This window comes from Tabrizicola piscis (genome assembly GCF_003940805.1).
GTDB classification, from domain to species: domain Bacteria; phylum Pseudomonadota; class Alphaproteobacteria; order Rhodobacterales; family Rhodobacteraceae; genus Tabrizicola; species Tabrizicola piscis.
The window spans coordinates 1,384,180-1,495,542 of the sequence record NZ_CP034328.1 but is presented as its reverse complement, the minus strand read 5'-3'; the positions used below and the strand labels follow the sequence as shown (position 1 = coordinate 1,495,542).

Below are 111,363 nucleotides of genomic sequence, written 5' to 3'. Positions count from 1 at the left end.
CGCGCATCGTCCAGTTCAGCGCGACAAGGTGCCCGGCGGTGGGGCGCACAACGCCTTTCGGGGCGCCGGTGGTGCCGGAGGTGTAGAGGATATAGGCCGGGTGGTTGCCCTCAACCGGCACACAATCGGCCGGTTCGACACCGTACTGAAACTCGTGCCAGGCGACATCGCGGCCGGGGATCAACTTTGCCACTTCCTGTTCGCGCTGGAAGATCACGCAGAAGTCGGGCTTGTGGTCGGCCATGTCGATGGCGGCATCCAGCAGGGGTTTGTAATGGACCACGCGGTTCGGCTCGATCCCGCAGCTGGCGGCGATGATCGCCTTCGGGGTGCAGTCGTCGATGCGGACAGCAAGTTCGTTGGCCGCAAAGCCGCCGAATACGACGGAATGGATCGCGCCAAGCCGGGCGCAGGCCAGCATCGCCTCCAGCGCTTCGGGGACCATGGGCATGTAGATGATGACGCGGTCACCCTTGGTGATGCCTTTCGCCTTGAGCGCGCCCGCAAGGCGGGAGACCCGGTTCTGCAGTTCGTCATAGGTGATGACATGCTTGGTCCCGGTGACCGGGCTGTCGTGGATGATGGCGGCCTGACTGCCGCGCCCGGCGGCGACGTGGCGGTCAACCGCGTTCCAGCAGGTGTTGACGGTGGCGTCGGTGAACCATTCGTACAAGGGCGCGCGGCTGTCGTTCAGGGCGCGCGTCGGCTTGGTCACCCAGTCGATGCCCCCGGCGGCACCCAGCCAGAACCCCTCGGGGTCTTGCTGCCATTGCCCGTATACCTGCGCATAGGTCATCGCGTTCTCCCCCCGCTGATCGCCCTGCCCGTGTTGTTACGGCAGGAGGAGGCACCGGCGCAACGCTGTTACCGGAAACGGGGAGCGGCATATTTGCAGAATTTGCCGATTGATGTCGGCAAAGTTTGCAAAGCGAGGGTTTCCTGTGGGGAAGTCAGCGCTGGCGGAGTGGATTTGCAAAGTTGCCGGGGTGGGGCAGGGCCGATTCGGGGTGGTGCTTGGGGGGGCTCGTCGATGACTTCGTCACTCCTCGCCGGGGGTGCCGACGAGGAGACGCAGTCGAAAGAGAAGGTCAGCCGTAATGCGCGACGGGCGTCCCGGCGATGGCGGACATGTTCAGCAAGCCCCGCGCGGTGATGGCAGGCGTCACCACATGCGCCTTGTTGCCCATGCCCATCAGGATCGGCCCGACTTCCAGCCCGCCAGACTTCATCTTCAGGATGTTGCGCACGCCAGACGCCACTTCGGACGAGGCAAACACCAGCGTGTTCGCCGCCCCATCGTAGCGTGAGCCGGGCAGAAGCCGGTCACGGATCGACTGGTCAAGGGCGGCGTCGATGTTCATCTCGCCCTCATAGCTGAAATCGGGTTCGCGCTGATCCAGCATCTCAAGCGCCGCGCGCATGCGCTGGGCGTTGCCGTTGTCCATGTTGCCGAACTGGCTTTGGGTGCAGAGCGCCACCTTGGGTGTGAGGCCAAACCGGCGGACGTGGCGGGCTGCGCCGATCACGGTGTGCATGATCTGCTCGGGCGTGGGTTCGGGGTGGACATGGGTGTCGGCGATGAACAGCGGGCCGTCCTCAAGGATCATCAATGACAGGGCGGCCACCGGGTGCAGCCCGCCGCGCGCGAGGATCTGGCGGATGTAGCCCAGGTGCCAGTTGAACTGGCCGAAGGTGCCGCAGATCATGCTATCGGCTTCGTCGCGGTGCACCATGATTGCCGCAATGGCGGTGGTGTTGGTCCGCATCACCGCGCGGGCGATGTCGGGCGTCACGCCGCGCCGGGACATCAGGTCATGGTAGGTGCCCCAATAGTCGCGGTAGCGGTGGTCGTTTTCCGGGTTCACCAGATGGAAGTCCTTGCCGGGGCGGATCGGCAGGCCGGCACGTTCGCAGCGCGCCTCGACCACTTCGGGCCGGCCGATCAGGATCGGCAGGTCGGTCGTTTCCTCCAGCATCGCGTTTGCGGCACGCAGGACGCGCTCATCCTCGCCTTCGGCAAAGACGATCCGGCGGGTGGCCATTTTCGAGGCCTCGAACACCGGGCGCATGATGAGCGCGGATTTGAAGACCGAACCGTCAAGCTGGCGTTTGTAGGCCTCAAGATCCGCGATGGGCCGGGCCGCGACGCCGGTTTCCATCGCGGCCTTGGCCACGGCAGAGGCGACGACGCCGATCAGGCGGGGGTCGAAGGGTTTGGGGATCAGGTAATCGGGGCCGAAGGACATGGTTTCACCGCGGTAGGCGGCAGCAGCCTCGGCCGAGGTGGTCGCACGGGCAAGGGCGGCGATGCCTTCGATGCAGGCAATCTCCATCTCGTCGTTGATGGTGGTGGCCCCCACATCAAGCGCGCCCCGGAAGATGAAGGGGAAACACAGGACGTTGTTGACCTGATTGGGAAAATCCGACCGTCCGGTGGCCATGATCGCATCCGGCGCCACGGCGCGGACGGCGTCGGGCAGGATTTCCGGCGTGGGGTTGGCCAGCGCAAAGATGATCGGCTTTGGCGCCATCTTCGCGACCATCTCAGGCGTCAGGACCCCGGGGCCGGAGAGGCCAAGGAACAGGTCAGCGCCCGCGATCACATCATCCAGCGTGGCAGGGGTGGTGCCTTGGGCAAAGGCCTCTTTCTGCGGGGTCATCTGGGCGGCGCGGCCCTGATAGACCAGCCCGTCCAGATCACAGAGCCAGATGTTGCGGCGCTGAACGCCCAGTTTCACCAACATTTCAAGGCAGGCAATCCCCGCCGCCCCGCCGCCGGTCGAGACGATCTTGATATCTTCGAACCGCTTGCCCGCCACGATCAGCGCATTCGTCGCTGCGGCCCCGACGACGATGGCGGTGCCGTGCTGGTCATCGTGAAAGACCGGGATCTTCATCCGCTCACGGCACAGGCGTTCGACGATGAAGCAGTCTGGCGCCTTGATGTCCTCAAGGTTGATCGCGCCAAACGTTGGCTCCAGCGCGCAGACGATTTCGGCCAGTTTCACCGGGTCGGGTTCGTTCACTTCGATGTCGAAACAGTCGATGTTGGCGAACTTCTTGAAGAGGACGGCCTTGCCCTCCATCACCGGCTTCGAGGCCAGCGCGCCGATGTTGCCAAGGCCCAGGACGGCGGTTCCGTTCGAAATGACGGCGACAAGGTTGCCTTTGCTGGTGTAGCGGCTGGCGGTGGCGGGGTCGGCCTTAATCTCAAGGCAGGCCTCGGCCACGCCGGGGCTGTAGGCGCGGGCAAGGTCGCGACCGTTGGCAAGGGGCTTCGTGGCGCGGATTTCAAGTTTTCCCGGCTTTGGGAATTCGTGATAATCCAGCGCGGCCTGCCGTGCGTTGTCGTTCCGAGCTTCGTCCATCCACCCCTCCTGCGAATATGGTTTAACGTTAAACCAGTTTTCGCATCCTGCCAATATCGCGTCGATTGAAGCCGATAGCTCTACGGCTTGCAAATCGCCTGACCGGCGATCACCATGCCGCCATAGCACGGGGAATGCCATGCCAGAAACACGGATTCAAACACGCGCCGAACTGCGCCTGCCCACGCAGGAGTTGCGGGACGACCTGCCGTTTTACACCAAGACGTTGAAAATGCGGCTGGACATGATCTATCCCGCCGACAATCCCGAAGTGGCGGTGCTGTCCGGCCATGGCCTGCGCCTGCGGATCGAGAAGGGCGCGACAGAATCCCCCGGGACAATCTGCATCCTGACCGAAGATCCTGATGGCTTTGCCGGGGGCGCGCGCGTGCTGACCGCCCCGAATGGCACGCGGGTGGAGATTGGTGATCTGAACCCACCGCTGATCTTGCCCAAGACCGAACACGCTTTTGTGGTGCGCCGCCTTGCCGATCAGGCCCCTTGGGTGATCGGCCGCGCGGGGATGGAGTATCGAGACCTGATCCCCACCCGCCTTGGCGGGGCGATGATCGCCAGCCACATCCGCGTGCCGGATGGGCCCGTGCCGGACATGGTGCATTTCCACAAGGTGGGGTTCCAGCTGATCTTCTGCGTCGCGGGTTGGGTGGATGTTCTTTATGAAGATCAAGGCGATATCCGCCGCATTCATGCGGGCGACTGCTTCATCCAGCCGCCGGGCATCCGGCACAAGGTGCTGCATTCCGAAGGGGTGCAGGTGGTGGAAATCGGTGTGCCGGCGGAACATGTGACCGAGATCGACCACGAGATGACGCTTCCCACCCCGCATTTCCGCCCCGACCGGGAATGGGACGGCCAGCGCTTCGTGCATGACATCGGGGCTGAAGGAGTCTTCCACCCGTTCCGCATTCCCGGGTTCGAGGCGCGGGATACCTCGATCCACAAGAACACCCGCGGCATGGCGTCCGTCATGGTGGCGCGGCCAGTGGGTGTTGCCCCTTGGACGGTGCATGACGGGGACATCCTGTTCACCTTCGTGATGACCGGTGGGATGACGCTGGAGGGCGAAGGGAAAGACCCCTATCGGTTTGAACCCGGCGATGCCTTCGTGATCCCGCCCGGGATGGCGACGCGCTACAGCGAGGCGACGGCGGACCTGCAGCTTCTGGAAGTGACGCTGCCGGGCAATCCCGCTACACGGGTGCTTTGACGGGCGGCGCACTCCTCAAGCACTTCGTGCATTCGTCGTGAGGTAGGCGAGGAGTGCATGAAATGCTCGACGAGCGGACCCGGCTTGCGGAAAACGCGCCTTCGGCCCACACTCTGACCAAATGGTCAAAAGGAGGGGCGGGATGACGCTTCTGCAGGCAGCGACGGCAGTCAGGGAACGGGCCTATGCGCCCTATTCGCGGTTCAAGGTGGGGGCGGCGCTGCGGTCCACAAGCGGTGCGGTGCATGTCGGCTGCAATGTCGAGAACGTCGCCTACCCCGAGGGCACCTGCGCCGAGGCGGGCGCGATTGCGGCAATGATCGCGGCCGGGGATACCGCGATTGCCGAGGTCTGTGTGATCGCCGACAGTCCGGAGCCCGTGCCGCCCTGCGGTGGTTGCCGCCAGAAGATCGCCGAGTTTGCCGCACAGGATGTGCGCGTCACCCTCTGCACGACGGATGGAAAGCAGAAGGTGATGACGGTGGCCGACCTTCTGCCCGGTGTCTTTACCGCCGCGCATATGGACCGGACATGACCGACGCCCGCAGCATCATCGCCCTGATCCGCGATGGGGGGCATCCGTCCGTCGATGACCTGCGCTGGTTTGCCGGGGGCCTTGCCTCGGGCGCTGTGACCGATGCGCAGGCCGGGGCTTTTGCGATGGCGGTGCTGTTGAAGGGGTTGAACGAGGAAGGCCGCGTCGCCCTGACCCGGGGGATGCGCGACACCGGCAAGGTGATGGACTGGGATCTGCCCGGACCGGTGGTGGACAAGCATTCGACGGGGGGGATTGGCGATTGCACCTCGCTGCTCCTCGCGCCGGCGCTGGTGGCGTGTGGGGCTTATGTGCCGATGATCTCGGGCCGGGGGCTGGGGCATACCGGCGGCACGCTGGACAAGCTGGAGGCGATTCCGGGGTTTCGGACAGGCCTGACCGAGGAGGCACTGCGCCGCCAGATCAGCGGCGTGAAATGCGCCATCGTTGCGGCGGGGGCCGACCTCGCCCCGGCGGACAAGCGGCTTTACGCGATCCGCGATGTGTCGGGGACGGTGGAATCGGTGGACCTGATCACCGCGTCCATCCTGTCAAAGAAGCTGGCGGCCGGGCTGGAGGCCTTGGTGCTGGACGTGAAATGCGGGTCCGGTGCCTTCATGAAGACGCCGGAGCGCGCTGAGGCCTTAGCCCGCGCCTTGGTGGCGACGGCGCAGGGGGCGGGCTGCATGACATCGGCCCTGATTACCGACATGTCGCAGCCACTGGCGACGGCGGCGGGCAATGCGCTTGAGGTGATCGAGGTGATGGAGACGCTGACCGGCACCTCGGTCAACACGGCGCTGTGGGATCTGACGGTGGCCCTTGGGGGCGAAGCGCTCGCGCTCGCGGGGCTGGCGGCGGACCCGGCGGATGGCGAGGGGCGGATTGCCGAAGCGCTGCAATCGGGCGCTGCGGCCGAGATTTTCGGGCGCATGGTCGCGGCGCAGGGCGGTCCTGCTGATTTTGTCGAGCGCTGGCCCGACCGCCTGCCCTCGGCCCCTGTCGTGTTGGAAGTGCCGGCGCTGGCGGATGGGTTTGTCGCCACGATCGACGGTGAGGCTTTGGGCCACGCGGTTGTGCATCTGGGCGGTGGCCGCCTGCGTGAGGGGGACCGGGTGAACCCTTCGGTCGGGCTGTCCGATCTGGCGGGGATTGGCGAGGAAACCGGCGAAGGCGTGCCCTTGGCCATGGTCCACGCCGCGACCGAAGATGCCGCGCGGGCGGCGGTGAAGGCGGTGCAGGCGGCCTATGGCATCGCGGACGCAGCCCCGGAGGAACCGGCGCTGATCCAGAAAAGGATCGCCTGAGATGGCAAAGCTGCAGGGTCGCGCTTTCCTGATCGTGATGGATTCCGTCGGCTGCGGCGGAGCGCCGGACGCGGGCGACTTTGGCGATGCCGGGTCGAACACCCTTGCCCATATCGCGCAGGCCTGCGCCGAGGGGCGGGCCGAAGTTGGGAGGTCAGGGCGGTTGAAGATGCCGAACCTTGACCGGCTGGGGTTGGGGGCGGCGGTCCGCCTTGCCTCGGGCGATGCGGTGCCGGGGCTGGAGGCGGTGCCCACGGGCCTGTGGGGGGCGGCGAGTGAGGTGTCGCGCGGCAAGGACACACCCTCGGGTCATTGGGAGTTGGCGGGGGTGCCGGTGCCCTGGGACTGGACCTATTTTCCAACCACGGAGCCCGCCTTCCCGGATGATCTGGTGGCCGAGGTCTGCCGTCTTGCGGGGACCGACGGGATCCTTGGCAATTGCCACGCCTCGGGTGTGCCGATCATTGCGGCGCATTGCGCCGAGCATCTGCGGACAGGCTGGCCGATCTGCTACACCAGCGCCGATTCAGTCTTCCAGATCGCCGCGCATGAAGAGGCGTTCGGGCTGGAGCGACTGCTGAAGCTGTGCGCTGATCTGGCGCCAATGCTGCACGCCCGCAAGGTTGGCCGCGTGATCGCGCGGCCGTTCATCGGGACCTGCGATGATTTCAGGCGCACGTCAAACCGGCGGGACTATGCGATTGCACCGCCTGCGCCGACGCTGCTTGACTGGGTGCAAGGCGCGGGGCGCGCAACGCATGCGGTGGGCAAGATCGGTGACATCTTTTCGATGCGGGGGATCGGCCATCTGCACAAAGGCAAAAGCGATGCTGACCTTTTCGAACATCTCGTCCGCCTTGGGGCCGATGCCGAGCCGGGATCCTTGACCTTTGCCAACTTTGTCGAGTTCGACAGCCTTTACGGCCACCCCCGCGACGTCGCCGGCTATGCCCGGGCACTGGAGTGGTTTGATGCGCAACTGCCCCGTTTTCTGGCACAACTGCGGCCGGGGGACCTTGCCATCTTCACTGCCGATCATGGCAATGACCCGACATGGAGCGGAACCGACCACACCCGCGAACGGGTGCCGGTCGTCGGCTGGGGCGCGGGCCTGCGTGAGGTGGGGCTTTGCGGGTTTGTCGACGTGGGCGCGTCGGTCGCGTCGCATCTGGGGCTGGCGGCGCAGGGCCCCGGGCGGAGCTTCCTGTGACCCGCCCCGGGGCCAGCCCCCGGACCCCCGGGATATTTGGACCAGAATGAAATCAGGAGCGTTACGTGAGCGGATTGCCGAAGGTCGAGTTGCATTTGCATCTGGAAGGTGCGGCCCCGCCCGCATTCATCGCCGGGCTGGCGCAAGAGAAGCATCTGGACATAGCCGGGATCTTCGACGCGGACGGAAACTACCGCTACAAGGACTTTTGGGACTTCCTGAAGGTCTATGAGGCGGCGACCTCGGCGCTGCAAAGCCCGCGGGATTATCAGCGGCTGGTGTCGGCAGTGCTGGAGCAGTCGGCGGCCAGCGGTGTGGTCTATTGCGAGACGTTCCTGTCGCCCGATTTCTGTGGCGGTCGCGATCTGGGGGCGTGGCGGGAGTATCTGCACGCCATCCGCGAGGCGGCAGATGCGGCAGAGCGGGACATGGGCGTGACGCTGCGGGGGATCATCACCTGCATCCGGCATTTCGGGCCCGACAAGGCGCGCGAGACGGCACGTTGTGCGGCGGATACGGCGGGGGAATGGATCGTGGGCTTCGGCATCGCCGGGGATGAGAAGGTGGGGGCGCCCAAGGATTACCGCTGGGCCTTTGACTGCGCGCGCGAGGCGGGTTTGCGGCTGACCGCCCATGCCGGGGAATGGGGCGGGCCGGAGAGCGTGCGGGATGCGGTGCGCGATCTGGAAGTGGAGCGGATCGGGCACGGGGTGCGGGCCATCGAGGATCTGGCGCTGGTGGATGAGCTGGCAGAGCGGGGCATCGTGCTGGAGGTCTGTCCGGGGTCAAACGTGGCGCTGGGGCTTTACCCGACGTTCCGCGACCATCCGATTGCGGAACTGGACCGGCGGGGGGTGAAGGTGACGATCAGCACCGACGATCCGCCGTTCTTTCACACCACGATGGCGCGGGAATATGAGGAGTTGCACAAGGCCTTCGACTGGGATGACGGGCAATTCCGGAAGATCGCCCGCCAGTCGCTTGACGCGGCCTTTTGTGACGCCGATACCAAAGCGAAGATCGCAAAGCTGCTGGAGGCCTGAATGCTGGATCACCTGACTGTCGTGACGCACCCCCTGGTCCAGCACAAGCTGACGCTGATGCGCGAGAAGGACACCTCGACCGCGTCGTTCCGCAAGCTTCTGCGTGAGATCAGCCTGCTGCTGGCCTATGAGGTCACGCGGGAACTGCCGATGACGACCAAGCGGATCGAAACACCGCTGGAAGAGATGGACGCCCCGGTGATCGAGGGCAAGAAGCTGGCGCTTGTCAGCATCCTGCGTGCGGGCAACGGACTGCTGGACGGCATTCTGGAGTTGGTCCCTGCGGCGCGGGTGGGGTTTGTCGGCCTGTACCGTGACCCGGAGACGCTGCAGCCGGTGCAGTACTACTGCAAGCTGCCCGACCATATGGAGGACCGGATCGCAATTGTCGTCGATCCGATGCTGGCCACCGGCAATTCCAGTGCGGCCGCGGTCAGTCTGCTGAAGCAGGCGGGGGCGAAGCAGATCCGTTTTCTGTGCCTGCTGGCTGCGCCCGAAGGGATTGCACGGATGAAAGAGGCGCATCCCGATGTGCCGATTGTCACGGCGGCGGTGGACAGCCATCTGAACGATCACGGCTATATCGTGCCGGGCCTTGGCGATGCCGGGGACCGGATGTTCGGCACGAAATAGGGGCGGCGGGATGGGCGCGGTCACGCGGGGGATGGCATTGGCCTTGATGCTGACGGCCATGCCGGTGCAGGCGCGTGCTTTGACTGAACCGGCCGAACTGCCGCCGCCGGAGTACCGGGGTCAGCAGTATGTGGACAGCAAGGGCTGTCTTTTCATGCGGGCCGGTCCGCCCGGGCAGACCATCTGGATCCCCCGCGTGACACGGGACGGCACTCCCTTGTGCGGCAACCCGCCTTCCGGCGACCGGGTGCCGATCGCGGACGAAGGCTGATTGTCCGGTTGCAGGGTTTCAGCCGCCGCAGATGCCTTGCAATGCGACCCAATCCTCGTCCGGGACAAGTGGCGACGGCGCAAGGCCTTTGTAGGGGTCTGCCGCGGCCAGCCGGGTCATCTGGGCGTCCTGCGGATCGATGGCCAAGGCATAGGGCGTCGCGGGCACCTGTGCCGTTTCGAAGGCAGAGACCAGCGTGGCGTCGGGGACGTTGGCAGGCGCGGCCCGCAGCCGGGCCTCGCCATAGCCGCGCAGAGCCTCGACCGGCAAGTCCGTGGTGGTCAAGAGCTGGAAGGTCGCGCGCAACCCGGCATGGTTCAGGATCGGGATCATCGGATCTTCCGCGCGGCTGCGCAGCCGTTCGACCAGCGCCGCCCCTGCCGCCGCCTCTGGGCCGTTGGCTCGTTCGATCAGACGCCGCGGCAGCACGATCACATCGCCCGGCAGATGAAGCGGCATCTCCACCCCTTCCGGCAGGACGTAAAGGATCGGTGTGTCGACCGGGCCGAAAACGCGCTCCGACAGACCGGCAAGGGCTTGCAGACCCAATTGGTTGTCGCAGGGCGCGCCGGTGACCCTTGCCAGATCGTCCAGGGCGTATTGACCGATCTCGGCCCGCAGGGCGAGCGGCACGACCGACGCGGTATGTGCCACCAGTGCCCCCGGCAGCCAGAAGGCCGCGCCCGCGACGACCACCGCAGCCGTCCCCGCCAGAAGAAACCCGCGCAGGCGGCCGGGGCGGGCGGTGGCCGCCTTCACGGCGGCGCGCACTGTATCCAGGGCCTCCACCATGTCGGAATCGTCCAGTTCCAGGCTTTCGCTGCTGTCGGGACCGGGCGCAAACAGTGGCGGGCCTTCACCGGGGTTCAGCCGCTCGATCGCGGGCAGCGACCAGTGGCTGAGTGCGGCGCCGCTTTTCGGGTCGACCAGGATCAACGTCGCATCGCCAAAGCGCACCTGCACCTCACGGCGCTGGTCCTGAGGCGTCTCGCGCCAGAGGCCGGGACATTCCAGCCGTTGATACTTTTTCAGCGCCGTCATCGGCTGCGGGGTCTCTGCCTGTTTTGCCGGGCAGTCTAGCCCTTGCGGACCGGGTTCACAATCACCCAAGGTCCGGAACGCAAAGGCTTCGCCGATCCGCGACCCAAACCATGGGCGGCGCGTCGCGATCAGGCGGGCGCAGGGGCGGGGCGGCAGGCGACAAGTCGGGGGATGAGGCAGATCAGCAGATGACCGAGACCCCGAACCGAACCCTTGCTGCGGCAGGTGCAGTCCTGATCTATGCCTGCGTCATCGCGTTCACCGACAACTATGTGCGGGTGATCGCGGCGGATGGGGGGCTGTGGCAGTTCCATGCCACGCGCACGGCGATGGCGGTGGTGTTGCTGGCGCTGTTGGCGGTGCCGCTGGGCCTGCGCCTGCGTCCGCGCCGGTTTGGTGCGGTGTTTGCCCGGTCGGCAATCCATGGCGCTGCGATGCTGATCTACTTCGGTGCGCTGGCCTTTCTACCGGTTGCCCAGGTGGCGGCAGGCCTGTTCACCGCGCCGATCTTTGTGCTTTTGATCCAGCGCCTTGCCTATGGCCAATCGATCAGCCTTTTGCAGGTGTTGGCGGTCGCCGTAGGCTTTGTCGGCGTCGTCATGGTGCTGGGGCCTGAGGCGATGTCGGGGGCCACTTTTGCGGCGCTTCTGCCGGTGATTGCCGGGGCGCTTTACGCGATGGGCAATATCGCCACGCGGCAGTGGTGCGCCGGCGAAAGCGCCGAGACTCTGGTGGCTGGGTTCTTCGGCATGCTGGGGGTGCTGGGGCTGATCGGGATGGCCGTGCTGTGGCTGATGCCGGTCGCTGTGCCAGAAGGGGCTGAGGGCTTTCTGCAACGCGGGGCGGTCTGGCCGACGGGAAGCTTTCTTTGGTGGACCTTTGTGCAAGCCGCCGGGTCCTTGCTTGGGGTCGGGATGATCATCAAGGCCTACCAGATTGCTGATGCCTCGAAAGTGTCGGTCTTTGAATACATCATCCTGCCCGCCTCGGCGGCCTGGGGGTTCTTTCTGTGGGGCGAGACGTTGTCTTGGCTGGCTGTGGCCGGAATGGCGCTGATCGCGCTGGCGGGTATCCTGATCGCGCGTCAGTCGCCAACCGCTTCGCGCCAGTGACGGCGGCAGAGGCTGACGTAGGTTTCATTGCCGCCGATCACTACCTGATCGCCGTCCTTCAGCGCCCGGCCATCGGGGCCCTTGCGCACGACCATCGTGGCCTTCTTGCCGCAATGGCAGATCGTGCGGACTTCGCGCATCTCGTCCGCCCAGGCCAGAAGGGCGGCTGATCCGGGGAAGAGGTTGCCCTGAAAGTCCACGCGCAGCCCATAGGCCATCACCGGCACGCCCAGATCATCCACCGCGCGGGCCAGTTGCCAGACCTGATCCTTGGACAGGAACTGCGCCTCATCAATGAAGACGCAGGCGACGGGGCCTTTTACAAAGCGGGTTTGCAGTTTGGCGAACATATCTTCGCCGGGGCCAAAGGTATCGGCAGGCTCGCCAATCCCGATCCGGCTGGCAATCCGCCCTTCACCCGCGCGGTTGTCGAACTGTGCGGTGACAAGGTAGGTCAGCATCCCACCCTCGCGGTAGTTATGCGACGCCTGCAGAAGCGAGGTCGATTTCCCCGCATTCATGGTGGAGTAGTGGAAATAAAGCTTCGCCATGGTGACGTTGCCCTAGCCCATTGCCGGGGTCTGACGCAAGCCGTGGGTTTGCACTTCGGGCGGGCCGCCACGAATGCTGACCAAGCGTTGAAGGGTCCGCCGCCCATGGACCTGCGTCGTGGATCCGGTTTGGCCGAATTCACGCAGCGGACCCCCACACAACCACCGATGAGAGGGTCACCGGCACACTCGTCACATCTCCGGACTGGCCGGACCCGGTGTATGGCGGGCAAACCATTGACAGATGGTTAACGCTAGGCCTGAAACACGCCTCATGCCCCGGGCGATCTGTGTGGGATCGCGCAGGGCAAAGCCAGGTCATGGCGATGAGGCAGGCAGACCCGCCCCGCCGCCTGAACCTTAGCCCGGGCGACGCTTGGCGCCGGCAGCCCCATCGGCCCGACGTGGGGCAAAGCTGCCGCCCTGCGGCTTTGGTGCGCCACCGCTGCGCGGCTTTTGCCCGCCCGGGCGTTGGCCCTGCGGTTTGGCCGGCGCGCTGGAACCGGTCTTTTGCCCGCCGCGCCCACCTGGGCGCTGGCCACGGTTCTGGCCCGGCTTGGGCGCTGCCGCCACCATATCCGCCGACCACGGCGCGCCGCCCAGAACCGGGATCGGTTTTTTCAGCAGCTTTTCGATGGCCTGCAACTCGCCCATCTCAGCCGGTGCGCAGAAGGCGACAGCCGTGCCTTCCGCCCCGGCGCGCGCAGTGCGGCCGATGCGGTGAACGTAGTTTTCCGGCACGTTCGGCATGTCGAAGTTGTAGACATGGCGGACCGTCGGAATGTCGATGCCGCGCGCGGCGACATCGGTCGCCACTAGCACGTCAAGCTGACCGCTGCGGAATTCCGTCAGGGTGCGGTCGCGCTGGTTCTGGCTTTTGTTGCCGTGGATCGAGCCGACCTTGAAGCCCCATGTCGCCAACAGCTTCATCAGCTTTTCCGACCCGTGCTTGGTGCGCCCGAAGACCAGCGCCTGTTCGCCCGGGTGCTTTTTCATGTATTCTTCCAGCAGACGCGCCTTGTCGCCGTTGGGGATGTAGTGAACACCCTGCACGATGCGCTCGATCGGCTTGCCGGGCGGGGCGACCTGCACCTTGATCGGGTCGCGCAGATAGGTGTCGGCGATTTCCGAGATGTCCTTCGGCATGGTGGCCGAGAACAGCAGCGTCTGACGCTTCAGCGGGATGTGCTTGGCGATTTTGCGAAGCGAGTGGATGAAGCCCATGTCCAGCATGTGGTCAGCTTCGTCCAGCACCAGATAGGCGCATTTCTCAAGGCTGACATCGCCGCGTTCCAGAAGGTCGATCAGGCGGCCGGGGGTGGCCACCAGAATGTCGGTGCCCTTGGACAGGGCCTGCGCCTGTTTGAAAAGCGAGGCGCCGCCGACGACCATGGTCACCTTGACAGCGGTGCCCTTGGTGAAGACCTCGAAGTTGTCTTTGATCTGGCCGATCAGTTCGCGCGTCGGCGCAAGGATCAGCGCGCGCACGTTCTTCGGTCCCGGCGGGTGGCCAAGGTCCAGCAGGCGGTGCAGCAGCGGCAGGCCAAAGGCGGCGGTCTTGCCGGTGCCGGTCTGGGCCAGACCCATCAGGTCGCGGCCCTGCATGATATGTGGAATGGCCTGCGCCTGAATCGGCGTGGGCGTCTTGAGCGTGGTCTTTTCCAGCGCCTTCAGAATTGTCGGCGAAAGGCCGAGGTCGGCAAAAGTGGTCATGGGATGGTCCCGTATCGACAAAGGGCCTACGACCCTCGCCCCGGGCCAATGCCCGTGACCGTGCCGCAAGCGGCGCCCCTGCGTGAATTTGGGAACCTTCATGTCCGGGGCTTTCGGTGCTCACGCGGCACGGCCTTCGGACAGGGGGGACATGGCGACTTTGGGTCGTAAAGTCAAGCGCGCGCCATGGAAGCCGGAAAATATGCCGGTTCGGTGCCGCTTTTCGCACGGCAGGTCGTCTGGCTGGACCTTTTTGCCGTCTGGGCGTATCACTTCGCGCGGCACGCAGAGTGGCCCCAAGGACGCTGCAGCCCGGGCGCAAGAAGACCCGGGAATTACAGAATACAGTCTTTTCAACAAGATATCGAGATCACACCGCCATGCCCAGGTTTCACCGCATCGCCGCTTTTTGCGTTCTGGCCGCTGCCGGCGTCTGGGTCGCAACCGGAGAATTCTCGTCCGTCGGCAGCGCGCGGGGCGGCGAAGGTCAGGAAACCCCTACTGCCGAGGCGCCTGCCACAGACACGCCGGCGCCGCTGCGGACCGTCGCAACTGTGGAGCCGGTCTTCATCGACCACGCCCGCATGATCCGCCTGTCAGGCACGACTGCGGCCGACAAGCGCGTGGCGCTGGCCGCGCGGGTCGATGGGGTCATTGCGTCGCTTGATCTGGTCAAGGGCAACGCGGTCACGGCGGGGACCGTGGTGCTGATGCTGGAAGGGCCGGAAACCGTGGCGCAGGCAGAGATCGCCGAAATCGCCCTTGCCCAGCGGGAGCGCGAACTTGAACTGGCCGAAACGCTGTTTGCCGGTGGCAACACGCCGGAAGTGCAGCTGACCAACGCGCGGTCCGCCCGCGATGCCGCTGCCGCCGAACTGGCGCGCGCTACGGCAGCGGTGGACCGGCTGCAGCTCAAGGCGCCGTTCTCGGGCATCGTTGACACTGTCGATGTCGAGCTTGGCGAATGGGTCCAGACGGGCACGCCGGTGGCCACGATCCTGTCGCTTGATCCGATCCTGCTGAAGGCTGAGGTCAGCGAGATTGACCTTGGCAGCGTCGCCCCCGGGTCCAAGGCCATGATCCGGCTTGCCAATGGCACGCAGATGGAGGGTACGGTGCGCCTTGTGGCACGCGAGGCGTCCGCCGAGACCCGCACTTTCCCGGTCGAGATTGCGTTGCCGAACCCCGACTACTCCATCCCCTCCGGCATGACGGCCGAGGTGCTGCTGGCCGCCGCCCCCACCCGCGCCGTGGTGGTGCCACGGTCGGTCGTTACGCTGGCCGAAACCGGTGAACTTGGCGTCCGCGTCGTGGATGCCGACAACATCGCGGCATTTGCCCCGGTGACGATCATCGACGATACGCCAGAAGGTCTTGTGGTCACCGGTGTGCCGGAGGGCCTTCGCATTGTGGTCGCAGGCCAGGACCTTGTCCGAAACGGCGAAACGGTCGAAGTCGTCGCCGCAGAAGGCACAAGCCCATGAAGATCGTCGAGACGGCCATCGCCAACGCCCGGCTGACGCTGTCGGTTCTGGTGTTCCTGATGATCGCCGGGGCGATGGCCTACGTCAGCATCCCGAAAGAGGCCGAACCCGACATCCAGATCCCGATCCTCTATGTCAGCTTGCACTATGACGGCATCTCGCCCGAGGACAGCGAACGCCTGCTGCTGCGGCCGATGGAAACGGCGCTGAAGTCGATCACCGGCATCAAGAAGATGACCGCGACCGCCTATCAGGGCGGGGGCAACGTGGTGATCGAGTTTCAGGCAGGCGCCGATCTTGGCACCGCGCTGGAGGATGTGCGGAACAAGGTCGCCCAGGCCCGCCCCGAACTGCCCGATGGGGCAGATGAACCCACGGTCAACGAAGTCAACCTGTCGGAATTCCCGATCCTTGTCATCACCCTGTCGGGCGAGGTGCCGGAACGGGTGCTGGCCCAGGCCGGGCGCGACTTGCGCGACCGCATCGAAGACTTGCCCCCCGTCCTGAACGCCAACCTGCAAGGTGTGCGCGATGATCTGGTCGAGGTGGTGATCGACCCGGGCAAGCTGGCCAGCTACGGCCTGCGCCCCGATGTCCTGATTGCGGGCTTTGCCGCAGGAAACCAGCTGGTCGCCGCGGGCGCGCTGGAAGGGGCGATGGGCCGCTATGCCATCAAGCTGCCCTCGCTTCTGGAAACGGCCGAGGATGTGGCCAACCTGCCGGTCATATCGACCCCGACTGCCACCGTGCGGGTCCGCGACATCGCCTCGATCCTGCCGACACTGAAGGAACCCGAGACGATCACCCGCCTAGATGGCCGCCCTGCGGTGGCGATCGAAGTGTCGAAACGTTCGGGCGCGAACCTGATTGAAACGGTTGATCAGGTGAAGGCCATTGCCGAGGAGTTCAAGGCGCTCCTCCCCGAGGGGACCGAGGTCAGCTTCAGCCAGGACAAGTCGAAAGACATCCGCCAGTTGCTGTTCGACCTGCAGAATTCGGTCCTGACAGCGGTGATTCTGGTGTTCATCGTGATCCTCTACGCGCTGTCGGCCCGCGCCTCGATCCTGATCGGGCTGGCGATCCCGGCGTCCTTCCTGATGGGGATGCTGGCTTTGGCGCTGTGGGGCTTCACGATCAACATCATCGTTCTGTTCTCCTTGATCCTTGCCGTCGGCATGCTGGTGGACGACGCCATCATCGTCACCGAATTCGCAGAACGCCGCATGTCGGAGGGCATGGAAAAGCGGCAGGCCTTTGCCATGGCCTCGCACCGGATGGCCGGGCCGGTGATCGCCGCGACGATGACCCGCGTCGCCGCCTTCTCGCCCCTGCTGTTCTGGCCCGGCATCGTGGGCGAGTTCATGAAGTTCCTGCCGATCACGCTGATCGTCACGCTGTCGGCGTCGATGATCTATGCGCTGATCTTCGTGCCCACCCTTGGCGCGCTGATCGCCAAGCCGTTCAAGCACCCGCCGGAACACAAGGACGGTGCCTACATGTGGGTTGTGGGCAAGGCCGTACGTCACCCGGTCATCATGCTGTTCACCGCCATGGGACTGCTTGTCGCCGTTCCCTATGCCTACGGCCAGTACGGCAAGGGAATGGAGTTCTTCCCGGACGTCGAACCCGAATTCGGCCTTCTGTACGTCAAGGCGCGCGGCAACCTGTCGATCGCCGAAAAGGACGCCTTGGTGAAACAGGCCGAGGAACGCATGCTTGGCTGGCCCGGGATTGCCACGATCTACACCCGCACCGGTGGCGGCGGCGGCGCGGGGAATGAGGTGGCGCCAGATGTGATCGGCACCATCCAGTACGAATTCGTTGACTGGCGCGAACGGAAGAAAGCCAGCGAAATCCTGACCGACCTGCGCGCGGAAATGGTCGGCATCCCCGGTGTGGATATCGAAGTGTCGGTCCCGCAGGCTGGGCCGCCGACCGGCAAGGCGATCCAGATCCAGCTTTCGGCAGATGACCCGGCCAATCTGAACGAGGTGGCCCGCGCCGTGTCGGACCAGTTGGCCCAAGTGCCTGATGTGATCGACATCTCCAGCGGCTTGCCGCTTCCCGGCGTGGATTGGGAGCTTCAGGTCGACCGCGCCGCTGCCTCGCGCTACGGGATCGCGCCGGCGACGGTCGGGGCCATGGTCCAGCTGGTGACGGGCGGGCTGAAACTGTCGGACTTCCGTCCTGCCGGGTCGGATGACGCGGTGGATATCGTCCTGCGCCTGCCAGAGGACCAGCGCACCATTGCAGCACTGGACCAGTTGCGCATCCAGACCGCCGAAGGGTCGGTGCCGATCTCGAACTTCGTCACCCGTTCCGCCGCACCCACCACTGGCACGCTGACCCGTCTGGACGGCGCCCGCACGGTGACCGTGCAGGCAGGCGTGCGCGAAGGGGTGCAGACCGATGGTGTCCGTGCCGCTGTGGTTGCAGCGCTGGAAGATGCCGGGCTGGAACAGCTGGGCATCCGCTGGAAACTGGCGGGCGAGGATGCCGAACAGGCCGAAGCGATGGCTTTCCTTGCCAACGCCTTTGGCGCAGCCATCTTCCTGATTTTCGTCGTCCTTCTGGCGCAGTTCAACAACTTCACCTCGGTCTGGCTGGTGCTGTCGGCCGTGGTCATGTCGACCATTGGCGTGCTTCTGGGCCTGATGATCATGGGCCAGCCCTTCAGCGTGGTGATGACCGGGATCGGGATCATTGCGCTGGCCGGGGTGGTGGTGAACAACAACATCGTGCTGATCGACACGTTCGACACCCTCCGCCGTGAGGGCAAGCCGAAGATCGAGGCGATCCTGCAGACCTGCCGCGAACGCGCCCGGCCCGTGGTGCTGACGGCGCTGACTGCGATTCTGGGCGTGTTGCCCATCGCCTTCGGCCTGAACCTTGAACTGCTAAGCCACGAAGTGACCATCGGCGCGCCGTCGACCCAGTGGTGGATCGCGCTCTCCAGCGCCATCGTCTATGGGCTGACCTTCGCCACGGTGCTGACGCTGGTCATCATCCCATCGCTGCTGATGCTGGTGACCCGGTCGGACAACCCCCGACCATGGTTCTGGCAGCGCGCCAAGCGGCGGGCGTGGACGGCTGACCGCAAGAATGCCGGGCTTGGCCGAGGGCCGGCGCAACCCGCCGAGTAGGCCCGCCCATCACCCCTGAATCGAAACGGCCCGCTTCTGGTGAAGCGGGCCGTTTTCGGTTTGAACCGTCAGGTTCCTGTTGGTGGAGCCAGGGAGGATCGAACTCCCGACCTCTTGAATGCCATTCAAGCGCTCTCCCATCTGAGCTATGACCCCACCGGAGAAACCACGGCGTTGCCGCCGCGATGCCGGGTGTTTAGGGTAGGTCGCCGGGGGGTGCAAGGGGATTTTTCACACCCCGTGCAGGCCCCGGCGGATGGGATCAGACCTCTTCCTCGTCGCCCGCAACGTCGGCCAGATCGTCCAGCGAAACGTTGTCGTCGGCGTCTTCTTCCAGAAGATCATCGTCCAGTTCGGCGTCATCCGCGACCGCTGCTTCCAGCAGATCGTCTTCGGCCTCCAGATCCTCGACCAGGACGTCGTCGTCCTTTTCGGGGACAGCGCGCGAAATGACGCTGGCGGCCATCTTGCGGCGGACAGTTTCGATATCCACGATCTCGCCCGTGTAGGGGCTGACGATCGGGCTGCGGTTCAGGTCGTAAAAGCGCTTGCCGGTCGTCGGGCAGATACGCTTCGTGCCCCATTCTGCTTTGGGCATGGTCATCCCTTCGGGTGGTGGGTAACGGGAAAATGGTCGCTTGCCACAGGTGCAGGCGACTGTCAAAGGCTTTCGTACAGCGCCGTAGCTGGCTATTCTCTGGCGAAAGATCAAGGGGTTTTCATGCCGGTTCTTCCTGGCCCGCCGCCGGTCGAGGTGCATCTGAAACGCGTCGCCCGCGCGCGGCGGTTTTCGCTGCGGGTTTCGCGGCTGGATGGCAAGGTGACGCTCAGCATGCCCGCCCGCGCGCGCGAGGGCGAGGCGCTGGCCTTCCTGCAGGGTCATGAAGGCTGGCTGCGCGAAACGCTGGAGGCGATGCCTGATTCTGCAGTGCGTCCCGTTGGCCTTGGGTCGGTGATCCCGGTCGAAGGGCGCGATCTGACGCTGGTCCAGGGCACGGGGCGGGCCATCCGGGTGGACGGTGACCAGCTTCTGGTGCCGGGCAACCCCGCCAGCGCTGGCCCACGAGTGGCTGCCTGGCTGAAGGCGCTGGCGCGTGACCGGCTGGCCCGGGCCAGCACGCATTATGCCGGGCTGGTCGGGCGGCCCTATTCCGCCCTTGCGCTGCGGGACACCCGGTCGCGCTGGGGGTCCTGTTCGCCTGACGGGCGGCTGATGTATTCCTGGCGGCTGATCATGGCACCCGCGTCAGTTCTGGACTATGTCGCCGCGCATGAGGTCGCGCATCTTGTGGAACTGAACCATTCCCCCGCCTATTGGGCGGTGGTCAGCAAGATCTATCCCGGCTGGAAAGTGGAACGCGACTGGCTGCACAGCCACGGCCAGGCCTTGCACCGCTTGCGCTTTCAGGATTGACCCCCGGGCAGCCGGGGTGTTCCCTTCGGACCATGCCGATCACCCCTCGCCTCACCGACCCCAATGCCGCAGCGCATGAACGGCTGTACCGGTCCTTGCGCCAGCAGGTCATGCATGGCGAGATGGACCCCGGCCAGTCGCTGACCTTGCGCGGTCTTGGCAAAGCCTTTGGCGTGTCGATGACCCCCGCGCGTGAGGCGGTTCGCCGGCTGGTGGCCGAAGGCGCACTGACGCTGTCCTCCTCTGGCCGGATTTCCACCCCCGAACTCACGCCGGAGCGGATTGAGGAACTGGCCGCGATCCGGGCGCTTCTGGAACCGGAGATGGCCGCCCGCGCGCTGCCCCGCGCCCATTTCGCGCTGATCGAACGGCTGGCCGCGATCAACATGCTGAACGCCGAGGCGGCGGTGAAGGGCGATGCGGTGGGCTATGTGCGCACGAACCTGGAGTTCCACCGCACCCTCTACCTGCGCGCCCAGACCCCGGCGATGCTGGCGATGTGTGAAACAGTCTGGCTGCAGTTGGGGCCCACGATGCGGGCCGTCTATGCTCGGGTAAAGCGGCGGGAGCCGCCGCAGCATCACCGGATGATCCTTGCCGCGCTGAAAGCGGGGGATGAGCCGGGGCTGCGGTTGGCGGTGCGGACAGATGTGACGCAGGGGCTGCGGCATCTGGCGGGGTAGTGCCACGCGGGACATGGATTGGGATGTTGGGAAATCAAGGGGTTGGGTGTGGGCGTTAGAGGCTTGGTAAGAGGTGTTGGCTGACCGGCCGTTGCTGATTGGTGACCCATGTCTGAGTGTCGACGCGCAGTGAGGAAGAAGGCATCATGCGAACTCTAATTAAGATACTCTTGGGCGGCGGCACTGTCATTCTGGTCGTAACTTCGGCATTGGTTTGGCAACATGACTTCCCGTTTGCGCTTATGGATCTAGACGACAGCGGATTCGTTTCGCCTCGGGAGATCGTAGTGAGCTTGGACCTTGGACACCGTCCTGCTGTGGGGCGCGAGGGAGCTTGTGTCGAGGTTTTCCTCCTCAAGGATGGATCACCAATAAAGGTCGTGTGCGCGGATGGCTGACTGACGAACTATTGTTCGAAGAGTTGTTTCCAAAGGGCGTTCTTCGCCCGGAATCAAGGCGCTCTTGCGCCGCCGGGCAGCGCCCGTCCGCCCCCTCGGGCGGGCGCTTTGCACCGTCAGCCTGCAGAACTGCCGTGGGAGGTGTTGCACCATAAAGTGCCCAGAACGGATGTTGCTCGCCCACCCGGCGGTCGGGCCCTGCCCTTTGTTGCGTGCTTCAGTGCATCCCCGCACAGCTGCCCGCCAGATTTGCGCCTTGGCGCGCAGCCTGCTTCGCTCCATCTTTGGGAAAACGCAATTCAGGAGACAAATCATGTCCATCCGTCCCGTCATCGAGACCCGCCGCGCGCAGCCGCATCTGGAAGGCGCGGGCGTTCATCTGCATCGTGCCTTTGGCGGCGCTGACCCGCTGGCCGAAGATCCGTTCCTGCTGTTTGACGACTTCCGGGGGGACCACCCGCGGGATTACATGGCTGGCTTCCCGTGGCACCCGCATCGCGGGATCGAAACGATCACCTATGTGCTGGCCGGAACGGTGGAGCATGGCGACAGTCTGGGCAACCGGGGGATCCTTGGGCCGGGAAGCCTGCAACTGATGACCGCCGGGCGGGGCATCCTGCATCAGGAAATGCCGAAGGGTGACGCCATGGGCCGGATGCATGGGTTCCAGCTTTGGGGCAACCTGCCGCGCGCGTTGAAGATGACCGACCCGCGCTATCAGGATATTCCGGGGCAGGAACTGCCAGAGCGGTTCGAGGATGACGGCACCAGCATCCGCGTGGTGATCGGCGACTATCGGGGCGTGAAAAGCCCGGTCGAAGGGATTGCGGCAGATCCGCAATATCTGGATGTCTTCGTGCCTGCGGGCAAGCGCAAGACCTTCAAGATCGACACGCGCCGCCGTGCCTTTGCCTATGTCTTTGACGGCGCTGGCACCTTCCGCGACGCCGCACGCCCCGAAGGTGTGCTGCTGGAAAAAGAAGTTGCCGGGCAAGAGGTGAACATCCGCGACCTGTCCGGCAACCGTACCCTTGTGCGCTTCGGTGCGGGCGATGAGGTGACGGTGACCGCAGGGCCAGAGGGTGTGCGGTTCCTGTTGATCTCTGGCGCGCCGATCGAAGAACCAGTGGCCTGGGCCGGACCGATTGTCATGAACAGCGAGGCCGAGTTGCGGCAGGCCTTTGCCGAGTTGCGCAACGGCACTTTCATCAAGCCCGCGCATTAAGGGTCTGCTCGTCGGTGACTTCGTCACTCCTCGCAGGCGGTGTGCCTTGCGAGGAGAAGACGAAGTCGAACGACGAGCGGTCCGGTCAGGCGTGGATTGCGCCGTCGCCGCAGGCCAGGGCGGCCTCACGCACCGCTTCAGACCACGTCGGGTGGGCGTGGCACGTCAGCGCAAGATCCTGGGCCGAGGCGCCGAATTCCATCGCCACGCAGATTTCATGGATCAGGTCGCCTGCCATCGGGCCGATGATATGGGCGCCAAGGATGCGGTCGGTGGCGGCGTCGGTGATGATCTTGACGAACCCTTCGGCCTGAAACACCGCCTTGGCGCGGGCGTTGCCCATGAAGGGAAACTTGCCGACCTTGTAGGCGCGGCCTTCGGCTTTCAGCTGCTCTTCGGTCTGGCCGACGTTTGCGACCTCGGGCGTGGTGTAGATGACCCCGGGGATGACGCCATAGTTCACATGGCCATGCTTGCCCGCCATGATTTCGGCCAGCGCCATGCCTTCATCTTCGGCCTTGTGGGCCAGCATCGGGCCGGCGATGGCGTCGCCGATGGCGTAAAGGCCAGCAACGTTGGTCTGGAAGTGGGCATCGGTCTTGACCGTGCCGCGGGGGCCCATCTCGATGCCAAGGGCTTCAAGGCCAAGGCCGGCGGTGTAGGGTTTGCGCCCCGTCGCGACAAGGACAACATCGGCCTCAAGCGTGGCCTCCTTGTCGTCCTTGCGCAGCTTGTAGGTGACAGTAGCGCCCTTCTTGCCCTGGGAGACGCCTTGAACGGCAGCCCCCAGGACGAATTTCAGGCCCTGTTTCGTCAGGATGCGCTGGAAGGTCTTGGCGACCTCGGCATCCATTCCGGGGGTGATGGCGTCAAGGTATTCGACCACGGTAACTTCGGTGCCAAGGCGGGCGTAGACCGACCCCATTTCCAGCCCGATAACTCCGGCACCGATCACCACCATGGATTTCGGGATCTTCGGCAGGGTAAGGGCGCCGGTGGAGGTGACAACGGTCTGTTCGTCGATCGTGACGCCGGGGAGCGTGGAAGCTTCCGAGCCGGTGGCGATGACGATGTGCTTGGCGGTGTGAACCTCATCCCCGACCTTGACCTGGCCGGGCGCCGGGATCGACCCCCAGCCTTTCAGCCAGGTGACCTTGTTCTTCTTGAACAGAAACTCGATCCCCTTGGTGTTGCCGGTGACGACGTCGTCCTTGTAGGCCTGCATCTTGGCCCAATCCACCTTTGGCTTGGCGCCCATCAGGCCCATTTTTTCAAAGTTCTCATGGGTTTCGTGCAGAAGATGGGTGGCGTGCAGCATAGCCTTAGACGGGATGCAGCCGACGTTGAGGCAGGTGCCGCCAAGGGTGTCGCGGCCCTCGACCACAGCCACCTTCAGGCCAAGTTGCGCTGCGCGGATGGCGCAGACATAGCCGCCGGGGCCTGCGCCGATGATGATGGTGTCAAAGCTTGCCATGGGTCGGGTCCTTTGGTTTCGGTCGGGAGCCGGGGGTTTCACACCCCCGCACCCCCGTGGGATATTTGGGCAAATGTGAAAGGGTCAGATGAGGGCGGCCACGATCATTGTGAGGGTTGCAAAGAAACCTACGCTCCAGATCGCGGAACGCCAAGGCCGCCAGCCCAGGGCGTAGGCGGGAACATAGAGGATGCGCGCCGCAAGATAGAGCCAGGCCGCATATTGGGTGACGGGGGTCGACTGGTTGCCAAGGGTCACCACGACAACGGCGAGGGTGAACAGGATCAGCGCCTCGAAATGGTTGTTGAGCGCGCGTTGCAGGCGGGCGGTGACGGCGGACATCTGGCGCGAGGGCGGTCGGTCCCGAGGGCTGGAGGTGTAGCCCACGCCCAATTCGCGGTTGGCCGGAACCGCGAACAGGGTGAACTGGGCGGCCTGCAACAGGCCTGCAAGGGCAAGAACGGTCAGCTCAGGTGTCATGCGGTGGCCCCTTTGGTCCAGCGGCGGATGGTGTCGGGCACCAGAAGATGCCGACGGGTGTCTGTGAACCAGGACAGGCTGGCAGCCTCGGCTGCGGCGACGCCGGAAAGCGCGCGCAGGCGGGCCATCTCGGTTTCCACCTCAGCCCAGCGGCGCAGGATCGACCGGTCTTGCCGTTCGTTGCGGTTGGTGCGGCGGTGCCAGACCGAGTTCAGGTGATACTTCCCGAAGGCCTGCCCGGTGCCGAAGCCACGGTCGTTCTTCATCAGGAAAACGTCGGTCGACCGGGTGGCATAGTGGTTGATCACCGCTCCGCCGCGCATTGCCACGTCGATCGGCCGGTAGCGCGACCGGGGCGGACCAAGAAGGGTGGCAGGCGACAGCGGCTCACCCGCCGCGTTGACGGGCAAGGGGGCCTCCACGCGGGGGTCGGTCGGCATGTGTTCCGAGGCGTTGTGGAACGCACTGAGGCGGAAGATGGATTTGAACTTGACCAGTTCGGGGTCCATCGCCGCCTCGCAACCGGTGAAGGCGGAAAGCGTGTTGCCCGGCCAGACGCTATGGCCGCTGTCGCCGAAACTGCGCCAGGGCAGGGCGATGGCATGCGCATCGCCCGCGCGGGCGATGACCTCTTGCACCGGGGCGGCACCGGGGGCGATGTTCAGGAATTCATCGCTGTCGAGATGGCACAGCCAGTCCACCGCGCCGCCCTGCAGATGCGCCATCACGCGCCGGATGCCTGCGCCTTGCGGTGACTCATCCTTGGCCACCGGGTTGGGCATATGGTCAACCGCACCCCCTGCGGCCAAAGCCTCCAGCAGCCGGTCCGTGCCATCGGTGCAGTCATTGGTGCAGATCACGATCGGACCGAAGCCGATGACCCGGTGATAGGCCAGCCATTCGACGACATGAATGCCTTCGTTGCGCATGCAGGACATCAGCGCGACCGGGGTCGTCTGGGCAGCGGCGCTGGTCATTGGAAGACCTGCGGCAGTTTCAGCTCCAGCACGGTGAAGTTCAGCCGGCCGTAGGTTGTCTGCCAGTCAGGGTGGGCGTCGCAGTACTGCTTGACCTCGGCATAAGGGGTGTCCTCGGCGGGAAGCAGGCTTTCGGGCTGCGCGGCCCTGGTGAAGGCGGCAATCGCCTCGGCCTGGACGTTGTTGGCGGCAAGCGTCGCTATGGCGGCGGCGGCGTCGGACTGCCAGCCCTGGACGATCAGCGGATGCGCGAGGCCGTCAAGCGAGGAGCAGGTCAGGAAAACGCGCTGTTCGGCAAGGGCCTGGGTCAGGAGGATATCGGCGGCGGGAGAGCCGGTGGGGATGATCTGGGCGAAGGTGGGAGTGGCGAGGAGGAGGGCGGCGAGGAGGGCAGAGTACGTCACGTCCCGGGCTTGACCCGGGACCTCATTGGTAAGGATCGCGCGGATGGTGGAGCGAGGCCCCGGCGCAGGGCCGGGGCGGGGTTTCTCGGACGGGCGGCCCCCCACCCCCAACCCCTCCCCACGAGGGGGAGGGGAGGCGCTTATCGCGGCGGTGGGGGTGGGCTGGGGCATGTGTGGTCCCGGGTTGGGGTTGCCGGTCGTGGGTGGCATGGGGGTGCACCAGACGAACGTTCGACGGTTACTCGAATGGAAAGCTCTGGATGATCGACAACTCTCCAGTTTGCAGATTCATGGCTGGACGAACTTGGCCGGAGACTAGTCCAAGGTAGTCGGCACGAGGGTCCTCGGAACCATTAAGGACACGACCTGTCTGAGGCATGTGCTTTACCGGAACCCAAAGAACCAAATCACCGTCCTTTACGGCTTTGATGCCTTTACGAAACTGGGCACTTGAAATGTGAGCCGTGATTGTCAGCCACGGCTCATGCCCATTGGCGACGCGGATGACCAGTGATTGGCCATCATGCGTTCGGGCCGATGCTTTCACTACGAGGGAAACATATGGTTTCCCTAGCTGGACAGGCCCGTCGTTCAACATCCCGCAAGTCATCCAGAAGGACACCGCGTCGGGGAATTCTTGAAGACCCGGCTTTTTCCGCCGGAAAAATTTCGAGAACACTTGATGTTATTCCCCTCACAAATCCATCAACAGCCGCCGCGGGTCCTCCAGCGCTTCTTTCACCCGCACCAGGAAGGTCACCGCCCCTTTGCCGTCCACGATCCGGTGGTCGTAGCTGAGCGCCAGGTACATCATCGGGCGGATGACGATCTGGCCGTTCACCACAACCGGACGGTCCTGGATCTTGTGCATACCAAGGATGCCGGACTGCGGCGGGTTGAGGATGGGGGAGGACATCAGCGACCCGTAGACACCGCCGTTCGAGATGGTGAAGGAGCCGCCCTGCATCTCGGCCATGCTCAGCTTGCCGTCGCGGGCGCGGAGGCCGAGTTCGGCGATCTTCTTTTCAATGGCGGCAAAGCCCATCTGGTCGGCGTCGCGCACGACCGGGACGACAAGGCCGTTCGGGGTGCCGACCGCCACGCCCATGTGGACGTAGTTCTTGTAGACCACGTCCTGACCGTCAATCTCGGCGTTGACCTCGGGAACCTCTTTCAGCGCGTGGCAGCAGGCTTTGACGAAGAAGGACATGAAGCCCAGCTTCACGCCGTGCTTCTTTTCAAAGGCGTCCTTGTATTCGTTCCGCAGGCCCATGATGCCGGACATGTCGACCTCGTTATAGGTCGTCAGCATCGCGGCTGTGTTCTGGGCGTCCTTCAGGCGGCGGGCGATGGTGGCGCGCAGCCGGGTCATCTTGACCCGTTCCTCACGCGCGGCGTCGTCGGCGGGGACGGGCGCGCGGGGGATGGAGGCGGGGGCAGGCGCCGCAACGGGGGCCGATGCCGGGGCGGCGACAGCCTTGGCGACGTCTTCCTTCATCACCCTTCCATCCTTGCCCGAGCCCTGAACCTGATCGCGGGACAGGCCGGCCTCGGCCATGGCCTTCTTGGCCGACGGGGCGTCTTCCACATCCTTGCGGGGCTGCATCTCTTCATGCCCGGCGCCGGGAGAGCCAACTTCGGCGGCGGCCTGGATGTTCGGGTCGGTGGTCTTTGGGTCCTGCTTTGTCGGCGCGGGGGTGGCAGCAGCGCCTTCCGTCACGATCGCCAGCCGCGCATTGGCGGCCACCGTCGCGCCTTCGGGGGCGATGATTTCGGCCAGCACACCCGTCACGGGGGACGGAACCTCGACCGAGACCTTGTCGGTTTCCAGTTCGCACAGCATTTCGTCCTGCTTGACCGCGTCGCCGGGTTTCTTGAACCAGGTCGACACGGTCGCCTCGGACACGGATTCGCCAAGGGCGGGCACCATCACGTCAGTCATTGTCGTTCTCCGGTCTTCAAGGTCAGTTCAGGCCAAGGGCCTGGGCGACGAGGGTTTGTTGTTCATGCTTGTGGCGCGAGGCAAGGCCTGTGGCGGGCGAGGCACTGGCCTTGCGCCCGGCATAGGTCATCCGGGTGGGCTTGCTGCGGACCTTGGTCAGGATTGTCTCCATCTCTGGTTCGATGAAGTTCCAGGCCCCCTGGTTCTTGGGTTCCTCCTGGCACCAGATGACTTCGGCCTTCGGAAACCGCGCCAGTTCCTGACCAAGCGAGATGGTGGGCACCGGGTAAAGCTGTTCGACACGGAGGAGGTAGACATCCTCCAGCCCCTGCGCATCGCGTTCGGCCAGAAGGTCGTAGTAGACCTTGCCAGAACACAGGACGACGCGCTTGATCTTGTCGTCGGCTTTCAGCTTCGCCGTCGAGTTGCCCTTCTGTGCGTCATCCCAAAGGACGCGGTGGAAGGTGGACCCGTCGGTGAAATCCTCGGCCCGGCTGATCGCCATCGGGTGACGCAGCAGCGATTTCGGCGTCATCAGGATCAGCGGCTTGCGGTAGGTCCGGTGCAGCTGACGGCGCAGGATGTGGAAGTAGTTGGCCGGCGTCGTGCAGTTGGCGACGATCCAGTTATCTTCGGCCGAAAGCTGCAGGAAGCGTTCCAGCCGGGCGGAGGAATGTTCTGGCCCCTGGCCTTCGTAGCCATGCGGCAGCAGCATCACGAGGCCCGACATCCGCAGCCATTTCGATTCGCCCGAGTTGATGAACTGGTCGATCATGATCTGCGCGCCATTGGCGAAATCGCCGAACTGCGCTTCCCAGATGGTCAGGGCGTTGGGTTCCGACAGCGAATAGCCGTATTCGAAGCCAAGGACCGCATATTCCGACAGCATGCTGTCGATCACCTCATACCGCGCCTGACCTGCGCGGATGTGGTTCAGCGGGTAATGGCGTTCCTCGGTCGTCTGGTCGACCCAGCCGGAGTGGCGCTGGCTGAACGTCCCGCGGGTGCAATCCTGCCCCGACAGCCGCACCGCAAAACCTTCGGTCTGCAGAGACCCAAAGGCCAAAGCCTCGGCTGTGGCCCAGTCGAAACCCTCGCCCTTGGCGAACATTTCCTTCTTCGCCTCAAGCTGCCGGATAACGGTCTTGTGCATGTCAAAGCCGTCCGGCACGCGGGTCAGGGCGGCGCCGACCTCGGCCAAAGTCTCGGGCTTGATCCAGGTTTCGCCGCGCTGGTAGTTGTTCAGGTCCTTGGTCGCCAGGTTCTTCCAGCGGCCATCCAGCCAGTCGGCCTTGTTGGGCAGGAAGGCCTTGCCGGCCTCAAACTCCTCGTTCAACCGCGCCTGGAAGGCGGCCTTCATATCCTCGATCTCACCTTCGGGGATCAGGCCGTCCGCCACCAGCCGTTCGGTGTAAAGCTGCAGCGTGGTCTTCTGGCGCTTGATGCGGGCATACATCGCCGGGTTGGTGAACATCGGCTCGTCGCCTTCGTTGTGACCGAAGCGGCGGTAGCAGAAGATGTCGATGACCACATCCTTGTGGAACTTCTGGCGGAATTCGGTGGCGACGCGGGCGGCGTGGACCACGGCCTCAGGGTCGTCACCGTTGACGTGGAAGATCGGGGCCTCGACCATCAGGGCGATGTCGGTCGGGTAGGGCGAGGTGCGGCTGAAGGCGGGGGCGGTGGTAAAGCCGATCTGGTTGTTGACGATAATGTGGATGCAGCCCCCCGTCCGGTGGCCCTTGATGCCCGAAAGCTGCAGACATTCCGCCACCACGCCTTGGCCCGCAAAGGCCGCGTCACCGTGCAGAAGGATCGGCAGCACCGCGATGCGCTCCGCCGCGTCGTTCATCTGGTCCTGCTTGGCGCGGACCTTGCCCAGCACCACCGGGTTCACGGCTTCAAGGTGCGAGGGGTTGGCAGTCAGCGACAGGTGGACCTTGTTGCCGTCAAACTCCCGGTCACTTGACGCACCAAGGTGATATTTCACGTCGCCCGAACCATCCACATCCTCAGGCTTGTAGGACCCGCCCTGGAATTCGTGGAAGATCGCGCGGTAGGGTTTCATCATCACGTTGGCGAGCACCGACAGACGGCCCCGGTGCGGCATGCCGATGGCGACTTCCTTCACCCCAAGCGCACCGCCGCGCTTGATGATCTGCTCCATCGCCGGGATCAGCGCCTCACCGCCATCAAGGCCAAAGCGTTTGGTGCCCATGTATTTGACGTGGAGGAATTTTTCGTAACCCTCGGCTTCCACCAGCTTGTTCAGAATGGCCTTCCGGCCTTCGCGGGTGAACTGGATTTCCTTGCCATAGCCTTCGATCCGTTCCTTGAGCCAGCTTGCCTGCTCCGGGTCCGAGATGTGCATGTACTGCAGCGCAAAGGTGCCGCAATAGGTCCGCTTCAGGATGTCGAGGATCTGCCGCATCGACGCGGTTTCAAGGCCAAGCACGTTGTCGATGAAGATCGGCCGGTCCATGTCTGCCTCGGCAAAGCCGTAAGACACCGGGTCAAGCTCCGGGTGGCTGCCGCGTTCGGTCATGCCAAGCGGGTCAAGGTCGGCAGCAAGGTGGCCCCGGATCCGGTAGGCGCGGATGATCATCAGCGCGCGGATGCTGTCGAGCACGGCCCTCTGCAACTGCGCATCAGAGAGCGAGACACCCTGTTCCGCAGCCTTGGCGGCGATCTTCGCGCCTGCGCTCTTGGCTTCCTTGGCCGGGGGCGGGGCGGCCCATTCGCCGGTCAGGGCGGCGGTCAGGTCATCCACCGGCTGCGGCGGCCAGTCGGTACGCGCCCAGCTTGGCCCAGATGCGGCGCGCTTGGTGTCAAGCTCACTGTCGCCGAGGGCATTGAAGAACTCCGCCCATTGCGGATCGACCGACGCAGGGTCGGCAGCGTGGCGCGCGGCCAGCTGGTCGACATAATCGGCATTGGCCCCGTCCAGGAAGGACGAGGCGGTGAAGGCGGCGGTGGGGGATTGGTCGGTCATTGGGTTACCTCGGAAGGAGGGACATGGAAGTGTCGAACTTGCTTGGACGGGCACCAAGCACGGCTACAAGTAAGAGGCTGACCATGCTTGTTGCGGCGAGGCCGCCTATAGCGTGCCAATAATACCACGGGTGATTTGGCGCGATGATTGCGGCCAAAGCGGCGATGGCAAACAGCGCACAGGGAGCAACCAGAAGTCCGGGTACAATCAGGAAGATTGGCCACACGCCCGCATCACGTCCCCGTCGGATCGCAACCGCAAAGAACGGGATGTGAGCGAGGGCGTATGGTCCAAGCAGACTGGCGAAGAAAGCGAATACCCCTCCGTCACGGACCACAAGATCATAGCCCAGTGCAATCCAACTGAAGAACACGCCAGCGATTTGGCAAAGCAATCCGGTTCCGAAGAACTCTTCGGGCGTTGCTCGTCCGCTGAATGTAAGTGGAGATGGCACGGAATAAGCCCTTTGCAGTCCGCCGAAACTTACCCCTTGATCGCCTTCAGCACAGCCTCACCCAACCCCGCCGGGCTGTCGGCCACGACGATCCCGGCGCTCAGCATGGCCTGGATCTTGGACTCGGCGTCGCCCTTGCCGCCTGCCACGATGGCGCCGGCATGGCCCATGCGGCGGCCGGGGGGGGCTGTGCGGCCGGCGATGAAGCCGGCGGTGGGCTTCCAGCGGCCCTTCTTCTTTTCATCGGCCAGGAACTGGGCGGCTTCCTCTTCGGCGGCCCCACCGATCTCGCCGATCATGATGATCGAATGGGTCTCGGGGTCGGCAAGGAACATCTCCAGCACGTCGATATGCTCCGTCCCCTTGATCGGGTCGCCGCCGATGCCCACAGCGGTGGATTGGCCAAGGCCTACGTCGGTTGTCTGTTTCACAGCCTCATAGGTAAGCGTGCCAGAGCGTGACACAACCCCGACCGACCCTTTGGAGAAGATGCTGCCCGGCATGATGCCGATCTTGCATTCGCCCGGGGTCAACACGCCGGGGCAGTTCGGGCCGATCAGGCGGGACTTCGAATTGATAAGCGCGCGCTTGACCTTCATCATGTCCAGAACAGGGATGCCCTCGGTGATGCAGACGATCAGCGGAATTTCGGCGTCGATCGCCTCAAGGATGCTGTCAGCGGCGAAGGGCGGCGGGACGTAGATCGCGGTGGCGTTGGCCCCGGTTTTCTCGACGGCGTCATGCACGCTGTCAAAGACGGGCAGGCCGAGGTGTTCGGACCCACCCTTGCCGGGGGTCACACCGCCGACCATCTGCGTGCCGTAGGCGATGGCCTGTTCCGAATGGAAGGTGCCTTGGCTGCCTGTGAAGCCCTGGCAGATGACGCGGGTGGATTTGTTGACGAGGACGGACATGTCACTCTCCTGCTGACGGTTTTGACCCGGCGGGTCCGATGGGGGCGGCCTTGGCAGCGAGCCAATGGTCGTGCAGTGTTGCGTAAAGCTGGTCGTGGGAAAGACCAAAGGCATGGGCGTTCAAATGCAGGCCCGGAGGGGCGAACCTTTCAAGCCAGACCGCTAAACCGCTCCGGCGAATCTTCGCGACTGCTCCAGAGGCAAGCTTGACCACCACAAACCTGTTGCGGTGCATCGTCGCAAAATCGATCTCTTCTACCAAACCCCATGGAATTTCGTCCCGGGAATAGCGGGGAATGGTGAACCCTGTCTTCGTAAGCACAAGTGCAGTCTTGGAGCCAAACGCCAGTTGCCAGAACATTGCCGCGCAGCCAAGCCCGCCCAAAAGGACGGTTGCCCAGCCAATCAACGGTGCAACGACAAAGACAAGACGCCGCTCATTGCTAAAGTCGCCGGCTGCCAACCAGATGCCGAAAAGAACCATCAAAGCAGAAAGCGCAAGCACAAGCATTAGCTTGCGGTTCGAGAATTCTATCGTCTGGTGATCGATGATAGTCATTGAATGGCTACTCGACAGAACGTGTTTGCGAGGCGCGGATCATCCCTTGACGGCCTTCACGATCTTCTCGGCCCCGTCCTTCAGGTCATCGGCGGCAATGACGTTCAGGCCGCTCTTGCGGATGATGTCCTTGCCCAGATCGACGTTCGTCCCTTCCAGGCGCACCACCAGCGGGACCTTCAGGCCCACTTCCTTCACCGCCGCGATCACGCCTTCGGCGATGATGTCGCAGCGCATGATGCCGCCGAAGATGTTGACCAGAATGCCCTTCACCTGCGGGTCCGAGGTGATGATCTTGAACGCCTCGGTCACCTTCTCCTTGGTCGCGCCACCGCCCACGTCAAGGAAGTTGGCAGGCTCAGCGCCGTAAAGCTTGATGATGTCCATCGTGGCCATCGCCAGACCTGCGCCGTTGACCATGCAGCCGATCTCGCCATCCAGCGCGATGTAGTTCAGGTCGAACTTCGACGCGGCGAGTTCTTTCGGGTCTTCCTCCGTCTCGTCACGCAAAGCCGCAATATCAGGGTGGCGATAGATCGCGTTGCCGTCGAAGGCCATCTTGGCATCCAGCAGCTTCAACGACCCATCCTTCAGCACGCAGAACGGGTTGATCTCCAGCATGTCCATGTCCTTGTCGGTGAACATGCGGTACAGGTTCTTGACGATCCCGACGCAGGATTTGACCTGCGCGCCCGACAGCCCCAGCGCAAAGGCGACGCGGCGGCCGTGGAAATCCTGCAGCCCGGTGGCGGGGTCGATGGTGAAGGTGTGGATCTTCTCGGGCGTGTTGTGGGCAACGTCCTCGATGCTCATCCCGCCCTCGGTCGAGGCGACGATGGAGATGCGGCTGGTCTGACGGTCGATCAGGAAGGCAAGGTAGAACTCGCGGTCAATATCGCTGCCGTCTTCGATGTAGATGCGGTTGACCTGCTTGCCGGTCTCACCCGTCTGGATCGTCACCAGCGTGCGGCCCAGCATCTGGCGGGCAAATTCGGCGGCCTCACCCACTGAACGGGCCAGACGGACACCGCCCTTTTCGCCAGCCTCGGGTTCCTTGAAATGGCCTTTGCCGCGCCCGCCCGCATGGATCTGCGCCTTGACGACCCAGAGCGGCCCGTCAAGTTCCCCGGCGGCGGTCTTGGCCTCTTCTGCCCGCAGGACGACGCGGCCGTCGCTGACCGGGATGCCATAGCTGCGCAAAAGCGCCTTCGCCTGGTATTCGTGGATGTTCATCTGGGCCGCCCCGTTCTTTGATCGTTCGGGCGGGTGATGGCATGGATTTCCAAGGATTCATACGGGAATTCCCGGCTGTTAGCGCTGCGGAGGGGCGAAAAGCGCATCTTGTGATCACAGATTTGTCGGCTGTGATCACAAGCTGGAAAAGTGTGATCGCAAATGCTTCAGTCGCGGTCGCCTGTGTGATTCGTAACCGACTGCCGGACCAAAACCATGGCAGGAAATCCGGTTCTCCCACGGGTTCGGCCCCAGGTTCACCCCTTTAGTTCAGAAAGACTGCGAACAACATGGCATCGCCCTGCACAAGGCGCTGGAATTCGTTCCACGCCATCGGGCTGACACGCGGGCCCTTTTCGGCATAGGGCAACATCCCCTCACCCTGGATCAACGTCACAAGGTCCAACGGGGGCGGGTTTTCGAACAGCTTTTTCAGGTTGATCCCGGCCTCGGCCCCGAAACGCCAATGGGGGATCAGCGCCTTGCCCTGCAAAAGCGCCTCGGCGTCGGCCAGTACGGCCTGCCAACGCTCCCCGGTGCCGGGCGGCATCATGATCCCCAAGGCCGACACCTGACGGTCATTCGGCACCCATTCGCCCGCGTTGTCGGGTTCAAGCGCGACCAGCGACCAGAAGCGGCGGTTATCTTCGATCATCGACAGGAAATGGCCGTGCGCCTTCAGCGCCAGCGCCTTGTCGGGCGTGTTCGACAGGGCGAAAAGCACCATGGCGATGCGGTCCACCTGGCGGCCAAACATCATGTCCATCGCATTCGGGGGCGGCGTGTCGCCCCAAAGCGCGTAGATCGCGGCAGAACTGTCCATGACGCGCTGGATGGCGGGTTCGGGGTCATAGGCCAGCGCCGTGGCCGCGAAGCCGGACAGGAAATGGGTATAGGCCGAAAGCCATGCGGCGTCGGCCGTGTCGAAGGTGATGACCGGGTTTTCCACAGGCACGGCGACAATGCGTCCGCCGCCCAGAAGGCCGGCCACGGCGGCGACCTCTTCGCCGGGGTCTCGGGTGCCGTTCATGTTGATGTCAAACCACAGGTCGGCAAGGGCGATGTCCAGCGCGAACGGCCGTTCGCCCAAAAGGTCAAGTGCGGCGCGGGCACTGTCCATCCGGGCGTCCAGATCGGTGACCAGCGTCGTGAAATCCGATGGCTGGAAGGCGCGCGCGGCGGGGTTTTCAGGAATTGGCAGGCGCAGGATCGGCAACTCCGACCAATCGGCTCGGATGCCGGTCTGCCAGCGCAATTGCAGCGCCGCCTCAACCCCGCCAAGAAACCGCAGTCCGGCAAGGGCGAAAAGGTCCTCGTTGGTAGGCGAGGCGAGGGTGGCCAGACGCGCTTCGGTCGCCTGAAGGCCGGACCTGCCAATTTCCTGAGACAGGGTTTCTGCCGTGGCCGGGACAGATGCAAAGGCAAGAATAACCGAAAGGACAAGGGCACGCATGGTGGATTCCTTCTACCATGGGCCAAGGATGCCGGAGCGCGACGGGTGAGGCAAGTCAGGAAGGCCAGACGCTTTACCCTGCTGAAAGAGTTCAATAGATCGCGGCCATGCGCCATGTCATCACGCTCTCCACGATCCCTCCGCGATTCTCGGACATCGCTCCCACGCTGGCTTCGCTGGTTCGGCAGCAATCAAGGCCCGAGGCGTTGGAACTTTACATTCCAAAGGCGTATCGCCGCTTTCCGGAATGGGGCGGTGCCCTGCCTGAGGTGCCGGAGGGCGTGAAGATCCTGCGCGTGGAACAGGATTTGGGGCCAGCCACAAAGATATTGCCGGCGGCACGGGCCTATCGCGGGCAAGACGTTGAACTCATCTTCTGTGACGATGATCATTACTACGCCCCGGATTGGAGCCAGCGGCTTCTGAAGGTCCGCAAGGCGCATGCCAACGCGGCGGTCTGCGTCAGCGCGACCACAGTTGCCCGCATGGGCAGGGACTGGAAAAGCGATGCAACGCCACGCGCCGTCGTCGCCCCCCACCGTCAAGAACAGCTCGGGTTTCACCTGAACCGCCTTGTGGACACAGTCCTAAAGCGGAATGTGGGCGCAACAAAGTTTGAGGCTCGGTTCCGCAAGCTCGACAAATCCGGCTATGCGGACATCGCCGAAGGCAATGCTGGCGTGGTGATCCGGCCTGAATTCCTTGACGACAAGGTGTTTGATATTCCTGCCGTGCTGTGGGCGGTCGATGATGTCTGGCTGTCCGGCCATCTGGCGCGGCGGAAGATCGCCATATGGGCCGACAAGCGGGCCAACCGCGTCCAGACGATCATGCAGATTTCCCGGAACGAGCCACTTTACCGCTCGGTGATCGAAGGGGCTGACCGGGCTACGGCAAACCTCGCCTGCGTCGATTATATGCGCGCGACCTACGGCATCTGGGGGGGCGACGCGACGAAAAGCCGTTGACCGCGGGGCAGGCGGTCTGGGGTTAGCCGGAGGGTGAAGCCCACGGCCCCCACAAGGTTCTGGACATCCGACAGCCGCAGATGCCGGGGGGCACGGTCGGGATGGGTCACAACCCCATCGGGCTGGCGGAACGGGGCGGCATGGTCGCCGTCCGGGGCAAGAAACACGGTGAAAAGGAACGCCCGCAGCTGTGACAGCCGATCCGCGACACTTTGCAGCGCGGCTTGCAGGGCACCCATCGGCAGGTGGGTGAAAACGCCCCAGGCCATGGCAAGGGTGATTGTGGACGGCACGCCAGGGAAAGCGAAGTCGGCGTCCTGGACGAGGTGAGCAAGGGGAAGGCGGTCGGGGTCGGCCAGCTCCACCGCGCGGCCGTGCTGCATCAGGGCAAGCGAGGCGTCGGTGCCCCAGTAGTGGCCCGGGTCAAGGTAGGGCACGGCAAGGTGGCCCAGCCGAAGTGCGCCGCAGCCGATGTCGAGAAGGTGGTCTTGCGGGGTCATCCCTTCGGCAAGAAGGGCGGCCATCTGCGCCCGCCCGGTTTCCCCCCAGCGGCCACCGACGATGTCGCGGTGGCGGCCCTTGGCGATGGCCTGATCGTAAAAGCCGGGGGCGAGGTAGGGCGATGGCGGGCGGTTCAGGGTTTGGGGTCCTTGGGCGCGTCCTTCTGGGCGGGGGCTGCTGCTGCGGCCTTCATGCGGGCCAGAAGCTCTTCCTTCGTCTCACGCGGGGGGGTGACCGATTTCGGCGCGCCCTTTTGGGCATGGTCGGGGCCGCGGGGGTTGTGGCGGAACCCCTTGGGGTTCCCGGATTTGGAATAGTCCATGGGATGTCTCCGGAGGTCAGGATGGGGGTAGATGCCGGATTCGGGGGTCGGGGGCAAGGGGGTGGGGTGAGAGGTGGGGGTCGCAAGGGACCTTGCCTTGGCTGTCCCGGGCAGGGACATCAGGGACAAGGGAATGATTTCAAAAGGTTGACCGTCCTCGTTCATGATTTGGAAAGGTTTTCCCAGTGCCCGTGATCATATCAGCCCCCATCGCGACGGCAAGAATTTCGCGGCCTTTGGTCAACTGCCATCGGCGGGCATGAAAAAAGGCGGCGCCGGGGCGCCGCCTTTTTGCGGTTGGACCAGCGGTCAGGCCAGCGTCGGGTCGATCGCCTTGCAGGCGGTCAGAAGGCCTTTCACGGCGTCGATGGATTTGTCGAGCATGGCCTTTTCGGAGGCGTCAAGCTTCACCTCGACCACACGTTCCACGCCACCTGCGCCGATGATGACCGGGACGCCGACATAGATGCCGTCAAGGCCGTAGGGGCCTTTCACATGCGCGGCGCAGGGCAGCAGGCGCTTTTGGTCTTTCAGGTAAGCCTCGGCCATCTCGATTGCAGAGGTGGCGGGGGCGTAGAAGGCCGAGCCGGTTTTCAACAGGCCCACAATCTCGGCCCCGCCGTCGCGGGTGCGCTGGACGATGGCGTCGAGTTTCTCTTGCGTCGTCCAGCCCATTGCCACGAGGTCCGGCAAGGGGATGCCGCCGACGGTGGAATAGCGGACGGACGGCACCATCGTATCGCCATGGCCGCCAAGGACGAAGGCGGTGACGTCCTTCATCGAGACGTTGAATTCCAGCGACAGGAAGTGGCGGAAGCGGGCCGAGTCGAGCACGCCCGCCATGCCGACGACCTTGTGGTGCGGCAGGCCCGAGAATTCGCGCAGCGCCCAGACCATCGCATCAAGCGGGTTGGTGATGCAGATGACGAAAGCGTTGGGGCAATGGGCCTTGATGCCTTCGCCGACCGATTTCATCACCTTGAGGTTGATGCCGATGAGGTCATCCCGGCTCATCCCCGGTTTCCGTGGCACCCCGGCGGTGACGATGCAGACATCGGCCCCGGCCAGATCAGCGTAGGAGTTGGTTCCGGTCATCGTGGCGTCAAAGCCTTCGGACGGGCCGGACTGCGCGATATCCAGCGCCTTGCCCTGCGGCGTGCCTTCCGCGATGTCGAACAGGATCACATCGCCGAGTTCCTTCAAGGCGATGAGATGCGCAAGCGTGCCGCCGATCTGCCCGGCGCCGATAAGGGCGATCTTGGGTCTGGCCATGGAAGCCTCCTTTGGGGTGAATCGGGGGGAGGGGTAGCCCCTAAAATGGCGTCTGTCCAGTCTTGCGGTGGGTCTTGGTATACAGTTGTATGCGAAAGATCGCGGCTTTTGAGCAGTGCCGTTTGGCGTTAGCGGTAACCTGAACGGAGGACGCGATGGAAGCGGCGGGATACTGGCTGGCGGCAGTGCTGGCGGCAGTGCTGGTGGGGATGGGCAAGGGCGGCGTGCCCGTTGTGGCGATGCTGAGCGTGCCGATCATGGCGCTGGTCATGTCGCCGGTGATGGCTGCGGGGCTGTTGCTGCCGGTCTATGTGGTATCGGACATTTTTGGCATCTACGCCTATCGCCATGCCTTTGACCGGCGAGTGCTCGCGATCGTTCTGCCCGGGTCCTTTTTGGGGATTGGCGTGGGCTGGGCCACGGCCAGCATTGTGCCTGAAGCGGCTGTCACGCTGCTGGTCGGGCTGATCGGCCTGGCCTTTGCGCTGACCCTCTTGATCCGGCGGCCCGTGGCGGCGGAACGGAAGCGGGCCGAAGTCGCGCCGGGCCTGTTCTGGGGAGCTGTGGCCGGGTTCACCAGTTTCGTCAGCCACGCGGGCGCGCCACCCTATCAGGTCTACACACTGCCTTTAGGCATGTCGAAGGCGGTCTTCGCTGGCACGTCGACCATAGCCTTTGCGGTGATCAACGTCGTGAAGCTGGTGCCGTATTACGCCTTGGGTCAGGTGAATATGGCCAGCCTGAAGGTTGCGGCAGTGATGGCCGTGCCTGCGGCCATCGCGGTCTTTGTGGGGTTGCGGCTGGTGAAGTGGATGCCGGAGCGGCTGTTCTTTCGGCTGGTGACCTGGGCGCTGTTGCTGATTTCGGTAAAGCTGGTCTGGGATGGCCTGACGGGGCTGTGACGGGTCTGTGACCCGGAAGTTGCGCAATCCGGAACCTGCGCGGGGATAGCGGTCGGCAGTGGGGCGATGGGGTGCTAAAATCAGTGGATGACCTATGTGCTGCCCGATGCCGATGTCTTGTACCAGGCCCTGCTGGCCCGCGATCCGCGGTTTGACGCGGTGGCGCTGGTCTGTGTCACCTCGACCGGGATCTTCTGTCGGCTGACCTGCCCGGCGCGCAAGCCAAAGCGCGAGAATTGCGAATTCCGTGCTTCGGTGGAGGCCTGTGTGGCGGCGGGGTTCCGGGCCTGCAAGCGCTGCGATCCGGCGGGGGTCAGATCCCCCGGTTCATGGCGGGACGGTGGTCTGTCAGAGGCCTGAAACGCAGGCCCGGTGACAAGCGGCACATCTGACCATTTTTGGGTTCACGGGCCGAGCAGCGGGGTTTGTGCTGCAGTGCGGCAGAATTGGGCTTGCGGTTTATGACAAAACCATGATCAAAAGCGCAAGAATATTACCCGGAGGTGAGTCGTGTCCCGTCCTGTCCGTTCGGTTCTGTATATCCCCGCGTCGAAGGAACGGGCGCTGGAGAAGGCGCGCGATCTGCCGACGGATGCGATCATCTTCGATCTGGAAGATGCGGTCTCGCCCGAGGAAAAGGACCGCGCGCGGGACCTTCTGGCCGAGGAGCTGACCGCGCAGGACTTTGGCGCGCGGCTGCGGATCGTGCGGGTGAACGGGCTGGACACGCCCTGGGGGGCGGCGGATCTGGCGGTGTTTGCCGGGCATCCGGGGGTGGATGCGGTGCTGGTGCCGAAGGTGAATGCGCCCGCCGTTCTTGACGCAGTGGCGGCGGTGGTGGCCAAGCCGCTGTGGGCGATGCTGGAGACGGCGCAGGGCTGTCTGAACGCGGCCGCGATTGCGGCGCATCCGCGGCTGGAGGGGATGGTGATGGGCACCAATGACCTTGCCAAGGAACTGGGCGCGCGGTTCCGGGCGGACCGGTTGCCGCTGATCGCGGGGCTGGGCGCTTGTGTGCTGGCGGCGCGGGCGGCGGGCAAGGTGGTGGTGGACGGGGTCTACAACGCCTTCAAGGATGAGGCGGGCCTGCGGGCGGAATGCGAGCAGGGGCGGGACATGGGCTTTGACGGCAAGACGCTGATCCATCCGGCCCAGTTGGCGATTGCGAACGAGGTCTTTGCGCCAAGCGACGCGGAAGTGACGCTGGCCCGGCGGATGATCGAAGCCTACCGCGCGGCGCGGGCGCAGGGGCAGGGCGTGGCGGTGCTGGATGGCCGGATCGTCGAGAACATGCATGTCGCCAATGCCACAACGATCCTTGCCAAGGCCTCGGCGATTGCGGCGCTGGCCGTTTGACGGCAGGGTGGGCGCCGGAATCTTTTGGAGGCGGCAATGGCGTTGATCGTGTTGGGACTGGCCCTGTGGTGGGGCGCGCATCTGTTCAAGCGGCTGGCGCCCGCGCGGCGGGCCGCGATGGGCGATGCGGGCAAGGGGGTGGTGACGGTCGGCATTCTGGCGGGCGTGGTGCTGATGGTCATCGGCTACCGCGGGAATGAGGCACCGGACCTGTGGTATCCGCCAGACTTCCTGAAGCATGTGAACAACCTGCTGATGCTGTTCGCCTTCTATCTTTATGCGGCCAGCGGGATGAAGACCCGGATCACCGGCATCATCCGGCACCCGCAGCTGACGGCGGTAAAGACCTGGGCGGTGGCGCATCTGCTGGTGAATGGCGATCTGGCGAGTGTGGTGCTGTTCGGCGGTATCCTCGCCTGGGCGGTGGTCGAGGTGATCGTGATCAACCGGGCCGAGCCTCGGCCCCCTGCACCTGCGCCTGCACCGATGGGCAAGGAAATTGGCGCGCTGGTCGGGGCGGTGGTCGTCATGGGGCTGGTCGGGTTGGTGCATGGCTGGCTGGGGGTTCGGCCCTGGGGCTGAGGTCGGAGCGGGGGTTTCACACCCCCGCACCCCCTTGGGATATTTGGGCCAGTATGAAAGGCCGGAAGGAAAGACGTAAGCATGAAGCTGTATCGGTTCTTGAGCGGGGATGACACCTCGGCCTTCTGTCACAAGGTGACGGTGGCGTTGAACAAGGGGTGGGAATTGCATGGGACACCGACCTATGCCTTTGACGCGGCCAATGGGGTGATGCGCTGCGGTCAGGCGGTGGTGAAGGATGTGCCGGGGGATTACACTCCGGACGTGAAGCTGGGCGAGCTATGAAGACCAATCCGGGGCGGTTTTTCGAGGATTACCGGGTGGGTGAGGTGATCACCCATGCGGTGCCGCGAACCGTGGGGCAGGGCGAGCGGGCGCTGTATCACGCGCTGTATCCGGCGCGGGGGGCAGTGCAGTCTTCAGATGAGTTTGCGCGGTCGGTGGGTCTGCCTTCGGCGCCCATGGATGATCTGATTGCGTTTCATACGGTGTTTGGCAAAACGGTGCCGGATGTCAGTCTGAATGCCGTGGCCAACCTTGGCTATGCCGAGGGGCGCTGGCTGGCACCGGTCTGGCCGGGGGATACGCTGCGGTCGCAGTCCGAGGTGATCGGGCTGAAGGAAACCAGCAGTGGGGCCACGGGCGTGGTCTGGGTGCGGACCAAGGGCCTGAACCAGCGCGGGGACGTCGTGCTGGACTATGTGCGCTGGGTGATGGTGAAGAAGCGCCGCCGCGAGGTGGTGGTGGAGACCCATGTGCCGGCGCTTGCGGCGTCGGTTGACCCGGCAACGCTGGTGGTGCCGGAGGGGCTGGATTTCAGCCGCTATGACTTTGCGCTGGCCGGGGAGCCGCATCGCTGGAGCGATTATGCGGTCGGTGAAGTGATCGACCACGTCGACGCGGTGACGGTGGAAGAGGCCGAGCATATGCTGGCCACGCGGCTGTGGCAGAACACGTCGAAAGTGCACTTCGACGTGGGCCAGCGCGAGGATGGGCGGCGGCTGATCTATGGTGGGCATGTGATCAGCCTGGCGCGGGCGCTGAGCTTCAACGGGCTGGCCAATGCGCAGTTTCTGGCCGGGCTGAACGCGGGCGCCCATGCCAACCCCTGTTTTGCCGGGGATACCGTGCGCGCCTGGAGCGAGGTGCTGGACCGGGCCGAGACAGCGGCACCCGGCGTGGGGGCGCTGCGGTTGCGGCTGGTCGCGACCAAAGGGGAAGCTGGGCAGCTGCGCGGGGCGGATGGCAAGTATCTGCCTGAGGTGTTGCTGGATCTGGACTACTGGGCCTTGATTCCGCGCTGAGTCTGCGCAGGCGGCAGGAAGCGGTGAACTTGTGATCACGCCTTGAAAAATTGTGATCACAAAGTCGAAAAACTTTCAAAGATAGCGGAAACATTGCGCAGGTGCGGCATTGAAGTGCGTGACACTGGCGAAATCCGCGTTATTCAGTTGCCAACGACAGCCTGACGCTGACCCCAGCGCCGCCAGACGTGAGGACCGACCATGGCAGATGCCAAGCGGACGCCGCAGACCATCAACCGCCCCCTTTCACCGCATTTGCAGATCTATCGGGTGCAGATGACCTCTGTCTCGTCGATCCTGACGCGGATCACCGGGATCGGGGTGATCGTGGCCGTGATGCTGGCCGTCTGGTGGCTTTTGGCGGCTGCGACATCCGACGGCTACTTCGCCCTTGCGAATGGGGTAGTGACCAGCTGGTTCGGCGATCTGGTCTTTACGGGGTCGCTTTGGGCCATCTGGTACCATTTCCTGGCGGGTCTGCGGCATCTGTATTTCGACTCGGGTCGCGGGCTTGAGGTCGCCACGGCGGAAAAGCTGGGTTGGGCCTGCGTCATCGGATCGGTCGTTCTGACCGTGATCACCATTCTTCTGGTTCAGTGAGGGTTCCATGCGCTATCTGACCGCCCGCAAACGCGCCGAGGGCCGCGGCTCTGCCGGCTCTGGCACGGAACACCACTGGGCGATGACGGTGTCATCGGTCGGGCTGGCTTTCCTTCTGCCGACCTGGCTTTACATCTTCGGCTCTGCGCTGGGGAGTTCGCGTGAGGTGGTGTTGGACACCTTTGCCCGCCCGTTCCCGGCGATCGTGACGGCGCTGATCCTGGTGGTCGGGATGCGGCACTTCGCGATGGGGGTGGCGATGACGATCGAGGATTATTCAAAGGGCACAACGCGCAAGATGCTGCTGATCGGCGCGACGTCGTTGGCCTGGGTGATTGCTGCAACCGGCCTGTTCGCGCTGGCCCGGATTGCACTGTGAAGGACGCATGATGACTGCCTATCCGTATGAAGTGCATGACTATGACGTGGTTGTTGTCGGGGCCGGGGGAGCGGGTCTGCGGGCGACGCTGGGCATGGCGGAACAGGGCCTGCGTACGGCCTGTGTGACCAAGGTGTTCCCGACCCGCAGCCATACGGTGGCCGCACAGGGCGGCATCGCGGCGAGCCTTGGCAACATGGGGCCGGACAGCTGGCAGTGGCACATGTACGATACCGTCAAGGGGTCGGACTGGCTGGGCGATACGGATGCGATGGAGTATCTGGCGCGGGAGGCTCCGAAAGCGGTTTATGAGCTGGAGCATTACGGGGTGCCGTTTTCCCGCACGGAAGAAGGCAAGATCTACCAGCGCCCCTTTGGCGGCCATACGACGGAGTTTGGCGAAGGCCCCCCGGTACAGCGCACCTGTGCGGCGGCGGACCGGACGGGGCATGCGATCCTGCACACGCTTTATGGTCAAAGCCTGAAGAACAATGCGGAATTCTACATCGAATACTTCGCGCTGGATCTGATCATCACCGATGGCGCCTGCACGGGGGTTGTCGCGTGGAAGCTGGATGACGGCACGATGCATGTCTTCAACGCCAAGATGGTGGTGTTGGCGACGGGTGGCTATGGCCGGGCCTATTTCAGCGCGACATCCGCCCATACCTGCACGGGCGACGGCGGCGGGATGGTGGCGCGGGCCGGGTTGCCGCTGCAGGACATGGAGTTCGTGCAGTTCCACCCGACGGGGATCTATGGCTCGGGCTGTCTGATCACCGAGGGCGCGCGGGGCGAGGGCGGGTATCTGACCAACTCCAACGGCGAGCGGTTCATGGAGCGGTATGCGCCCCATTACAAGGACTTGGCGCCGCGTGACTATGTCAGCCGCTGCATGACGCTGGAGATCCGCGAGGGCCGGGGTGTGGGGGCGAATGGCGACCATATCCATTTGAACCTGTCGCACCTGCCGAAGGAAACGCTGGAGCTTCGCCTGCCCGGCATCACGGAAAGCGCGCGCATCTTTGCGGGTGTGGACCTGCTGAAAGAGCCGATCCCGGTGCTGCCGACCGTGCATTACAACATGGGTGGCATCCCCACGAACTACTGGGGTGAGGTTCTGAACCCCACGGCTGAGAACCCTGACGCCATCTTCCCCGGCCTGATGGCCGTGGGCGAGGCGGGTTGTGCATCGGTGCATGGTGCCAACCGGCTGGGGTCGAATTCCCTTATCGACCTTGTGGTCTTTGGCCGGGCCGCCGCGATCCGCGCGGGCGAGGTGGTGGACCGCAAGGCTTCGCTGCCGCCGGTGAACACGGCCGAGGTGGACCGGGCCCTGTCGCGGTTTGACGACCTGCGCCATGCCAAGGGCGCGGTGCCAACGGCGGACCTGCGGCTTGAGATGCAGCGCACGATGCAAGCCGATGCCGCCGTGTTCCGGGCCGAAGAAACCCTGGCCGCGGGGGAGGCGAAGATGACCGCCATCGCCGCCAAGATGAATGACCTGCACGTCACCGACCGCTCGCTGATCTGGAACAGCGACCTGATGGAGACGCTGGAACTTGGCAACCTGATGCCGAACGCGCTGGCCACGATCTACGGCGCCCATGCCCGCACCGAAAGCCGGGGGGCGCATGCGCACGAAGATCACCCCACGCGGGATGACGCCAATTGGCGCAAGCACTCGCTGGCCTGGGTTGACGGGGCGAAGGTGCGGCTGGACTATCGTCCGGTCCACAAGGACCCGCTGACCACCGAGGCTGAGGGCGGGATCGCGTTGAAGAAGATCGCCCCGGCGGAAAGGAAATTCTGATGAACAAACGAGCACGTTTGGTTGTCAATCGTGGCGCAGCCAGTCTTGTAGCGCTGGGTCTGCTGGCCGCCTGCGTAAGGACCTTGGCGCCCTTGGACCCAGAGACCCAGGCCGCCTGCATCCGCGAAGCGGGCATCACGGGGTCGTATTCGGTCACTGCGACGCTGCTTGGCGACCGGATGACATATGTCGTCGGCCCCGGACCGGGCGTCACGCAGGCACAGACGGACATCGCCAATGCCTGCATCGCTCGCACCATCGGTGACGGAACCCCTGGATCCGCGACCGTCTCAAGCTCCGCTATTGCCCCGTCAAGCAGTCGTCCGGTCTCAGATATCGGATCGCAGTGCTCAAAAGGCGGTGGCCCGATGCAGGGGGGGGCAGGATATTGCTAGTTGACCGAAAACTGACCTTGGCACTGATCGCGGTGCTGGCAGTCTCGGCCTGTGATCCCGGGGAACTTGCCGACAAGGCTGTGCGGCGTACCGCGTCTTCCGTGGTGTTCCCGGTGGTGAACCTTGATATGCCCGCTGCCCCGGCGCAGACGGCGACGGAGTGTATCCTGAGCGCGGCCAGCCCGGATGAGCTGCGCCTGCTGGCGCGGGATGTGGGGGTTGAGGCCGGAAGCTCGACCAAGGCCACGATCCGCGACATTGCCTTGCGCCCCGCCGCTCAGGCATGCTTTGCGGCGGCAGGCGTGCCGCAGGTGACATAAGGCGATGAAAACGGCGTTGATCCCCGTGCTATTGCTGGCTGCCTGCGGCCCGATTCCGGTGGCCGATGCCGAACAGCTTTGCCTGGATCGCGCCCGGCTGGCGCAGCAGCCCCGGGGGCAGGTGGCGGTTGGCGTGACCTCGGACGGAGGGGCAGCCAGCAGGATCGAGCTGGACATTTCGACGGACTATCTTACGGGGCGCGACCCCGCAGTCGTTTTTGAAAATTGCGTCGTGGCGCGGTCTGGCCAGCTTCCGACCCGGCCGCTTTACCAGATGCCGGGGTACAAATCATGAGCGTCGTGCGCGATATGCTGGATCGGCTGCGTGGCAAGCCACAGGGCAGGCGGATCGAGAGACGCCTGCAACCGCTGGGCATGCGCGCCACCGGGGCAACACAGCCTGACCTGCCCGTTGCGCCGGATACGTTCCATGTGAATGACGGCCCCCATTACATTGACGTGCTGCAGCAAATGCACCTGAAGTTGCAGCCGGAGTGGTACCTTGAAGTCGGGTCGCGCAGTGGCCGCAGTCTTGCGTTGGCGAAGCGGAACTATGTGGCGATCGACCCGGTCTTCAGGCGGTTCCCGGCCCACCCGGTGAACGGCTACCGGATGCATTTTCTGGCGATGACCAGTGACGCGGCCTTTGCCAGCGGGTTTCTGACGCGTGAAGAGATCCGGCCAGAATTCGGGTTCCTTGACGGGATGCATCTGGCCGAATTCCTGATGCGCGACCTGATCAATTTCGAGGCGGCTGCCGCCCCCGGGGCCTGTGTCGCGCTGCATGACTGCTTGCCGACGACCCACACAATGGAAACACGCGACGACAGTCTGATCGCGGAAGGCAAATCCTGGACCGGGGATGTCTGGAAGGTCCTGTGGTGGGTGCTGCAACATCGCCCCGATCTTGAGGTGAACGTCCTTGACGCCTGGCCCACCGGCCTTGTCGTGATCCGTGGTCTGAACCCGGAAAACCGCGTACTGCCCGACCTTTATGACCGTTTTGTTGCTGAAATGGGCCCCATCCGCCTGGCCGACTTTGGCGTGGAGCGGTTCTTTTCGGCCTTCAAGATCCAGTCCAGCTTTCGCTTTGTCGCCGACCTGCCCGCCCGTACCTGAAGGAACATCCCATGGTCCAGTTCACCCTGCCCAAGAACTCGAAAATCCGCACTGGCAAGACCTGGCCAAAGCCTGACGGGAAGAACGTCCGCAAGTTTCAGGTCTATCGCTGGAACCCCGATGATGGGGAAAACCCGCGGGTGGATACCTACTTTGTCGATATGGACAGCTGCGGACCGATGGTTCTGGACGCGCTGATCAAGATCAAGACCGAAGTTGACCCGACGCTGACCTTCCGCCGGTCTTGCCGAGAAGGCATCTGCGGGTCTTGTGCGATGAACATCGACGGGATCAACACGCTGGCCTGCATCTATGGGCTGGATGAGGTGAAGGGCGATGTGAAGATCTATCCCTTGCCGCATATGCCGGTGATCAAGGATCTGATCCCCGACCTGACGCATTTCTACGCCCAGCATGCCAGCATCATGCCATGGCTTGAGACGAAGACGAACCGCCCGGCCAAGGAATGGAAGCAGTCGATCGGCGACCGCGCCAAGCTGGACGGGCTTTATGAATGCGTGATGTGCGCCTGCTGTTCGACATCCTGCCCGTCCTACTGGTGGAACAGTGACCGCTACCTTGGGCCGGCGGCGCTGCTGCATGCGTATCGCTGGATCATCGACAGCCGGGACGAGGCGACGGGCGAACGGCTGGACGATCTGGAAGATCCGTTCAAGCTGTACCGCTGCCACACGATCATGAACTGCGCCAAGACTTGCCCGAAGGGGCTGAACCCGGCCAAGGCGATTGCCGAGATCAAGGGGATGATGGTCGAGCGGGTGGTGTAACCACCTTGCGCGGCGGCCATTTTGGCGCAAGGTTTGCGGGATGAAGCCCGTCGCACCTGACCACAACGCCCCATCAGATGGCCCCGCCCGCAAGGCGGTGGCCCCGGTCATCTGCTACCCGGTCGAGGGGTTGCCGGCCCCTGACCTTGCCGCCTATCGCGCCGCGCGGGAGGGGTGGACCCTGACGGCGGAGGTTCTGGTCCCTCCGCGTGAGGCGCGGTGTTTTTCGGTGCCAGCGGGACATTTCTTCCGCATCGTCAGCGTCGAAGGTCCGCAGGTCGGCGACCTAAACCTCTTTGCCGCTGATGGCCTGGGTGAGCGGTTCTTTTCCGGCAAGACCCGGGCGCTGCATGGCACGCATCTTTCGACCGGCGACCGGATGTGGTCCTGCCTGCCCCATCTGCGTCCGATGGCGACGATCACCGATGATACGCTGGACTGGTACGGTTTCGATGCCTTTGGTGGCAGTGTCCATGACGTGATCGGCACGCGCTGCGACCCATATACCCATGCGCTGCTGTCGGGTGGCGACCAGTACCACCACTGCTGCCATTCCAATCTGACCCGGGCGGTTGCGGACCGGACCGGCCTGCCGCTTCATGCGGCGGAGCTGCATGTGCATGACGTGCTGAACGTCTTCATGTGCACCGGCTTTACCCGCGACACCGGGCAGTATTTCATGAAGGCCAGCCCGGTGCGGCCCGGGGATTACCTTGAATTCATGGCGGAAATTGACCTTCTGGGGGCCCTGTCAGCCTGCCCCGGCGGCGATTGTTCTGCCGAACATTCTTCGGATGCGGCGGCATGCCACCCGCTGCTGGTGCAGGTGTTCAGGCCAGCCGCGCCCGCCAAGGGGTGGCAGCCGCCAAGGCGCAACGGGTATGACCGAAGCCACGGTCAGGAGTAGCGTTCGACCGTCACTGTCTGTGCCTCGTCATAGCGGTCGCCCCAGGCCCAGCCGACGGGAAGGATGCGGTCAATCTCCTCACGGTCTTCGTCGGTCAGGTCGATTTCGGGCGCGGTGGCCCAATCGGCCAGATGGCTGGCGCTGCGGGTGCCGGGGATCGGGATCAGGTGGCCGGCACGGTCCAAAAGCCAGGCCAGGGCAAGGGCGGCGGGGGTGTAGCCGTGGTCATGGGCATAGGCGTGGAATGCCTGCAGTTTCATCAGGTTGTGCGGCCAGTTTTCCGGATAGAACCGGGGGATGCGGGTGCGGAATTCACCCGGCGGGAAATTCGACGGATCGGCCATGGGGGTGCCGAACACCCCGCGCGCCAGCGGTGAGAATGGCACGAAGGCCACCCCAAGCGCCATGCAGCGCTGGATCAGGCCCAGTTCCGGCTGGCGGGTCCATAGCGAATATTCATTCTGCACCGCCATGACCGGATGCACGGCATGGGCACGCTCCAGCGTATAGGGCGCAATCTCGGACAGCCCGTAGCCGAGGATTTTGCCTTCACCAATAAGGCGTTGCATGGTTCCGGCAAGGTCCTCGGCGGGGATCAGCGGATCATGCCGGTGGGCGTAGAACAGGGTGACATGGTCAACCCCCAGCCGTTTCAGCGAGCCTTCCAGTTCGGCCCTCAGATGCTCCGGCCGGTTGTCGATCCGTCGGGCCGGGTCGTCGGTGAAGGCGGCCTTGGTGGCGATGTGCGGGCGGTGCCCGCGGCTGGCCAGCCATGTGCCGATCACGGTTTCGCTGACGCCTTTGCCGTAACCATTCGCGGTATCAAGGAAATTGATCCCATGGTCCCAGGCGGCATCCAGCGTGCGCAGGCTTTCAGCCTCGGTCGTGGGGCCGAACATGCCGCCGAAGGACAGGCAACCAAGCCCAAGGGCCGAGACATCGGGGCCAATCAGGCCAAGGCGGCGTTTTCTCATGTGACCGTCATGTAATGCAGGCCTTGGAACCCGGCGCGCAGGGCGCGGGTGCGGGGGGCGATGGTTTCAGGGGCGTTGGAGCGGAGCGCTTCCGCGATCAGGCTTGCCAGCGCCTTGGCGTCGGCGGGGGTGACACCACGGCGGACAAGTTCCGGCGTGCCGATGCGCAGGCCGTTCATGTCACCCGGGACGTCGGGGATCGGCAGGCCGATACCGCAGGCAAGGAAACCCGCCTTGCGCAGGGTCTTGGACGCGGCCTGGCCACCGCCAAAGGCAGCGGCTTCAATCGCAAACTGGTGCGATGTGGTGGCACCCTGGTCTGCTGCATGGACGGGAAGGCCAAGGTTGGCAAGCTCGGTGGCAAGCGCGCGGGCCAGATCGACCATCATCTTCGCATAGGCCTGCCCATGGTCCCGCCAGTCAAGCAGCGTGAGGGCTAGCGCCGCGGATTTGGCCGCGTCGAAGTTGGCGGTAAGGCCGGGGAAGGCGATGGCGTCAAGGCGTTCCGCAATCGCGGCGTCATTGGTGACGATCAGACCCCCCGCGGGACCGCCGAGGGATTTGTAAGTGCTCATCGTCATCAGATGCGCGCCTTCGGTCAGCGGGTTGGCCCAGACGCGCCCAGCGATGATGCCGCATTGGTGGGCGGCGTCGAACAGGACCTTGGCGCCGACCTGATCGGCGATCTTGCGGACCTCTGCCACCGGATGCGGAAACAGGTTCAGGCTGCCGCCCACGGTGATGATCTTTGGCCGGACAGCGTGGGCAAGGTCGTGGAGCGCTGCAAGATCAATGGTATAGCCATCCGCGTCAATCGGGGCGGCGTAGGTGGTCAGACCGTAAAGCCCGGCACACCCGGCGGCGTGATGCGTGACATGGCCGCCGATGCTGCCGGGAGGGGCGATGATGCTGTCACCCGGTTTCGCCAGCGCCATGAAGCCGTAAAGGTTGGCCAACGCGCCCGAGCCGACACGGATTTCCGCGTAGCGCGCCTGAAAGATTTCGGCGGCGAGTTCGGCGGTGATGACCTCGATCTCTTCAATCGCCTCAAGCCCCATTTCGTACTTGTCGCCCGGGTAGCCCAGCGATGGGCGTGAGCCAAGGCCACGCGCCAGCGCCGCCTCAGCCCGTGGGTTCATCACGTTGGTCGCGGGGTTGAGGTTGAAGCAATCCTGATCGTGGATTTGCAGGTTCGCGGCGATCAGGGCTTCGATCCGGTCGGCGATCTGCACCGATGGGACGGCGGTTTCGCTGGCGATCCGTTGGACCAAGGTTTCGCAAGCGGCGGGCACCCAGGGGCGGGGGCTGAGGTGGGACATGGCGGACTCCTGCATGTTGGGCACAGTTGACCCGGCGAGGGCCTTGCGGGCAACCCAGATTTGCGAAAAACCAAGGACAGGGTAGCCTGGGGCTTGGGATGACCGCCGTCCTTTGACGGTCAGGCAAAGGCGGCTTCCAGCGCAATCTCGACCATTGCGCCAAAGCTCCGCTCACGTTGGTCAGATGGCAAGGCTTCGCCGGTGGCGATGTGGTCGGACACGGTAAGGATGGCGAGGGCGCGGGCGCCATGGCGGGCGGCGACCATGTAAAGCTCGGCCGCTTCCATTTCCACGCCAAGGCAGCCGTGGCGGGTGAGTTCTTTCCAAAGGTCGGGCCGTTCGTCGTAGAAGGTGTCCGAGGAATAGATCCCGCCGACATGGGTGGGGGTCCCCTTGGCGATTGCGGCGGCATGGGCCTTGGACAGAAGGCCGAAGTCGGCGCAGGGGGCGAAGTTCAGCTCGCGGAAGATCGCGCGCGAGGGGGAGCCGAGGGTGGAGCAGGTCTGCGCCAGAATCACATCGCGGACCTTGACGTGTTCGGGCAGGGCACCAGCTGACCCGATGCGGATCAGCGTCTTGGCGCCATAGTCGCGGATCAGTTCATTGGCATAGATCGACAGCGACGGCATCCCCATGCCCGACCCGTGGATCGTGACGCGGTGGCCGTTCCAGGTGCCGGTGTAGCCCAGCATGCCCCGCACCTCGTTCACCAGCACCGCGTCTTTCAGAAAGGTCTGTGCGGCCCATCGGGCGCGGTAGGGGTCGCCCGGCATCAGGACGGTTTCGGCAATCTCGCCGGGTTTGGCGCCGATGTGGACGGTCATGGTGTTCCCCTCTGGTCGGTTCTGCACCCTTCATCCGGCGGCAAGGCTGGATTGGCAAGGGGTGGAGTGGGGTCAGTCGACCGTCGTCAGGGCCGAGGTGGCCGCATCCCAAGTCATGCGGAAAGTGCCGGGTTCCGGGGTATTCAGCAGCTCGCCCGAGATGGTGACCTGCAAAAGCTGGCGGTCGTCATCCGGGATCAGCGACCAGTCAAGTACGACAAGGCTGTGTTGGGCGGCACCTACGAAGACGTTCAGTTCACATCCCAGTCCGTCGCCGCAGAACATGGCGGGCGCGGCGGTGCAGGAAAGTTTGCGGCTGTCCAGCACAAGGGCAGGGTCATCAGGGCCGAAAAGGAAGGCCGGGACAATGGCAACGTCGGGGATTTCCAGCGCGCCGCCTTGCGCGGTGCAGGCAGTGGCGTGGTAGTCCAGCAAGGTCTGCAGGGCCGGTGGGCGGGGAACGTCCGCAAAGGCCGGTGCTGCGACAAGGACAAAGGCCATACCCGCGCGGATCATTGCAGTTGCCATTCGTTGCCGGACCACAGGAAGCGGACGGTTTCGCCGGAGCGGTTCGGCGCGGTGAGGTAGGTCGTGCCGCCATCCGTCACCGTGTCCCAGCTGAGGAGGAGGAGCGAGCCCTTCACGCCGTCGATCAGCGTCTCGACCGCGCAGCCCCCGGTGCCGCAGAAGGTGCCGTAGCTGTCGGCGCAGGAAAACCCGGCGGTGTCGAGCACCCAGTCCAGCGTGCCGTCACCGTTCAGGTCGCGCTGGGTAACGGCCTCAGGCGCGATGGCGAAGTCGGCGCACATCGACTGCGAGTCCGAGATGGTTGCGGCGAATTCGTCAGGCCAGGCGGCGTCCTGCGCGGCTGCGGGGCAAGCGATCAGGGCAAGAAGAAGCGGGCGCAGCATGGGTTGGCCTTTCCGGTGGCGGTCTGGCCTTCGGGATAGGGCGCAATGCGGCACGGGAAAAGGCGGGAAAACCTTAGGGTCATTCGGCCGCGACGGGTGCGGGATCGGCAAGGGCTGCAAGGTCCAGCATGATCTGGTTCAGCTGGAAATCCTTGGGCGTGTAGACCTTCGCGACTCCCATCGCGGAGAGGGCAAGCGCATCCTCGTCCGGGATGATGCCGCCGACGACGAGGGGGGTGTGCGACAGGCCCGCGTCCTGCAGAAGCTGCAGCGTTTCGCGGATCAGGGGCAGATGGCTGCCGGACAGGATGGACAGGCCGATGACATCGGGGCGCTTTTCGGCGGCGGCGGCGACGATTTCGGCCGGGGTGAGGCGGATGCCGTCATAGGTGATCTCCATCCCGCAGTCGCGGGCGCGGGTGGCGATCTGTTCGGCCCCGTTGGAATGGCCGTCAAGGCCGGGCTTGCCAAGGAGAAGGCGCAAGGGATGGCCCAGCCTGGCGGCGACCTGGGCGACAGCCTCACGCACCGGTTCAAGGCCTTCGGTGCGGTTGGAGGGGTTTTGCGACACGCCGGTCGGGGCGCGATATTCGCCATAGAGCGCGCGCATCGCGGCGCCCCATTCGCCGGTGGTGACGCCGGCCTTGGCGCATTGGATCGAGGCGGGCATGATGTTCGCCCCAGTCTGGGCCGCGTGGCGCAGGGCCTTGAGGGCGTCCTTGACCATGGCAGGGTCGCGGTCGCTGCGCCATTGGATCAGGCGGGCGCACTGGTCAGCCTCGGCCTTTGGGTCGGCCTGCATGATGAGGCCGTCACCGGTGGTCAGGGGCGAAGGTTCGGAGGTGGTGAAACGGTTCACGCCGACAACCGTGGTCTGGCCGGATTCGATGCGGGCGATGCGGTCCGCGTTCGATTCGACCAGTCGGGATTTCATGTAGGCAATGGCCGCGACCGCGCCGCCCATCGCGTCGATATGGGCGAGTTCTTCAAGGGCACCTTTCTTCAGGGCCTCGACCTTGCGGTCGATCGCGGGATTGCCGTCGAAGAGGTCGCCGTATTCCAGAAGGTCGGTCTCATAGGCCAGAACCTGCTGCATGCGCAGCGACCATTGCTGATCCCATGGGCGGGGCAGGCCCAACGCCTCATTCCAGGCGGGAAGCTGGACAGCGCGGGCGCGGGCGGATTTGGACAGGGTGACGGCCAGCATCTCGATCAGGATGCGGGTGACGTTGTTTTCCGGCTGCTGTTCGGTGAGGCCGAGGGAGTTGACCTGCACGCCATAGCGGAAGCGGCGGAATTTCGGGTCGGTGATGCCGTAGCGGGTTTCGAGGAGTTCGTCCCACAAGGCGGTGAAGGCGCGCATCTTGCAAAGCTCGGTCACGAAGCGGATGCCGGCATTGACAAAAAACGACATTCTTCCCGCCATTGCGGGGAATTGTTCGGCGGAAACTTTCACTTTCAGATCATCCAGCACCGCGCAGGCGGTGGCGAGCGCGAAGGCAAGCTCCTGTTCCGGCGTGGCCCCGGCCTCTTGCAGGTGGTAGCTGCAGACGTTCATCGGGTTCCACTTGGGCAAGTGCTGGCCGGTATATGCGGCCACGTCGGTGATGAGGCGCAAGGACGGTTCGGGCGGCAGGATATAGGTGCCGCGGGAGAGGTATTCCTTGATGATGTCGTTCTGGACAGTGCCTTGCAGTTGGGTGGTGTCGGCGCCCTGTTCTTCGGCCACGGCGATGTAGAGCGCCAGAAGCCACGGCGCGGTGGCGTTGATCGTCATCGACGTGTTCATCTGTTCCAGCGGGATGTCCCGGAACAGCGCCCGCATGTCGCCAAGGTGGGCGATGGGCACGCCGACCTTGCCGACCTCACCTGCAGAGCGGGGATCATCACTGTCGTAGCCGGTCTGGGTTGGCAGGTCGAAGGCGACGGAAAGGCCGGTTTGCCCCTTGGACAGGTTGGTGCGGTAAAGCGCGTTTGAGGCGGCGGCGGTGGAATGGCCGGCATAGGTGCGGAAGAGCCAGGGCTTTTCGGGGGTCATCTCAGCCTCGTCGTGCGGTAATTTTGTTGCGCTGAGGCTGGCATATGCGAAATTTCATGCCAATGTCAATCGCTGCGCTGCGGCGATGCTCCTCGTGCGACTTCGTCTTCTCGTCGCGGGGGCGCCTGCGAGGAGTGACGAAGTCATCGACGAGGTTTCCGGTTTCGGGCAGGGTAGGCCGATGTTCGGTACAGTGGCGGTTCCGGTCTGGCTTTTGGCGCTGATTCTTGGCTTTGCCATGGTCAGTTTCGCCACGCATTTCCTGTTCCCCTCGGTCAGGTGGTTCTTCCGGCGTCGGGCTGAACGGGCGATGCAGCGGCTGAATGCGCGGCTGGACCGGAAGGTCGACCTGTTCAAGCTGGCGCAGCGGTCAGACATGGTGGCGCGGCTGGCCTATGATCCGAACGTGGTGGAAGCGGCGATGGCGCATGCGGCCGAAACGGGCGTGCCGGGCGAGGTGGCCTTTGAAGAGGCGCGGCGCTACGCCCGAGAAATCGTGCCGGGGTTTTCCGCGACATTGTATTTCGGCTTTGCCACGCGGGCGGCGAAGGGCCTGAGCCGGTTTCTGTACCGGGTTCGGGTGGGCAAGGTGGACAAGGAACTGGCCCATGTCGACCCGAAGGCGACCGTGGTCTTTGTGATGAACCACCGCTCGAACATGGACTATGTGCTGATCACCTGGCTGGTGGCGGACCGCGCGGCCCTGTCCTATGCGGTGGGGGAATGGGCGCGGGTCTGGCCGTTGAGCGTGATGATCCGGGCGATGGGGGCCTATTTCATCCGGCGTGGCAGCCGCAACGCGCTCTATCGGCGGGTGCTGGCGCGCTATGTCCAGATGGCGACCGAAGAGGGCACGACGCAGGCGATCTTTCCCGAAGGTGGGCTTAGTCTGGACGGGCGCGTGGGCCCTGCGAAGATGGGGCTGATCAGCTACATCGTCGAGGGTTTCAGGCCGGACGGGCGCGATGTGGTCTTCGTTCCGGTGGGTCTGGCCTATGACCGGGTGCTGGAGGACCGGGTGCTGGTCGACGCAGCGGCCCGAGAGACGCGGCGCTTTCGCAACCGGCCGGTCCGGGCGGCATGGCAAACGGCACGGTATCTGATGGCCCGCCTGATGGGACGCAGGAAGGGGTTTGGCACTGCGGCGGCGGGGTTTGGCGCCCCGGTCAGCTTACGGGCCTTTCTGGCTGGGGGCGGGACGGTGGACGGGCTTGGCGCGCGGTTGATGGCCGCGATTGCCGAGGTTGTGCCGGTGCTGCCTGTGCCGCTGGTGGCACGGGCGCTGGGCGATGGGGCTGCCTCACGCGCAGAGTTGCGCGGGCGGATCGAGGCGCTGGTCGCGCGGCTGACGGCGGCGGGGGCGGTGCTGAAGCTGCCGCCGCAGGGTCTGGATGCAGCCCTAGAGGAAGGCCTTGCCCCCCTGATCGCGCGGGGGCTGGTCAGCGACAGCCTGCAACCCGTGCCCTCGGAGCGGCGGCTGCTGGGCTTCTATGCGGCTGCGATCCCGGATGTCTGACGTTGCTGCAACGCCGCAGACATAAAATTACAAAAACACCCAATCATCCTATTGCAAAGTTGCGCAGCCGTCGGTTAGCTGCGGACAAGGCGCGCTGATTCTGCGGCGCGGCATCAAAGATGGAGGCTGGTTTGGCTTTGGACACGCAATCTGCACCTGCGATCTACGACGCGCCGAAAAAGGATCTGTATGAGCTGGGCGAGATGCCGCCGCTGGGGCATGTGCCAAAGCAGATGTATGCCTGGGCGATCCGGAGAGACCGGCATGGCGCCCCCGACATGGCCTTTCAGGTCGAGGTGGTGGACACCTGGGCGATCGACAGCAACGAAGTGCTGGTGATGGTGATGGCGGCTGGGGTCAACTACAACGGGGTCTGGGCCGGTCTTGGCCAGCCGATCAGCCCGTTTGACGGCCACAAGGCCGCCTTTCACATCGCCGGGTCGGATGCTTCGGGCATCGTCTGGGCCGTGGGCGACAAGGTGAAGCGCTGGAGAGTCGGGGATGAGGTGGTGATCCACTGCAACCAGGACGATGGCGACGACGAGGAATGCAACGGCGGTGATCCGATGTTTTCGCCCACGCAGCGGATCTGGGGGTATGAAACTCCGGACGGCAGCTTTGCGCAGTTCACCCGGGTGCAGGCGCAGCAGTTGATGCCGCGCCCCAAACACCTGACGTGGGAGGAGTCGGCCTGCTATACGCTGACGCTGGCCACGGCCTACCGGATGCTGTTCGGGCACGAGCCGCATGACCTGAAGCCTGGGCAGAATGTGCTGGTCTGGGGCGCAAGCGGGGGCCTTGGGTCTTATGCGATCCAGTTGATCAATACGGCCGGGGCCAATGCGATCGGGGTGATTTCGGACGAGACGAAGCGGGACTTCGTCATGTCGTTGGGTGCCAAGGGGGTGATCAACCGCAATGACTTCAGCTGCTGGGGGCAACTGCCGAAGGTTGGCAGCGAGGAGTACAACACCTGGCTGAAAGAGGCGCGGCGCTTTGGCAAGGCGATCTGGGACATCACCGGGAAGGGCGTGAACGTCGACATGGTGTTCGAACACCCGGGCGAGGCGACGTTCCCCGTGTCCAGCCTGGTCTGCAAGAAGGGCGGCATGGTGGTGATCTGCGCAGGGACGACCGGGTTCAACTGCACCTTTGACGTCCGCTATATGTGGATGCACCAAAAGCGTCTGCAGGGCAGCCATTTCGCCCATCTGAAGCAGGCGGCAAGCGCCAACAAGCTGATGGTGGAACGGCGGCTGGACCCCTGCATGTCCGAGGTGTTCCCTTGGTCCGAAATCCCGCGGGCGCATACGCTGATGTGGAAGAACCAGCACAAGCCCGGCAACATGGCGGTGCTGGTGCAGGCCCCGCGTACCGGGCTGCGGACCTTTGAGGACACGCTGGAGGCGAGTAAAGGCGCTTGACTTGCAACCCTTAATCAGTGGTTTACTTTGAGGGGCTTATGTCTGCAGGTGCAGGAAACCGGCGCGGTTGATGACTGGCTGCCCCGCCCGGCGGGGACGATCAGGGCATCATGGCGTCGGGGCAGCTGCGGATTGTTCGTCCCGAGGGATTGATGCGCCACGACTGGATCTTCGACACGCTGTCGGACCTGCAGGACTATGCCCGCAGGAATGACTTGCCGGAACTGTCCCTGAAAGTGGAGGAGACGCTTGTGACCGCCCGGCGCGAGATCGGCGCTCAGGCTGACATGGACGGGCCCGTTCCGATTTTCATCCGCCGCCAAGCCCATTAGTGGGTCTTACACCGGGCGGCGGGCGGCGATATGGTCAGGCGATGCAACTGCCCGCCCTTACCTTTTCGGAAGACCAGGCCGAGGCCTTTGATCGCCTGTCCGCGTTGCTTGTCGGCCATGGGATCGACCTTGCGGAAGGCACAACCACGCCGATGGTCGAAGGCAAGGCAACCGTGCTGGCCGTGGTCGGCAAGGCGGGGTCCGGCAAGACGATGCTTTTGGCCGAGATGTATCGCAGCCTGAAAGCGGCCGGTCTGGACGTGGTGTCCGGCGATTATGAGGGGCGCAAGCGCAAGGACCGCCGGACGCTGGCGATTCTGGCGCCGACGAACAAGGCGGCATCGGTCCTGCGGCTGCGCGGGGTTCCGGCCACCACAATCCACCGCATCCTGTACACGCCGGTCTATGACCCACAGTACGAAAAGATTGCCGAATGGCTGGCTGGCACTGGCCCGCGCCCGGTGGTCGAGGGGCTGACGGAACTGGCGCTGGACCGGGCCCATGCGTTTTACCAGCAGGTCGCCTCGATCCCCGGGGCTCTGGCTGCGGCTGGGCTGAAGGGCAGTGATTTCATCAAGGGCTGGAAACGGCGGGAAGAACCGCTGGACGTGGGGTTCGTCGACGAAAGCTCGATGCTGGACGAACGACAGCTTGAGGATCTGCGCGAGATTTTTCCTGTGCTGGTGCTGTTCGGTGACCCGGCCCAGCTGGCGCCGGTGGGGTCATCCGGGGCGATGGTCTTTGACAAGCTGCCCGAGGCGCGCAGGCTTGCCCTGTCCCGCATCCACCGGCAAACGCAAGACAACCCGATTCTGGATCTGGCCCATGCGCTGGGCGATGACCGGCTGGGGTTTGAAGAGTTCGAGGCGATGGTGCAGGCCAAGGCCCGCGACGATGGCCGGGTGGTCTGGGCTGAGCGGGTGGAGGCGGGGCTGATGGCCCGCTCCCCCGTGCTGGTCTGGCGCAACGCGACGCGGGTGCGGCTGATCCAGGCCTTCCGCAATGCCTATGGCGCTCCGGAGGATCAGCTTTTGCCGGGGGAACCGCTGATCTGCGACGGGATCGAGTTGCCGTTGAAGCACAGGAAGAAGCGGATCGATCTGGAAGCGCGGGGCCTGATCAAGGGCGCGCAGGTGATCTATCTGGGCGAGGGCAACCGCGAAGGATTCGCGCGGTTGCATGTCGTGGGGGCGGAAGAGCCGCAGGTTTCGGCGGCGTCGATCATCAAGATCGAGAAGCCGGATGAGGAAGAGCCCTTCATCCCCCATGCGGCGCGGATGGGGGCGGCCTTTCTGCATGGCGCGGCGGTGACGATCCACAAGGCGCAAGGGTCGCAGTGGGAGGACGTTCAGGTGTTCGCCCCCGATCTTTACGCCGCCGCCCAGTCGGGGCGGAACGAGGCCGGGGTGCCCTTGTGGAAGCGGTTGGCCTATGTCGCGATCACCCGAGCCCAGACGCGGCTGCATTGGGTGGTGCGAAACCGGCTGGCGCGGCCGCTGGCGCCGCTGTCGATCGACGATCTGAAGCGCGAACCCGCACCTTTGGCCTTGGCCGAGGCTTCCCCTGACGCGCCGGGCGATCTAGGGTAGGGCAAGAAGAGGGAGGGTCCGATGGCCTTGGTTTTCGTCCAGTTCCGCTGCACGCCGGGCACCACCTATGCGGTGGCCGACGCGATCTGGGACCGTGAGGTTGTCAGCGAGATGTATTCGACCAGCGGCGACTATGACCTGATCGCGAAGGTCTATATCCCGGATGATCAGGATAGCGGGCATTACCTGTCGTCCAAGCTGTTCGACATTCCGGACATCCAGCGGACCTTGACCACGATGACCTTCAAGGCGTTCTAGGCTTGGCTGGCCGCCGGGGGCGCTGCCCCCGGACCCCCGGGATATTTGTGCCAATGTGAAAGGGCTTTGGGCGGTGCGTCAAAGCCAAGCGCAGCGGTTGGTGCCGACGGCGTCGGCGACGGTGTTGAAGCCGTCTTGGGCGAGAAGGGTGTCGAGGCCCGTTGCAATGCGGGGAATGAGGCTGAGGCCGTGGTAGACCATTGCGGTGTAAAGCTGCACGGCTGAGGCCCCGGCGCGGATCTTGGCGTAGGCGTCTTCGGGAGAGGAGATGCCGCCGACACCGATCAGGGGCAGTTTGCCATCGGTCAGTTGCGAAAGCTGGGCAAGGACGCGGGTGGACTTTTCGAACAAAGGCGCGCCGGATAGGCCGCCGGCTTGGCCCCGGTTTGCAGATTTCAAACCTTCGCGCGACAGGGTGGTGTTGGTGGCGATGATGCCGGAGAGGCCTGAGGCAAGTGCTACCTCGGCAATCTGGGCGAGATCGTCCGGGGTAAGGTCGGGGGCGATTTTCAGGAAAATCGGGATCGGGGTCGGCAGGGCGGCGCGGGCTTCCATCACCCCGGCGAGCAGGGCTGCCAGCGCGGCGGGGCCTTGCAGGTCGCGCAGTTTCTCGGTGTTGGGGGAGCTGACGTTGACCGTGGCGAAATCGACATGCGGGCCGCAGGTGGCCAGCACACGGGCAAAGTCGGCGGCGCGGTTGTCCGAGGTCTTGTTGGCGCCAAGGTTCAGCCCGACCGGCACTGGCCCCTTGGTGCGGCGGGCGAGACGGTCGGCGATGGCGGGGGCGCCGTCGTTGTTGAAGCCGAACCGGTTGATGGCGGCGCGGTCTTCCGACAGGCGAAAGAGGCGTGGCCGGGGATTTCCGGGCTGGGGCAGAGGGGTAGCCGCCCCAACCTCGACAAACCCGAAACCGGCGCGGCTGAGGGCGGCGATGGCGGTGGCGTTCTTGTCATATCCCGCGGCAAGGCCGACGGGGTTCAACAGGGCCATCCCGGCTAGGCTGGTCGCAAGGCGGGCGCTCCGGACCGGGCCGGGCAGGGGGGCAAGGCCCAGGTTCAGCGCCAGAAGTGACAAGGCATGGGCGCGTTCCGGATCGCAGCGGTGCAGCAGGGCCAGCCCGGCGCGTTCAAACGCAGTCACCACAGCCCCTCGGGGAAGATGTGGCCGGTGGCGCCAAGGGGCAGGCTTTTGTCCCACACGACCTCATCCAGCCGCAGCGCGCGGTAGAGATGCGGGAAAAGCTGGCCGCCGCGTGAAGGCTCCCACTTCAGGGCGGGGCCAAGCCGGTCCGGATCGAAGGCGACAAGGACAAGATCACTTTCCGTGGCGAACCATTTTGCCGCCGTTTCGGCCACCTGCGCGGGGGTCGAGAAATGAATGTAGCCATCCGCAAGGTCGATCGGCGCGCCGAGCGTCTCGCCCGCGGTGCGGAAGGCATCCCATTCGGGGCGGCGGAAGATCTTCAGGATCAACATGCCGCGCTTGTGCCTTGTGCCGGGCGCGCGGTCAATCCGTCAGCGCGGTTGCGCCAATGCAGGCGTGGACAACCGGGCGGGTGCGACAAGGCTTTGACTCTGCGCGGCTGCAAAGGCAGGTTTGGGTATCAACCAATAAGGGAGCTTATGATGCGGGCACTTTTCCTTACCAGCGCCGTGGTTGCGCTTTCGTCTGGCATGGCGCAGGCGGATTACACGCTGCATGTCATTCACATCAACGACTTGCACAGCCGGATTGAACATATCAATGCGTTTGACAGCACCTGCTCGGCTGAGGATGCGGCAGAGAACAAGTGTTTCGGGGGCGTTGCCCGGGTGGCGACCAAGATCAAGGAACTGCGCGACGGGCTGATCGCGGAAGGGCAGAACGTCATCGTTCTGGATGCGGGTGACCAGTTTCAGGGCAGCCTGTTCTACACGACCTACAAAGGCGCGGCCGAGGCTGAGTTCATGGAAAAGATCGGGTTCGACGCGATGGCCGTGGGGAACCATGAGTTTGACGACGGACCGGAGGGGCTGGCGAGCTTCCTCGACAAGGTGACCTTTCCCGTCATCAGCGGCAACACCGACGTCAGCCAGTCGAATGTGCTGGCCGGGCGGGTCCAGAACCATGTGGTGCTGGAGGTCGGGGGCGAGAAGATCGGCATCATCTCGGCCCTTGCGACGGATACGGTCGATACCTCCAGCCCCGGGCCAAACGTGATCTTTCAGGATGAGATCGACAGCCTGAGCGCGGATGTCGCAGCGCTTGAGGCGGAAGGCGTGACCAAGATCATCGCGCTGAACCATGTCGGCTACAAGAAGGACATGGACATTGCCGCTGCCGTGCCCGGTCTGGATGCGGTTGTGGGTGGCCATTCGCACACGCTGTTGTCCGCGACCGACCCCAAGCGGGGCGGGCCCTATCCAACCTGGGTTGATGGGCAGAACGGGGCATTGGTTCCGGTGGTGCAGGCCTATGCCTATTCCAAATATGTCGGTCATCTGGAGCTGACCTTCGATGACGCCGGGAACCTGAAGTTCGCCGAAGGCGACACGATCCTGCTGGATGCCAGTGTCGTCCCCGACCCGGAAATCGAAGCGCGGGTCAAGGAAATGGGCGCGCCCATCGAAGAGCTGAAGAACAAGGTGGTGGCCGAAAGCACCGCCGATATCGACGGCAGTCGCGAGACGTGCCGGGCGGTGGAATGCCCGATGGGCAACCTGATCGCCGAGGCAATGCTGGACCGGGTGGCGGATCAGGGCGTGACCATCGCCATTCAGAACGGCGGCGGCGTGCGGTCCAGCATCGACGCCGGGCCGGTCACGATGGGAGAGGTGCTGTCGGTCCTGCCGTTCCAGAACACGCTGTCCACCTTTGAGGTGACCGGCGAAACCATCGTTACGGCGCTGGAAAATGGCGTGAGCCAGCTTGAGGAGGGCGCGGGCCGCTTTGCCCAGGTGGCCGGCCTGAAGTACACCTTCGATCCGGCGCAGCCGGCGGGATCGCGGGTCAGCGATGTGATGGTGCTGGTGGGGGGCGATGCCTGGGGTCCGATTGACCCGGCGGCGACCTACAAGGTGGTGTCCAACAACTATGTCCGGGGTGGCGGTGACGGATACCGGATGTTTGTCGATGCGGCCAATGCCTATGACTTCGGGCCGGACCTTGCCGATGTGACCGCGGAATACATGGCCAAGATCGGCCCCTACACGCCGATGACCGACGGGCGGATCACCCGGAAGTAAGCGCAGCCTTAGCTGGCAAAACGGATGGCGGGGTGTGTTAAACGACCCGCCATTTTTTTCGCATGATGTAACCTTTGGGCGACCTCGCGCGTACGAAAGGCAGGCAACGCCGGCAGGATGGTGACAGAAGAGTTCGAGCGACGGCTGGCGCCGCTGTGGCAGGCAGCGCGGGACGGGGATGAGGTTGCCTATCGGGCGGCCCTGTCGGTCATTGCGCTGCGGTTGCGTGCCTATGTCCGGCCGAGGATGGTCGGTTTGCCCGATGATGTGGAGGATATGGTGCAGGAAACCCTTCTCGCGATCCACCTCAAGCGGGCCACGCATGACCCGTCGCTGCCGGTCTCGAACTGGGTCCATGCGATTGCGCGCTATCGTCTGACGGACCTATATCGCCGCCGGGGCCGCCGGGGCCGCCGGGGCCATCCGGAACCGCTGGACGGTCTGGAGATCGAGGCCGATGCCGACAGCGAGGGTGTGGCGGCGTCCTTTGCCCGGCGCGATCTGGGCCGGTTGCTGGACGCTTTGCCTTTGGGCCAGCGGCAGGCGATCGAGCTGGTCAAAGTGCAGGGGCTTTCGACCGATGAGGCGGCTGCAGCGATGGGGATCACGGTTTCGACGTTGAAGGTGCGCGTCCATCGCGGGTTGCAGCGCCTGATGCAGGTGGCGAGGTCAGAGCCTTGAAAACCGACGAGCTGATCGAACTTCTGGCCAAAGGGGCCGGTTCAGCCGAAGCGGCAGGCGATGGTCGCCAGCTGATGCTGGGGGTGGCGATGGCCCTGCCGGTGATGGCGGCAGCCGTCTGGGCCACGCTGGGCTTTGTGCCGCTGCAAGGCTGGGTCATCAGCAGCACTGTCCAGAAACTGATCTATGGGGGGGTGCTGACGATTGCAGGCATCCTGTTGCTGCGGCGGCTTGGGCGGCCGGGGAGTGGTGTGGCGCTTCCGTTTGGCATTCTTTTGACCGCTTTGGCGGCCGCCATGGGAGTTGGGCTTTGGGGAGTGCTGCGATTGCCTGCGGAAGATTGGCCAGCGCAGGTTTTCGGTAGCTCATCCCCGACGTGTCCGGTGGCGATCCTTGCCCTTTCGGTCCCCGCCTTGGTCGCCATGTTGCGGGGCGCACGGCTTCTGGCCCCGACACGGCTGCGGCTGACCGGGGCTGCGGCCGGGCTGGCGGCGGGGGCTTTGGCCGCCGTTGCCTATTCGCTGGGCTGCACCGAGGGCGCGCTGACGTTTGTGGCGGTCTGGTACACGCTTGGCGTCGTGCTGGCGACGGCCTTGGGCGCAGCGGTGGGGCCGCGCGCGCTGCGCTGGTGATCACGCGGCGATCACGGGTGGGTCACGCCTGTGTCGGTCGCTTGCAATGGTCGTAACCTTCTGGGCCCGGAAACGGATGACCGGATGCAGCGTCCGACGTGACGCGCCACGCCGCCCGGCGATCGTGCCGGTAGACGTGCAACACCTTTCTGACGGGAGAGACCGATGATCCATTTCCGCCCCCTGACACTCCGCATGACTGCGATCCTGCTTGGTCTTGCGACACCGATGGCTGCATTTGCCGAAGACGAACATTTCCTGACTGAAGGCACTGCCGCGAATGGCTATGACGTGGTCGCCTATCATACCGTCGGTGCCCCGACGCCGGGCGATGCTGCCTATACCGCCGACTATCAGGGCGTTACCTGGAGCTTTGCTTCGGCCGAGAACCGGGACATGTTTGCCGCCGATCCGGCCAAATATGCCCCGGCCTATGGCGGCTGGTGTTCGGCGGGGGCGTCGAAGGGCAAGAAGGTGCCGACCTTGCCAGAGTTCTTTGCCATTGTGGACGGGCAACTTTACCTCAACAGTTCGGAAAAGGCGCACAAGGACCTGTTCCTGAAGGACACGGCCACCGTCATCGACAAGGGTGAATCCAACTGGAAGCGCATCTACGCGACCGAGGCTGACAAGCTGTGACACCCCCCGGGCAAGGGGTGTCCAAGACCCCTTGCCCACCCGGCGGTCGCCCGTCATCCTGCCCGGATGTGCGGCCGCTTTACCATCACCCACCCGAATGAGGCGCTGGCGGCGCTGTTTGATGCCGTGCCGGGGAATGATCTGCCGGTGGGACCGAACTTCAACGTCTGTCCGACGAATACGGTGGCTGTCGTCACCTCGGACGCCGGGCAGCGCCGGCTGCGGGCGATGCGCTGGGGGTTCATCCCCGGCTGGTACAAGGCCCCGAACGACGGGCCGCTGATCATCAACGCGCGGTCCGACACGGTGGCGACAAAGCCCGCCTTCCGCGAGGCTGTGCGGACCCGGCGCTGCATCGTCCCGGCCAGCGGGTTCTATGAATGGAGCACGGGCGACAAGGGCGAGAAGCTGCCGTGGTATTTTGCGCGGGCGGATGGGCAGCCGATGGCGCTGGCCGGGATCTGGCAGCGTTGGCAGGATGTGGACACGGTGGCCATCGTGTCGACCGATGCCGGACCTTCGATGGCCGGGCTGCACCACCGCGAGGCCGTGGTGCTGGAGCGCGCGGACTGGCCGCTTTGGCTGGGCGAGGCGGGGCATGGCGCTGCGGTGCTGATGAAGCCCTTGGCCGAGGGTGTGATGAACCCGCCTGTGCGGGTGTCGACGGCCGTCAACTCCAACCGCGCGGCGGGGCCGGAGTTGATTCAGCCGGTGGCAGCCTGACTGTCACGGAAGTTCCAGCCACCGATAACGGGCGCGTTACAATTCGCTGGCAGGTCTGACCCGCAACTTTAGCGGAAAGAGATGATGTCCCACCCAACCCCTGACCTGCCGATCCTTGGTGCCGCCCTTGGGCACGAAGACCTTGCCGCCCACCGCGACTGGCTGCTGGAAGCGCCGCGCGATCTGGAGCTTCAGGCCTTTGTCGACGCCGAAGTCCTTGATGGCGACTGGTCTGACCTTGCCGCCGATACGGTCCGGCTGCTGGATGGGCATGCGGGGCGTCTTGGCATCCACGGGCCCTTCTGGGGCTTCACCATCGCGTCCTACGAACCCGAAGTGCGCAAGATCGTGACCCGTCGGTTCCAGCAGGCGCTGGATGTCTGCGCGGCGGTCAAGGGGACGCATGTGGTGATCCATTCGCCCTTCACGACATGGGGCTACAATCATCGCGGGCTGTACCCGAAAGACGCCACCCGGACGGTCGAGGCGGCGCGCGAGACGCTGGCACCGGTGCTGAGCCGGGCCGCGGACATGGGCGTGACCCTGATGCTGGAGAATATCGAGGACATCGACCCCGCCGACCGCGCCGCCCTGTGCGAGGCGCTGGACTGGCAGGCGCTGGCGCTTTCGGTCGACACCGGGCATGCGCATTATGCGCATGGGTCCACCGGGGGTCCGCCGGTCGACTTCTTCATCCGCGCGGCGGGGGACCGGTTGGGCCATGTGCATCTGCAGGACGCTGATGGTTTTGCCGACCGGCATTGGCAGATCGGGCATGGCACGATCCTGTGGCCTGCAGTCTTCAAGGCGATTGCGGAAACCGGGGCCAACCCGCGCCTGATCCTTGAGCTGCGGGACAAGGCGGGGGTGATCCCTTCGGCCCGCCATCTGGAAGCGCTTGGGCTGGCGCGCTGACGCGCATGATGGGTCTGCGTCGGGCCCGGGTCGGGGCCTGACACAAAGCACAGTGCAGGACGGTGCAAGGCAAGCCTTGCGCCGTCTTTGCGATTGGTCGGCAAGCGCTTGTTATAGCTAACAAAATATTCACTCAGCCATCAACCTTCTGTCATGTTTCGCTGGCATCTGCCCCCCATGCCGCAGGCTGCCTGTGGCCCCCTTTTCACGGAGACAGGGACGATGACATTCAAGCTGGCGACCACTGCCATGGTGCTTCTGGCCACTGCCGGAACCGCCCATGCCGAGAAGATCAAATTCGAATACTGGTACGGCCTGACCGGCGATCTTGGCGCCGTCGTGGCCGAGACCTGCAACCGCTTCAACGCAAGCCAGGACCTGTATGAGGCGGTTTGCGTTGGCCAGGACGGCTATGACAAGGCCGTGCAGAACACCATCGCCGCCTTCCGTGCGGGCAAGCACCCGACGCTGCTGCAATCCTTCGACGCCGGGACCGCCGACCTGATGCTGTCGGGCGAGTTCTATCCGGTGACGCAGCTGATGGCCGACACCGGCGTGGCGGTGGACTGGGCCGACTATTTCCCCGGGATCGCCAACTACTATTCTTCGACCTCGGGTGAGTTCTTCTCGATGCCGTGGAACTCTTCCACCCCGGTCTACTATTTCAACAAGGACCATTTCGCCAAGGCCGGGATCACCGAAGCTCCGATCACCTGGGAAGGGATGGAAGAGGCGTTCAAGGCGCTGAAGGCCAGCGGTCAGGCTTGCGGGCTGGCCTATGCGCCTTCGTCCTGGATCGACCTTGAGCAGTTCTCGATGGCGCATAACGTGCCGGTCGCGTCGAACAACAACGGCTATGACGGGCTGGACACCGAGCTGTTGTTCAACACCACGCTGCATGTCCGTTACATGGAAGATGTCCAGCGCTGGCTGGGTGAAGGCTATGCGATGCTGCGCACGCAGGCCGCTGGCAAGACCGCGCGCGACAGCTTTGTCGAGGGCGAATGCTCGGTCTTCTTCTCGTCGATCGCGGACCATAACACGATCCACAAGCTGACCCCGGCCTTCGGCTGGGACGTGCAGATCATCCCGACCTATGAGGGCGTGGAGCGCAAGAACACCGTTGTCGGCGGCGCCTCGCTTTGGGTGTTGTCGGGCAAGACAGACGACGAATATCTGGCGGCGGCGAACTATCTGGCCTTCCTTGCCACCAAGGAAGAACAGCAGTTCCTGCTGGAAAACTCGGGCTACATCCCGGTCACGAAATCGACCTATGACGCGCTGCTGGCCGAAGGTTTCTATGCCAAGGAGCCCTTCATCAACCGTGACATCGCGATGAAGTCGCTGACCTGGAGCGAGCCGACGCCGCTGACCCGTGGCATCCGTCTGGGTGGCATGATCCAGATTCGTGCCGAATGGCAGGCCGAGGTTGAGGCCGCCCTTGCCGGTCAGAAGACAATGCAAGAGGCGCTGGATACCGCCGTGGCGCGCGGCAATGACCAGCTGAAGCGCTTTGCCCAGACGTATGCGGGCAAGTCCTTCCCGTAAGGAACGATCTTTCTGCGAAAAATCGGGCGCGGCGGGAGGCCGCCGCGTCTGTTTCCCTGCCGACCGGAGGCATGATGCGCCGCGCCTATTTCAAGTTCAGCTGGATTGCTGCCGCCCTGCTGGCACCGCAGCTGCTGATCATTTTCGTGTTCTTCTACTGGCCCTCGGCGCAAGCACTCTACTGGGCCTTCACGCTGGAGCAGCCCTGGGGCGGCGGCAATACCTGGGTGGGGTTCGACAACTTCCGCAAGGTGCTGAGCGACCCTTACTACTGGGGATCGGTCCGGGTGTCGGTGATCTATGCGCTGGCGACGACGGTGCTTGCGATGACCATGGCGCTGGTCCTGGCGGTGTTCGTGGACCGGCAGCTGGCGGGGTACAAGGCTTACCGCGTGGCGATCATCTGGCCCTATGCGGTGGCAGCCCCTGCGGTGGGTCTTGCGTTCCAGTTCGTCTTCAACCCCGGGGCTGGCATCTTCAGCTACATCAACACCATCGCCCCCGGCTGGTGGGACCTGTCGAAGTATCCGTGGCAGGCGGTGACGGCAATCGTGGTCGCAGGCGCGTGGAAGCAGGTGGCCTACAGCTTTGTCTTCTTCCTTGCCGCGCTGCAATCCATCCCCCGCAGCCTGACCGAGGCGGCGGCGATGGACGGCGCCCGCCCCCTGCGCCGGATGGTGGACCTGCAGCTGCCGCTGCTGACGCCGACCTTCTTCTTCTTGCTGGTCATCAACATCACCGACAGCTTCACCGACAGTTTCGGCATCGTCGACACCCTGACGGGAGGCGGGCCGTTCCGGGCCACGGACCTGATGGTCTACAAGATCTATACCGACGGGTTCCGGGGCTTTGATTACTCGGGTGCCGCTGCCCAATCCATCATCCTGATGCTTCTCGTCATGGCGCTGACCTTCGTGCAGTTCCGCTATGTCGAGCGGCGCGTGCATTACACCTGAGGGGGTCTGCCCATGATCGAACGCACGCCACTTTTGAACATCGCGACCCATGTGATCCTTGGCTTTGGGCTGGTGATCATTCTGGTGCCGATCTGGCTGGCCTTCGTGGCCGCCACGCAGACCTTGCAGGCAGTAAACTCCGCCCCGGTGGAGTTCTGGCCGGGGGATCAGCTTTTCGTCAACCTGCGCGAGGCCTGGGCGCAATCGGACTTCGGGCCGAAGTTCGTGAACACCCTGATCGTGGCGACGGGGGTCGTGGTGGGCAAGATCACGCTGGCCTGCATCACCGCCTTCGCGCTGGTGTTCTTCAACTTCCGTGGCCGGATGCTGATCTTCTGGATGATCTTCATCACCCTGATGCTGCCGTTGGAGGTGCGGATCGTGCCCACCTACGCGGTGGCCGCCAACGCGCTGACGCCGTTTCAGACCATCATGGACTGGACGGGGATCAGCTGGCTGATCGCCATGCTGTCGGGGGTGGAGGTGGCGCTGGAGTGGAACCTCCTCAACTCCTACACCGGGCTGATCCTGCCCTTGGTCGCCACCGCCACCGGCACGTTCCTCTATCGTCAGTTCTTCCTGACTATCCCGGATGAGCTGGTCGAGGCCGCGCGGATGGATGGGGCGGGGCCTTTGCGGTTTCTGTGGGATGTCCTGATCCCGCTGTCCAAGACCAACATCGCGGCCTTGGCGACGATCATGTTCGTCTATGCCTGGAACCAGTATCTCTGGCCTTTGCTCGTCGTCACTGACCGGGCGAATTACGGGATGGTCGTGGTGCAGCTTTCCGACCTTGTGCCCGACCAGCTGACCACCGGCGGCGGGACGCCGACTTGGCATCTGGCGATGGCGGCGACGCTGGTCGTGATGCTGCCGCCGATTGCCATCGTCATTCTCATGCAGCGCTGGTTCGTGCGCGGCCTGATCAACACTGACAAGTAGGGGCACCCCATGGCCGAAATCAGCATCCGCAACGTCGCCAAGACCTATGGCAAGACCACGATCATGGAGGGTGTCAATCTGGAGATCCGGAATGGCGAATTCGTGGTGATCCTTGGGCCATCGGGCTGCGGGAAGTCTACCCTTCTGCGCCTGATCGCCGGGCTGGAGGAGATCACGGGGGGAGAGATCGCCATTGCGGGCGAGGTGGTGAACAAGTTGGAACCGCGGGAGCGGGGCTGCGCGATGGTGTTCCAGAACTACGCGCTTTATCCGCATATGACGGTGGCCGAAAACATCGGCTATGCGCTGAAGGTGGCGGGGGTGCCGAAGGCCGAGCGGATGGCGCGGGTGGCGGCGACGGCGAAATCGGTGGGGCTGGCGGACTTTCTTGACCGCAAGCCGGGGCAGTTGTCGGGCGGCCAGCGCCAGCGGGTGGCGATGGCCCGCGCCATCATCCGCGAGCCCCAAGTGTTCCTGTTCGACGAGCCGCTGTCAAACCTTGACGCCAAGCTGCGGGTGCAGATGCGGCATGAGATCCGGCGGATCCATAACCAGATCAAGGCGACCTCGGTCTTTGTCACCCATGACCAGCATGAAGGGATGACGCTGGCCGACCGGCTGGTGATCATGAACAGGGGCACCATCGAACAGATCGGCACCCCGGAAGAGATTTACGAACACCCCGCCTCGCTTTACGTCGCGGGGTTCGTGGGCAGCCCGGCGATGAACATCCTGCCGGGAACGGTGGCGGGGGATGGCCGGTCGGTCCTTCTGGCCGACGGGCAGCGGGTGACGATTGCGCAGACCTTCAAGGCCGCGCCGGGGCAATTGGTGCAGATCGGGCTGCGGCCAGAGCGGCTGTCGATCGTGCCGGTGGCACAGGGGGCGCTGGGGGCAAGCTTCCTGTTCTTTGAAGAATTGGGATCAGCCCGGGTCTATCATCTGCTGATCGAGGATATCCCGGTTGGCGTGGTCATGGATAGCAAGCTGCAACTGGCCGAGGGGCAGAAAGTCGGGCTGGCCTTTGCGCCATCCGCGCTGCATGTGTTTGACGGGCCAAGCGGGCGGAGCCTTGTGCGGCAGCTTGCGGATGAGACGGTGGGTGAGTTGGCATGACGTTGGATCGGGCGGAAGCCCTTGCGAAGTTGACCGGGTCCGGCGCGGCTGGACCGCGACCCGCGGCGGTGGGACAGAAGTTTGACCCAAGCGGCGCGGTGCTGCCCTTTCCCGGCAACACCTTCCTGTGCCACATTCCGCCCGAAGGCGAGGCACATGCAGCCCTGCGCGAGGCAAGCCTTGCCCTGCAGGCCGGTCCTTGGGCCGGGGCGTTCAGCTTTCTGCCCCCCTCCAGCTTCCACATGACGGTGTTTGAAGGGGTGGTTGACGCGGGCCGCATGGATGCGCGCTGGCCTCAGGGGGTGGCAAATGATCTGGCGCTTGATGCGGTGACGGACCGGTTCCTGGACGCTGTGATACCTTTGCCGATGCCCGCAGCGCATCGCATTCGGCCCGTGGCAATCTTTGGTGGCTACTCGCTTGCCGTGACCGGAGCGACGCCGGAGGATGAGGCCAGTCTGCGAGAAAGTCGCCAGTTGCTGAGCGATGCGACCGGGATCAGGCGGCCGGATTTTGCCAGCTACGGGTTCCATGTGACGCTTGCCTACCCGCTGCGCTGGTTGACGGAGGCCGAGGCCGAAGCGGTGATCGACCTGTCCGAGCGGGTGTTTGACCGCCTACAAGCGCGCGCGCCGGAGATCGCGCTTGGCAGGATCGAGTTCTGCACCTTTGACGACATGCACCTGTTTCGGCCACTGCGCCAATTGGGAACGCCTTAGGCCATTTCGCCCTGCGGTGCCTTCTGGGACTTCTTCGCCTCGACCACGAGGGCGGCAAGGCGGAAGAAGCCGTGGACCATCTTGGAAAACGGCATCAGCAGGAACAAGGTCATCACGGTGGCCAGATGGATGGCCAACAAGGGCGCTTGCAGGCCGGTGCCGGTGGCTGCGTAAAGCAGAAGGCCGGTTGCCGCGACAGCGCCGAGGAGGAGGACAAAGGCCATCTCGCCGCCCCAGACCCGGGGAGCGCCAAGCGCGGGGTCGGCCTTGAGCTTCAGCCAGACCAGATAGACCGTCCCCACCACCATCATCAGGCCGCCCGGCACGCCCAGAAGTTTCGGGACGGACAGCAAGGGATAGGGGGCCTCCCACCCGAAGGCGTAGTGCATGATGGTGCCGCTGGAGGTGGAGGCGAAGCACAGGAGAAAGCCATACATCATCAGGTGATGTGCCATGCGGCGGCGGTCTGAATAACGGTCGCCTTCTTCGAAGTTGCAGCCCTGACCTTGGCCGCCGGACAGGTTGCGCAGCTGGGCCGCGTCTTGCAGGGCGCGGCGCAGATGGGCCCATGTGACCCGGCCGCCGTCAACCTCTACCCAGTAGCGGCGCAGGGCGGCGGCGATCAGGGCGAGGGGCAGAACGAAGGCAGGGACAAAGATCGTCACCATCGTGCCATGCGCGAGATAGGCGTAGAAGCCTTCGCCCGAGGTTGGCTTCAGCGCGGCCAGAAGCCAGAAGAATGCGGCCAGCATCGCCACCAGAAGGCCGGTCATCGCGACGCCGTGGCGCTGGAACAGCCGGGCAAAGGACTGCGGGCGGATCAGGCGTTCCCAGCTTTCCACCCGTACTTCCGCCAGCGCGGCGGGCAGGTTCAGGGCGAATTCGTGGGGTTCGGTGTACTGGCAGGCGTAATAGCAGCCCCGGCAGTTGTGGCACAGGTTGGCCAGATGCGTCAGGTCCCCGTCCGAAAAGGCCTTTTCCCGGGTCATGGCGGGAAAGACGGCGCAATAGCCTTCGCAGTAGCGGCAGGCATTGCAAATCTCGATCTGGCGGCGGGCCTCGGCCGTGTGGTCAAGCGACATGGGCTGCGGCCTCCTTGCCTGCGATGCGTCCGAAGACGGTGCCGATGGTCATGCCGAAACCGGCAAGATAGCCCTGGCCAAGGATGGAGCCGGCCATGATCTCACCCGCTGCCCAAAGGTTCTGGATTGGCCCGTCGGTGCCATGCACGCGGGCGCGGTCGTCGACCTTGAGCCCGAGATAGGTGAAGGTCACACCGGGGCGCAGCTGGTAGCCGTAGAACGGGGCGGTGTCGATTGGTCGGGCCCAGTTGGTTTTCGGGATGTTGAGGCCCTTGGTGCGCAACCCGTCAAGTTCGGTTGGATGGAACGTGCCCGGCTGGCAGGCGGCGTTGAAGCCATCGACCGTGCGCCGCAGGGTGGCGGGGTCAAGGCCCATCAAGCTGGCCAGTCCTTCGATGGTGTCGGCCTTGATGGGCGGAAAGACGGACGGCATGAACAGGTCAATCGCCTTGGAATCGATGATGGAAAAGCCCACCTGATCGGGCTGCGCTGCCACAAGGCGGCCCCAGATCGCATAGCGCTTGGGCCAAACATCCTCACCCTCGTCATGGAAGCGTTCGCCGTCGCGGTTGACGACGATGGAGAAGGGCACGCAGTCCAGCCGGGTGACGATGCCACCGTCGAACTTTGGCGCGCGGCCGTCGATGGCGACGGCGTGGCATTGGGTGGGGTCGCCCACGCTTTCGGCGCCCTGATCCAGCATGTCGCGCAGGACGACACCCCGGTTGTAGGGCGTGCCGCGGATCAGGAAGTTGCGCGCGCTTGGCCCCCAGGCGCGGGCAAGCCAGTCGAGATCGGCCTGAAACCCGCCCGAAGCGAGGACGAAGGCCTTGGCCCGCACGGTGACGGGCTGGCCTGCCACGGTCACCTCAAGATGGGTGATCCGGTCAGCTTCGCGGTGGACGTGGCGCACTTCGGCCTCATAGGCGACCTTCACGCCAAGGTCGGTGGCGGTGTTGAAATAGGCGTTGACCAGCGCCTTGCCGCCGCCAAGAAAGAAGGCGTTCGTGCGGCCCAGCGACAGGGTTCCCGACAATGAGGGCTGGAAGCGGACGCCATGCGCCTCCATCCAAGGCAGGCAGGCTTCGGAGGCGCGGATGACCATACGGGCAAGGCCTTCGTCGGTCTTGCCCTTGGTCACCAGCATCAGGTCGTGGAAGTATTCTTCTTCCTCATAGCTGTCGATCAGCACCGACAGGGGCCCGCGGTGCATGCAGCGGAAGTTGCGGGTGTGGCGCGAGTTGCCGCCGCGATAGGGTAGGGGTGCGGCTTCAAGGATCAGGACAGTTGCCCCGGCCTCAGCCGCAGTGATGGCGGCGCAGAGGGCGGCGTTGCCGCCACCGACGATGGCGATGTCGAAGGTTTCGGGCCAGTCCTTCATGGTTCATCCCCCAAGAGGGCCGGACGGCTGCGCATGGCCCTGATCCTGACTGCCATCGCGGCAGAGATATGGGCCCGCATGGCCGCCTCGGCGGCGGCTTCATCACGCGCAGACAGGGCGCGCAGGATGGCGGCATGTTCGGACACCGCCTCGGCCGCGCGGGCGGTGTCAGTCAGGGTGGTCGGGCCAAGGATGAGCAGGGTCTTTTGCAGCGCGTTGATCGACTTGATCAGAAAGCGGTTTCGCGCGGCATCCAGGAGCAGCATGTGAAACTGGCGGTTCAGTTCCTGTGCGTGCTGGCTGGTAGCAGCGGCGGCAAGTTCGGCGTTCAGGGCGGCAAGCTCCGCCAGTTCCACGTCCGAGGCTGACCGGGCGGCCAGACGCGCAGCGGTGCCTTCCAGGACGGCACGCATCTCGTAAAGCTCGATCACCTCGGCGTAGTCGAGGCTGCGGATCGTGGCCCCCTGACGGGGAAGGTGGATGACCAGCCCGTCCGCCTCGAGCTGGCGGATGGCTTCGCGCACGGGGGTCCGGCTGATGCCAAGCCGGGCGGCAAGATCGGTTTCACGCAGGCGCGCACCGGGGGGCAGGGCACCGCTGCGGATGTCGTCCAGTAGCTGGCGATAGGCGAAGTGGCCCTGCGGCGGGCCGTCGGTTTCGGTCATCGAAGGACTCGCTTGCTGTCTTGCATCCAGAAGTATACATCTGGATACAGAAAGACAAGCTGATACAGGCAGACAAGGGAAACCCGCATGTCCACCCTGCTGCGGCACCGACTGGCGACGTTTGCCCTGGCTGTTCTGGGAGCTGTCGCGTTCCAGTGGATGGGCCTGCCCCTGCCGTTCCTGTTCGGTCCGATGGCCGCCTGCCTGATTGCCGCCCTTGCCGGGGCACCGCTGAAGGGGATGGGGCCGATCTCATCCGCCGCGCGGACGATCCTTGGCGTGGCGGTCGGATCCTCCATCACGCCCGAGGTTATGGGGCAGCTGCCGCAGATGGCGGGCAGCGTTGTCCTGGTGCCTATCTACGTTGCCTTGATCGGGCTGGTTGGTGTCCCGTTCTTTCGCCGGCTGGGGTACGACCCGGCAACGGCGTGGTATGCGGCGATGCCCGGCGGGTTGCAGGATATGGTGACCTTCGGGAAAGAGGCGGGGGGCGATGTGCGAGCGCTGTCGCTGATCCACGCGACGCGGGTGCTGGCCATTGTGGCTGTGGCCCCCCTCATCATGACGGGGCTTTACGGGGCCACGCTGACCGGGGCCATGGGTGCCCCGATCCGAGAGCTGCCCCTGTGGGAGCTGGGCCTGATGGCGGCCGCGGCGCTGGTGGGCTGGAAGGGGGGGGAGCGGCTGGGGCTGTTCGGCGCGTCCATCCTTGGACCGATGATCGTGACGGCGGCGCTGACGCTGAGCGGGGTCATCCATGTCCGCCCACCGGCCGAAGCGATCCTGTTTGCGCAACTGTTCATCGGCATGGGCATCGGGGTGCATTATGTGGGCGTGACGCTGCGCGAGCTGCGGTCGTTCGTGCTGTCGGGCTTTGCTTTCGTGCTGATCCTTGCAGCACTGGCGGCGGCTTTTACCGAGATCGTGACCCTGATGGGGATTGCCGAACCGGTGGAGGTATTCTTGGCCTTCGCGCCGGGCGGGCAGGCCGAGATGACGGTGCTTGCCGTTGTCGCCGGGGCGGACCTTGGGTTTGTCATCCTGCACCATCTGGTGCGGATCGTGCTGGTCATCCTTGGTGCGCCGATTGCAGCGGGGATCATCGCCCGTCGCAACCGTGACAAAGGCTGACGCCGGGGTCAGCTGCCGAAAGCCCCGAAGATCATCGAAGTGCCCCCGACAAGGATTAGCCCCTCGATCAGGAAGGTATGGAGCCGCAGGCTGGTGCGGCGCATGATCCATGCAGCACAGGCGGTGCCGGGGATGGTGCAGACACCAAGGACCAGTGCCAGCACGAAATGCTGCAGGCTGAGCGCATCAAGGGCGCCGAAGACGATGGCCTTGAACAGGTTCACGCTGACGGCAATCGCGGCATCGGTCGCGAGGAGTGCTGCCCCGGCATAGCCCATGCCCATCAGCAGTGGCACGATCAGCATTCCTGCGCCCACGATCAGCGACGACAGAAAGCCAAAGATTCCGCCGACGGCATACATGCCGATCGGGCCGGGTGTGATCTGGGCCCGCGCCAGCATGCGTCGCAGGGGAACGGACAGGATCAGCACCACCCCCAGCACGATCTGGATGATGGCAGAATCCAGCCGTACATAAAGCTGCGCGCCGATCCATGCCATGGGCAGGGCGACCACGGAAATGCGGATGACCGTCTTCATGTCCAGCGCGTGGCGGTAAAACCAGACCCGGCTGCCGTTGTTGATCAGCATCAGGACCGAGATCATCGGGATCAGCGCCTTTGGCCCGACGATGGGGGCGATGAACAGCGTGACGAGCAGTCCCGCGCCGTAGCCCGACAAGCCTCCGAGGACCCCGGCAACAAAGCAGACCGCCATCCCGGCAAGCGCGATGCCCGGTGAGATGGCGCCGGACAGCAGTTGGGCTTCGGTCAGCACAAACGCAGGCCCGTCACGTCAACCACCCCGCGCCCGGCCATCAGGCTGTCAGCCCAGGCGGCAATTTTGGTGGCAGCAGCGGGGTCACGGCCCGCGAAGGCAAGGTTCGCGCGGGCCTTGGTCAGGATCTCATCCCGGGTCAGGGGCGCGCGGGCGCCACCGCGCAGGCAGGGCGATCGGGATTCGACCACCGAGCCGTCCATCAGTTCGGCGCGGATATGGCCGGTGTAGTTCGACGGGTATTCGTTGGCGGGGTCGACGACAAAGCTCACCTTGGCGGCAAGGGCCAGCGCCCGGGGATCGCGGACCGAGGTTTCGGTGAACTGCGCAAGACCCGCATCGCCCCAGACCCAGCCTGCGGCCAAGCAATACTGGCCGCTGAACTTGGCGGCATAGGGGGTGGGCGGGCGCTGTTTCAGGGACTGAGGTTCCCACAGTCGGTGGACGGTGCCTTCGCCCACCTCGCAGGTGATGGACCGCACCTGTTCCGGCTGGATGCCACGCCGGGCAAGGTCAATGGCGCAGTCGACATAGGGTTGGGTCATCGTGCCACAGGCGAAGGGCTTGAACGCCAGACGGGAGGATTCCCAACGGCTGCCAAGGTCATCGACCAGCGGGGCAAACTCGGTCGCGCGGGGGGTGGAGAAGGCGTAGAAGAACCCGTGCGATCCTTCAAACACCGTAGCCGGGCCGGTGAAGCCTGCGCGCCCCAGTGCCGCCGCCCGCATGCCGGACTGCGCCGCCCAGCCTGCATGCAGCCGCTTGGTCGAGGTGCCGTCAGCCAGATACTCGATGATGCCCGATGCCATCGACCCCGCCACCCCAAGCGCGTTGCGGATACCAGTCCTGTCCATCCGCAGGGCGGCGGCGATGCCTGCGGCAGCGGACATCGTGCCCAGCACGGCGGTGGGGTGGAACCCGGCCTTGTGCACCGCCTTGTCGGCGACAAGGCCAAGGCGGCACATCACCTCGATCCCGACTATGATGCCGCGGGCGGTGTCTTCGGCAGACAGCCCGTGCCGTTCAGCGGCGGCGAGCAGGGCGGGGATGATGACGACGCCGGAATGGACCGGGCAGCCTTCGAAGGTGTTGTCGTAATCCTCACCATGGCCGCAGGTGCCATTGATCGCCGCCGCAGCCTCGGGCGCTCGGCCTTCGGCGGTGCCCCAGACGGTGGCAGTGCCCGGGTCGGCAAAGGCAGTGCGGACGGATTTGCCGTAATCCGTTTCAAGGGCGGCGATGGTCAGGCAGACCGTATCAAGGATCGTGTCAGCGCAGGCCTGAACCGAGGTTTGCGGGACCGAGGCGAGTTCAAACCCGGCGATCCAGTCGGCAAGCTGGTCAGATACGGTGGCATCGGTCATGGGGAGTTCCTTTTCATGCAGCGCCCTCGGGGCGTCTAATGGGCGCGTCTTGTGCCGTGGTCAGGCCCCGAAGCGGGCAAGGCCAGCGAGGCTTGGGTGTTGCGGCAATGCGGCCATCCAGTCGATCAGCGCGCTTGCCCGGTCAGCGGGCCAGCCGCCGTGCTGGCAGTTGGCGACGGCCTTCGCCTTGATCTGATCCCCGGTCAGCGGCTCATGCTGGCCGCCGCGCATATGCGGCTGGTCAAGCGCGATGGTTTCGCCGTCCACCATCTCCACCCGGATGTGTCCGGAATAGTTGCGCGGGTATTCGTTGGCTGGATCGATCTGGTAGCTGATCTTCTGCGCCAGATGCAGAATGCGCGGGTCTTTCGCCTTGGCATCGGTGAACTGGGCAAGGCCCGCGTCGCCATCGAAGAACCCCACCGCCATGCAGAATGGCATCGAGAACTTGGCGGCGTAGCCCGAGGGCGGGGCATGCTTGCCGGCCAGCGGCTCCCACAAGCGGTGCACCAGACCTTCGCCTGTCGGGCAGACGATCCGGGTGATGCGGTCGGGGTCGATGCCTTTGGCCGCAAGGCGGATCATGCAGTCGATGTAGGGGTGGATCATCGTGCCACAGGCATATGGCTTGAAGGCGATGCGCGAGGCGTACCAGTCCTGACCCAGATCACGTTCAAGATGCGAGAAATCGGGCACGGCGGTTGGGGCGAAGGCATGGAAGAACCCATGTGGCCCGTCCAGCACGGTGCGGGGAGCAAAGAACCCGCTGCGGGCAAGGATGGCGGCCTTCAGGCCGGATTGCGCAGCCCAACCGGGATGCAGCCGCTTGGTCCAGGCGCCTTCCGACAGGTATTCGAGGATCCCTGAGGCCATGCTTCCGGCGATGCCGAAGGCCATGGCCTGTTGTCCGGCGTTCAGCCCAAGGGTAACCCCAGCCGCCGCGGCAGCACCCATGGCCCCGATCACGCCAACGGGGTGGAACCCTGCGCGGTGGATGGCACCCGGGGCCACATGGTTCAACCGGCATACCGTTTCCAGCCCGGCGACCACCCCCAGAAACGCCCGTTCCCCGGAAAGGCCGAACCGTTCCGCCGCAGCAAGCGCCGCTGGGATCGTCATCGCGCCAACGCGGATTGGGGCGCCTTCCAGCGTGTCGTCAAAATCCTCGCCATGGATGGCAACACCATTGGCAAGGGCCGCGCCCGCCGCGTCCAGACGCTGGCCATGGCCGATGGCTGTGCAGGGCCCCTCAGCGTCCCACGAGGACAGGATCTGCTGCATGTAGGGTTCAGCCCGCGCCGCCACGCAGAGGCCCGCGGCGTCAATCAGATCCAGCTTGGCCACATCGGCCATTGGTGCGGGGATGTCGGCCAAGGTCAGCCCGGCCAGCCAACTGCTGTAGCGTTCGGCGATGGCAGGCCCGGGGGTCAGATCAGGCGACATCCGCCACGCTTTCACCTGAGGTCACGATACGCTGCTTGCCGGCCTGCACATGGGCAAACCCTGCCTCGAACGCGGCGCGGGGGTCGCGGGCGTCAAGCGCCGCCACGATGGCGCGGTGTTCAATGTTGGAGTTTTCGAAGCCCCCGCCATGAACAAGGCCGCGCGCCCGGAACAGGTGCAGACGGCTGACCAGCCCGAAGTAGGTTTCCGACAGCACGGTGTTGCCGGTCCCGTTCACGATGGCCGAATGGAAGGCGATGTTCAGGGGAAAGTAGGCCTCAAGATCCCGCCGGGCACCGGCCACATCCATCTGGGCCAGAAGCGCGTTCAGATCGGCGATCTGCGTGGTTGTCACCCGTTCGGCCAACAGGCGGCAGGCGGTGCCGAAGATGCCCGCCCGCACATCGTAGATGGCGACGGCGTCATGCTTGGTGATCCGCTGGACGAACACGCCGCGATTCGGGATCATCTCGACCAGCCCGCGGGCATGCAGGGCCTGAAACGCCTCGCGCACCGGGCCGCGGCTGACGCCAAGCTGATCGGCGATGGCGGATTCGTTCAGCTTTTCCCCGGCGGTGTAAGTGCCGGATAGGATGATCGTCTCGATCTCGGCCTGAACGACCTTGGCAAGCGAGGATGACCGAAGCACCTTCAGCGCCTCTGCCGTATCGATCCGCGGACGCTCTGACATATCACTTCCCCTGTTCCGGCCACTGGCACATTGTCGACGATTTACAAAGTATCGCAAGAAGGCATAGTGTCGGTCAAGGACGACATTGAGGGAGGATGCAAGAGATGCTGCACAGAAGTGACAGTCCGCTGACCGGCAAGGTGGCTTTGGTGACCGGGGCGTCGCGCCGGATTGGCCGGGCGGTGGCCTTGGGGCTTGCGCAGGCGGGCGCCGATGTGGTGGTGCATGCCAAGTCATCCCGCGCCGAGGTTGAGGCGGTGGCGGAAGAGGTGCGGGCGCTGGGCCGCAAGGCGCTGGTCGCCATGGGCGATGTCACCGACGAAGCCGCCGTGCTGCGCATCTTTGGCGAGATTGACGCGGCCTTTGGCGGGCTGGACATTCTGGTGAACAACGCCGCGATCCGGGGCCAGAAGCCGTTTCTGGAGATGACACTGGAGGAGTGGCGCGCGACCAATTCGGTGATCCTGGATGGCGCGTTCCTTTGTGCCCGTGAAGGGGCGCGGCGCATGGTGGCGCGGGGGGGCGGGACGATCATCAACCTTGGCGGCGTCTCGGCCCATGTCGGCGCGAAGGAACGGGCGCATGTGGCCACCGGCAAGGCTGGATTGATCGGGCTGACCAAGTCCCTTGCCGTGGAATTTGCCGGCCGGGGGATCGTCGCCAACTGTGTGGCTCCGGGCAAGATCGGGGGGAAGAGGTCGGCAACGGCAGGGGCTTCGCCCGAGATGGGCAGCGGCGGCCCGATCCTTGGGCGTGAGGGCGAGATTGACGAAGCGGCCTTTGTCATCCTGTCGATGTGCATGCCAGAGGCGCGGTTCATGACCGGGCAGACGGTTCACGTCAGCGGCGGAATGTACATGCCCTGACCCTGCGGGATCAGGCGATTGCCAGCAACGGGCGCAAGGTCCGCACGTCCGGGTTCGAGGCAATGTCCAGCACCGACGCCACCAGCGCGTCGGTACGTTTGTCACCAATGACGGGCAGCATCAGGTCGCGCGCCTTTGCCGCCACCTGTTCCCGGCTCATCGGATTGGCGGGTGTGCCCAGCACGGCCTTGGTGTGGTGACGCAGGGTCTGGCCGGCGGTTGTTCCAACTTCGATGATTGCCTGGCGGGGCGGGCGGGCATCCGTCAACTCCTTGCTGGGAGTAGCAAAAATGCGTTTTCGAAGGTCAAGGACCTGCGGGTCTTGCATCCGTGTTCGGTCATGGGCTGACGCGAAGCCAAGGCCTCCATCCAGCAGGGTGACGGCTAGAAGGTGCTGCAGGCATACGTCGGGCATATCGCGGTTGTCGACGATGTGCAGCCGGTCATCGGGCATGATCGCGGTCAGGTGCGCCACGTGGGCTGCGGTCAGCTGATGGGCATCGATCAGGGCAACGAGCGAATCAAGTGCGGCCTGGATGGGGGACCCCACGCACCATTTCTTGATCGCCGCGCCCATGATTTCGAAGCGGGTGCCAAGGCCATCAGTCAAGGCGCTCTCGTCCGGATTTTCGGCGAAGGCGGACAGGTAGGACGGTGCGCCGGTGAGCACACCTTCGACAGCGGTCCAGCCTTCCTGCACCATCAGCGCGGCCATGACGCCATTGCGCGCGCCCAGCCCGCCAAAGTCGAAGGCCTTTTCGATATGGTCACTGTCACGCCGCCAGTAGGGCACGCCACAGGTTTGCTGCACGGCATAGGACAGGGCATGGGCGGCACGCCTTTCGTCGAACCCGGCAAGCGCCGCCGCCGCCGCCGTGGCCCCGAAGATCCCGCCGATGCTGTGGGTGGAGAACCGGGCCGAATCGGCAGATCGCACGCCAAGGGCCATCACCGACCTTGCGCCGATGTCATAGCCAAGGACCAGCGCGCGCAGCAGATCGGTCCCGCTACGGCCTTCACATTCTGCCAGGGCCAATGCCGCCGGAACGATGGCGCAGCCGGGGTGGAATCGGCCGCCGACATGGCTGTCATCCGTTTCGTCTGCATGGGCCGCCATGGCGTTTGCCAGGGCGGCTGCCGGGGCCCCGACGGCGCGGCCCAGCCCGAGGGCCAGGGCTTCTTCCGGGCCGCCCAGCCGCGCGGCAAGGCGGGTTCCGGCATGGCCAGCCGCCAGTTGTGTGCCGGACACGATGGCCGCAACCGTATCAAGCAGATGCAGAATTGCCTTTTCCTGCACCTCTGCGGGAAGGGGGCGCGTCAGTGTCCCGGCGATATAGGTCGCCACGGTATGAGTCGCCTTGCAGGACATTGGACCTTCTCCCTCGGATCGCAAATTGTAGACGATTGACATTCCGCCAATCTACGCCATGCTGTCAACATCGGTCGTAGCGGCATCCCGATTTAAGGGATGCACCTCTGACGACTGCTCGGTCTGACACTGGGAGGATATCAGATGCGCTTATCACTGGGACAAATCACTGGCCGGGGCCTTATGGCCGCGACCCTTGCGTTCGGGCTGTCGACGGCGGCACAGGCGCAGGAATACCCGCATGACACCGTGACGCTGGTCACGCACTCTTCGGCCGGGGGCGGGACGGACGTCTTCCTGCGCGAGATGGTCGGCTTTCTTGGCAAGGCCATGGGCACGACCTTTGTCGTCGAGAATGTGACCGGCGGCAGCGGGTCGAACGCGATGGCCAAGTTGGCGCAGTCGCCCGCGGACGGATCGATCTTCTATGGTACGACGCCGACCTACATCAACACCTCGCTGCTGTCGGAACTGGAGTATGATTTCACCGACCTTGAAGGCGTGGCGAACGTCTTCATGGACCCGCAGATCGTTTTCGTGAAATCGGACAGCCCATTCCAGAACCTGACCGAGCTGGTCGAGGCGGCCAAGGCCGATCCGGCAGCGGTGCTGTTCGGTGTGACCACGCCCGGTTCGCTTGACCGTCAGGTGATGGAGCAGTTCAAAAGCCTGACCGGCATCACCTCGCCCGTGATCACGCATGATGGTGGTGGTGAATTGCTGATCAGCGTGCTGAACGGCACGGTTTCGGTGGCGATTGGCGAAGTGCAAGAGCTTTCGGCGCAGATCGAAGCGGGCGAAATCCGGCTGCTGGCGACCTATACCGAAGAGCGTCTGCCGAACTTCCCGGATGTGCCGACGGCGCGTGAAGCGGGCATTGATCTGGTGGTGACCAAGTTCCGCGGTCTGGCTGGCCCGCGTGGTCTGCCTCAGGACATCAAGGACCTGTGGGCTGCAGGCATCGACCGCGTGCTGGCGGATCCGGAGTTCAAGGCGTGGTATGAGGCGCAAAGCCTGGTGCCGACCCCGATGAACGCGGCTGACTATGAAGTCTTCCTGAACAAGTTCGCCGAGGATCAGAAGGCGTTTCTGATCCAGTACGGCATCATGAGCCAGTGACGGAGCAGGTCGGATGAGCAACGTGTCGTCGGTACGTTTTCGAATTCACAGGGATGTCTGGATCGGACTTGGGACGATTGTGTTTTCCTTGTTGTATTGGCTGGCGGCCGACGACATTCCCATCAGCCCGCTTGATGGGCAGGTCAATGCCGCGATGATCCCGAAGACGCTTGCCTGGGCCATGGTTCTGTTCAGCCTGCTGCTGATTGGCCGTGCCCTGCTGGTGGAATGGTTCTTCGTCAGCGCCGCGCGCAAGGCTGGCGGGCCGGTCGAGCGTGAAGTGGATGAGGAAGCCAAAAGCTTTACCAAGGCAGAGCATCTGAAAGCGTTTGGCATCCTTGTGATCGGGGTAGCCTATCTGCTGATCCTGCCCACCCTCGGCTACATCCTCAGCATGGCGCTGCTGATCTTCGTGGTGTCGGTCTACATCGGCGCGAAGGCCGGGTGGTATTCTGCTGGCGTCGGTGTGGTGCTGGCGGTCTGCTACTACCTGCTGTTCGTCAGGCTGCTGAGCATTCCGCTGCCGTCGGGCTTCTGGCCAGTTTTCTTCTAATCCCATGCGCTCACGGCGGTGACCGCCGTGAGCCATTTTCCATCAGATGACTGGTGTCCCCAAAGGGCATCAAAGAGGGTGACATGGACGGATTCTCGACCGCCTGGAACATATTGACGACGACGCCGGCCGTCTTTGCCGCCATAGGCGGTGTGGCATGGGGCATCATTGGCGGGGCTTTGCCGGGGATTTCGCCGTCTATCGCGCTGGCCCTGTTGTTGCCGTTCACCTACGGCATGGACCCGATCACGGCCATCGTCCTTCTGGGCGCCACTTATGTGGGCGCAGAATATGGTGGGTCGATCCCCGCCATCCTGATCAACACGCCCGGCACCAACGCTGCGGCGGCAACGGTTGTTGATGGCTACTATATGCACCGCGAAGGGCGGGGCGGCGAGGCGCTGGGCATCTCGCTGCAATCGGGGGTAGTCGGCGGGATGATCGGTCTGATCTTTCTGATCGCCTTTACCGAACCTTTGTCGCGCGTGGCCCTGTCCTTCAACTTTCCGGCCTACTTCGCGCTTGGCATCCTTGGTCTGTCGGTCATCGTGTCGCTGTCGAACGGGTCGCTGGTCAAAGGCCTGATGGCGGCCACTTTCGGCCTGATGATAGCGACCATCGGCACTGATCCCCTGTCCGGCGTCAGCCGCTTCACCTTTGGTGAGGCCGAGCTTCTGACCGGCATCGAATATGTCATCGTCATGGTTGGCGTCTTCGCCATGTCGGAACTGATGATGACGGCAAACACCCCTGACTGGGGCAAGACCGACCAGACCCAAACCCGCATCAAGCTGCCCACGTTCCGCAAGTGGCGCAAGCTGTGGCGGGCGCAGGGGATTGGCAGTGGCGTGGGCATCTTCGAGGGAGTCATGCCCGGTGCGGGCGGGTCCATCGCAGCCTTCATGTCTTACAACGAAGCAAAGCGCTGGTCGTCGGAACCCGAGAAATTTGGCAAGGGATCGGAAGAAGGCATTGCCGCCCCTGAGGCCGCAAACAACGCGGTGGCCTGCACGGCGCTGGTGCCTGTCCTCAGCTTTGGCATCCCGGGGTCGAACTCGGCTGCGATCCTGATGGGGGGCATGCTGATCCACGGCCTGCAACCCGGCCCGATGCTGTTCCAGAAAGAGCCTGAGTTTGTCTATGGCCTGTTCGGCGGGCTGGCTGTCGCCAACATCTCGCAGCTGTTCCTTGGGATCCTGATGATGACCCCGGCGCTTTGGCTGGTGAACCGACCCAAGCCCTTTCTGATGGCGGCGATCTTCGGGCTGGTCTTCTCGGGCATCTATTCGATCCACAACAGCACCTATGACCTCTACCTCGTGCTGCTGTTCGGTCTGATGGGCTATCTGATGCGGGTCTTCGCCTTTCCGTTCCTGCCCTTGGTGCTGGGCCTTGTGCTTGGCTACCTTGTCGAGGCGAACTATCGCCGGTCGCTGGAGCTGACCAGCGGTGACCACCGGATCTTCTGGGAAACGCCGATTGCGCTTGGCCTGTTGATCACGGCGGCGCTGTTTGTCACCGGTTCGGCGCTCCGGGATATCCTTGCCGCACGCAAGGCAGCCAAAAGGGTTGCCGAAGGGCCGGCTCCGGAATGATCGCCTTTCGCTTTCGGCCCTGCGCACCCGATGCAAGACCGGCGGCTTCGGACCAACTGGCGTGGAAGCTGGCCGAATTGGCGGCGGCCGATCGCCCGGTGGATGACGCGGCGGCGGCGTTGGTCGGCTGCAGGCTGATCGACAATGCCGCCGTTGCCATCGCCGCGCTGAACCGTGCTCCGGTTGCTGCAGCACGGGCGCAGGCGCTGTGCTTTCCAAGGCAGGGCGGGGCGCGGCTGATCGGCCTGCCGGAACACATCCGCATTGATTGCACCTGGGCGGGTTATGCCAATGCCACGGCGGTGCGGGAGCTGGATTTCCACGACAGCTTCTTCGCGCTGGACAGCAGCCACCCGGCCGATTCCATCATGCCGCTTCTCGCCGTGGCCCAGCAGGCCCGCCGGTCGGGCGCGGACCTGCTGCGCGCTGTGCTGGTGGCCTATGAAGTGCAGACCGCCCTTGTGCAGGGCCTGCCCCTGCAGCGCCACCGGATCGACCATATGGCCCATCTTGGCCCGGCCGTGGCGGCGGGGCTGGGGGCGCTGTTGTCCCTGCCCGTGCCGGTGATCTACGAGGCGATCAATCTTGCCGCCCACCTGTCGCTGGGTACTCGGCAGGTCCGCAAGGGGCGCATATCGTCATGGAAGGCCTTTGCGCCCGGCCATATCGGCAAATGCGCGACCGAGGCGATTGACCGTGCCATGCGCGGCGAAACCTCGCCCTCGCCGATCTATGAGGGCGACTATGGCATCCTTGCCGTCCTTCTGGGCGGGCACGAGGCCGAAGTGCGCCTGCCCCCGCCCGATGCCCCGTGCCGGGCGATCCTGCAGACCCTGCCCAAGGCCCATTCCGCCGGCTACCATGGTCAGGCGATCATCGACCTTGCGCTGCGTCTGCATGGCCGGCTTGGCGATCTGTCGCGGGTGACTTCGGTCACCCTGCATACCAAGCGGATGACGCATCAGGTGATGGGCAGCGGTTCGGGCGACCCCGACAAGTGGGACCCCGCCGCATCGCGCGAGACGCTGGATCACAGCGCCCCCTTCCAGTTCGCCCGCGCCCTGACGGACGGGTTCTGGCATCACGACCGCAGCTATGATCCGTCGCTGATCTCGCAGCCCGAGTTTGTCACCCTGTGGCGCAAGGTGCAGACGGTGGACGACGCCGACTGGAACCATCGTTTCGATGCCGCCGATCCGCTTGCCAAGCATCACGGGGCTGGTGCTGTCATCCGGTTTGAGGATGGCAGTGAAATCACCGAAGAACTGGCCGTGGCCGATTCCCATCCGCGGGGTCGTGCGCCATGGGGCATCGCGGATTACGTCCACAAGTTCCGGACCCTGACTGATGGGATCGTGTCAGGCCCGGAGGGCGACCGCTTTCTGGCCCAGGCGGCAGACTTGATGCGCCTTGACCGGGACGGGGTTGCCGCCCTTGGCCTGTGCGCCGATCTGACCGCTGCGGTAGACGGCCCGCGGGGCCTTTTCGATGCGGCGGCGCTGCCATGACGGTGGAAACATTGGCGCAAGACCTTGCAGTGCCCGTGCTGTCCCCGGCCACGGTCATGCAACGCTTGCGCCAGCCTGACGGCAGGGAGTGGGCCTTTCTGGACGTGCGTGAAGCGGGGGAGGCCGCTGACGGGCATCCCTTCGGGTCGGTGAACCTGCCTTACAGTCGGCTGGAACGCGATATTGCCCAGATGGTCCCACGTCCTGCGACGCCGATCATCCTGATCGACGGTGGCGATGGCATCGCGGACCGCGCGGCGCGGGCCCTGCAGCGGGTCGGCTGGCGTGATGCCACTGTCACCCGCGGTGGCATTCCAGCGTGGGAAGCTGCCGGGCTTCCACTGTTCAAGGGCGTCCATACTTGGTCCAAGGCTTTTGGCGAATGGGTGCAGCACCATTTCGCGCCCCCCGAAATCAGCCCGATCGACCTTGCCCGGGCCATGGCCGGACCCAACCCACCGGCTCTGGTGGACGGTCGCCCGCTGAATGAGCACCAGCTTTTCACCTTGCCGGACGCGCTAAGCTGCCCCAACGCCGAACTGCCGCTGCGCCTGCAAGCGATGGTGGGGGAAGGGCGAGAAGTGGTCATTCATTGCGCGGGTCGGACACGGTCGATCATCGGGGCGCAGACCGTCCGGGATTTCGGGCTTCCGGTGCGCGTTACGGCCCTGCGGGACGGCACGCAGGGGTGGGAGCTGGCTGGATATCGTCGCGCAGGCAAGGCGGAGCGGCCGGCCGCGCCAACACCGACGGTGGACCTTCTTGATCTGGCAAAGGCCCGGGCTCGCGCGGTGATGAAGCAGCATAGCCTTCCCGAGGTGTCCGCGCAGGTGGTTGCCAACTGGCTGAACGGTGACGGCACTGTCTATCGGCTTGACCCCCGCCCCGTGGATGAAGGCACCCCTCCCGCAGGTTTCCGGCGGGCGCCCGGGACCACGCTGATCCAGCAGACTGACCAGTTCGTCGCGGTGAAGGCTGCGCGGGTGGTCCTTTGGGACCCGCTTCTGGTTCGGGCCGTGTTCGCAGCGCTGTGGCTGCGCCGCATGGGGATCGAGGCCTTTGTCCAGACCGATGCGCCGCCAAAGGACGATCCGCATCCGCCCGCAACCGTATCGCTTCGCGCGCTTCCGCAGCTTTCCGCCAGGCAGCTTGCGGCCCATGTCGCGACTGGAGGCACGGTCATCGACATCCGGCCAAGCGCTGACTGGCGCGCGTGGAGGCTTGCCAGTGGCAAGCGCGCTCTGCGGCCAAGTCTGGCCTCCATGACCCTGCAGGAGGGCGCGGCTGTCGCGCTTCTGGCCCATGACGAAACGCTTGCGCGCCTTGCGGCCATTGACCTTGCAGACGCGGGGCATGCCGTCGCGGGTGTGTGCACCGCAGCTTTGCATGACCTTACTGCCGCAGGCCTTGCCCTGGACACCGCCCCGCCCTTGGGCGGCTGGCAAGCCACGGATCTGCTGGATGAGGTCCAGTTTTGCGCTGGGCGTCACAGCGGCAACCTTGACGACGCCCGAACCTATCTGGACTGGGAGTCTGGCCTTGTCGCGCGACTGCAGGCTTGTGATCTGATGCCTTGGCCCTCCCGCCTGGCCACCCCCGAATTGCCCCTTAAGGAGACCGGACATGTCCGTTAACAACAACGATTTCGCGCGGATCCCTGACCGCATGTCGATCACCGAGGATGCCGCACGGTTTGTCGAAACCCTGCGGGACGAGGACATTCCGAAGGATGCCATACATATCGGCTTGCGCTGCATGATCGATGCCTTCGGGCTTTTTGCTGCCGGGAGCGAGGAACACTCGGTTCATATCCTGATCGACGAGGCGCGCGAAACCGGGGGGCGCGCCGATGCAAGGCTTCTGGGTGCCGGGGAGTTGAAGGTTCCGGTCGCCATTGCCGCGCGGGTTCTGGGGACAGCGGGGCACGCGCATGACTGGGACGATACGCAAGTGTCGGTCGATCCGGCGCATGTCTATGGGCTGCTGACGCACCCGACGATCCCACCTTTGACGGCGGCGCTTTGCGTCGGGCAATACCTTGGCGGTGCCAGCGGGCGCGACATCATGCGGGCGTTTCAGGCCGGGGTTGAGGTGGAAAGCAAGATATCGGAATGGATGCTGCCGCAGCATTACCTGTCGGGCAAACATTCGTCGGGGACGGTCGGCACCTTTGGGTCCTTTGTCGCCGCGGCGACGCTTCTGGGTCTGAAGGGGGCAGAGTTGCGCAATGGCTTCGGGATCGCTGCCAGCCTTGCCGCAGGCATCCGTTGCAACTTCGGCACGATGACGAAACCGCTGCATGTCGGACGCGCCAGCGAAAACGGCGTGACGGCTGCCCTGCTTGCCCGGCGCGGGTACACCGCGGACCCGGCGTCGCTGGATGGCCCGTGGGGGTTCTTCGCCGTCATGGGCGGCGGGATCTCGGCAGACAAGATTGCGCAAGGCTTTGGCAAGACCTGGTCGATCACCGATCCGGGCGTGTCGATCAAGCCATATCCTTGTGGCATCCTGACCCATCCGACGATGGACCTGATGCTGCGGCTGGTCACGGAAGCCGACGTGAAACCCGATGAGATCGAAACGATCAGCATCCACGCCGGGACCAATATCCTGAAGCCGATCCGCTATCCCATCGCCTCGAACCACCTTGAGGCCAAGTTCTCGCTGCCCGCCGAAGTGTCGATGATCGCGCTGGCCCGTCGGGCCGGAAAGCGCGAGTTTGCTGATGATTTCGTAGCCTCCGACGCCATGCAGGCCATGCAGCGCCGGGTGCGGACTGAATTCGACCCGGCGATCGAGGCGATGGGCTTTGACAAGGTACGGTCGCGTATCACGATCACCCGCAAGGATGGGTCGGTCGTCGAAGGCTGGGCCGACGAACGCTATCGCGGCGGGCCTGACAATCCGATGACGGACGCAGAAGTAGAGGCGAAGCTGCGGTCGTGCTGCGACGGTGTTCTGGACGCCGGGGAACAGGACAAGCTGATTGCAGCCATCTGGTCGATGATGGCGGCTACGGACGGGACAGAACTGGTCGCCCATCTTCCCTGATGCCTGTCAGGGAGTGCTTGTTTCCCACTGCGGCGGGGCTGGAACATGCCCACGCCGCAGTGCAGCTATGCAACCTTCGCACTTGCAGAAATATCTGGTCTGGCCTAGCTCCCACATGGGAACGAGCGGAGACAGATCATGGGCCTGGCCAGAGTCATTGTTGAATATTTCACCTTCCGGTCCAAGGCTTTGCCGATCGCGCGTCGGGTGGATAACGGGGCCGTGGTTTCTGTCACGGAATTACTTGGTATCGGAATTGCAGCATCTGCCCGGACCGGGGAAGCCTCGCCCAAGGGCGCGTCAGTCCAAGGCCGGATTGCCCACCCGATTACTGCCTAATAGTACGCCGCCGCGCGCCCGACTTGGGCATATCTTCCGCAAGATCAAATTAGTGTAGCCGGCGTCAGGCCGTCTTGGCCGCTGCCTGACGGCGATTGCCATACGGCCCGTTCGGCGGGCCGTTCGGCCTTGGCCGGCTTGCCGGAACTTCGGCGACAATTTCCAAACCAAAACAAATGTTTTGACAGGATGCGGGATTCGGTCGCAGCCTTGCACCAATCGTACTGCCGGGAAACCAATCGCACTGCCGGGAAACGGTAGGCAATAAAATCCAACAGAAGAGGAAGATAGTGATGAAAACAAGTTATGCGATCACGGTCGCGGCTTTCGTAATGGGCGCCGGCGCAGCACTTGCCGAGGTTGAAAGCACCGATCCGATCAAGCTGACGCTGCACGACTGGACCGGGCAGTTGATCACCACCAACATCATGGCCGCCATCCTTGAAGAGGCTGGCTATAACGTGGAACTGGTGCAAGCCGACTATCTTGCACAATTCCCCGGGCTGGAATCGGGCGACCTGCACGTCGCGATGGAGCTTTGGGCGACAACGGCGGCCGACGCGATGAACGCCTCGCTTGCGACCGGCAATACGGTCAGCTTCGGCGAGACCGGCATGCAGGCCAAGGAGGAGTGGTGGTATCCGATCTACATGAAGGAACAGTGCCCAGGCCTGCCCGACTGGAAGGCGCTGAACGATTGTGCCGAGCTGTTCGCCACCCCGGAAACTGCCCCGAAGGGCCGGTATCTTGGCGGGCCGGTCACCTGGGGCGGCTATGACGAGGAACGCATCGCGGCGCTGGGCCTGAACTATGAGGTGATCCACGCAGGCACCGATGCAGCCATGTTCGCCGAACTCGAATCCGCCTATCAGCGCAAGGACCCGATCCTTCTGTGGATCTACGCCCCCCATTGGGCGCCCATCAAGTATGAAGGCGAATGGGTCGAGTTCCCGGCCTATACGCCGGAATGCTACACCGACCCTGCGGCGGGTGAAAACCCGGCGGCGGCCTATGACTGCGGCAAACCGACCGGTGGCATCTTCAAGGCGGGCTGGGCCGGGCTGGCCGACAAATGGCCGGGCGCTGCCAAGGCGATCACGGCGTTTCAGCTGACCAATGAAGACATGGGCTCGATGGTCGGCAAGGTTGATGTCGACGGCATGTCCATCGACGATGTGGTCGACGAATGGATGACCGCGAACGAGGCCGTCTGGACAACCTGGATCCAGTGATCCCAACTGGGCGGGGGGCCAATGGCTGCCCCGCCCATGCCGTTCCAGAATGCCAGACCCTTGCCGCCGGACCCTGAAATGAATGAACGCCCCGTCAAGCTTGCCTGTCGGCATGTCTGGAAAATCTACGGCCCCCATCCCGACCGTCTGTTGGCCGGGGGGGCCACGCCAACCTTCGACCAGATCCGCCAGTCCGACCATGTGGGCGCGGTGCGCGATGTCAGCCTTGAGGTCAAGGAGGGCGAGATTTTCGTCATCATGGGCCTCTCCGGATCGGGCAAAAGCACTTTGGTGCGCTGCCTGTCGCGGCTGATCGAACCCACCGGGGGCGAACTCCTTTATGACGGCGAGGACCTGCTAAAGGCTTCGCCCGCGCGCATGATCGAAATCCGGCGCCACCGGATGGGGATGGTGTTTCAGCACTTTGCCCTTCTGCCGCATCTGACGGTGCTGGAAAACGTGGCCTTCCCGCTGGAAGTGCAAGGCATGGACCGCGCCAAGCGTGAAGCGCGCGCGCGTGAGGTGACTCAGCTTGTCGGCCTGAAGGGACGCGAGGGGAACTACCCGCGCCAGCTGTCGGGCGGGCAGCAGCAGCGGGTGGGGATCGCACGGTCCTTGGCGGTTGAGCCGGACCTGTGGTTCCTGGACGAACCCTTCAGCGCGCTTGATCCCTTGATCCGGCGCGAGATGCAGGAGGAATTCCTGCGCATCCAGAAGCAGCTGAAGAAGACCATCGTCTTCATCACGCATGACTTTGACGAGGCGATCCGCCTTGCTGACCGCATTGCCATCATGAAGGACGGCGCGGTCGTGCAAGTGGCGACACCTGAGGAATTGGTGCTGGCCCCGGCGGATGATTACGTCGCCGCCTTCACGGCGCATGTGGCGCGGGCCAAGGTCGTGACCCTTGGCCGGATCGCCGCCCCTGGCATGCCGGAAGGGGTGGCTGGAACCCTGCCCGCCGATGCCCGGATCGAGGTTGTGGCGGAGCAGATTGTCACCGCAAACGCCCCTTTTGCCGTGGAACGCGACGGCGTGGTGATTGGCCATGTCACCCCGATGGCCGTCATCGCCGTGCTGATCGGCAAGCGCGAATGACGCTGTGGCGGGGCATCTGGGCAGCACTTGCCGTGCTGTCGCTTGGGCTGGCAATTTTCGCCACGGTCCCGGCGGGCTGGCTTTGGCCTCCGGAGAGCGTGCAACTGCCCTTCGCAGCCTGGCTGTCGGCCGGGATGAAATGGCTGACCGACAGCGCTGCGATTGGCCCGATCACCGTCAAGGACCTGACGCGCGGTTTTGCAACGATCATCGAAGCCCCCTATGATCTGGCGCGCGTCCTGTTGGTCGATGGCATCACCGAGGGCAAGGGCAGGCGGGCGACGACAATCATCCCGCCATTGTCCTGGGTGGCGGTCACCGTGGCTGCAGTGGCTCTGGGCCACTTTGCCCGCGACATCAAGCTGGGGCTGCTGGCTGGCGCGCTGATGGTCTATCTTGCGGTGTTCGGCCAATGGGACAGCGCGATGATCACGCTGGCCTCGATCGTCATCGCGGTGCCTTTGGGTGTTGCTGGTGGCATGGCGATGGGCATCGCCGCCTGGCGCTGGAAGGCGGTGGAACGGGCGCTGTCGCCGATCCTTGACCTGATGCAGACGATCCCAACCTTCGCGTTTCTGGTGCCGATCCTGGTGCTGTTCGGCTTTGGCCCGGTGGCCGCGCTGCTGGCCACGATCATCTATGCCATGCCGCCGATGGTCCGGGTGACGATTGTCGCCCTGCGCGCCGTTCCGTCCGAGATCGTGGACTTCGCCAACATGGCGGGCTGTACCGGCGCGCAGCGGATGCGCAAGGTGATGCTGCCGGTGGCGCTGCCGGACCTGATGGTCGGGGTCAATCAGGTCATCATGCTTAGCCTGAACATGGTGATCATCGCCTCGATGATCGGGGCAGGGGGGCTTGGCGCGGATGTGCTGGAATCCTTGCGGCGGTTGAACATCGGCGGCGGGATCGAGGCTGGCCTTGCGATCACAGCACTGGCCGTGGTGCTGGACAGGCTCGGGCAGGCGATGTCCGAACGGGTGTCACGGGCCGAACGGCGGCAAGGCAACTGGTGGCACCGACATCCGCGCACGACGCTGGTGCTTGTGGTAACGCTGGTGACCGGGGCGCTTGGCTATGTCCTGCCTGCGCTGCAGGATTGGCCGAAGGCGTGGCAGATCACCACCAAGCCGTTCTGGTCGGACCTGATCCAGTTCATCAACGTCAACTACTTTGACCAGTTGGAGGCCGTCCGCGTCTGGTTTCTTGAGAACCTGCTGCTTCCCGTGCGGCGGTTCTTTCTGGCCCTGCCATGGCCGCTGATGCTGGCGCTGCTGACCCTTGCGGGTTGGCGGCTGGGGGGCTGGCGGCTGGCGACCCTTGCGCTGGCCCTTGGGGCTTTTGTCGCGGCGACGGGGCTGTGGGAACAGGCGATGATCACCATCTACCTTTGTGGCGTGTCGGTCATCATCGCGATGGCGCTGGGCGTGCCATTGGGCATCTGGGCCGCGTCAAGCGACACGGCAGGCAAGGTCATCGGCACGGTGGTGGATACGCTGCAGACGCTGCCATCCTTCGTCTACCTCATCCCGGTGGTCATGCTGTTCCGGGTTGGGGATTTCAGTGCCATGATCGCGGTGATTCTTTTCGCGCTGGTGCCCGCAGTGAAATACACCGCGCATGGCCTGCGGTCGGTCCCTGCCGAATTGGTTGAGGCCGGGGTGGTCTGCGGCTGCACAAGGTGGCAGATGCTGTGGAAGGTCCGCTTGCCGATGGCGGTGCCAATGATCCTGCTGGGGCTGAACCAGACGATCCTGCTGGCGCTGTCGATGCTGGTCATCACCGCGCTGGTCGGCACCCGCGACCTTGGGCAAGAGGTCTATGCAGCCCTTGCCACGGCGGATGTCGGGCGGGGGCTGGTGGCAGGGTTGGCCGTGGCTGCAATCGCCATCATTGCAGATCGCCTGATCGGCGCTGCGGCAGCGGGCGCGCGCGCCCGTCTGGAGGGGTGAGGCCGAAGTGGCGAACATGTCCGTTCGCTGACCTTGACGAAATTCGATAGCAATACGGGAACCAATCCGACCAGCCCGACGTTTATTCTACGGCCAAGCTGTCGGTTGGGCGTTCATTCGAGGGATACAGGGCAGGATGGCTGAAGTCGGGTTGCCCGCAAGTTCCGTTGAATCTGCACACGCCATCGTGGCGCGGCGCGTGAACTGGGCAACCGCTATCTCAATCTGCCTTGCGGCCGCGATCCTGCATTTCGGCAGCGAGGTTTTTCTGCCCCTCGCTATCGCCACGCTGATCGCCTTTGCGCTCTCCCCGCTCATCTCCGCTTTGCGACGCCGCGGTATGCCACGCATTCTTGCCGTTCTGACCACTGTGGCGGTTGCGTTCACCTGTGTTGGCGGCCTTCTTGCAGTGATGGGCACGCAGGTCGGTCTGGTTGTACAAAGCCTGCCGACCTATCAGTCAAATATCCTGTCAAAACTTGATGCATGGACCGAAGCGCAGGGATCATCGAACCTGCTTGGAAAGTTCGTTGACATGGCGTCCCGCATCAATACGGAGATCAGCGAAGCCCTGGAGGCCGGCTCATCCGGCGGCGGGGCGGGGTTGGGTGTCGGGCAACCGGTGACCGTGGCCGTTGTGGAAGACCAAAGCATCTGGAGCTTGCTGCAGGATGTGGTCTTTCCGGTAATCAGCCCGCTTGTCACCGTGGGCCTGATCATCGTGGTCGTGATCTTCATGCTGATGGAGCGCGACGATATCCGCGACCGGTTCATCCGCCTGATCGGCGCGAACGACCTGCACCGCACAACCGAGATCCTGGAAGACGCCGGGTCCCGCGTGGCAAGCTACCTGCTGATCCAGATCCTTGTGAACGTCATCTATGCCGTTCCGATCGGTCTCGGCCTTTGGATCATCGGCGTGCCGAACCCCGCTCTTTGGGCCTTCCTGACCCTGATCCTGCGCTTCGTTCCCTACATTGGACCCATCATTGCAGCCACACTGCCGCTTATCGTGGCCTTCGCGGCTTCCCCTGACTGGTCGATGGTCTTGTGGACAGCGGCTTTGTTCATGGTCGTGGAACTGATCACATCGAACTTCATCGAGCCGCGACTTTACGGGTCGCGGACTGGTCTTTCGCCGCTGGCGGTGATCATTGCGGCAATCGTCTGGACGTGGATCTGGGGGCCGATGGGGTTGATCCTGTCGACGCCGATGACAGTTTGCCTTGTCGTTCTTGGGCGGTATCTGCCGCAATTCGAAGTCTTTGACATCCTGTTTGGTGACGAACCCGTTCTGGCGGCACATTCACGGCTTTATCAGCGGTTGCTGTCCGGAGACACGGTGGAATCGGTCACCCGCGCCGAAGAGGCGCTGGAGAAGGAGTTTCTGGCCGACTTCTACCAGACCGTCGGGTTGCCTGCGCTTTTGCTGGCCCAGGCCGACTATGACCGGGGTGTTCTGACCCAGGCACAGGAGCTTGGGATCGCGGGCTCGGCCCGCCGTTTCGTCAGGGCGCTGGAGCCTGTGGTTGTCGAAGAACGCGCCGAAAGCGATCTTGAGACCGGCCCGGAAAGCCAGGAAGCAATCAGGATCATCGTCGCTGGTGGCCGAAGCAACCTTGATGACGTTGCCGCACAGATGCTGGCGCAAGCGCTGGCAGCGCAGGGGGCAACCGTCACGGCGCTGCGTCGGGCGGACCTGATCGCAACGTCGGCGCTGCGTGACGAAGACCCGCCGCCCCGCTGTGTCGTGCTCAACTTTCTCGATCCGAACCCGGCCCGCGCGTCCTTGCTGATCGTCAGGCGCATAAAGCGTGCCATGCCTGAACTTCGGGTCGGTGCGGTGATCTGGGCAATGCCGGACAGCTTGGTTGATGCGTCAAGCCGCGGGCGCGGCCAAGGCCGAACGGGCGCAACCGCCAAGAGTGAATTGGAAAGCATCGGGACCGACTTCATCGCCACCACCATGGACGAAGCAATGTCGATGGCCCTTGCAGATGAAGCGCCAAAGCAATTGCCGCAGCCGCAGAAACGCCCGCCACGCCAACCGGTCAGGCCTCGGCCGAAAGTGGCTGCAGAACAGGCTTAGCAACGGTCTGGGCGACACATGCGTGGCGTCCGTCAACCCGGGTCGGTCCGTGCCGGTCGTCTCCTAGATGTGCGATGGGAACTTTCCGACCTCTCGGGCGTTTGTTGGCCAGACCCCCTGAACGTGCAGGCGGACAACCATGAAATCTTCAACAGAGTGGAGACACAAATGACCAATGGTGATCTGAAGGACAAGCTGGCCGCAACGGCAGACAAGGCCAAAGATACCGCCGCCTCTGCGATGGATGTCGCAACCGATGCGGGTCGTGCGGTGAAAGACGAAGTCAAGGCGCAAGTGTCGGAGAAGTTTGACGCCGTGCGCGATGCGGCGGGCGACCGCGCCGGTGCGGCACGCGATTCATTGGTTGGCGCGGGGGACCGGCTGGCCGAAACGCTTCAGGCCGAAGCGCAGTCTTCCGATGGGGTGTCCGCGCGGATGCTGAGCGGGCTTGCCGGTGGCGTGTCAACGGTGACTGACGGGCTGCGTGGCCGCACCTTAGGCGACATCCTTGCAGGGGCGCAAGACTACGCGCGTCGCAACCCGGGCACATTTGCAGTCGGGGCTGCAGTTGCAGGCTTCGCCCTCGCGCGGTTCCTGCGGTCGTCGTCGAACCGCCAAAGCGCCGAGGAAGCAGCGGCTGCCCGTGCGGCGGATGCAACCGACCGGCTTTATCGTGACGCAGCACGACGCACTGTCGATACGCAAGGCCTGCACAATGACGGAGGATCGCGGGGATGATTGACCCGCGGAACGACAAGAACTCCGATCGGGACACAGGCGCGATGATGGCGGATGTGCTGTCCGGGGTGGCCCGACTGGTGCAGGGGGAACTGGCCCTGGCGCGGGCAGAAGCGACTGAGCGTCTGAATGCCGTGCAAAGGTCTGTCGTTCAGGGTGCCATCGCAGTGGTGCTTGGCATCACTGCGATCAACGCGCTTGCCGGTGCTGCGGTTGCGCTTGGCGTGTCGCTGGGGCTGTCGCCGGTCTGGGCTTCGGTCCTGGTTGGTGGGGCGCTGCTTCTGCTGGCACTGGGATTTGCGCAGAACGCGGCACGTCTTTTGCGCGACGCAAGTTCACTGCCAAGGCGCAGCGCGGCGTCGGTAAAGCGCGACATGGAAACACTTCAGACGATGGTGAGACGCGATGCAACGACATGACACAGGCACCCAGACTCCGGATGAAATTGCGGCAAGGCTGGAACAAGACCGCGCTGATCTTGCAGGGTCAATCGAAGGCCTTCGCGACCGGCTGTCGTTGGATGTGCTTCTGGACGATGCCTTTCGCTACTCCCTTGCGCAAGCGGCCCCCTATGGCCGCGCGCTTGACAACGCAGTCAGGAGCAACCCGATTGCTGCCGTAATGGCTGGGGCAGGGCTGGCATGGCTGGTCTTTGGACGCAAGAACCGCTCTCAGCCAGAGCCGAAGGTCGAGGGCACGAAGTTCGAGGCTTTGTCGCGCTGGGAGGACGAAGGTGGGCCTGTTGCACCCCTGCCGGAACCCGATCAGGAATGGATTCTGGAAGCAGATCGTTTGCGCGACCGGGCTTCTACAACGCTTGGTCGACTTGATGCGATGGCACGTCAAGGCTTGCGTCCCTTGGCTGAAACAACGCGGGAACGCGCCAAGGTCCTGACTGACCTTGCCCAAGCCACCCGCAAAGCGATGGCGCGGGGGCTGGAAGGTCTTGGTGGCGACGCCGCGGATCGCATCCTGGCGGCCCGCGAAAAGGCCTATGAGGCGCGAATCTCGGCAACCCGGCGTGGCGCGCAAATGATCGAAGATCACCCGATGGCCGCTGCTGCAATCGGGATGTCGATCGGTGCGGCCGTCGGCATTGCTTTGCCGCGCAGCCCGGTGGAAGATCGCATCTTCGGTGAGGAGCGTGACCGTTTGCTGGAGCAGGCCCAACATGTCCTGCGGCAAGAAATCGGCGGCGTGACGCGCGCCGCGATGTCAGGCCGTGGGACTGACGATGCCAGTGCCGGGATGTCGGCAACGGGGTGATTGCCCGTTGCCGGAGAGTAGTTTCTTTTTGCCCGCCCGCCGATGCCATCGGCGGGCGGGCGTCTTCATGAGTAAGCAGTTGACCCCAAAGAGCCGATAGCAGCTTAGGCCGGTCATTGTCCGGGCCCCCTTTGCACTGGCTGCGATTCTTCCCCTCAGGCTACATGAGCGGGCGCTGTTCCAAGGGCTCGGGCGCTGATCCCGCATATTCCGCCAGTTTGGTCCGGTCGGCGATAGCAAGGCTGCCGTCGCTCCACCGCGCCAGACCGGATTTGCGCAGTTGCATCAGCGTCTTGTTGGTGTGGACCAATGACAGGCCCAAGGCATCGGCAAGGTCCTGCTGGCGAAACGCCAAGGGCACGACGCCGGCGGTTTCCAGACCCACGGCCCGCAGTCGGTGGTGAATGCGCAAAAGGGCCCAAGCGATGCGCTGACCGGCACTGCGCTGGCCAAGGGCCGTAAGGCTTTCCCCAAGGAAGTGTTCCTCGACTGCTGCGATCCAGGTCAGATCATAGGCCCTGGCCGGATGTGCCTTGAACATGTTCCACAAGTCCGACCGGTTGAAGACGCACAGAACCATCGGTGCCGAAGCCTCGACCGAATGCTTCATCTCGCCCATGACGCCCGCCTGCAGGCCGATGAAATCGCCGGGAAACAGGAAGTTGATCACCTGGCGGTTGCCATCCTCGAGTGTCTTGTAGCGCGTGCCCATGCCCGACAGCACCGTGAACACCTGCGGGCTATTTGAGCCTTCCATCAGCACCGTCGTGCCCGCTTCGACCGTCAGCTCCCCTGCCTTGAAGCGCAGCATGAAGGCGAGTTCATCCTCCGTGAACGGCAGAAAGTACTGGCAGCGCCTCAGGGGACATTTGTCGCAGGGGATCATCAGTTTCTTCCATCCTGTATGTCACAGTTTAATGCGAGAAGATCGGAAAGGTTCCAAGGTCTTGGCTGGCTTTGGAAGGGAATCCCATGCAGACCCTCGACGACAACGATCCGCAAGCGGTATTTGTGGTCATCCTGCGCGAGTTTCTTGTGGCGCGGGATATCGAAATGATCATTCGCGACTTTTGCAGCGATGCCCGGGTTGTTCTTGCCCGTACCTTGGACGATGCAATGGCGGCGCTGCCGTCTGGAAAAATCAGGGCCGCGTTCATCCAAATGGATGCAAAGGCCTTTTCCGATTCCGAGTTCAGTCAGCGTGTCGCGTCGGATGGCGGGCGCACTGTTCTGGTCGGACTTGATGTGGATGAAGCTGTTCCAAAAGGCTGGGCAACGCTCAGGTTTCCCTTTGTTGAACAGGATGTTTCGGCCCTTTTGGCCAAGGACGCGACGCCTGGGCCAGATCAAGGCACGGAGGCTGGGTAGTCATCACATGAAAACGCCCCCGGCAGGAATACCGGGGGCGTCTTGCAGTTGGTTCGCTTACTTCAGCCGTTCAACCACACCATCCGCAAACGTCGCGATCATCGAGTCGTAATAGACCCTGCTGTCGGCGGGGATGGTGGTAACGTCTACATCCGCCGGGATCATTGGCGTCGCAGAGTTGATGTCCACCGTCAGTTCGTACCGGCCGTAACGTGCTCCGTCAGTTTCATGGTTCATCACCACATCCCCGACAAGGCGGGTCTCGGCCAGTCCGAGCTTTTCAGTCATTCCGCCGGATAGCGAAACTTCTTCAAGGTCGATCCGGATATCAACGCCGTCATCCGAAATCTGGTCCGTGATGCGGGCCACGATGGCGTTTTCAAGGTCGTCAGCAACCGTAGTCCAGTAGGCAGCCGCTGCCGGGTTGCCGATTGCATCCAGCTCGACATCGACTTCGATGGATTTCACGGTTGGAGGGGTCTGGGCCAGACCGGCTGTAGCAAGGGTCAGCGCGGCAAGGCCGCCAATCGCGAATGTGCGAAACATGGTTGTCTCCGATTGTTTGGGGTGCCGCAGAGTATTCCTGCAGCGACACCACGAGAACGTCTGGCGCGGCGATTGGTTCCCGTTCCCGGTTCCATCAGGTGACAAATTCCCCCAAATGACAAAAAACCCGGGGGATGCTTCCCCCGGGTCTATGCAGGCAAGTCCAGGTGTGACCCGGTCAGGCGCGCAGGGTTTCCGTGCTTGCAAAGAACATGGCCTGCGACACGGCTGACCTGACCTGTTCCTCGGCATAGGGTTTGGTGATCAGGAAGGCAGGTTCTGGGCGTTCACCCGTCAACAGGCGTTCCGGGAAGGCGGTAATGAAGATCACCGGCACGTCCGGCATGATCTTCAGGATGTCGTTCACCGCATCGATCCCGGAAGAGCGATCCGCCAGCTGGATATCCGCAAGAATGAGGTCGGCACGCTCCCGCGAGGCAAGGGCCACAGCTTCGGTGCGCGTGGCGGCTATGCCGGTCACCTGATGGCCCATCTCGCGGACGATGGCCGCGATATCAATTGAGATGATCGCCTCATCTTCGATGATCATCACCCGCCCGCTGACCGAGTTCTGCATTTCCCGAACTGCCGTGTCGATCAGGTGGGCCACTTCCTGCATGTCCGACCGGATGATCTGCGCAATCTCGGACTGGGTGAAGCCTTCGATGGACTGTAAGAGAAGCGCTTCACGGGTGTTGGGGGTCAGGTTGGCCATATGCGCCTGCGCAACGGCGGAAAACCGCGTGTCAGGCTCGCCAACGGGCGCGCCGGCGCTGGACCAGACAACGTGAAAGACATGAAACAGGCTGACCCTTGGGTCCGTTGAGCTGTCCAGAACAGAACTGTCCTCAAGCAGTGCCTCAAGCGTGGCGGCGGCGAAATTGTCGCCCGTGGTCTGACTGCCCGTCAACGCGCGGGCGTAGCGGCGCAGATAGGGTAAATTGCTGCTGATCGACGCGACAGGATCTGGCAGTTGGGTTTGCATCGTCTTTTTTCTCCCTCGACGGCGATTTTGCGGGAACCAAACGCTTTGGTTCTGCGTTCGGTTCCGTGATAAGCGAGGTGGGCGCAAAAAAAAGATGTATTCGGACATGTCAGACAGCAATCCCAAATCTAAGATCCGCCATCAGATCGATGAGAACCTGAAGCGTATCTATGATGAGACGTTGAACGAACAGATCCCCGACAAGCTGACCCAGCTGTTGGAGCAATTGCGCCGGAAAGCCGGTGACGCCGATGATGGGGGCGCCTGATGGACGCCGTCGCACATCTGGACCCGCGCGAAGAGTTGGTGGGGTTTCTCCCGTCTCTCCGGGCCTTTGCGATGAGCTTGACGCGGAACCGTTCGGCCGCAGACGATCTGGTGCAGGACACGATCGTCAAGGCTTGGACGAATATCGACAAGTTCGCCGTTGGCACCAACCTGCAGGCGTGGCTCTTCACCATCCTGCGCAACACCTATTATTCGTCCCTTCGCAAAACCCGGCGGGAAGTGGCGGATCCGGACGGGATCCATGCGCAAGGCTTGTTTGTGAAGCCGGACCACGACGGTCGGCTTGCCTACAACGATTTTCAGCGTGCCTTTGATCAGTTGTCGCCCGAGCACCGTGAAGTTCTTACGCTGGTCGGTGCTTCCGGCTTTTCCTGTGAAGAGGCGGCGGTCACGATGGGCGTTGCTGTCGGAACGGTCAAAAGTCGGGCAAGCCGGGCTCGCAAGCGGCTGTCGGACCTGATGGGTCTGGTTGATGGGGAGGATGTGTTCTCGGGCGTAGATCAGGCCAGTTTGGCAGTGATGGGCAAGTCGGGGATGCAGGCTGCATGACGCCACGCGCCAAGCGGCCCTACGCCTCCAGGTTCGCAATCCGCTTTGCCATAATCCTTGCGCTTGCCATGCTGCCAGCCGGGTTCTTTGGCTTTATCCAGACCAAGGCGCTTGAGAAGGAAGTGCAATCCCGCAGCGAAGTGGCGCTGATGGGCGCGACGCTGCAAGCGGCGGCGGGGGAAACCAGCCTGATCGGGCGGGTCCGGGGGATGGTTGGCAGCCTTGCCGCCGCAGTTCCCTATGTGCTGGACAGTCCAAAGGCCTGCAACGACCTGATGTTGCAGGTCGCTGCGGTCGAGCCGTCGGCAGCTTTGGTCGCCTTTATACCGGTCAGCGGGGTCATGACCTGTTCGTCCGCCGGACGGACACATGACTTTTCCGACAGCCCGCTGTTCCGACAAGTTCTGGATGCGCAAGCGCCGGACTTCGTGGTCAACCCGGAGGGGCCGATTTCAGGGACATCCGTGCTTGGGATATCGCACCCGGTCTATGACATCGCGGGCAGCTACGTTGGCTATGCGGTCATGTCCTTGCCGCATCAGTCGCTCAAGGAACTGCGGTTCGGTTCGTTGATCGAAAGCAAAGATCTGGATGCGCCCGTTGTCTTCTGGACGTTTGACCGCAAAGGCACGCTGCTGACTTCGAATATCGAGCTTACAGCTGCGGCCACACAAGTTCCATCTGGCCGGCCGATGGCCGATTTTGTCGACGCGACCGGTGGAATCTTTCGGGACACCTCCGTCAGCGGGCGGCAGATGACCTATGCCGTCGTGCCGATTGTTGCGGGCGAACTGTATCTGATGAGCAGCTTTCTGCCTGAAGAACCGATGTTTACCCGCAGCTGGGGCCTTTCGGTTTACATGCCCACCCTCCTCATGTGGCTGGTCGGACTGGCGGTATCCGGCTTTGCGGCAGAGTTCCTGGTGACCCGGCATGTCCGCACGCTGAACCGGTCCATCGTCAGCTTCGCGCGCGGCGACCGGCGGCTGCAGGCCATTGATCTGAAGAATGCCCCCTCGGAGCTTGATGAACTGGCAACGGCCTATCTTGCGATGACCGAAAGCATCACCCGAAGCGAAGCCGAGCTTGAGGATTCCCTGCACCAGAAAGAGGTGCTGCTGCGGGAAGTGCATCACCGGGTAAAGAACAACCTGCAACTGATCTCCTCCATCATGAACATCCAGATCCGCAGCGCCCGCAGTGGCGAAGCGAAGGAATTGCTGAAGAACCTGCAGGAACGGATCATGAGCCTTGCGACCGTGCACCGCGGGCTTTACCAGACCAGCGGTCTGGCGGATGTGCGTGCGCGCGAACTGATCCCCGATATTGTTCGACAGATCATGTCGATGTCATCAGGGCCGGAAAAGCCCTTTGAAACGCAGAACGACATCGACGACTTGCGCCTCGTGCCGGATCAGGCGGTCCCGCTGTCTTTGATGCTGGCCGAGGCGCTTACCAACGCCATCAAGCATTCCGGCGCGACGCGCGCCAACCCCGGGAAGGTCGTTGTGCGGCTGAAACGTTCGGGCGGAAGTGATGCGGTGCTCGAGGTGATCAACAGCAGCCGCGATGATCCGACCAAGGAGGCTTCAACAGCTGCGGAAACCGGGATCGGATCACAGTTGATCACTGCCTTCGTGCAGCAACTGGGTGGTCGGCAAGAGTCTGGCAGCGCGGATGGGGACTACTTCCTAAGGGTCATCTTCGCGGTTTCCCCGCTGTCCCTTGCCGAAAACCGGCAGTCGGCTGACCCGTCAGGCCAATCCGGTTGGAACGAAACCAAGGACTAGGCGTTGAGCCCTTGTCCATCAACAGCGCCCAGGGACTGCTCATGCCCCATTCCCGCCGGTCAGTCCGCATTCTTCTGACCGCATCTGAAGCCTACCCTGCGCTGGAACGTGCCTTTCTGGCCGCGCAAACCGAGATATGGGCAAGTTTCATGGTCTTTGACCTGCAAACCCGCCTGCGGTCGCCCGAAGCTTTGGCGATCGGCAAGACGTGGTTCGATCTGATCGTGCATGTCTTGAACAAGGGTGTAGCGCTGAATGTGGTGATCAGCGACGTCGATCCAATCGCGCGGGCAGAAATGCACCGCGCAGCAACACGTCATCTGCGTTTGTTCAGCGCGGCGGCAGCGGTGGCGAACCCTGGGGCGAAGTTGAAGATCCTGCGCCCGTGCCACCCGGCAGAAACTGGCGCTTTGGTTCGGCTGTGTATCTGGCCCTACGTCATGAAAAAGCTTTTCAGACTGTCGGGGTGGCTCAACAATCTGGCGCCCGACCATCGTGCGGCGGCGCTACGTGACATGGACGGCGCGGTCAGGAACCTGCGCCTGCGTAAGGATGGCACGGTTGGCATCCGCTTGTGGTCGCTGCCCAGACTGTTCCCGGTCGTCCATCATCAGAAGCTGGCAGTGATCGACCGGCGGCTTTTGTATATTGGCGGTCTGGACCTGAACGAACGGCGCTATGACACGCCGAACCATCGCCGGGCCGGTGATCAGACATGGCATGATGTCCAGTTGATGATCGAGGGGCCTGTGGTTGCCGAAGCCCAGGACCATCTGGAAACGTTTCAAGACGTGATCGAGGGGCGCAAACAGCCGACAAAGACGCGTCGTCTGCTTCGCACCTTGTCGCTGCCAAGCCGGCACAGCCTTTGGAACTTCGGGCCGAAGCCCTTTATCTCTGAACTGCAGACAGCGCATCGGATATTGGCGCAACGCTCGCGCCAGCTGATCTACATGGAAAGCCAGTATTTCAGGGATGTCCGATTGGCCCGTGTCCTTGCAGAAGCAGCGCGGCGGTCCCCGGGACTGAACCTGATCCTGATTCTTCCCGCAGCACCCGATGATGTGGCGTTCGAAGGCAAGAAGGCGCTGGATGCCCGCTATGGCGAAGCGATGCAGGCCCGCTCCCTGCGCATCATTCGAAAGGCTTTCGGATCGCGACTGTTCGTGGGTTCGCCAGCGCAACCACGCCCAGCCCTTCCCGACGGCAAGGACGACGCGAACGGGCGCAGTACGCTGCACGGAGCGCCACTCGTCTATGTCCATTCCAAGGTTTCAGTCTTTGATCAGGACGCGGCAATTGTGTCATCAGCCAATCTGAATGGGCGAAGCCTGCGCTGGGACACTGAAGCAGGCGTCTACCTTTCTGCCAAGAACGATGTGATCGAGCTGCGCTACCGAACGATGGCCCATTGGCTTCCCGCTGACATCGGGCCTGACGCCTTCGAGGATGCGACAGCAGCAAAAGTCTGGGCGCAATTGGCATGGCAGAACGCCGGAAAGCCGCCAAGCCAACGGCGCGGCTTTCTCTTGCCGCATGACTTTGCCGCCGCCGAAGCCTTTGGCCGGGAACTGCCGATCCTGCCGCCTGAATTCGTCTGATCCCGCTTTCTTTGGAACCGTTTCTGCCGGTGGGCGTTGTCACCTTGTCTGGCGCAACACAGCGTCGAAGTTTTCAAAGGAGACTGCCATGAACTGGGACCAAGTCGAAGGCAAATGGAAGCAGTACAAGGGCAAGGCCCTGGAAACCTGGGGCGACATCACCGACGACGAGTTCGATCGGGTTGCCGGCAAGCGGGACCAGATGGTCGGCCTCGTGCAGGAAAAGTACGGCAAGGCGAAGAATGACGCCGAGCGTGAGGTGGATGCCTGGTTCGAACGGCTCTGATCCCTCGCAGGTATCTGTGACCCATGGAAAGGCGCGTCTTCGGACGCGCCTTTTTCGTTACCTATCTTTTTTCGCGCACTGCTGGAACTGATCGTCGATCAACGGGTTGGTTCTGCATCTGAAGATCGACTGAAAACTCCACTTGGAAAAAGGAGACCCCCATGTTGGGTTGGGCCGTAACATTTCTTGTGATCGCGCTTGTCGCTGCTGCACTTGGCTTTGGCGGTATCGCCGGGACCTCGGCAGGCATTGCGCAGATCCTGTTCTTTGTCTTCATCGTCCTCTTTGTCGTGGCGCTGATCGCGCGCGCCGTCCGGGGCCGCCCGCCGCTGTAAGTTGCGGCGATGCGCCCATGCAAAACCTCGGGCCCCGATGGCAACATCGGGGCCAAATGCATTCTTGGGGGGATCGGCCCCCAGGAATGCACCTTAAGGGGCGATTCCCGGTAGCCGAGTTGCCCTTGAAAAACGTCCAGCAAGCTGCCTGCCAAGGACAGTTGCGCCGCGCCGCAGCGCGCGCAAGCCGCAGCGCAGCAAGCACAAATTAAAAGAAAATCTATATTCTTCATATGTTTGCAGCCAAGCTCTGGATGGCGGACACCACACATTCGCATTTTACATATAGTATTACTTTTGCTACCGTTGTCGAAGGTCGGCGAGTGGAGACGCCTTCCGCAAAATCCTTGGGAGGAATCATGAAAATCATCAAGACGCTCGCGCTGGCCGCGGGCATCGGAGCACTGTTGTCCTCGGCCTCCTATGCCGAGGGTCTGTCGGGCAAGGTCATCGGCTTTTCGCAGATCGGGTCAGAATCCGGTTGGCGGGCCGCAGAAACCTCGGTCACCAAGGCCGAGGCGGAGAAACTGGGGATCGACCTCAAGTTCGCCGACGCCCAGCAAAAGCAGGAAAACCAGATCAAGGCGATCCGCGGCTTCATTGCACAGGGCGTGGACGCCATTCTGGTGGCCCCGGTCGTGGCGACCGGTTGGGAAGAGGTGCTGACCGAAGCGAAAGAGGCGAACATCCCGGTCGTGCTGCTTGACCGTGGAATTGACGCCCCGGAAGACCTGTACCTGACCTCAGTCGCGTCGGATCAGGTCAAGGAAGGTCGCGTGGCCGGTGAATGGCTGGTGGCCGAAGTGGGCGACCGGCAGTGCAACGTGGTCGAACTTCAGGGAACGGTTGGATCGTCGCCAGCCATCAACCGCAAGCAGGGCTTCGAGGAAGGCATCGCTGGCGCGGCCAATCTTGCCATCATCCGCAGCCAGACCGGCGATTTCACCCGCTCGAAGGGCAAAGAGGTGATGGAGGGCTTCCTCAAGGCCGAAGGCGGCGGGGCCAACATCTGTGCGGTTTATGCGCACAACGATGACATGGCCGTCGGCGCGATCCAGGCGATCAAGGATGCGGGCCTGAAGCCGGGCAGCGACATTCTGGTCGTTTCGATTGATGCCGTGCCAGACATCTTCGCCGCCATGGTCGCGGGCGAGGCGAACGCGACGGTGGAATTGACCCCCAACATGGCAGGCCCGGCCTTTGCCGCATTGGACGCCTACCTGAATGCCGGGACCGTCCCGGAAAAGTTCATCATCACCGAATCCAAGCTTTACACACCTGCCGACGATCCGCAGGGCGAGTATGACCGCCGCAAGGGTCTGGGCTACTAAGTTTCCTCCCGCCACGTCTGTCGGCCGGGGCAACCCGGCCGACAGAAATTGCATGTGGCGGTCAAAAGCGGAACAGTGGCAGGCAGGGATAAAGGGGATCGGCATGGCATCAGGGGATGCGCCCGTGGTCGAGGCGCGTGGGATCGTCAAGATCTTTGGCCAGCACCGGGCTTTGGACGCGGTCGATTTTGCGGTGCACGCCGGCGAAGTGCATGCCCTGCTTGGCGAAAACGGGGCGGGGAAATCCACCCTCATCAAGATCCTGACCGGGGCATACCAGCCCGATGGGGGCGAGATTCTGCTGGATGGGCAACCGTTGCGGTTCAACGATCCCCTGCACGCCCAAGGCCACGGTATCGGCACGGTCTACCAGGAGGTGAACCTGCTGCCCAACCGTTCGGTGGCCGAGAACCTGTTTCTGGGCCACCAGCCCACCCGCTTTGGCATTGTGCAACGCAAGCTGATCGACCGCCGCGCGCGCGAACTTCTTGCGACCTATGGTCTGGAAATCGATGTGCGGGCCGAGTTGGGCAGCTACTCGGTCGCCGTCCAGCAGATCGTCGCCATCGCCCGTGCCGTGGAGCTTTCGGGCAAGGTCCTTGTGCTGGACGAACCCACCGCCAGCCTTGATGCCAATGAAGTGGAAAAGATGTTTCAGGTGGTCGCCCGCCTGAAGGAACGCGGCCTTGCGATCATCTTCATCACGCATTTTCTGGATCAGGTCTTTGCGATTGCCGACCGGGTGACAATCCTGCGCAATGGTCGGCTGATCGGCACTAAGGCCTTGTCGCAGCTTACCGCAACCGAAGTGGTCCGGATGATGCTGGGCAAGGACCTTGCCCATGACCATCGCGCCATCGGCATCGCCGAAAGCGTTCAGGGTCCAACCCGGGTCGAGTTTCGCAATGTTGGCCGGGTGGGACGCGTGGCCCCCTTCACCCTGACCCTGCACGAGGGCGAGGTGGTGGGTGTTGCAGGCCTTCTTGGCTCGGGGCGGACCGAGATGGCCCGACTGATGTTCGGGGTCGATCCGTCTGACAGCGGTGAGGTCAACATCGGCGGCAAGACCGTGACGATCCGCAACCCGGTTCAGGCCGTGGCGGCGGGCTTTGGCTTCTGTCCCGAGGATCGCAAGCTGGACGGGATCTTTGGCGACCTTTCGGTGCGCGAAAACATCATCATCGCGCTTCAGGCGAAGCTGGGATGGTTCCGGGCCCTGACCCGGGATGAACAGGATGAAATCGCCGGGCGCTATGCCGAAGATCTGGACATCCGCGCCGCCAACCATGACATGCCGGTCAAGCTGCTGTCGGGGGGCAACCAGCAAAAGGTCATCCTTGCGCGCTGGCTGGCGATCGACCCGTCGTTCCTGATCCTCGATGAACCGACGCGCGGTATTGACGTAGGCGCGCATGCGGAAATTGTCCGCACGATCACCCGGCTGCGCGAGGAAGGGTTGGCGTTGCTGGTGATCTCGTCCGAACTTGATGAAGTTGTCGCCTATTCCAACCGTGTAGTGGTGATGCGGGACCGAGAGATGGTGGCCGAACTGAAGGGCGAAGACATCGCCCCGTCCGTCATCGTTGCGGCAATCGCGGCAAACACCGGCGTGGGCGAGGGTGCGGCATGAAGCGGCTGAACTGGAAAGGCGCGCTCTTGCGCCCGCAATTCGCAGCGCTGGCCGCGGTGCTGTTCATCAACTGGCTGCTGTTCCCCGGGTTCTTCGACATCACATGGCAGGATGGTCGGCTGTTCGGCAGCCTGATCGACGTGCTGAACCGGGGGGCTCCGGTCGCTATTCTGGCCATCGGCATGACGGCGGTGATCGCCACCAAGGGCGTCGATCTGTCGGTCGGCGCGGTCATGGCGATTGCCGGAGCCGTCGCTGCGGTCATGGTCACGAATGGCACCCCCGCCATGGTCGCGGTGGCCGCAGCCCTGCTTGTCGGCCTCTTGTGCGGCCTCTGGAATGGGGTGCTGGTGACGTTCCTTGATATCCAGCCGATCATCGCCACGCTTGTGCTGATGGTCGCCGGGCGTGGCCTTGCCCAACTGGTGACCGAGGGGTCCATCGTCACCTTCTCTGACCCGGTCCTGATCTTCATCGGCACCGGGTCCCTGCTTGGCCTGCCCATGCCGACAGTGATTGCGCTGTGCCTGATGGTCATCGCCACGCTTGTCGTGCGCCGTACCGCGCTGGGCCTGCTGATCGAAGCGGTTGGCGTCAACCGGTCCGCCGCGCGCTTTGCGGGGATATCGAGCCGCCTGTTGCTGCTGCTGGTCTACACCTTCGCGGGCTTCTGCGCGGCCACAGCGGGGCTGATCGTGGCCGGTGACATTCGGGGCGCGGATGCAAACAACGCCGGGCTCTGGCTGGAGCTTGATGCCATTCTGGCCGTGGTCATTGGCGGGACCTCGCTGCTGGGCGGCAGGTTTTCGATCCCGATGGCCGTGGTCGGCGCCATGATCATTCAGGCGATGAACACGGGCATCCTGATCTCGGGCTTTTCGCCGCAGTTCAATCTGGTCGTGAAGTCCGGGGTGATCATCCTGATCCTGATGCTGCAATCGCCGATGGCCAGCCAGTGGCTGTCGCGCCGCTTTGCCCCCGCACCCCTTCGGAAAGGCAAGTCCACATGAACCGCGCGATGCGTCCGCTTCTGGCCACCACGGCGATTTTTGCGCTGGCCTATCTGGCTGCCATCCTGCAGTTCCCGGCGATGCTGTCGACCCGGGTGCTGGGCAACTTCCTGACCGACAACGCCTTTCTTGGCATTGCCGCAGTGGGGATGACCTTTGTCATCATCTCTGGCGGGATCGACCTGTCGGTCGGGGCGGTCATCGGGTTTACCACCGTGTTGATCGCCACGCTGATCATGTGGGCGAATATGCATCCGCTGCTGGCATTTGCGATTGCGCTGGTCGTC

The 111,363-nt window shown here is 63.9% G+C and carries 109 protein-coding genes, 1 tRNA gene and 1 pseudogene (2 of these 111 cut by a window edge); 71 read left to right on the top strand and 40 right to left on the bottom strand.

What is annotated here, in order from left to right; translation table 11 throughout:
• Both EI545_RS07155 and EI545_RS07150 read right to left on the bottom strand, forming a co-directional pair.
• Positions 1–796, bottom strand: the 5' end (the start) of a protein-coding gene (locus tag EI545_RS07155) for a propionyl-CoA synthetase (RefSeq protein WP_125324834.1). 1,091 nt of this gene lie to the left of the window's left edge; only the first 796 of its 1,887 coding nucleotides appear in the window; its start codon is at positions 794–796; the stop codon falls past the left edge of the window.
• A 292-nt stretch (positions 797–1,088) separates the two neighbouring features.
• Entirely contained in the window at positions 1,089–3,368 is a 2,280-nt protein-coding gene (locus EI545_RS07150) for an NADP-dependent malic enzyme (RefSeq protein WP_125324833.1), read from the bottom strand.
• Between the two features lie 139 nt (positions 3,369–3,507).
• Between EI545_RS07150 and EI545_RS07145 the strand changes: the two genes are divergently transcribed.
• The 7 genes from EI545_RS07145 (at position 3,508) to EI545_RS07115 (ending at position 9,595) form a co-directional block, all read left to right on the top strand.
• Positions 3,508–4,596 carry a cupin domain-containing protein gene (locus tag EI545_RS07145; protein WP_125324832.1) on the top strand — a complete coding sequence of 363 codons (1,089 nt, stop codon included), beginning with the start codon at positions 3,508–3,510 and terminating at the stop codon, positions 4,594–4,596.
• 142 nt (positions 4,597–4,738) lie between these two features.
• Positions 4,739–5,131: a cytidine deaminase gene (cdd, locus tag EI545_RS07140; RefSeq protein ID WP_125324831.1), complete on the top strand. Its 393-nt coding sequence runs from the start codon at positions 4,739–4,741 to the stop codon at positions 5,129–5,131.
• Positions 5,128–6,438 carry a thymidine phosphorylase gene (locus EI545_RS07135; protein WP_125324830.1) on the top strand — a complete coding sequence of 437 codons (1,311 nt, stop codon included), beginning with the start codon at positions 5,128–5,130 and terminating at the stop codon, positions 6,436–6,438. Before cdd ends, EI545_RS07135 begins: the two co-directional genes overlap by 4 nt.
• A 1-nt stretch (position 6,439) precedes the next feature.
• Positions 6,440–7,648: a phosphopentomutase gene (locus EI545_RS07130; protein ID WP_125324829.1), complete on the top strand. Its 1,209-nt coding sequence runs from the start codon at positions 6,440–6,442 to the stop codon at positions 7,646–7,648.
• A gap of 65 nt (positions 7,649–7,713) precedes the next feature.
• On the top strand, positions 7,714–8,691 hold the full coding sequence (locus EI545_RS07125) for an adenosine deaminase (protein WP_125324828.1): 978 nt from the start codon (positions 7,714–7,716) through the stop codon (positions 8,689–8,691).
• Positions 8,692–9,324 carry a uracil phosphoribosyltransferase gene (upp, locus tag EI545_RS07120; RefSeq protein ID WP_125324827.1) on the top strand — a complete coding sequence of 211 codons (633 nt, stop codon included), beginning with the start codon at positions 8,692–8,694 and terminating at the stop codon, positions 9,322–9,324. It begins immediately after the preceding gene.
• Between the two features lie 10 nt (positions 9,325–9,334).
• Positions 9,335–9,595 (top strand): hypothetical protein, encoded by a 261-nt coding sequence (locus tag EI545_RS07115; protein WP_125324826.1) that lies wholly within the window; start codon positions 9,335–9,337, stop codon positions 9,593–9,595.
• A gap of 18 nt (positions 9,596–9,613) precedes the next feature.
• Here the strand turns inward: EI545_RS07115 and EI545_RS07110 are convergent, their stop codons facing one another.
• A complete protein-coding gene (locus EI545_RS07110) occupies positions 9,614–10,636 on the bottom strand; it encodes a hypothetical protein (RefSeq protein ID WP_125324825.1) in 1,023 nt (340 codons plus the stop codon).
• Between the two features lie 110 nt (positions 10,637–10,746).
• Between EI545_RS07110 and EI545_RS07105 the strand changes: the two genes are divergently transcribed.
• Positions 10,747–11,748: a DMT family transporter gene (locus tag EI545_RS07105; RefSeq protein ID WP_245990323.1), complete on the top strand. Its 1,002-nt coding sequence runs from the start codon at positions 10,747–10,749 to the stop codon at positions 11,746–11,748.
• Here EI545_RS07105 and EI545_RS07100 read toward each other — a convergent pair.
• Positions 11,721–12,299, bottom strand: a complete 579-nt coding sequence (locus tag EI545_RS07100; protein WP_125324823.1) for a thymidine kinase — start codon at positions 12,297–12,299, stop codon at positions 11,721–11,723. The two genes, EI545_RS07105 and EI545_RS07100, sit on opposite strands and share 28 nt — an antisense overlap.
• 360 nt (positions 12,300–12,659) lie before the next feature.
• Complete coding sequence (locus tag EI545_RS07095; protein ID WP_125324822.1) at positions 12,660–14,012, bottom strand: DEAD/DEAH box helicase; 1,353 nt, start codon at positions 14,010–14,012, stop codon at positions 12,660–12,662.
• 380 nt (positions 14,013–14,392) lie between these two features.
• Between EI545_RS07095 and EI545_RS07090 the strand changes: the two genes are divergently transcribed.
• Both EI545_RS07090 and EI545_RS07085 read left to right on the top strand, forming a co-directional pair.
• Positions 14,393–15,496 (top strand): efflux RND transporter periplasmic adaptor subunit, encoded by a 1,104-nt coding sequence (locus EI545_RS07090; protein WP_125324821.1) that lies wholly within the window; start codon positions 14,393–14,395, stop codon positions 15,494–15,496.
• Complete coding sequence (locus tag EI545_RS07085) at positions 15,493–18,639, top strand: efflux RND transporter permease subunit (RefSeq protein WP_125324820.1); 3,147 nt, start codon at positions 15,493–15,495, stop codon at positions 18,637–18,639. The genes EI545_RS07090 and EI545_RS07085 overlap by 4 nt, the downstream gene beginning before the upstream one ends.
• Positions 18,640–18,719: 80 nt before the next feature.
• On the opposite strand, the gene EI545_RS07080 is transcribed toward EI545_RS07085, so the two are convergent.
• Positions 18,720–18,795: transfer RNA gene (locus EI545_RS07080), tRNA-Ala, on the bottom strand.
• A gap of 106 nt (positions 18,796–18,901) precedes the next feature.
• Positions 18,902–19,237 carry a TIGR02300 family protein gene (locus tag EI545_RS07075; protein WP_125324819.1) on the bottom strand — a complete coding sequence of 112 codons (336 nt, stop codon included), beginning with the start codon at positions 19,235–19,237 and terminating at the stop codon, positions 18,902–18,904.
• 123 nt (positions 19,238–19,360) lie between these two features.
• Here EI545_RS07075 and EI545_RS07070 point away from each other — a divergent pair, with 123 nt between their 5' ends.
• From EI545_RS07070 to EI545_RS07060, 3 genes are all read left to right on the top strand, one after another.
• On the top strand, positions 19,361–20,053 hold the full coding sequence (locus EI545_RS07070; protein WP_125324818.1) for a M48 family metallopeptidase: 693 nt from the start codon (positions 19,361–19,363) through the stop codon (positions 20,051–20,053).
• 32 nt (positions 20,054–20,085) lie between these two features.
• A complete protein-coding gene (locus tag EI545_RS07065; protein ID WP_125324817.1) occupies positions 20,086–20,736 on the top strand; it encodes a GntR family transcriptional regulator in 651 nt (216 codons plus the stop codon).
• Between the two features lie 711 nt (positions 20,737–21,447).
• The gene (locus tag EI545_RS07060; RefSeq protein WP_125324816.1) at positions 21,448–22,359 is read left to right on the top strand and encodes a pirin family protein; all 912 of its coding nucleotides are present in this window, start codon (positions 21,448–21,450) and stop codon (positions 22,357–22,359) included.
• Between the two features lie 85 nt (positions 22,360–22,444).
• Here the strand turns inward: EI545_RS07060 and lpdA are convergent, their stop codons facing one another.
• The 11 genes from lpdA to EI545_RS07010 all read right to left on the bottom strand — a co-directional run bounded on the left by lpdA (position 22,445) and on the right by EI545_RS07010 (position 35,241).
• Positions 22,445–23,833, bottom strand: a complete 1,389-nt coding sequence (lpdA, locus tag EI545_RS07055; RefSeq protein WP_125324815.1) for a dihydrolipoyl dehydrogenase — start codon at positions 23,831–23,833, stop codon at positions 22,445–22,447.
• Positions 23,834–23,917: 84 nt separating this feature from the next.
• Positions 23,918–24,313, bottom strand: coding sequence for an MAPEG family protein (locus EI545_RS07050; RefSeq protein ID WP_125324814.1), 396 nt, complete (start codon positions 24,311–24,313; stop codon positions 23,918–23,920).
• Positions 24,310–25,290, bottom strand: coding sequence for a glycosyltransferase family 2 protein (locus tag EI545_RS07045; RefSeq protein ID WP_125324813.1), 981 nt, complete (start codon positions 25,288–25,290; stop codon positions 24,310–24,312). The genes EI545_RS07050 and EI545_RS07045 overlap by 4 nt, the downstream gene beginning before the upstream one ends.
• Positions 25,287–25,694 (bottom strand): hypothetical protein, encoded by a 408-nt coding sequence (locus EI545_RS07040; RefSeq protein WP_125324812.1) that lies wholly within the window; start codon positions 25,692–25,694, stop codon positions 25,287–25,289. Before EI545_RS07040 ends, EI545_RS07045 begins: the two co-directional genes overlap by 4 nt.
• Before the next feature lie 694 nt (positions 25,695–26,388).
• A complete protein-coding gene (gene odhB, locus EI545_RS07035; RefSeq protein WP_245990322.1) occupies positions 26,389–27,636 on the bottom strand; it encodes a 2-oxoglutarate dehydrogenase complex dihydrolipoyllysine-residue succinyltransferase in 1,248 nt (415 codons plus the stop codon).
• Positions 27,637–27,658: 22 nt separating this feature from the next.
• Positions 27,659–30,628: a 2-oxoglutarate dehydrogenase E1 component gene (locus EI545_RS07030; protein ID WP_125324811.1), complete on the bottom strand. Its 2,970-nt coding sequence runs from the start codon at positions 30,626–30,628 to the stop codon at positions 27,659–27,661.
• Between the two features lie 4 nt (positions 30,629–30,632).
• The gene (locus EI545_RS21820) at positions 30,633–31,082 is read right to left on the bottom strand and encodes a DUF805 domain-containing protein (protein WP_425471637.1); all 450 of its coding nucleotides are present in this window, start codon (positions 31,080–31,082) and stop codon (positions 30,633–30,635) included.
• Between the two features lie 29 nt (positions 31,083–31,111).
• Positions 31,112–31,996, bottom strand: coding sequence for a succinate--CoA ligase subunit alpha (sucD, locus tag EI545_RS07025; RefSeq protein WP_125324810.1), 885 nt, complete (start codon positions 31,994–31,996; stop codon positions 31,112–31,114).
• 1 nt (position 31,997) lies between these two features.
• Positions 31,998–32,555: an STM3941 family protein gene (locus tag EI545_RS07020; RefSeq protein ID WP_125324809.1), complete on the bottom strand. Its 558-nt coding sequence runs from the start codon at positions 32,553–32,555 to the stop codon at positions 31,998–32,000.
• 39 nt (positions 32,556–32,594) lie between these two features.
• The gene (gene sucC / locus EI545_RS07015) at positions 32,595–33,788 is read right to left on the bottom strand and encodes an ADP-forming succinate--CoA ligase subunit beta (protein ID WP_125324808.1); all 1,194 of its coding nucleotides are present in this window, start codon (positions 33,786–33,788) and stop codon (positions 32,595–32,597) included.
• A 265-nt stretch (positions 33,789–34,053) separates the two neighbouring features.
• Positions 34,054–35,241: a hypothetical protein gene (locus EI545_RS07010; RefSeq protein ID WP_125324807.1), complete on the bottom strand. Its 1,188-nt coding sequence runs from the start codon at positions 35,239–35,241 to the stop codon at positions 34,054–34,056.
• Between the two features lie 107 nt (positions 35,242–35,348).
• Between EI545_RS07010 and EI545_RS07005 the strand changes: the two genes are divergently transcribed.
• The gene (locus EI545_RS07005; protein ID WP_125324806.1) at positions 35,349–36,209 is read left to right on the top strand and encodes a glycosyltransferase family A protein; all 861 of its coding nucleotides are present in this window, start codon (positions 35,349–35,351) and stop codon (positions 36,207–36,209) included.
• Here the strand turns inward: EI545_RS07005 and EI545_RS07000 are convergent.
• From EI545_RS07000 to mdh, 3 genes are all read right to left on the bottom strand, one after another.
• Positions 36,170–36,733, bottom strand: a complete 564-nt coding sequence (locus EI545_RS07000) for a class I SAM-dependent methyltransferase (RefSeq protein ID WP_245990321.1) — start codon at positions 36,731–36,733, stop codon at positions 36,170–36,172. The two genes, EI545_RS07005 and EI545_RS07000, sit on opposite strands and share 40 nt — an antisense overlap.
• A 110-nt stretch (positions 36,734–36,843) precedes the next feature.
• Complete coding sequence (locus tag EI545_RS06995; RefSeq protein WP_125324804.1) at positions 36,844–37,032, bottom strand: hypothetical protein; 189 nt, start codon at positions 37,030–37,032, stop codon at positions 36,844–36,846.
• Positions 37,033–37,341: 309 nt separating this feature from the next.
• Complete coding sequence (mdh, locus tag EI545_RS06990; RefSeq protein ID WP_125324803.1) at positions 37,342–38,304, bottom strand: malate dehydrogenase; 963 nt, start codon at positions 38,302–38,304, stop codon at positions 37,342–37,344.
• A 155-nt stretch (positions 38,305–38,459) separates the two neighbouring features.
• Here mdh and EI545_RS06985 point away from each other — a divergent pair, with 155 nt between their 5' ends.
• The 14 genes and pseudogenes from EI545_RS06985 (at position 38,460) to EI545_RS06920 (ending at position 48,769) form a co-directional block, all read left to right on the top strand.
• Complete coding sequence (locus tag EI545_RS06985; RefSeq protein WP_125324802.1) at positions 38,460–39,206, top strand: sulfite exporter TauE/SafE family protein; 747 nt, start codon at positions 38,460–38,462, stop codon at positions 39,204–39,206.
• A gap of 87 nt (positions 39,207–39,293) precedes the next feature.
• Positions 39,294–39,512, top strand: a pseudogene (locus EI545_RS06980) (Ada metal-binding domain-containing protein); the annotation flags it as partial.
• 204 nt (positions 39,513–39,716) lie between these two features.
• Positions 39,717–40,562, top strand: a complete 846-nt coding sequence (locus tag EI545_RS06975; RefSeq protein WP_125324800.1) for an HpcH/HpaI aldolase/citrate lyase family protein — start codon at positions 39,717–39,719, stop codon at positions 40,560–40,562.
• 36 nt (positions 40,563–40,598) lie between these two features.
• The gene (locus EI545_RS06970) at positions 40,599–41,144 is read left to right on the top strand and encodes an NnrU family protein (RefSeq protein WP_125324799.1); all 546 of its coding nucleotides are present in this window, start codon (positions 40,599–40,601) and stop codon (positions 41,142–41,144) included.
• 81 nt (positions 41,145–41,225) lie between these two features.
• Positions 41,226–41,429: a DUF1737 domain-containing protein gene (locus EI545_RS06965; RefSeq protein ID WP_125324798.1), complete on the top strand. Its 204-nt coding sequence runs from the start codon at positions 41,226–41,228 to the stop codon at positions 41,427–41,429.
• Complete coding sequence (locus EI545_RS06960; RefSeq protein WP_125324797.1) at positions 41,426–42,448, top strand: MaoC family dehydratase; 1,023 nt, start codon at positions 41,426–41,428, stop codon at positions 42,446–42,448. Before EI545_RS06965 ends, EI545_RS06960 begins: the two co-directional genes overlap by 4 nt.
• Before the next feature lie 201 nt (positions 42,449–42,649).
• Complete coding sequence (sdhC, locus tag EI545_RS06955; RefSeq protein WP_125324796.1) at positions 42,650–43,048, top strand: succinate dehydrogenase, cytochrome b556 subunit; 399 nt, start codon at positions 42,650–42,652, stop codon at positions 43,046–43,048.
• Between the two features lie 7 nt (positions 43,049–43,055).
• Positions 43,056–43,427 (top strand): succinate dehydrogenase, hydrophobic membrane anchor protein, encoded by a 372-nt coding sequence (locus EI545_RS06950; protein WP_125324795.1) that lies wholly within the window; start codon positions 43,056–43,058, stop codon positions 43,425–43,427.
• A gap of 10 nt (positions 43,428–43,437) precedes the next feature.
• Positions 43,438–45,240, top strand: coding sequence for a succinate dehydrogenase flavoprotein subunit (sdhA, locus tag EI545_RS06945; protein ID WP_125327278.1), 1,803 nt, complete (start codon positions 43,438–43,440; stop codon positions 45,238–45,240).
• A 412-nt stretch (positions 45,241–45,652) separates the two neighbouring features.
• Positions 45,653–45,955, top strand: coding sequence for a hypothetical protein (locus EI545_RS06940; RefSeq protein ID WP_125324794.1), 303 nt, complete (start codon positions 45,653–45,655; stop codon positions 45,953–45,955).
• Between the two features lie 4 nt (positions 45,956–45,959).
• The gene (locus EI545_RS06935) at positions 45,960–46,250 is read left to right on the top strand and encodes a hypothetical protein (protein ID WP_125324793.1); all 291 of its coding nucleotides are present in this window, start codon (positions 45,960–45,962) and stop codon (positions 46,248–46,250) included.
• Complete coding sequence (locus EI545_RS06930) at positions 46,247–47,074, top strand: hypothetical protein (protein WP_125324792.1); 828 nt, start codon at positions 46,247–46,249, stop codon at positions 47,072–47,074. Before EI545_RS06935 ends, EI545_RS06930 begins: the two co-directional genes overlap by 4 nt.
• A gap of 11 nt (positions 47,075–47,085) precedes the next feature.
• A complete protein-coding gene (locus EI545_RS06925; RefSeq protein ID WP_125324791.1) occupies positions 47,086–47,862 on the top strand; it encodes a succinate dehydrogenase iron-sulfur subunit in 777 nt (258 codons plus the stop codon).
• A 40-nt stretch (positions 47,863–47,902) separates the two neighbouring features.
• Complete coding sequence (locus EI545_RS06920) at positions 47,903–48,769, top strand: urea carboxylase-associated family protein (protein WP_125324790.1); 867 nt, start codon at positions 47,903–47,905, stop codon at positions 48,767–48,769.
• Here EI545_RS06920 and EI545_RS06915 read toward each other — a convergent pair.
• The 6 genes from EI545_RS06915 to EI545_RS06890 all read right to left on the bottom strand — a co-directional run bounded on the left by EI545_RS06915 (position 48,760) and on the right by EI545_RS06890 (position 54,835).
• The gene (locus EI545_RS06915) at positions 48,760–49,743 is read right to left on the bottom strand and encodes an aldo/keto reductase (protein WP_125324789.1); all 984 of its coding nucleotides are present in this window, start codon (positions 49,741–49,743) and stop codon (positions 48,760–48,762) included. The two genes, EI545_RS06920 and EI545_RS06915, sit on opposite strands and share 10 nt — an antisense overlap.
• Positions 49,740–51,062: a serine hydroxymethyltransferase gene (locus EI545_RS06910; RefSeq protein WP_125324788.1), complete on the bottom strand. Its 1,323-nt coding sequence runs from the start codon at positions 51,060–51,062 to the stop codon at positions 49,740–49,742. Before EI545_RS06910 ends, EI545_RS06915 begins: the two co-directional genes overlap by 4 nt.
• Positions 51,063–51,181: 119 nt before the next feature.
• Positions 51,182–51,886: a purine-nucleoside phosphorylase gene (gene deoD, locus EI545_RS06905; protein WP_125324787.1), complete on the bottom strand. Its 705-nt coding sequence runs from the start codon at positions 51,884–51,886 to the stop codon at positions 51,182–51,184.
• Between the two features lie 72 nt (positions 51,887–51,958).
• Positions 51,959–52,414: a hypothetical protein gene (locus tag EI545_RS06900; protein WP_125324786.1), complete on the bottom strand. Its 456-nt coding sequence runs from the start codon at positions 52,412–52,414 to the stop codon at positions 51,959–51,961.
• The gene (locus tag EI545_RS06895; RefSeq protein WP_125324785.1) at positions 52,399–52,797 is read right to left on the bottom strand and encodes a hypothetical protein; all 399 of its coding nucleotides are present in this window, start codon (positions 52,795–52,797) and stop codon (positions 52,399–52,401) included. Before EI545_RS06895 ends, EI545_RS06900 begins: the two co-directional genes overlap by 16 nt.
• 79 nt (positions 52,798–52,876) lie before the next feature.
• Entirely contained in the window at positions 52,877–54,835 is a 1,959-nt protein-coding gene (locus tag EI545_RS06890) for a protein meaA (protein ID WP_125324784.1), read from the bottom strand.
• Positions 54,836–55,016: 181 nt separating this feature from the next.
• On the opposite strand from EI545_RS06890, the gene EI545_RS06885 reads away from it, so the two are divergent.
• The 5 genes from EI545_RS06885 (at position 55,017) to EI545_RS06865 (ending at position 59,954) form a co-directional block, all read left to right on the top strand.
• Positions 55,017–56,351, top strand: a complete 1,335-nt coding sequence (locus EI545_RS06885) for a 1-acyl-sn-glycerol-3-phosphate acyltransferase (protein ID WP_125324783.1) — start codon at positions 55,017–55,019, stop codon at positions 56,349–56,351.
• Between the two features lie 131 nt (positions 56,352–56,482).
• Positions 56,483–57,775: a crotonyl-CoA carboxylase/reductase gene (gene ccrA / locus EI545_RS06880; RefSeq protein WP_125324782.1), complete on the top strand. Its 1,293-nt coding sequence runs from the start codon at positions 56,483–56,485 to the stop codon at positions 57,773–57,775.
• Between the two features lie 110 nt (positions 57,776–57,885).
• Positions 57,886–58,107 carry an SH2 domain-containing protein gene (locus EI545_RS06875; RefSeq protein WP_245990320.1) on the top strand — a complete coding sequence of 74 codons (222 nt, stop codon included), beginning with the start codon at positions 57,886–57,888 and terminating at the stop codon, positions 58,105–58,107.
• A gap of 41 nt (positions 58,108–58,148) precedes the next feature.
• Entirely contained in the window at positions 58,149–59,696 is a 1,548-nt protein-coding gene (locus EI545_RS06870) for an ATP-dependent DNA helicase (protein ID WP_164517238.1), read from the top strand.
• 21 nt (positions 59,697–59,717) lie between these two features.
• Complete coding sequence (locus tag EI545_RS06865) at positions 59,718–59,954, top strand: Lrp/AsnC ligand binding domain-containing protein (protein ID WP_125324781.1); 237 nt, start codon at positions 59,718–59,720, stop codon at positions 59,952–59,954.
• 78 nt (positions 59,955–60,032) lie between these two features.
• Here the strand turns inward: EI545_RS06865 and EI545_RS06860 are convergent, their stop codons facing one another.
• Both EI545_RS06860 and EI545_RS06855 read right to left on the bottom strand, forming a co-directional pair.
• Positions 60,033–61,094, bottom strand: a complete 1,062-nt coding sequence (locus EI545_RS06860) for a quinone-dependent dihydroorotate dehydrogenase (RefSeq protein ID WP_125324780.1) — start codon at positions 61,092–61,094, stop codon at positions 60,033–60,035.
• Positions 61,091–61,429, bottom strand: a complete 339-nt coding sequence (locus EI545_RS06855) for a DUF952 domain-containing protein (protein WP_125324779.1) — start codon at positions 61,427–61,429, stop codon at positions 61,091–61,093. Before EI545_RS06855 ends, EI545_RS06860 begins: the two co-directional genes overlap by 4 nt.
• 147 nt (positions 61,430–61,576) lie before the next feature.
• Here EI545_RS06855 and EI545_RS06850 point away from each other — a divergent pair, with 147 nt between their 5' ends.
• The 11 genes from EI545_RS06850 to EI545_RS06800 all read left to right on the top strand — a co-directional run bounded on the left by EI545_RS06850 (position 61,577) and on the right by EI545_RS06800 (position 72,049).
• Positions 61,577–63,178: a bifunctional metallophosphatase/5'-nucleotidase gene (locus EI545_RS06850; RefSeq protein ID WP_125324778.1), complete on the top strand. Its 1,602-nt coding sequence runs from the start codon at positions 61,577–61,579 to the stop codon at positions 63,176–63,178.
• Positions 63,179–63,295: 117 nt separating this feature from the next.
• Positions 63,296–63,859 carry a sigma-70 family RNA polymerase sigma factor gene (locus EI545_RS06845; RefSeq protein WP_125324777.1) on the top strand — a complete coding sequence of 188 codons (564 nt, stop codon included), beginning with the start codon at positions 63,296–63,298 and terminating at the stop codon, positions 63,857–63,859.
• Positions 63,856–64,491: an NrsF family protein gene (locus EI545_RS06840; protein WP_125324776.1), complete on the top strand. Its 636-nt coding sequence runs from the start codon at positions 63,856–63,858 to the stop codon at positions 64,489–64,491. The genes EI545_RS06845 and EI545_RS06840 overlap by 4 nt, the downstream gene beginning before the upstream one ends.
• Before the next feature lie 165 nt (positions 64,492–64,656).
• On the top strand, positions 64,657–65,130 hold the full coding sequence (locus EI545_RS06835; RefSeq protein WP_125324775.1) for a YHS domain-containing (seleno)protein: 474 nt from the start codon (positions 64,657–64,659) through the stop codon (positions 65,128–65,130).
• Positions 65,131–65,196: 66 nt separating this feature from the next.
• Positions 65,197–65,853 carry an SOS response-associated peptidase gene (locus EI545_RS06830; protein WP_125324774.1) on the top strand — a complete coding sequence of 219 codons (657 nt, stop codon included), beginning with the start codon at positions 65,197–65,199 and terminating at the stop codon, positions 65,851–65,853.
• An 81-nt stretch (positions 65,854–65,934) separates the two neighbouring features.
• Positions 65,935–66,768 (top strand): sugar phosphate isomerase/epimerase family protein, encoded by an 834-nt coding sequence (locus EI545_RS06825; RefSeq protein ID WP_245990319.1) that lies wholly within the window; start codon positions 65,935–65,937, stop codon positions 66,766–66,768.
• A 222-nt stretch (positions 66,769–66,990) separates the two neighbouring features.
• Positions 66,991–68,316: an extracellular solute-binding protein gene (locus EI545_RS06820; protein WP_216842502.1), complete on the top strand. Its 1,326-nt coding sequence runs from the start codon at positions 66,991–66,993 to the stop codon at positions 68,314–68,316.
• 71 nt (positions 68,317–68,387) lie between these two features.
• Positions 68,388–69,272, top strand: a complete 885-nt coding sequence (locus EI545_RS06815) for an ABC transporter permease subunit (protein ID WP_125324773.1) — start codon at positions 68,388–68,390, stop codon at positions 69,270–69,272.
• 12 nt (positions 69,273–69,284) lie between these two features.
• Complete coding sequence (locus EI545_RS06810; RefSeq protein WP_125324772.1) at positions 69,285–70,214, top strand: ABC transporter permease subunit; 930 nt, start codon at positions 69,285–69,287, stop codon at positions 70,212–70,214.
• Between the two features lie 9 nt (positions 70,215–70,223).
• Entirely contained in the window at positions 70,224–71,330 is a 1,107-nt protein-coding gene (locus tag EI545_RS06805; protein WP_125324771.1) for an ABC transporter ATP-binding protein, read from the top strand.
• On the top strand, positions 71,327–72,049 hold the full coding sequence (locus tag EI545_RS06800; protein WP_125324770.1) for a DUF1868 domain-containing protein: 723 nt from the start codon (positions 71,327–71,329) through the stop codon (positions 72,047–72,049). Before EI545_RS06805 ends, EI545_RS06800 begins: the two co-directional genes overlap by 4 nt.
• Here the strand turns inward: EI545_RS06800 and tcuB are convergent.
• Genes tcuB through EI545_RS06785 form a run of 3 tightly spaced genes read right to left on the bottom strand, consistent with a single transcriptional unit; the run spans position 72,046 to position 75,177 of the window.
• Positions 72,046–73,131 carry a tricarballylate utilization 4Fe-4S protein TcuB gene (gene tcuB, locus EI545_RS06795; protein ID WP_125324769.1) on the bottom strand — a complete coding sequence of 362 codons (1,086 nt, stop codon included), beginning with the start codon at positions 73,129–73,131 and terminating at the stop codon, positions 72,046–72,048. The two genes, EI545_RS06800 and tcuB, sit on opposite strands and share 4 nt — an antisense overlap.
• A complete protein-coding gene (gene tcuA / locus EI545_RS06790) occupies positions 73,121–74,512 on the bottom strand; it encodes an FAD-dependent tricarballylate dehydrogenase TcuA (protein WP_125324768.1) in 1,392 nt (463 codons plus the stop codon). The genes tcuB and tcuA overlap by 11 nt, the downstream gene beginning before the upstream one ends.
• Positions 74,509–75,177, bottom strand: a complete 669-nt coding sequence (locus EI545_RS06785) for a GntR family transcriptional regulator (RefSeq protein ID WP_125324767.1) — start codon at positions 75,175–75,177, stop codon at positions 74,509–74,511. Before EI545_RS06785 ends, tcuA begins: the two co-directional genes overlap by 4 nt.
• An 87-nt stretch (positions 75,178–75,264) precedes the next feature.
• On the opposite strand from EI545_RS06785, the gene EI545_RS06780 reads away from it, so the two are divergent.
• The gene (locus EI545_RS06780) at positions 75,265–76,308 is read left to right on the top strand and encodes an AbrB family transcriptional regulator (protein ID WP_125324766.1); all 1,044 of its coding nucleotides are present in this window, start codon (positions 75,265–75,267) and stop codon (positions 76,306–76,308) included.
• An 8-nt stretch (positions 76,309–76,316) separates the two neighbouring features.
• On the opposite strand, the gene EI545_RS06775 is transcribed toward EI545_RS06780, so the two are convergent.
• From EI545_RS06775 to EI545_RS06760, 4 genes are read right to left on the bottom strand one after another with little or no spacing between them, the layout of a single operon-like run.
• Entirely contained in the window at positions 76,317–77,084 is a 768-nt protein-coding gene (locus EI545_RS06775; protein WP_125324765.1) for a sulfite exporter TauE/SafE family protein, read from the bottom strand.
• Positions 77,078–78,448: an MmgE/PrpD family protein gene (locus EI545_RS06770; RefSeq protein WP_125324764.1), complete on the bottom strand. Its 1,371-nt coding sequence runs from the start codon at positions 78,446–78,448 to the stop codon at positions 77,078–77,080. The genes EI545_RS06775 and EI545_RS06770 overlap by 7 nt, the downstream gene beginning before the upstream one ends.
• Positions 78,449–78,508: 60 nt before the next feature.
• Entirely contained in the window at positions 78,509–79,891 is a 1,383-nt protein-coding gene (locus EI545_RS06765; protein ID WP_125324763.1) for an MmgE/PrpD family protein, read from the bottom strand.
• Complete coding sequence (locus EI545_RS06760) at positions 79,881–80,582, bottom strand: FCD domain-containing protein (RefSeq protein ID WP_125324762.1); 702 nt, start codon at positions 80,580–80,582, stop codon at positions 79,881–79,883. The genes EI545_RS06765 and EI545_RS06760 overlap by 11 nt, the downstream gene beginning before the upstream one ends.
• A gap of 104 nt (positions 80,583–80,686) precedes the next feature.
• On the opposite strand from EI545_RS06760, the gene EI545_RS06755 reads away from it, so the two are divergent.
• Positions 80,687–81,448, top strand: coding sequence for an SDR family NAD(P)-dependent oxidoreductase (locus EI545_RS06755; protein ID WP_125324761.1), 762 nt, complete (start codon positions 80,687–80,689; stop codon positions 81,446–81,448).
• A 10-nt stretch (positions 81,449–81,458) separates the two neighbouring features.
• On the opposite strand, the gene EI545_RS06750 is transcribed toward EI545_RS06755, so the two are convergent.
• Positions 81,459–82,817, bottom strand: a complete 1,359-nt coding sequence (locus EI545_RS06750) for an MmgE/PrpD family protein (protein WP_164517237.1) — start codon at positions 82,815–82,817, stop codon at positions 81,459–81,461.
• 144 nt (positions 82,818–82,961) lie between these two features.
• On the opposite strand from EI545_RS06750, the gene EI545_RS06745 reads away from it, so the two are divergent.
• The 14 genes from EI545_RS06745 to EI545_RS06680 all read left to right on the top strand — a co-directional run bounded on the left by EI545_RS06745 (position 82,962) and on the right by EI545_RS06680 (position 99,357).
• Positions 82,962–83,936, top strand: coding sequence for a Bug family tripartite tricarboxylate transporter substrate binding protein (locus tag EI545_RS06745; protein ID WP_125324759.1), 975 nt, complete (start codon positions 82,962–82,964; stop codon positions 83,934–83,936).
• Between the two features lie 13 nt (positions 83,937–83,949).
• Positions 83,950–84,489: a tripartite tricarboxylate transporter TctB family protein gene (locus tag EI545_RS06740; RefSeq protein ID WP_125324758.1), complete on the top strand. Its 540-nt coding sequence runs from the start codon at positions 83,950–83,952 to the stop codon at positions 84,487–84,489.
• 83 nt (positions 84,490–84,572) lie between these two features.
• Positions 84,573–86,084: a tripartite tricarboxylate transporter permease gene (locus EI545_RS06735; protein WP_125324757.1), complete on the top strand. Its 1,512-nt coding sequence runs from the start codon at positions 84,573–84,575 to the stop codon at positions 86,082–86,084.
• Positions 86,081–87,592 carry an MmgE/PrpD family protein gene (locus EI545_RS06730; RefSeq protein WP_125324756.1) on the top strand — a complete coding sequence of 504 codons (1,512 nt, stop codon included), beginning with the start codon at positions 86,081–86,083 and terminating at the stop codon, positions 87,590–87,592. The genes EI545_RS06735 and EI545_RS06730 overlap by 4 nt, the downstream gene beginning before the upstream one ends.
• Complete coding sequence (locus EI545_RS06725; protein ID WP_125324755.1) at positions 87,589–89,226, top strand: rhodanese-like domain-containing protein; 1,638 nt, start codon at positions 87,589–87,591, stop codon at positions 89,224–89,226. The genes EI545_RS06730 and EI545_RS06725 overlap by 4 nt, the downstream gene beginning before the upstream one ends.
• Positions 89,216–90,643, top strand: a complete 1,428-nt coding sequence (locus EI545_RS06720; protein WP_125324754.1) for an MmgE/PrpD family protein — start codon at positions 89,216–89,218, stop codon at positions 90,641–90,643. Before EI545_RS06725 ends, EI545_RS06720 begins: the two co-directional genes overlap by 11 nt.
• A 138-nt stretch (positions 90,644–90,781) precedes the next feature.
• Positions 90,782–90,982: a hypothetical protein gene (locus EI545_RS06715; RefSeq protein WP_125324753.1), complete on the top strand. Its 201-nt coding sequence runs from the start codon at positions 90,782–90,784 to the stop codon at positions 90,980–90,982.
• Between the two features lie 293 nt (positions 90,983–91,275).
• Positions 91,276–92,214, top strand: a complete 939-nt coding sequence (locus tag EI545_RS06710) for an ABC transporter substrate-binding protein (RefSeq protein WP_125324752.1) — start codon at positions 91,276–91,278, stop codon at positions 92,212–92,214.
• A 78-nt stretch (positions 92,215–92,292) separates the two neighbouring features.
• Positions 92,293–93,312: a quaternary amine ABC transporter ATP-binding protein gene (locus tag EI545_RS06705; protein ID WP_125324751.1), complete on the top strand. Its 1,020-nt coding sequence runs from the start codon at positions 92,293–92,295 to the stop codon at positions 93,310–93,312.
• On the top strand, positions 93,309–95,264 hold the full coding sequence (locus tag EI545_RS06700; protein ID WP_125324750.1) for an ABC transporter permease: 1,956 nt from the start codon (positions 93,309–93,311) through the stop codon (positions 95,262–95,264). Before EI545_RS06705 ends, EI545_RS06700 begins: the two co-directional genes overlap by 4 nt.
• 187 nt (positions 95,265–95,451) lie before the next feature.
• On the top strand, positions 95,452–97,353 hold the full coding sequence (locus EI545_RS06695; RefSeq protein WP_164517236.1) for an AI-2E family transporter: 1,902 nt from the start codon (positions 95,452–95,454) through the stop codon (positions 97,351–97,353).
• 168 nt (positions 97,354–97,521) lie between these two features.
• The gene (locus tag EI545_RS06690; RefSeq protein WP_125324748.1) at positions 97,522–98,091 is read left to right on the top strand and encodes a hypothetical protein; all 570 of its coding nucleotides are present in this window, start codon (positions 97,522–97,524) and stop codon (positions 98,089–98,091) included.
• Positions 98,088–98,510, top strand: a complete 423-nt coding sequence (locus tag EI545_RS06685) for a phage holin family protein (protein ID WP_125324747.1) — start codon at positions 98,088–98,090, stop codon at positions 98,508–98,510. Before EI545_RS06690 ends, EI545_RS06685 begins: the two co-directional genes overlap by 4 nt.
• Positions 98,497–99,357: a hypothetical protein gene (locus EI545_RS06680; RefSeq protein ID WP_125324746.1), complete on the top strand. Its 861-nt coding sequence runs from the start codon at positions 98,497–98,499 to the stop codon at positions 99,355–99,357. Before EI545_RS06685 ends, EI545_RS06680 begins: the two co-directional genes overlap by 14 nt.
• A gap of 160 nt (positions 99,358–99,517) precedes the next feature.
• On the opposite strand, the gene EI545_RS06675 is transcribed toward EI545_RS06680, so the two are convergent.
• Positions 99,518–100,243, bottom strand: a complete 726-nt coding sequence (locus EI545_RS06675) for a Crp/Fnr family transcriptional regulator (RefSeq protein WP_125324745.1) — start codon at positions 100,241–100,243, stop codon at positions 99,518–99,520.
• 86 nt (positions 100,244–100,329) lie between these two features.
• Between EI545_RS06675 and EI545_RS06670 the strand changes: the two genes are divergently transcribed.
• Positions 100,330–100,725 (top strand): hypothetical protein, encoded by a 396-nt coding sequence (locus tag EI545_RS06670; RefSeq protein ID WP_125324744.1) that lies wholly within the window; start codon positions 100,330–100,332, stop codon positions 100,723–100,725.
• Between the two features lie 57 nt (positions 100,726–100,782).
• Here EI545_RS06670 and EI545_RS06665 read toward each other — a convergent pair whose 3' ends face one another.
• Positions 100,783–101,271 (bottom strand): hypothetical protein, encoded by a 489-nt coding sequence (locus EI545_RS06665; RefSeq protein WP_125324743.1) that lies wholly within the window; start codon positions 101,269–101,271, stop codon positions 100,783–100,785.
• A 178-nt stretch (positions 101,272–101,449) separates the two neighbouring features.
• Positions 101,450–102,256: a response regulator gene (locus EI545_RS06660; protein WP_125324742.1), complete on the bottom strand. Its 807-nt coding sequence runs from the start codon at positions 102,254–102,256 to the stop codon at positions 101,450–101,452.
• A gap of 94 nt (positions 102,257–102,350) precedes the next feature.
• On the opposite strand from EI545_RS06660, the gene EI545_RS06655 reads away from it, so the two are divergent.
• The 10 genes from EI545_RS06655 to yjfF all read left to right on the top strand — a co-directional run.
• Positions 102,351–102,524: a NepR family anti-sigma factor gene (locus EI545_RS06655; protein WP_245990318.1), complete on the top strand. Its 174-nt coding sequence runs from the start codon at positions 102,351–102,353 to the stop codon at positions 102,522–102,524.
• A complete protein-coding gene (locus EI545_RS06650) occupies positions 102,524–103,093 on the top strand; it encodes an RNA polymerase sigma factor (RefSeq protein WP_125324741.1) in 570 nt (189 codons plus the stop codon). Before EI545_RS06655 ends, EI545_RS06650 begins: the two co-directional genes overlap by 1 nt.
• Complete coding sequence (locus EI545_RS06645) at positions 103,090–104,883, top strand: sensor histidine kinase (protein ID WP_125324740.1); 1,794 nt, start codon at positions 103,090–103,092, stop codon at positions 104,881–104,883. Before EI545_RS06650 ends, EI545_RS06645 begins: the two co-directional genes overlap by 4 nt.
• A gap of 41 nt (positions 104,884–104,924) precedes the next feature.
• On the top strand, positions 104,925–106,484 hold the full coding sequence (locus EI545_RS06640) for a phospholipase D family protein (protein ID WP_125324739.1): 1,560 nt from the start codon (positions 104,925–104,927) through the stop codon (positions 106,482–106,484).
• 88 nt (positions 106,485–106,572) lie between these two features.
• Positions 106,573–106,770, top strand: coding sequence for a CsbD family protein (locus EI545_RS06635; RefSeq protein WP_125324738.1), 198 nt, complete (start codon positions 106,573–106,575; stop codon positions 106,768–106,770).
• Positions 106,771–106,931: 161 nt separating this feature from the next.
• Entirely contained in the window at positions 106,932–107,105 is a 174-nt protein-coding gene (locus tag EI545_RS06630) for a DUF1328 domain-containing protein (protein ID WP_125324737.1), read from the top strand.
• A gap of 359 nt (positions 107,106–107,464) precedes the next feature.
• Positions 107,465–108,436 carry a galactofuranose ABC transporter, galactofuranose-binding protein YtfQ gene (gene ytfQ, locus EI545_RS06625; RefSeq protein ID WP_125324736.1) on the top strand — a complete coding sequence of 324 codons (972 nt, stop codon included), beginning with the start codon at positions 107,465–107,467 and terminating at the stop codon, positions 108,434–108,436.
• Between the two features lie 103 nt (positions 108,437–108,539).
• Positions 108,540–110,066, top strand: coding sequence for a sugar ABC transporter ATP-binding protein (locus EI545_RS06620; protein WP_125324735.1), 1,527 nt, complete (start codon positions 108,540–108,542; stop codon positions 110,064–110,066).
• Positions 110,063–111,076: an ABC transporter permease gene (locus tag EI545_RS06615; protein ID WP_125324734.1), complete on the top strand. Its 1,014-nt coding sequence runs from the start codon at positions 110,063–110,065 to the stop codon at positions 111,074–111,076. Before EI545_RS06620 ends, EI545_RS06615 begins: the two co-directional genes overlap by 4 nt.
• A protein-coding gene (gene yjfF / locus EI545_RS06610; RefSeq protein ID WP_125324733.1) for a galactofuranose ABC transporter, permease protein YjfF crosses the window boundary here: on the top strand, positions 111,073–111,363 show its start. The gene runs 693 nt beyond the window's last position; 291 of the gene's 984 nt are visible here — the first part of the coding sequence; it begins with the start codon at positions 111,073–111,075; its stop codon lies beyond the right edge, outside the window. The genes EI545_RS06615 and yjfF overlap by 4 nt, the downstream gene beginning before the upstream one ends.

What these genes read in the sequence shown, in the direction of transcription:
- EI545_RS06890 (WP_125324784.1), bottom strand. Translation starts at nt 54,835, where the DNA reads ATGACCCCCGAAAAGCCCTGGCTCTTCCGCACCTATGCCGGCCATTCC.
- EI545_RS06830 (WP_125324774.1), top strand. Translation starts at nt 65,197, where the DNA reads ATGTGCGGCCGCTTTACCATCACCCACCCGAATGAGGCGCTGGCGGCG.
- EI545_RS06870 (WP_164517238.1), top strand. Translation starts at nt 58,149, where the DNA reads ATGCAACTGCCCGCCCTTACCTTTTCGGAAGACCAGGCCGAGGCCTTT.
- EI545_RS06800 (WP_125324770.1), top strand. Translation starts at nt 71,327, where the DNA reads ATGACGTTGGATCGGGCGGAAGCCCTTGCGAAGTTGACCGGGTCCGGC.
- sdhA (WP_125327278.1), top strand. Translation starts at nt 43,438, where the DNA reads ATGACTGCCTATCCGTATGAAGTGCATGACTATGACGTGGTTGTTGTC.
- odhB (WP_245990322.1), bottom strand. Translation starts at nt 27,636, where the DNA reads ATGACTGACGTGATGGTGCCCGCCCTTGGCGAATCCGTGTCCGAGGCG.
- EI545_RS07130 (WP_125324829.1), top strand. Translation starts at nt 6,440, where the DNA reads ATGGCAAAGCTGCAGGGTCGCGCTTTCCTGATCGTGATGGATTCCGTC.
- lpdA (WP_125324815.1), bottom strand. Translation starts at nt 23,833, where the DNA reads ATGGCAAGCTTTGACACCATCATCATCGGCGCAGGCCCCGGCGGCTAT.
- EI545_RS06875 (WP_245990320.1), top strand. Translation starts at nt 57,886, where the DNA reads ATGGCGTCGGGGCAGCTGCGGATTGTTCGTCCCGAGGGATTGATGCGC.
- EI545_RS07005 (WP_125324806.1), top strand. Translation starts at nt 35,349, where the DNA reads ATGCGCCATGTCATCACGCTCTCCACGATCCCTCCGCGATTCTCGGAC.
- EI545_RS07145 (WP_125324832.1), top strand. Translation starts at nt 3,508, where the DNA reads ATGCCAGAAACACGGATTCAAACACGCGCCGAACTGCGCCTGCCCACG.
- EI545_RS06855 (WP_125324779.1), bottom strand. Translation starts at nt 61,429, where the DNA reads ATGTTGATCCTGAAGATCTTCCGCCGCCCCGAATGGGATGCCTTCCGC.
- EI545_RS06995 (WP_125324804.1), bottom strand. Translation starts at nt 37,032, where the DNA reads ATGGACTATTCCAAATCCGGGAACCCCAAGGGGTTCCGCCACAACCCC.
- EI545_RS06865 (WP_125324781.1), top strand. Translation starts at nt 59,718, where the DNA reads ATGGCCTTGGTTTTCGTCCAGTTCCGCTGCACGCCGGGCACCACCTAT.
- EI545_RS06895 (WP_125324785.1), bottom strand. Translation starts at nt 52,797, where the DNA reads ATGCTGCGCCCGCTTCTTCTTGCCCTGATCGCTTGCCCCGCAGCCGCG.
- EI545_RS06650 (WP_125324741.1), top strand. Translation starts at nt 102,524, where the DNA reads ATGGACGCCGTCGCACATCTGGACCCGCGCGAAGAGTTGGTGGGGTTT.
- EI545_RS06750 (WP_164517237.1), bottom strand. Translation starts at nt 82,817, where the DNA reads ATGTCCTGCAAGGCGACTCATACCGTGGCGACCTATATCGCCGGGACA.
- sucC (WP_125324808.1), bottom strand. Translation starts at nt 33,788, where the DNA reads ATGAACATCCACGAATACCAGGCGAAGGCGCTTTTGCGCAGCTATGGC.
- EI545_RS06985 (WP_125324802.1), top strand. Translation starts at nt 38,460, where the DNA reads ATGGAAGCGGCGGGATACTGGCTGGCGGCAGTGCTGGCGGCAGTGCTG.
- EI545_RS06845 (WP_125324777.1), top strand. Translation starts at nt 63,296, where the DNA reads ATGGTGACAGAAGAGTTCGAGCGACGGCTGGCGCCGCTGTGGCAGGCA.
- mdh (WP_125324803.1), bottom strand. Translation starts at nt 38,304, where the DNA reads ATGGCCAGACCCAAGATCGCCCTTATCGGCGCCGGGCAGATCGGCGGC.
- EI545_RS06950 (WP_125324795.1), top strand. Translation starts at nt 43,056, where the DNA reads ATGCGCTATCTGACCGCCCGCAAACGCGCCGAGGGCCGCGGCTCTGCC.
- deoD (WP_125324787.1), bottom strand. Translation starts at nt 51,886, where the DNA reads ATGACCGTCCACATCGGCGCCAAACCCGGCGAGATTGCCGAAACCGTC.
- EI545_RS06835 (WP_125324775.1), top strand. Translation starts at nt 64,657, where the DNA reads ATGATCCATTTCCGCCCCCTGACACTCCGCATGACTGCGATCCTGCTT.
- EI545_RS07135 (WP_125324830.1), top strand. Translation starts at nt 5,128, where the DNA reads ATGACCGACGCCCGCAGCATCATCGCCCTGATCCGCGATGGGGGGCAT.
- sdhC (WP_125324796.1), top strand. Translation starts at nt 42,650, where the DNA reads ATGGCAGATGCCAAGCGGACGCCGCAGACCATCAACCGCCCCCTTTCA.
- EI545_RS07050 (WP_125324814.1), bottom strand. Translation starts at nt 24,313, where the DNA reads ATGACACCTGAGCTGACCGTTCTTGCCCTTGCAGGCCTGTTGCAGGCC.
- EI545_RS07000 (WP_245990321.1), bottom strand. Translation starts at nt 36,733, where the DNA reads ATGGCCGCCCTTCTTGCCGAAGGGATGACCCCGCAAGACCACCTTCTC.
- EI545_RS07065 (WP_125324817.1), top strand. Translation starts at nt 20,086, where the DNA reads ATGCCGATCACCCCTCGCCTCACCGACCCCAATGCCGCAGCGCATGAA.
- EI545_RS06915 (WP_125324789.1), bottom strand. Translation starts at nt 49,743, where the DNA reads ATGAGAAAACGCCGCCTTGGCCTGATTGGCCCCGATGTCTCGGCCCTT.
- EI545_RS06850 (WP_125324778.1), top strand. Translation starts at nt 61,577, where the DNA reads ATGATGCGGGCACTTTTCCTTACCAGCGCCGTGGTTGCGCTTTCGTCT.
- EI545_RS07030 (WP_125324811.1), bottom strand. Translation starts at nt 30,628, where the DNA reads ATGACCGACCAATCCCCCACCGCCGCCTTCACCGCCTCGTCCTTCCTG.
- EI545_RS06705 (WP_125324751.1), top strand. Translation starts at nt 92,293, where the DNA reads ATGAATGAACGCCCCGTCAAGCTTGCCTGTCGGCATGTCTGGAAAATC.
- EI545_RS06710 (WP_125324752.1), top strand. Translation starts at nt 91,276, where the DNA reads ATGAAAACAAGTTATGCGATCACGGTCGCGGCTTTCGTAATGGGCGCC.
- EI545_RS07100 (WP_125324823.1), bottom strand. Translation starts at nt 12,299, where the DNA reads ATGGCGAAGCTTTATTTCCACTACTCCACCATGAATGCGGGGAAATCG.
- EI545_RS06745 (WP_125324759.1), top strand. Translation starts at nt 82,962, where the DNA reads ATGCGCTTATCACTGGGACAAATCACTGGCCGGGGCCTTATGGCCGCG.
- EI545_RS07020 (WP_125324809.1), bottom strand. Translation starts at nt 32,555, where the DNA reads ATGACTATCATCGATCACCAGACGATAGAATTCTCGAACCGCAAGCTA.
- EI545_RS07090 (WP_125324821.1), top strand. Translation starts at nt 14,393, where the DNA reads ATGCCCAGGTTTCACCGCATCGCCGCTTTTTGCGTTCTGGCCGCTGCC.
- EI545_RS06760 (WP_125324762.1), bottom strand. Translation starts at nt 80,582, where the DNA reads ATGTCAGAGCGTCCGCGGATCGATACGGCAGAGGCGCTGAAGGTGCTT.
- EI545_RS06925 (WP_125324791.1), top strand. Translation starts at nt 47,086, where the DNA reads ATGGTCCAGTTCACCCTGCCCAAGAACTCGAAAATCCGCACTGGCAAG.
- EI545_RS06815 (WP_125324773.1), top strand. Translation starts at nt 68,388, where the DNA reads ATGATGCGCCGCGCCTATTTCAAGTTCAGCTGGATTGCTGCCGCCCTG.
- EI545_RS06670 (WP_125324744.1), top strand. Translation starts at nt 100,330, where the DNA reads ATGCAGACCCTCGACGACAACGATCCGCAAGCGGTATTTGTGGTCATC.
- EI545_RS06900 (WP_125324786.1), bottom strand. Translation starts at nt 52,414, where the DNA reads ATGGCAACTGCAATGATCCGCGCGGGTATGGCCTTTGTCCTTGTCGCA.
- EI545_RS06770 (WP_125324764.1), bottom strand. Translation starts at nt 78,448, where the DNA reads ATGACCGATGCCACCGTATCTGACCAGCTTGCCGACTGGATCGCCGGG.
- EI545_RS07045 (WP_125324813.1), bottom strand. Translation starts at nt 25,290, where the DNA reads ATGACCAGCGCCGCTGCCCAGACGACCCCGGTCGCGCTGATGTCCTGC.
- EI545_RS06920 (WP_125324790.1), top strand. Translation starts at nt 47,903, where the DNA reads ATGAAGCCCGTCGCACCTGACCACAACGCCCCATCAGATGGCCCCGCC.
- EI545_RS06660 (WP_125324742.1), bottom strand. Translation starts at nt 102,256, where the DNA reads ATGCAAACCCAACTGCCAGATCCTGTCGCGTCGATCAGCAGCAATTTA.
- EI545_RS06665 (WP_125324743.1), bottom strand. Translation starts at nt 101,271, where the DNA reads ATGTTTCGCACATTCGCGATTGGCGGCCTTGCCGCGCTGACCCTTGCT.
- tcuA (WP_125324768.1), bottom strand. Translation starts at nt 74,512, where the DNA reads ATGAAGGACTGGCCCGAAACCTTCGACATCGCCATCGTCGGTGGCGGC.
- ytfQ (WP_125324736.1), top strand. Translation starts at nt 107,465, where the DNA reads ATGAAAATCATCAAGACGCTCGCGCTGGCCGCGGGCATCGGAGCACTG.
- EI545_RS06685 (WP_125324747.1), top strand. Translation starts at nt 98,088, where the DNA reads ATGATTGACCCGCGGAACGACAAGAACTCCGATCGGGACACAGGCGCG.
- EI545_RS07085 (WP_125324820.1), top strand. Translation starts at nt 15,493, where the DNA reads ATGAAGATCGTCGAGACGGCCATCGCCAACGCCCGGCTGACGCTGTCG.
- EI545_RS06935 (WP_125324793.1), top strand. Translation starts at nt 45,960, where the DNA reads ATGAAAACGGCGTTGATCCCCGTGCTATTGCTGGCTGCCTGCGGCCCG.
- EI545_RS06805 (WP_125324771.1), top strand. Translation starts at nt 70,224, where the DNA reads ATGGCCGAAATCAGCATCCGCAACGTCGCCAAGACCTATGGCAAGACC.
- EI545_RS06785 (WP_125324767.1), bottom strand. Translation starts at nt 75,177, where the DNA reads ATGACCGAAACCGACGGCCCGCCGCAGGGCCACTTCGCCTATCGCCAG.
- EI545_RS07110 (WP_125324825.1), bottom strand. Translation starts at nt 10,636, where the DNA reads ATGACGGCGCTGAAAAAGTATCAACGGCTGGAATGTCCCGGCCTCTGG.
- EI545_RS06655 (WP_245990318.1), top strand. Translation starts at nt 102,351, where the DNA reads ATGTATTCGGACATGTCAGACAGCAATCCCAAATCTAAGATCCGCCAT.
- EI545_RS07075 (WP_125324819.1), bottom strand. Translation starts at nt 19,237, where the DNA reads ATGCCCAAAGCAGAATGGGGCACGAAGCGTATCTGCCCGACGACCGGC.
- EI545_RS06930 (WP_125324792.1), top strand. Translation starts at nt 46,247, where the DNA reads ATGAGCGTCGTGCGCGATATGCTGGATCGGCTGCGTGGCAAGCCACAG.
- EI545_RS06960 (WP_125324797.1), top strand. Translation starts at nt 41,426, where the DNA reads ATGAAGACCAATCCGGGGCGGTTTTTCGAGGATTACCGGGTGGGTGAG.
- EI545_RS06725 (WP_125324755.1), top strand. Translation starts at nt 87,589, where the DNA reads ATGACGGTGGAAACATTGGCGCAAGACCTTGCAGTGCCCGTGCTGTCC.
- EI545_RS07105 (WP_245990323.1), top strand. Translation starts at nt 10,747, where the DNA reads ATGGGCGGCGCGTCGCGATCAGGCGGGCGCAGGGGCGGGGCGGCAGGC.
- EI545_RS06740 (WP_125324758.1), top strand. Translation starts at nt 83,950, where the DNA reads ATGAGCAACGTGTCGTCGGTACGTTTTCGAATTCACAGGGATGTCTGG.
- EI545_RS06640 (WP_125324739.1), top strand. Translation starts at nt 104,925, where the DNA reads ATGCCCCATTCCCGCCGGTCAGTCCGCATTCTTCTGACCGCATCTGAA.
- EI545_RS06780 (WP_125324766.1), top strand. Translation starts at nt 75,265, where the DNA reads ATGTCCACCCTGCTGCGGCACCGACTGGCGACGTTTGCCCTGGCTGTT.
- EI545_RS06700 (WP_125324750.1), top strand. Translation starts at nt 93,309, where the DNA reads ATGACGCTGTGGCGGGGCATCTGGGCAGCACTTGCCGTGCTGTCGCTT.
- EI545_RS06825 (WP_245990319.1), top strand. Translation starts at nt 65,935, where the DNA reads ATGATGTCCCACCCAACCCCTGACCTGCCGATCCTTGGTGCCGCCCTT.
- EI545_RS06810 (WP_125324772.1), top strand. Translation starts at nt 69,285, where the DNA reads ATGATCGAACGCACGCCACTTTTGAACATCGCGACCCATGTGATCCTT.
- sucD (WP_125324810.1), bottom strand. Translation starts at nt 31,996, where the DNA reads ATGTCCGTCCTCGTCAACAAATCCACCCGCGTCATCTGCCAGGGCTTC.
- upp (WP_125324827.1), top strand. Translation starts at nt 8,692, where the DNA reads ATGCTGGATCACCTGACTGTCGTGACGCACCCCCTGGTCCAGCACAAG.
- EI545_RS06885 (WP_125324783.1), top strand. Translation starts at nt 55,017, where the DNA reads ATGTTCGGTACAGTGGCGGTTCCGGTCTGGCTTTTGGCGCTGATTCTT.
- EI545_RS06820 (WP_216842502.1), top strand. Translation starts at nt 66,991, where the DNA reads ATGACATTCAAGCTGGCGACCACTGCCATGGTGCTTCTGGCCACTGCC.
- EI545_RS07115 (WP_125324826.1), top strand. Translation starts at nt 9,335, where the DNA reads ATGGGCGCGGTCACGCGGGGGATGGCATTGGCCTTGATGCTGACGGCC.
- EI545_RS06910 (WP_125324788.1), bottom strand. Translation starts at nt 51,062, where the DNA reads ATGTCCCACCTCAGCCCCCGCCCCTGGGTGCCCGCCGCTTGCGAAACC.
- EI545_RS06720 (WP_125324754.1), top strand. Translation starts at nt 89,216, where the DNA reads ATGTCCGTTAACAACAACGATTTCGCGCGGATCCCTGACCGCATGTCG.
- EI545_RS06645 (WP_125324740.1), top strand. Translation starts at nt 103,090, where the DNA reads ATGACGCCACGCGCCAAGCGGCCCTACGCCTCCAGGTTCGCAATCCGC.
- EI545_RS07010 (WP_125324807.1), bottom strand. Translation starts at nt 35,241, where the DNA reads ATGCGTGCCCTTGTCCTTTCGGTTATTCTTGCCTTTGCATCTGTCCCG.
- EI545_RS06675 (WP_125324745.1), bottom strand. Translation starts at nt 100,243, where the DNA reads ATGATCCCCTGCGACAAATGTCCCCTGAGGCGCTGCCAGTACTTTCTG.
- tcuB (WP_125324769.1), bottom strand. Translation starts at nt 73,131, where the DNA reads ATGTCGCTTGACCACACGGCCGAGGCCCGCCGCCAGATCGAGATTTGC.
- EI545_RS06765 (WP_125324763.1), bottom strand. Translation starts at nt 79,891, where the DNA reads ATGTCGCCTGATCTGACCCCCGGGCCTGCCATCGCCGAACGCTACAGC.
- EI545_RS06730 (WP_125324756.1), top strand. Translation starts at nt 86,081, where the DNA reads ATGATCGCCTTTCGCTTTCGGCCCTGCGCACCCGATGCAAGACCGGCG.
- EI545_RS06965 (WP_125324798.1), top strand. Translation starts at nt 41,226, where the DNA reads ATGAAGCTGTATCGGTTCTTGAGCGGGGATGACACCTCGGCCTTCTGT.
- EI545_RS07095 (WP_125324822.1), bottom strand. Translation starts at nt 14,012, where the DNA reads ATGACCACTTTTGCCGACCTCGGCCTTTCGCCGACAATTCTGAAGGCG.
- EI545_RS06970 (WP_125324799.1), top strand. Translation starts at nt 40,599, where the DNA reads ATGGCGTTGATCGTGTTGGGACTGGCCCTGTGGTGGGGCGCGCATCTG.
- EI545_RS07150 (WP_125324833.1), bottom strand. Translation starts at nt 3,368, where the DNA reads ATGGACGAAGCTCGGAACGACAACGCACGGCAGGCCGCGCTGGATTAT.
- EI545_RS06690 (WP_125324748.1), top strand. Translation starts at nt 97,522, where the DNA reads ATGACCAATGGTGATCTGAAGGACAAGCTGGCCGCAACGGCAGACAAG.
- EI545_RS06615 (WP_125324734.1), top strand. Translation starts at nt 110,063, where the DNA reads ATGAAGCGGCTGAACTGGAAAGGCGCGCTCTTGCGCCCGCAATTCGCA.
- EI545_RS06635 (WP_125324738.1), top strand. Translation starts at nt 106,573, where the DNA reads ATGAACTGGGACCAAGTCGAAGGCAAATGGAAGCAGTACAAGGGCAAG.
- EI545_RS06735 (WP_125324757.1), top strand. Translation starts at nt 84,573, where the DNA reads ATGGACGGATTCTCGACCGCCTGGAACATATTGACGACGACGCCGGCC.
- cdd (WP_125324831.1), top strand. Translation starts at nt 4,739, where the DNA reads ATGACGCTTCTGCAGGCAGCGACGGCAGTCAGGGAACGGGCCTATGCG.
- EI545_RS06715 (WP_125324753.1), top strand. Translation starts at nt 90,782, where the DNA reads ATGGGCCTGGCCAGAGTCATTGTTGAATATTTCACCTTCCGGTCCAAG.
- EI545_RS07070 (WP_125324818.1), top strand. Translation starts at nt 19,361, where the DNA reads ATGCCGGTTCTTCCTGGCCCGCCGCCGGTCGAGGTGCATCTGAAACGC.
- EI545_RS07060 (WP_125324816.1), top strand. Translation starts at nt 21,448, where the DNA reads ATGTCCATCCGTCCCGTCATCGAGACCCGCCGCGCGCAGCCGCATCTG.
- EI545_RS06755 (WP_125324761.1), top strand. Translation starts at nt 80,687, where the DNA reads ATGCTGCACAGAAGTGACAGTCCGCTGACCGGCAAGGTGGCTTTGGTG.
- EI545_RS06620 (WP_125324735.1), top strand. Translation starts at nt 108,540, where the DNA reads ATGGCATCAGGGGATGCGCCCGTGGTCGAGGCGCGTGGGATCGTCAAG.
- EI545_RS06630 (WP_125324737.1), top strand. Translation starts at nt 106,932, where the DNA reads ATGTTGGGTTGGGCCGTAACATTTCTTGTGATCGCGCTTGTCGCTGCT.
- EI545_RS06680 (WP_125324746.1), top strand. Translation starts at nt 98,497, where the DNA reads ATGCAACGACATGACACAGGCACCCAGACTCCGGATGAAATTGCGGCA.